This window comes from Pseudomonas sp. R1-18 (genome assembly GCF_051132095.1).
Lineage (GTDB): Bacteria > Pseudomonadota > Gammaproteobacteria > Pseudomonadales > Pseudomonadaceae > Aquipseudomonas.
Window position 1 is genome coordinate 3,556,372 of record NZ_CP071658.1, and the last position, 113,106, is coordinate 3,669,477.

The 113,106-nt window shown below is 59.9% G+C and carries 115 protein-coding genes, 4 tRNA genes and 1 pseudogene (2 of these 120 cut by a window edge); 40 read left to right on the forward strand and 80 right to left on the reverse strand.

The features are described from left to right. Window positions 1-452, forward strand: partial view of a vWA domain-containing protein gene (locus J3P77_RS16205; protein WP_434677606.1) — the 3' portion only. 727 nt of this gene lie to the left of the window's left edge; only the last 452 of its 1,179 coding nucleotides appear in the window; its start codon lies off the left edge, out of view; the stop codon is at window positions 450-452. A gap of 465 nt (window positions 453-917) precedes the next feature. Then, complete coding sequence (locus J3P77_RS16210) at window positions 918-1,634, forward strand: WbqC family protein (protein WP_434677607.1); 717 nt, start codon at window positions 918-920, stop codon at window positions 1,632-1,634. Window positions 1,635-1,649: 15 nt separating this feature from the next. On the opposite strand, the gene J3P77_RS16215 is transcribed toward J3P77_RS16210, so the two are convergent. The 6 genes from J3P77_RS16215 to J3P77_RS16240 all read right to left on the reverse strand — a co-directional run bounded on the left by J3P77_RS16215 (window position 1,650) and on the right by J3P77_RS16240 (window position 6,120). Next, window positions 1,650-2,567, reverse strand: coding sequence for a biotin-dependent carboxyltransferase family protein (locus J3P77_RS16215; RefSeq protein WP_434677608.1), 918 nt, complete (start codon window positions 2,565-2,567; stop codon window positions 1,650-1,652). Continuing rightward, on the reverse strand, window positions 2,564-3,268 hold the full coding sequence (gene pxpB, locus J3P77_RS16220) for a 5-oxoprolinase subunit PxpB (protein ID WP_434677609.1): 705 nt from the start codon (window positions 3,266-3,268) through the stop codon (window positions 2,564-2,566). Before pxpB ends, J3P77_RS16215 begins: the two co-directional genes overlap by 4 nt. Beyond that, window positions 3,265-4,017 (reverse strand): 5-oxoprolinase subunit PxpA, encoded by a 753-nt coding sequence (locus tag J3P77_RS16225; protein WP_434677610.1) that lies wholly within the window; start codon window positions 4,015-4,017, stop codon window positions 3,265-3,267. The genes pxpB and J3P77_RS16225 overlap by 4 nt, the downstream gene beginning before the upstream one ends. A gap of 208 nt (window positions 4,018-4,225) precedes the next feature. Then, window positions 4,226-4,750, reverse strand: coding sequence for a DUF2937 family protein (locus J3P77_RS16230; protein WP_434677611.1), 525 nt, complete (start codon window positions 4,748-4,750; stop codon window positions 4,226-4,228). A gap of 29 nt (window positions 4,751-4,779) precedes the next feature. Further along, on the reverse strand, window positions 4,780-5,571 hold the full coding sequence (locus J3P77_RS16235; protein ID WP_434677612.1) for a class II glutamine amidotransferase: 792 nt from the start codon (window positions 5,569-5,571) through the stop codon (window positions 4,780-4,782). A gap of 69 nt (window positions 5,572-5,640) precedes the next feature. Next, window positions 5,641-6,120 carry an MFS transporter gene (locus J3P77_RS16240; RefSeq protein WP_434677613.1) on the reverse strand — a complete coding sequence of 160 codons (480 nt, stop codon included), beginning with the start codon at window positions 6,118-6,120 and terminating at the stop codon, window positions 5,641-5,643. 145 nt (window positions 6,121-6,265) lie between these two features. Between J3P77_RS16240 and J3P77_RS16245 the strand changes: the two genes are divergently transcribed. The 7 genes from J3P77_RS16245 to J3P77_RS16275 all read left to right on the forward strand — a co-directional run bounded on the left by J3P77_RS16245 (window position 6,266) and on the right by J3P77_RS16275 (window position 13,209). Beyond that, complete coding sequence (locus tag J3P77_RS16245) at window positions 6,266-8,317, forward strand: S9 family peptidase (protein ID WP_434677614.1); 2,052 nt, start codon at window positions 6,266-6,268, stop codon at window positions 8,315-8,317. A gap of 94 nt (window positions 8,318-8,411) precedes the next feature. Continuing rightward, window positions 8,412-8,888: a cyclic nucleotide-binding domain-containing protein gene (locus tag J3P77_RS16250; protein ID WP_434677615.1), complete on the forward strand. Its 477-nt coding sequence runs from the start codon at window positions 8,412-8,414 to the stop codon at window positions 8,886-8,888. 66 nt (window positions 8,889-8,954) lie between these two features. Next, window positions 8,955-9,329, forward strand: coding sequence for a YajD family HNH nuclease (locus J3P77_RS16255; RefSeq protein ID WP_434677616.1), 375 nt, complete (start codon window positions 8,955-8,957; stop codon window positions 9,327-9,329). Between the two features lie 163 nt (window positions 9,330-9,492). Next, a complete protein-coding gene (locus tag J3P77_RS16260) occupies window positions 9,493-11,187 on the forward strand; it encodes a copper resistance system multicopper oxidase (protein WP_434677617.1) in 1,695 nt (564 codons plus the stop codon). Window positions 11,188-11,198: 11 nt separating this feature from the next. Continuing rightward, window positions 11,199-12,098, forward strand: a complete 900-nt coding sequence (locus J3P77_RS16265; RefSeq protein ID WP_434677618.1) for a copper resistance protein B — start codon at window positions 11,199-11,201, stop codon at window positions 12,096-12,098. 124 nt (window positions 12,099-12,222) lie between these two features. Further along, on the forward strand, window positions 12,223-12,711 hold the full coding sequence (locus J3P77_RS16270; protein WP_434677619.1) for an RNA methyltransferase: 489 nt from the start codon (window positions 12,223-12,225) through the stop codon (window positions 12,709-12,711). 117 nt (window positions 12,712-12,828) lie between these two features. Further along, on the forward strand, window positions 12,829-13,209 hold the full coding sequence (locus J3P77_RS16275) for a YgaP family membrane protein (RefSeq protein WP_434677620.1): 381 nt from the start codon (window positions 12,829-12,831) through the stop codon (window positions 13,207-13,209). Between the two features lie 5 nt (window positions 13,210-13,214). Here the strand turns inward: J3P77_RS16275 and J3P77_RS16280 are convergent, their stop codons facing one another. Continuing rightward, window positions 13,215-13,664: a YcgN family cysteine cluster protein gene (locus tag J3P77_RS16280; RefSeq protein WP_434677621.1), complete on the reverse strand. Its 450-nt coding sequence runs from the start codon at window positions 13,662-13,664 to the stop codon at window positions 13,215-13,217. 199 nt (window positions 13,665-13,863) lie between these two features. On the opposite strand from J3P77_RS16280, the gene J3P77_RS16285 reads away from it, so the two are divergent. Beyond that, window positions 13,864-14,457, forward strand: coding sequence for a nitroreductase family protein (locus J3P77_RS16285; RefSeq protein WP_434677622.1), 594 nt, complete (start codon window positions 13,864-13,866; stop codon window positions 14,455-14,457). A gap of 677 nt (window positions 14,458-15,134) precedes the next feature. Here the strand turns inward: J3P77_RS16285 and J3P77_RS16290 are convergent. From J3P77_RS16290 to J3P77_RS16305, 4 genes are all read right to left on the reverse strand, one after another. Next, the gene (locus J3P77_RS16290; RefSeq protein WP_434677623.1) at window positions 15,135-16,067 is read right to left on the reverse strand and encodes a D-2-hydroxyacid dehydrogenase; all 933 of its coding nucleotides are present in this window, start codon (window positions 16,065-16,067) and stop codon (window positions 15,135-15,137) included. A 98-nt stretch (window positions 16,068-16,165) separates the two neighbouring features. After that, window positions 16,166-16,459, reverse strand: a complete 294-nt coding sequence (locus tag J3P77_RS16295) for a YcgL domain-containing protein (RefSeq protein WP_434677624.1) — start codon at window positions 16,457-16,459, stop codon at window positions 16,166-16,168. Continuing rightward, window positions 16,456-17,589, reverse strand: coding sequence for a ribonuclease D (gene rnd / locus J3P77_RS16300; protein ID WP_434677625.1), 1,134 nt, complete (start codon window positions 17,587-17,589; stop codon window positions 16,456-16,458). The genes J3P77_RS16295 and rnd overlap by 4 nt, the downstream gene beginning before the upstream one ends. A gap of 166 nt (window positions 17,590-17,755) precedes the next feature. Then, window positions 17,756-19,447, reverse strand: a complete 1,692-nt coding sequence (locus J3P77_RS16305) for an NAD-dependent malic enzyme (protein WP_434677626.1) — start codon at window positions 19,445-19,447, stop codon at window positions 17,756-17,758. Window positions 19,448-19,732: 285 nt separating this feature from the next. Between J3P77_RS16305 and J3P77_RS16310 the strand changes: the two genes are divergently transcribed. The 4 genes from J3P77_RS16310 (at window position 19,733) to J3P77_RS16325 (ending at window position 22,317) form a co-directional block, all read left to right on the forward strand. Continuing rightward, window positions 19,733-20,377, forward strand: coding sequence for an HAD-IA family hydrolase (locus tag J3P77_RS16310; RefSeq protein WP_434677627.1), 645 nt, complete (start codon window positions 19,733-19,735; stop codon window positions 20,375-20,377). A 106-nt stretch (window positions 20,378-20,483) separates the two neighbouring features. Next, window positions 20,484-20,765 (forward strand): hypothetical protein, encoded by a 282-nt coding sequence (locus tag J3P77_RS16315; protein ID WP_434677628.1) that lies wholly within the window; start codon window positions 20,484-20,486, stop codon window positions 20,763-20,765. Between the two features lie 419 nt (window positions 20,766-21,184). Then, the gene (locus J3P77_RS16320; protein ID WP_434677629.1) at window positions 21,185-21,661 is read left to right on the forward strand and encodes a hypothetical protein; all 477 of its coding nucleotides are present in this window, start codon (window positions 21,185-21,187) and stop codon (window positions 21,659-21,661) included. 224 nt (window positions 21,662-21,885) lie between these two features. Continuing rightward, the gene (locus tag J3P77_RS16325) at window positions 21,886-22,317 is read left to right on the forward strand and encodes a hypothetical protein (RefSeq protein WP_434677630.1); all 432 of its coding nucleotides are present in this window, start codon (window positions 21,886-21,888) and stop codon (window positions 22,315-22,317) included. A 224-nt stretch (window positions 22,318-22,541) separates the two neighbouring features. Here the strand turns inward: J3P77_RS16325 and J3P77_RS16330 are convergent. The 5 genes from J3P77_RS16330 to dapA all read right to left on the reverse strand — a co-directional run bounded on the left by J3P77_RS16330 (window position 22,542) and on the right by dapA (window position 26,233). Beyond that, a tRNA-Ser gene (locus tag J3P77_RS16330) sits at window positions 22,542-22,631 on the reverse strand. A gap of 91 nt (window positions 22,632-22,722) precedes the next feature. After that, window positions 22,723-23,433 carry a phosphoribosylaminoimidazolesuccinocarboxamide synthase gene (purC, locus tag J3P77_RS16335; RefSeq protein ID WP_434677631.1) on the reverse strand — a complete coding sequence of 237 codons (711 nt, stop codon included), beginning with the start codon at window positions 23,431-23,433 and terminating at the stop codon, window positions 22,723-22,725. Between the two features lie 28 nt (window positions 23,434-23,461). Then, window positions 23,462-24,220 carry an MBL fold metallo-hydrolase gene (locus tag J3P77_RS16340; RefSeq protein WP_434677632.1) on the reverse strand — a complete coding sequence of 253 codons (759 nt, stop codon included), beginning with the start codon at window positions 24,218-24,220 and terminating at the stop codon, window positions 23,462-23,464. After that, the gene (bamC, locus tag J3P77_RS16345) at window positions 24,221-25,336 is read right to left on the reverse strand and encodes an outer membrane protein assembly factor BamC (protein WP_434677633.1); all 1,116 of its coding nucleotides are present in this window, start codon (window positions 25,334-25,336) and stop codon (window positions 24,221-24,223) included. Window positions 25,337-25,354: 18 nt separating this feature from the next. Further along, window positions 25,355-26,233 carry a 4-hydroxy-tetrahydrodipicolinate synthase gene (gene dapA, locus J3P77_RS16350; protein WP_434677634.1) on the reverse strand — a complete coding sequence of 293 codons (879 nt, stop codon included), beginning with the start codon at window positions 26,231-26,233 and terminating at the stop codon, window positions 25,355-25,357. A 324-nt stretch (window positions 26,234-26,557) separates the two neighbouring features. On the opposite strand from dapA, the gene J3P77_RS16355 reads away from it, so the two are divergent. After that, complete coding sequence (locus J3P77_RS16355) at window positions 26,558-27,121, forward strand: glycine cleavage system protein R (protein WP_434677635.1); 564 nt, start codon at window positions 26,558-26,560, stop codon at window positions 27,119-27,121. Window positions 27,122-27,131: 10 nt separating this feature from the next. Continuing rightward, window positions 27,132-27,602 (forward strand): peroxiredoxin, encoded by a 471-nt coding sequence (locus tag J3P77_RS16360; protein ID WP_434677636.1) that lies wholly within the window; start codon window positions 27,132-27,134, stop codon window positions 27,600-27,602. A gap of 53 nt (window positions 27,603-27,655) precedes the next feature. On the opposite strand, the gene J3P77_RS16365 is transcribed toward J3P77_RS16360, so the two are convergent. Further along, entirely contained in the window at window positions 27,656-28,726 is a 1,071-nt protein-coding gene (locus J3P77_RS16365) for an AI-2E family transporter (RefSeq protein ID WP_434677637.1), read from the reverse strand. A 33-nt stretch (window positions 28,727-28,759) separates the two neighbouring features. Beyond that, window positions 28,760-29,011 carry a sulfurtransferase TusA family protein gene (locus J3P77_RS16370; RefSeq protein WP_434677638.1) on the reverse strand — a complete coding sequence of 84 codons (252 nt, stop codon included), beginning with the start codon at window positions 29,009-29,011 and terminating at the stop codon, window positions 28,760-28,762. Between the two features lie 173 nt (window positions 29,012-29,184). Between J3P77_RS16370 and J3P77_RS16375 the strand changes: the two genes are divergently transcribed. Beyond that, window positions 29,185-30,618 carry a M48 family metalloprotease gene (locus J3P77_RS16375; protein ID WP_434677639.1) on the forward strand — a complete coding sequence of 478 codons (1,434 nt, stop codon included), beginning with the start codon at window positions 29,185-29,187 and terminating at the stop codon, window positions 30,616-30,618. A 225-nt stretch (window positions 30,619-30,843) separates the two neighbouring features. On the opposite strand, the gene nadA is transcribed toward J3P77_RS16375, so the two are convergent. From nadA to J3P77_RS16465, 18 genes are all read right to left on the reverse strand, one after another. After that, window positions 30,844-31,902 carry a quinolinate synthase NadA gene (gene nadA, locus J3P77_RS16380; protein ID WP_434677640.1) on the reverse strand — a complete coding sequence of 353 codons (1,059 nt, stop codon included), beginning with the start codon at window positions 31,900-31,902 and terminating at the stop codon, window positions 30,844-30,846. 326 nt (window positions 31,903-32,228) lie between these two features. After that, a tRNA-Lys gene (locus tag J3P77_RS16385) sits at window positions 32,229-32,304 on the reverse strand. 63 nt (window positions 32,305-32,367) lie between these two features. After that, window positions 32,368-33,042 (reverse strand): 7-cyano-7-deazaguanine synthase QueC, encoded by a 675-nt coding sequence (gene queC, locus J3P77_RS16390; protein ID WP_434677641.1) that lies wholly within the window; start codon window positions 33,040-33,042, stop codon window positions 32,368-32,370. Between the two features lie 16 nt (window positions 33,043-33,058). Beyond that, window positions 33,059-33,706, reverse strand: a complete 648-nt coding sequence (gene queE, locus J3P77_RS16395) for a 7-carboxy-7-deazaguanine synthase QueE (RefSeq protein WP_434677642.1) — start codon at window positions 33,704-33,706, stop codon at window positions 33,059-33,061. A gap of 173 nt (window positions 33,707-33,879) precedes the next feature. Next, on the reverse strand, window positions 33,880-34,695 hold the full coding sequence (gene ybgF / locus J3P77_RS16400; RefSeq protein ID WP_434677643.1) for a tol-pal system protein YbgF: 816 nt from the start codon (window positions 34,693-34,695) through the stop codon (window positions 33,880-33,882). Between the two features lie 6 nt (window positions 34,696-34,701). Next, window positions 34,702-35,199, reverse strand: a complete 498-nt coding sequence (gene pal, locus J3P77_RS16405; RefSeq protein WP_025994450.1) for a peptidoglycan-associated lipoprotein Pal — start codon at window positions 35,197-35,199, stop codon at window positions 34,702-34,704. A gap of 51 nt (window positions 35,200-35,250) precedes the next feature. After that, a complete protein-coding gene (gene tolB, locus J3P77_RS16410; protein ID WP_434677644.1) occupies window positions 35,251-36,501 on the reverse strand; it encodes a Tol-Pal system beta propeller repeat protein TolB in 1,251 nt (416 codons plus the stop codon). Between the two features lie 47 nt (window positions 36,502-36,548). Next, window positions 36,549-37,634, reverse strand: coding sequence for a cell envelope integrity protein TolA (gene tolA, locus J3P77_RS16415; RefSeq protein WP_434677645.1), 1,086 nt, complete (start codon window positions 37,632-37,634; stop codon window positions 36,549-36,551). After that, window positions 37,634-38,098 (reverse strand): protein TolR, encoded by a 465-nt coding sequence (gene tolR, locus J3P77_RS16420; protein ID WP_434677646.1) that lies wholly within the window; start codon window positions 38,096-38,098, stop codon window positions 37,634-37,636. Before tolR ends, tolA begins: the two co-directional genes overlap by 1 nt. Before the next feature lie 14 nt (window positions 38,099-38,112). Continuing rightward, on the reverse strand, window positions 38,113-38,808 hold the full coding sequence (gene tolQ / locus J3P77_RS16425) for a protein TolQ (protein WP_434677647.1): 696 nt from the start codon (window positions 38,806-38,808) through the stop codon (window positions 38,113-38,115). Continuing rightward, window positions 38,798-39,265: a tol-pal system-associated acyl-CoA thioesterase gene (gene ybgC, locus J3P77_RS16430; RefSeq protein ID WP_434677648.1), complete on the reverse strand. Its 468-nt coding sequence runs from the start codon at window positions 39,263-39,265 to the stop codon at window positions 38,798-38,800. The genes tolQ and ybgC overlap by 11 nt, the downstream gene beginning before the upstream one ends. 133 nt (window positions 39,266-39,398) lie before the next feature. Further along, complete coding sequence (ruvB, locus tag J3P77_RS16435; protein ID WP_434677649.1) at window positions 39,399-40,460, reverse strand: Holliday junction branch migration DNA helicase RuvB; 1,062 nt, start codon at window positions 40,458-40,460, stop codon at window positions 39,399-39,401. Continuing rightward, a complete protein-coding gene (ruvA, locus tag J3P77_RS16440; protein ID WP_434677650.1) occupies window positions 40,461-41,069 on the reverse strand; it encodes a Holliday junction branch migration protein RuvA in 609 nt (202 codons plus the stop codon). Between the two features lie 106 nt (window positions 41,070-41,175). Next, the gene (gene ruvC / locus J3P77_RS16445) at window positions 41,176-41,700 is read right to left on the reverse strand and encodes a crossover junction endodeoxyribonuclease RuvC (protein WP_434677651.1); all 525 of its coding nucleotides are present in this window, start codon (window positions 41,698-41,700) and stop codon (window positions 41,176-41,178) included. A 123-nt stretch (window positions 41,701-41,823) separates the two neighbouring features. Continuing rightward, window positions 41,824-42,570 carry a YebC/PmpR family DNA-binding transcriptional regulator gene (locus tag J3P77_RS16450; protein ID WP_434677652.1) on the reverse strand — a complete coding sequence of 249 codons (747 nt, stop codon included), beginning with the start codon at window positions 42,568-42,570 and terminating at the stop codon, window positions 41,824-41,826. A gap of 118 nt (window positions 42,571-42,688) precedes the next feature. Continuing rightward, a complete protein-coding gene (aspS, locus tag J3P77_RS16455; protein ID WP_434677653.1) occupies window positions 42,689-44,464 on the reverse strand; it encodes an aspartate--tRNA ligase in 1,776 nt (591 codons plus the stop codon). 298 nt (window positions 44,465-44,762) lie between these two features. Further along, window positions 44,763-45,104: a ribbon-helix-helix domain-containing protein gene (locus tag J3P77_RS16460; protein WP_434677654.1), complete on the reverse strand. Its 342-nt coding sequence runs from the start codon at window positions 45,102-45,104 to the stop codon at window positions 44,763-44,765. Window positions 45,105-45,486: 382 nt separating this feature from the next. Beyond that, window positions 45,487-45,960: a Dps family protein gene (locus J3P77_RS16465; protein WP_434677655.1), complete on the reverse strand. Its 474-nt coding sequence runs from the start codon at window positions 45,958-45,960 to the stop codon at window positions 45,487-45,489. Between the two features lie 456 nt (window positions 45,961-46,416). On the opposite strand from J3P77_RS16465, the pseudogene J3P77_RS16470 reads away from it, so the two are divergent. Both J3P77_RS16470 and J3P77_RS16475 read left to right on the forward strand, forming a co-directional pair. Next, window positions 46,417-46,695: pseudogene (locus tag J3P77_RS16470) on the forward strand (cold shock domain-containing protein membrane protein); the annotation flags it as partial. Between the two features lie 105 nt (window positions 46,696-46,800). Next, window positions 46,801-47,022, forward strand: coding sequence for a cold shock domain-containing protein (locus J3P77_RS16475; protein ID WP_004667445.1), 222 nt, complete (start codon window positions 46,801-46,803; stop codon window positions 47,020-47,022). Between the two features lie 55 nt (window positions 47,023-47,077). Here J3P77_RS16475 and J3P77_RS16480 read toward each other — a convergent pair whose 3' ends face one another. The 3 genes from J3P77_RS16480 to J3P77_RS16490 all read right to left on the reverse strand — a co-directional run bounded on the left by J3P77_RS16480 (window position 47,078) and on the right by J3P77_RS16490 (window position 48,446). Then, window positions 47,078-47,284 (reverse strand): SlyX family protein, encoded by a 207-nt coding sequence (locus J3P77_RS16480; RefSeq protein ID WP_434677656.1) that lies wholly within the window; start codon window positions 47,282-47,284, stop codon window positions 47,078-47,080. Window positions 47,285-47,289: 5 nt separating this feature from the next. Further along, complete coding sequence (locus J3P77_RS16485; RefSeq protein ID WP_434677657.1) at window positions 47,290-47,742, reverse strand: HIT domain-containing protein; 453 nt, start codon at window positions 47,740-47,742, stop codon at window positions 47,290-47,292. A gap of 365 nt (window positions 47,743-48,107) precedes the next feature. Next, window positions 48,108-48,446: a hypothetical protein gene (locus J3P77_RS16490; RefSeq protein ID WP_434677658.1), complete on the reverse strand. Its 339-nt coding sequence runs from the start codon at window positions 48,444-48,446 to the stop codon at window positions 48,108-48,110. 176 nt (window positions 48,447-48,622) lie between these two features. Between J3P77_RS16490 and J3P77_RS16495 the strand changes: the two genes are divergently transcribed. The 3 genes from J3P77_RS16495 (at window position 48,623) to J3P77_RS16505 (ending at window position 52,891) form a co-directional block, all read left to right on the forward strand. Further along, a complete protein-coding gene (locus J3P77_RS16495) occupies window positions 48,623-49,966 on the forward strand; it encodes an OprD family porin (protein WP_434677659.1) in 1,344 nt (447 codons plus the stop codon). A 170-nt stretch (window positions 49,967-50,136) separates the two neighbouring features. Next, entirely contained in the window at window positions 50,137-51,852 is a 1,716-nt protein-coding gene (locus J3P77_RS16500) for a proline--tRNA ligase (protein ID WP_434677660.1), read from the forward strand. A 73-nt stretch (window positions 51,853-51,925) separates the two neighbouring features. Further along, window positions 51,926-52,891, forward strand: a complete 966-nt coding sequence (locus tag J3P77_RS16505; RefSeq protein WP_434677661.1) for a hypothetical protein — start codon at window positions 51,926-51,928, stop codon at window positions 52,889-52,891. 32 nt (window positions 52,892-52,923) lie between these two features. Here the strand turns inward: J3P77_RS16505 and dinB are convergent, their stop codons facing one another. Next, on the reverse strand, window positions 52,924-53,982 hold the full coding sequence (gene dinB, locus J3P77_RS16510; RefSeq protein WP_434677662.1) for a DNA polymerase IV: 1,059 nt from the start codon (window positions 53,980-53,982) through the stop codon (window positions 52,924-52,926). Window positions 53,983-54,239: 257 nt separating this feature from the next. Here dinB and J3P77_RS16515 point away from each other — a divergent pair. The 4 genes from J3P77_RS16515 to J3P77_RS16530 all read left to right on the forward strand — a co-directional run bounded on the left by J3P77_RS16515 (window position 54,240) and on the right by J3P77_RS16530 (window position 58,976). Then, window positions 54,240-54,316 (forward strand) — tRNA-Met (locus J3P77_RS16515). Window positions 54,317-54,595: 279 nt separating this feature from the next. After that, window positions 54,596-54,672, forward strand: a tRNA-Met gene (locus tag J3P77_RS16520). A 330-nt stretch (window positions 54,673-55,002) separates the two neighbouring features. Further along, complete coding sequence (mprF, locus tag J3P77_RS16525) at window positions 55,003-57,645, forward strand: bifunctional lysylphosphatidylglycerol flippase/synthetase MprF (RefSeq protein WP_434677663.1); 2,643 nt, start codon at window positions 55,003-55,005, stop codon at window positions 57,643-57,645. Next, the gene (locus J3P77_RS16530; protein WP_434677664.1) at window positions 57,645-58,976 is read left to right on the forward strand and encodes a virulence factor family protein; all 1,332 of its coding nucleotides are present in this window, start codon (window positions 57,645-57,647) and stop codon (window positions 58,974-58,976) included. Before mprF ends, J3P77_RS16530 begins: the two co-directional genes overlap by 1 nt. A gap of 83 nt (window positions 58,977-59,059) precedes the next feature. Here the strand turns inward: J3P77_RS16530 and J3P77_RS16535 are convergent, their stop codons facing one another. Continuing rightward, window positions 59,060-60,955: a potassium transporter Kup gene (locus tag J3P77_RS16535; RefSeq protein ID WP_434677665.1), complete on the reverse strand. Its 1,896-nt coding sequence runs from the start codon at window positions 60,953-60,955 to the stop codon at window positions 59,060-59,062. A gap of 267 nt (window positions 60,956-61,222) precedes the next feature. Here J3P77_RS16535 and J3P77_RS16540 point away from each other — a divergent pair, with 267 nt between their 5' ends. From J3P77_RS16540 to tsaA, 7 genes are all read left to right on the forward strand, one after another. Further along, a complete protein-coding gene (locus J3P77_RS16540) occupies window positions 61,223-61,537 on the forward strand; it encodes a hypothetical protein (RefSeq protein WP_434677666.1) in 315 nt (104 codons plus the stop codon). Next, window positions 61,537-61,839, forward strand: a complete 303-nt coding sequence (locus J3P77_RS16545; RefSeq protein ID WP_434677667.1) for a helix-turn-helix domain-containing protein — start codon at window positions 61,537-61,539, stop codon at window positions 61,837-61,839. Before J3P77_RS16540 ends, J3P77_RS16545 begins: the two co-directional genes overlap by 1 nt. Before the next feature lie 231 nt (window positions 61,840-62,070). Continuing rightward, window positions 62,071-63,414: a 30S ribosomal protein S12 methylthiotransferase RimO gene (gene rimO, locus J3P77_RS16550; RefSeq protein WP_434677668.1), complete on the forward strand. Its 1,344-nt coding sequence runs from the start codon at window positions 62,071-62,073 to the stop codon at window positions 63,412-63,414. 107 nt (window positions 63,415-63,521) lie between these two features. After that, window positions 63,522-63,971, forward strand: coding sequence for a GNAT family N-acetyltransferase (locus tag J3P77_RS16555; RefSeq protein WP_434677669.1), 450 nt, complete (start codon window positions 63,522-63,524; stop codon window positions 63,969-63,971). Window positions 63,972-64,070: 99 nt separating this feature from the next. Then, on the forward strand, window positions 64,071-64,781 hold the full coding sequence (locus tag J3P77_RS16560) for an rRNA pseudouridine synthase (RefSeq protein ID WP_434677670.1): 711 nt from the start codon (window positions 64,071-64,073) through the stop codon (window positions 64,779-64,781). Window positions 64,782-64,846: 65 nt separating this feature from the next. Continuing rightward, window positions 64,847-65,308: a DUF1456 family protein gene (locus J3P77_RS16565; protein WP_434677671.1), complete on the forward strand. Its 462-nt coding sequence runs from the start codon at window positions 64,847-64,849 to the stop codon at window positions 65,306-65,308. A 13-nt stretch (window positions 65,309-65,321) separates the two neighbouring features. After that, on the forward strand, window positions 65,322-66,026 hold the full coding sequence (gene tsaA, locus J3P77_RS16570; protein WP_434677672.1) for a tRNA (N6-threonylcarbamoyladenosine(37)-N6)-methyltransferase TrmO: 705 nt from the start codon (window positions 65,322-65,324) through the stop codon (window positions 66,024-66,026). Between the two features lie 48 nt (window positions 66,027-66,074). Here the strand turns inward: tsaA and fpr are convergent, their stop codons facing one another. Continuing rightward, window positions 66,075-66,854 carry a ferredoxin-NADP reductase gene (fpr, locus tag J3P77_RS16575; RefSeq protein ID WP_434677673.1) on the reverse strand — a complete coding sequence of 260 codons (780 nt, stop codon included), beginning with the start codon at window positions 66,852-66,854 and terminating at the stop codon, window positions 66,075-66,077. A gap of 120 nt (window positions 66,855-66,974) precedes the next feature. On the opposite strand from fpr, the gene J3P77_RS16580 reads away from it, so the two are divergent. Further along, a complete protein-coding gene (locus J3P77_RS16580) occupies window positions 66,975-67,901 on the forward strand; it encodes a LysR family transcriptional regulator (protein WP_434677674.1) in 927 nt (308 codons plus the stop codon). On the opposite strand, the gene J3P77_RS16585 is transcribed toward J3P77_RS16580, so the two are convergent. From J3P77_RS16585 to J3P77_RS16595, 3 genes are all read right to left on the reverse strand, one after another. Then, window positions 67,902-68,267, reverse strand: coding sequence for a diacylglycerol kinase (locus J3P77_RS16585; protein ID WP_434677675.1), 366 nt, complete (start codon window positions 68,265-68,267; stop codon window positions 67,902-67,904). 84 nt (window positions 68,268-68,351) lie between these two features. Beyond that, the gene (erdR, locus tag J3P77_RS16590; RefSeq protein ID WP_434677676.1) at window positions 68,352-68,999 is read right to left on the reverse strand and encodes a response regulator transcription factor ErdR; all 648 of its coding nucleotides are present in this window, start codon (window positions 68,997-68,999) and stop codon (window positions 68,352-68,354) included. A 107-nt stretch (window positions 69,000-69,106) separates the two neighbouring features. After that, window positions 69,107-69,817 carry a tRNA-uridine aminocarboxypropyltransferase gene (locus J3P77_RS16595; RefSeq protein ID WP_434677677.1) on the reverse strand — a complete coding sequence of 237 codons (711 nt, stop codon included), beginning with the start codon at window positions 69,815-69,817 and terminating at the stop codon, window positions 69,107-69,109. A gap of 215 nt (window positions 69,818-70,032) precedes the next feature. Here J3P77_RS16595 and J3P77_RS16600 point away from each other — a divergent pair, with 215 nt between their 5' ends. Together J3P77_RS16600 and J3P77_RS16605 are read left to right on the forward strand one after the other, a co-directional pair. After that, a complete protein-coding gene (locus J3P77_RS16600; RefSeq protein ID WP_434677678.1) occupies window positions 70,033-70,449 on the forward strand; it encodes a quorum-sensing-regulated virulence factor family protein in 417 nt (138 codons plus the stop codon). 169 nt (window positions 70,450-70,618) lie between these two features. Further along, on the forward strand, window positions 70,619-71,746 hold the full coding sequence (locus J3P77_RS16605; RefSeq protein WP_434677679.1) for a TIGR00730 family Rossman fold protein: 1,128 nt from the start codon (window positions 70,619-70,621) through the stop codon (window positions 71,744-71,746). Here J3P77_RS16605 and recX read toward each other — a convergent pair. The 4 genes from recX to J3P77_RS16625 form a co-directional block, all read right to left on the reverse strand. Next, window positions 71,743-72,210: a recombination regulator RecX gene (recX, locus tag J3P77_RS16610; RefSeq protein ID WP_434677680.1), complete on the reverse strand. Its 468-nt coding sequence runs from the start codon at window positions 72,208-72,210 to the stop codon at window positions 71,743-71,745. The genes J3P77_RS16605 and recX overlap by 4 nt on opposite strands. A 3-nt stretch (window positions 72,211-72,213) precedes the next feature. Continuing rightward, entirely contained in the window at window positions 72,214-73,278 is a 1,065-nt protein-coding gene (recA, locus tag J3P77_RS16615) for a recombinase RecA (RefSeq protein ID WP_434677681.1), read from the reverse strand. A gap of 112 nt (window positions 73,279-73,390) precedes the next feature. Continuing rightward, the gene (locus J3P77_RS16620) at window positions 73,391-73,873 is read right to left on the reverse strand and encodes a CinA family protein (RefSeq protein WP_434677682.1); all 483 of its coding nucleotides are present in this window, start codon (window positions 73,871-73,873) and stop codon (window positions 73,391-73,393) included. 90 nt (window positions 73,874-73,963) lie between these two features. After that, window positions 73,964-74,188 carry a hypothetical protein gene (locus tag J3P77_RS16625; RefSeq protein ID WP_434677683.1) on the reverse strand — a complete coding sequence of 75 codons (225 nt, stop codon included), beginning with the start codon at window positions 74,186-74,188 and terminating at the stop codon, window positions 73,964-73,966. Between the two features lie 157 nt (window positions 74,189-74,345). Between J3P77_RS16625 and mutS the strand changes: the two genes are divergently transcribed. Continuing rightward, window positions 74,346-76,925, forward strand: a complete 2,580-nt coding sequence (gene mutS / locus J3P77_RS16630) for a DNA mismatch repair protein MutS (RefSeq protein ID WP_434677684.1) — start codon at window positions 74,346-74,348, stop codon at window positions 76,923-76,925. A 244-nt stretch (window positions 76,926-77,169) separates the two neighbouring features. Then, window positions 77,170-77,493, forward strand: coding sequence for a ferredoxin FdxA (fdxA, locus tag J3P77_RS16635; protein WP_333404255.1), 324 nt, complete (start codon window positions 77,170-77,172; stop codon window positions 77,491-77,493). Window positions 77,494-78,078: 585 nt separating this feature from the next. On the opposite strand, the gene rpoS is transcribed toward fdxA, so the two are convergent. The 8 genes from rpoS to J3P77_RS16675 form a co-directional block, all read right to left on the reverse strand. Next, window positions 78,079-79,089, reverse strand: coding sequence for an RNA polymerase sigma factor RpoS (gene rpoS / locus J3P77_RS16640; protein ID WP_434677685.1), 1,011 nt, complete (start codon window positions 79,087-79,089; stop codon window positions 78,079-78,081). 103 nt (window positions 79,090-79,192) lie between these two features. Continuing rightward, window positions 79,193-80,062, reverse strand: coding sequence for a peptidoglycan DD-metalloendopeptidase family protein (locus tag J3P77_RS16645; protein WP_434677686.1), 870 nt, complete (start codon window positions 80,060-80,062; stop codon window positions 79,193-79,195). 201 nt (window positions 80,063-80,263) lie between these two features. Beyond that, a complete protein-coding gene (locus J3P77_RS16650; protein ID WP_434682039.1) occupies window positions 80,264-80,899 on the reverse strand; it encodes a protein-L-isoaspartate(D-aspartate) O-methyltransferase in 636 nt (211 codons plus the stop codon). Window positions 80,900-80,940: 41 nt separating this feature from the next. After that, window positions 80,941-81,690 carry a 5'/3'-nucleotidase SurE gene (surE, locus tag J3P77_RS16655; protein WP_434677687.1) on the reverse strand — a complete coding sequence of 250 codons (750 nt, stop codon included), beginning with the start codon at window positions 81,688-81,690 and terminating at the stop codon, window positions 80,941-80,943. Next, window positions 81,678-82,736 carry a tRNA pseudouridine(13) synthase TruD gene (gene truD, locus J3P77_RS16660; RefSeq protein WP_434677688.1) on the reverse strand — a complete coding sequence of 353 codons (1,059 nt, stop codon included), beginning with the start codon at window positions 82,734-82,736 and terminating at the stop codon, window positions 81,678-81,680. Before truD ends, surE begins: the two co-directional genes overlap by 13 nt. Continuing rightward, window positions 82,733-83,206, reverse strand: coding sequence for a 2-C-methyl-D-erythritol 2,4-cyclodiphosphate synthase (gene ispF, locus J3P77_RS16665; protein ID WP_434677689.1), 474 nt, complete (start codon window positions 83,204-83,206; stop codon window positions 82,733-82,735). The genes truD and ispF overlap by 4 nt, the downstream gene beginning before the upstream one ends. A gap of 54 nt (window positions 83,207-83,260) precedes the next feature. Continuing rightward, a complete protein-coding gene (fghA, locus tag J3P77_RS16670) occupies window positions 83,261-84,106 on the reverse strand; it encodes an S-formylglutathione hydrolase (protein ID WP_434677690.1) in 846 nt (281 codons plus the stop codon). Window positions 84,107-84,196: 90 nt separating this feature from the next. After that, window positions 84,197-85,309, reverse strand: a complete 1,113-nt coding sequence (locus tag J3P77_RS16675) for an S-(hydroxymethyl)glutathione dehydrogenase/class III alcohol dehydrogenase (protein WP_434677691.1) — start codon at window positions 85,307-85,309, stop codon at window positions 84,197-84,199. A 104-nt stretch (window positions 85,310-85,413) separates the two neighbouring features. Between J3P77_RS16675 and J3P77_RS16680 the strand changes: the two genes are divergently transcribed. Next, window positions 85,414-86,307, forward strand: a complete 894-nt coding sequence (locus J3P77_RS16680; RefSeq protein ID WP_434677692.1) for a LysR substrate-binding domain-containing protein — start codon at window positions 85,414-85,416, stop codon at window positions 86,305-86,307. 36 nt (window positions 86,308-86,343) lie between these two features. Here J3P77_RS16680 and ispD read toward each other — a convergent pair whose 3' ends face one another. From ispD to rpsB, 23 genes are all read right to left on the reverse strand, one after another. Next, entirely contained in the window at window positions 86,344-87,063 is a 720-nt protein-coding gene (gene ispD / locus J3P77_RS16685) for a 2-C-methyl-D-erythritol 4-phosphate cytidylyltransferase (protein ID WP_434677693.1), read from the reverse strand. 4 nt (window positions 87,064-87,067) lie between these two features. After that, the gene (ftsB, locus tag J3P77_RS16690; protein ID WP_434677694.1) at window positions 87,068-87,346 is read right to left on the reverse strand and encodes a cell division protein FtsB; all 279 of its coding nucleotides are present in this window, start codon (window positions 87,344-87,346) and stop codon (window positions 87,068-87,070) included. Between the two features lie 190 nt (window positions 87,347-87,536). Further along, a complete protein-coding gene (gene eno / locus J3P77_RS16695; protein WP_434677695.1) occupies window positions 87,537-88,826 on the reverse strand; it encodes a phosphopyruvate hydratase in 1,290 nt (429 codons plus the stop codon). Window positions 88,827-88,966: 140 nt separating this feature from the next. After that, on the reverse strand, window positions 88,967-89,812 hold the full coding sequence (gene kdsA / locus J3P77_RS16700; RefSeq protein ID WP_434677696.1) for a 3-deoxy-8-phosphooctulonate synthase: 846 nt from the start codon (window positions 89,810-89,812) through the stop codon (window positions 88,967-88,969). A gap of 6 nt (window positions 89,813-89,818) precedes the next feature. Next, window positions 89,819-91,459 (reverse strand): CTP synthase, encoded by a 1,641-nt coding sequence (locus J3P77_RS16705; protein ID WP_434677697.1) that lies wholly within the window; start codon window positions 91,457-91,459, stop codon window positions 89,819-89,821. Between the two features lie 263 nt (window positions 91,460-91,722). Next, window positions 91,723-93,060: a tRNA lysidine(34) synthetase TilS gene (tilS, locus tag J3P77_RS16710; RefSeq protein ID WP_434677698.1), complete on the reverse strand. Its 1,338-nt coding sequence runs from the start codon at window positions 93,058-93,060 to the stop codon at window positions 91,723-91,725. A 185-nt stretch (window positions 93,061-93,245) separates the two neighbouring features. Then, on the reverse strand, window positions 93,246-94,193 hold the full coding sequence (locus J3P77_RS16715; protein WP_434677699.1) for an acetyl-CoA carboxylase carboxyltransferase subunit alpha: 948 nt from the start codon (window positions 94,191-94,193) through the stop codon (window positions 93,246-93,248). Between the two features lie 116 nt (window positions 94,194-94,309). Beyond that, window positions 94,310-97,831, reverse strand: coding sequence for a DNA polymerase III subunit alpha (gene dnaE / locus J3P77_RS16720; protein ID WP_434677700.1), 3,522 nt, complete (start codon window positions 97,829-97,831; stop codon window positions 94,310-94,312). Between the two features lie 66 nt (window positions 97,832-97,897). Continuing rightward, a complete protein-coding gene (gene rnhB, locus J3P77_RS16725) occupies window positions 97,898-98,548 on the reverse strand; it encodes a ribonuclease HII (protein WP_434682040.1) in 651 nt (216 codons plus the stop codon). An 11-nt stretch (window positions 98,549-98,559) separates the two neighbouring features. Then, window positions 98,560-99,699, reverse strand: coding sequence for a lipid-A-disaccharide synthase (gene lpxB, locus J3P77_RS16730; RefSeq protein WP_434677701.1), 1,140 nt, complete (start codon window positions 99,697-99,699; stop codon window positions 98,560-98,562). Between the two features lie 2 nt (window positions 99,700-99,701). Next, window positions 99,702-100,478 carry an acyl-ACP--UDP-N-acetylglucosamine O-acyltransferase gene (gene lpxA / locus J3P77_RS16735; RefSeq protein WP_434677702.1) on the reverse strand — a complete coding sequence of 259 codons (777 nt, stop codon included), beginning with the start codon at window positions 100,476-100,478 and terminating at the stop codon, window positions 99,702-99,704. Then, window positions 100,475-100,915 carry a 3-hydroxyacyl-ACP dehydratase FabZ gene (fabZ, locus tag J3P77_RS16740; RefSeq protein ID WP_434677703.1) on the reverse strand — a complete coding sequence of 147 codons (441 nt, stop codon included), beginning with the start codon at window positions 100,913-100,915 and terminating at the stop codon, window positions 100,475-100,477. The genes lpxA and fabZ overlap by 4 nt, the downstream gene beginning before the upstream one ends. 109 nt (window positions 100,916-101,024) lie before the next feature. Next, on the reverse strand, window positions 101,025-102,080 hold the full coding sequence (gene lpxD / locus J3P77_RS16745; protein WP_434677704.1) for a UDP-3-O-(3-hydroxymyristoyl)glucosamine N-acyltransferase: 1,056 nt from the start codon (window positions 102,078-102,080) through the stop codon (window positions 101,025-101,027). A 1-nt stretch (window position 102,081) separates the two neighbouring features. Then, window positions 102,082-102,585: an OmpH family outer membrane protein gene (locus J3P77_RS16750; protein ID WP_434677705.1), complete on the reverse strand. Its 504-nt coding sequence runs from the start codon at window positions 102,583-102,585 to the stop codon at window positions 102,082-102,084. Between the two features lie 45 nt (window positions 102,586-102,630). Next, window positions 102,631-105,018, reverse strand: a complete 2,388-nt coding sequence (gene bamA / locus J3P77_RS16755; RefSeq protein WP_434677706.1) for an outer membrane protein assembly factor BamA — start codon at window positions 105,016-105,018, stop codon at window positions 102,631-102,633. 73 nt (window positions 105,019-105,091) lie between these two features. Then, window positions 105,092-106,444 (reverse strand): sigma E protease regulator RseP, encoded by a 1,353-nt coding sequence (rseP, locus tag J3P77_RS16760; RefSeq protein WP_434677707.1) that lies wholly within the window; start codon window positions 106,442-106,444, stop codon window positions 105,092-105,094. Window positions 106,445-106,557: 113 nt separating this feature from the next. Continuing rightward, window positions 106,558-107,748 (reverse strand): 1-deoxy-D-xylulose-5-phosphate reductoisomerase, encoded by a 1,191-nt coding sequence (ispC, locus tag J3P77_RS16765; protein ID WP_434677708.1) that lies wholly within the window; start codon window positions 107,746-107,748, stop codon window positions 106,558-106,560. Continuing rightward, window positions 107,745-108,560 carry a phosphatidate cytidylyltransferase gene (locus J3P77_RS16770; protein WP_434677709.1) on the reverse strand — a complete coding sequence of 272 codons (816 nt, stop codon included), beginning with the start codon at window positions 108,558-108,560 and terminating at the stop codon, window positions 107,745-107,747. Before J3P77_RS16770 ends, ispC begins: the two co-directional genes overlap by 4 nt. Then, window positions 108,560-109,315 carry a polyprenyl diphosphate synthase gene (gene uppS / locus J3P77_RS16775; protein ID WP_434677710.1) on the reverse strand — a complete coding sequence of 252 codons (756 nt, stop codon included), beginning with the start codon at window positions 109,313-109,315 and terminating at the stop codon, window positions 108,560-108,562. Before uppS ends, J3P77_RS16770 begins: the two co-directional genes overlap by 1 nt. A gap of 15 nt (window positions 109,316-109,330) precedes the next feature. After that, entirely contained in the window at window positions 109,331-109,888 is a 558-nt protein-coding gene (frr, locus tag J3P77_RS16780; RefSeq protein WP_434677711.1) for a ribosome recycling factor, read from the reverse strand. Further along, window positions 109,885-110,628, reverse strand: coding sequence for a UMP kinase (gene pyrH, locus J3P77_RS16785; protein WP_434677712.1), 744 nt, complete (start codon window positions 110,626-110,628; stop codon window positions 109,885-109,887). Before pyrH ends, frr begins: the two co-directional genes overlap by 4 nt. A gap of 203 nt (window positions 110,629-110,831) precedes the next feature. Next, window positions 110,832-111,695 (reverse strand): translation elongation factor Ts, encoded by an 864-nt coding sequence (tsf, locus tag J3P77_RS16790; RefSeq protein WP_434677713.1) that lies wholly within the window; start codon window positions 111,693-111,695, stop codon window positions 110,832-110,834. Between the two features lie 187 nt (window positions 111,696-111,882). Further along, complete coding sequence (gene rpsB, locus J3P77_RS16795) at window positions 111,883-112,623, reverse strand: 30S ribosomal protein S2 (RefSeq protein ID WP_434677714.1); 741 nt, start codon at window positions 112,621-112,623, stop codon at window positions 111,883-111,885. Between the two features lie 311 nt (window positions 112,624-112,934). Here rpsB and map point away from each other — a divergent pair, with 311 nt between their 5' ends. Next, a protein-coding gene (gene map, locus J3P77_RS16800) for a type I methionyl aminopeptidase (protein WP_434677715.1) crosses the window boundary here: on the forward strand, window positions 112,935-113,106 show its 5' end (the start). It continues 614 nt past the right edge of the window; the window shows 172 of its 786 coding nt (coding positions 1-172); its start codon is at window positions 112,935-112,937; its stop codon lies beyond the right edge, outside the window.

Genomic DNA, 113,106 nt, shown 5'->3' on the forward strand with positions numbered 1-113,106 from the left:
CGATGGACGCTCATGTGAAGGTCTGCGAAGAACTGTTCTCTGCCTGCCGCACCGAGTTCAAGCACATGGAGTACTTCTACTTCCATAACTTCATTTATGAAGCCGTCTGGAAGAACAACCTGCGTCGCGGCTCGGAACGCACCTCCACCGTCGATCTGCTGCACAAGTACGGCGCGGATTACAAAGTGATCTTCATCGGCGACGCCGCCATGGCTCCCTATGAAATCACCCAGCCCGGCGGCAGCGTCGAACACTGGAACGAGGAAGCGGGCTACGTCTGGATGCAGCGCTTCAAGGCCAAGTTCAAGAAGGTCATCTGGATCAACCCTTACCCGAAAGACACCTGGGCTTACACCACCTCCACCCACATCGTGCGGGACCTGATCGAAGACCAGATGTACCCCCTGACCCTGCGTGGGCTTGAAGAGGGTATGAGGTATCTGGCGAAGTAAGGATTACCCGCCTGCATAGCATGTACTTCATTAAAAGCCGTCTGCGGACGGCTTGTTTATTTTAAGTACCGAATTGAAAGGTCGCTCGCCCCTACAAATCTCGTTAAGTCTTGTTTGCCCGTTGTTCTGGAATTCGGCAGATTAATCACGACTTTCGTTCAATCCGAAACAGCAGAAACCCTCCAGTCAGAACTTTAAAGTCTGTAACCCGGTAGTAACCATCTTTCTCACAAACTTTACAACAGCAATAAACCGTCATCGACCCGCCGCCTGAAATACGGCGGTCCAGCCTGCTGTATCAGCGCCGCGCCGGTCATCGCCGCTGTCAGACATCCCGACCGGCAACCGTTTCCACTATTAATCACCGCCTAATCTGAGCCTGGGGCACCCGGTACTTCCCTTACGTTGTAAGACTAACTTCCCTTCGGCCTTGCAACGGTCGGAGTATATTAGTGGGCCTGATAAATGAGCACGCTCGGTATCATGCAGCCTTATTTTTTTCCATATCTTGGATACTTCCAGCTTATTGACTCGGTCAAGGACGGCATTATCTTTGACACAGTTAGATACAAGCGCAAAAGCTGGATGAACCGTAACCGAATACTCAATGCCAACGGTGGTTGGCAATACATCAATGTGCCGGTCAAGACGAGCGAAGGGACGCTGATAAAAGATGCGCTGGTGATCGACCCTCCTGCCGCGCAGCGGCAGATTTGCGGTCAGCTGCTGCACTACAAGAGCAAGGCGCCGTTTTACAGAGAAGTCATGCATCTGGTCGACAGTGTGTTCAGCTCGGTACACGACCCGGCCATCGGGGAACTCAATACCCGGTCGCTGAGTGTGGTCTGCGATTATCTGGACCTGAATTTCAACTGGGCAACTTGCTCTCGGATGCAGCTGGACTTGCCACCCATTCAGCATGCCGGGCAATGGGCGCTGGAAATAAGCAGTCGATTGGGCGCCAGCCGTTATGTCAATCTTCCGGGCGGGCGGGACATCTTTGTCGCCAATGAATGGGAAGAGCGAGGCATAGAGCTGCGGTTCCTCGCTCCGTCCTCGTTCGTCTATTCCACGGCGCCCTACAACTTTGAGGAAAACCTGTCGATTCTGGATGTGCTGATGTGGAACCCACCCCAGGCCGTCAAAGGTTACATCCGCAGCAATACCCAGGTCGTGCCCTGATTCAAAGGTATGCGGTCACTGAAACGACCGGGCGTGCGCAAGATGCTGCCGATGCGCGACGCCCTGTGTCACCGGTTTGAGGCGTATCACGCTGCCCGGCAGCTGTTGCGCGAGACGCGCGAGCGACAGCGGAGTCAGTGCGCCGACGCGCGGGTAGCCGCCGATGGTCTGCCGGTCGTTCAGCAGGACGATGGGCTGGCCGTCGGGCGGTACCTGGATCGCACCCAGCGGTATTCCTTCGGAGATCATCGGCTTGCCCTGATAAATCAGCTCCGGCCCCAGCAGGCGCGCGCCCATGCGGTCGGCGCGGCTATCTAGCGTCCAGTCCCGGTTGAACAGATCGAACAGGCTTTGCCCACTGAACTGGCCGATCTGCGCACCCAGCACTACGTCCAGCGCGCGCTCGTCATTGAAATCGGGTATCTGCTCTGCCGAAAGGGTGCCGAGCTGCATAGTCGATCCCGCATAGCGCAGTTGATCCCCCTGAACCAGCGCCTTGCCCAGGCCGTCCAGCCCGCCGAGTTCCTCGCGCCCGACCGTGGCGCAACTGCCCAGCACGTCGGGCGCATCGAACCCGCCTGGAGCCGCCAGATAGGCGCGCACACCGAGCGCCGGCCGGTCGAAACTCAGGCGCTGGCCCTTGCGGACAAAAAAACTGCGCCACGGCGCGACTGGCCGATCATCCAGCATGGCACCAAGGTCCGCGCCGGCCAGCGCCAGGCAGCAGTCTTGCTCGGCCACCACGGCGAAACCGCCCAGCGTGACTTCAACCACCGCAGCGTCCAGCGCATTACCCAGCAGGTGATTGGCCCATGACATCGACACCCAGTCCACGGCACCGCCCTGGGTGACGCCCAGGTGGCGAACGCCGAAGCGACCGCCATCCTGCAGCAGGCACAGCGGCGTGCTTTTCTCGACTCGTAGAACACTCATGCCGGAACCTCCAATGGCGTGTCATCACCGCCAAGGCGGATGAACTCGGCGTGGTCGACAGCGGCGAAGCGCACTGTGTCTCCAGGCTGGAGCAGGCTGTACCCGTCGCGCTGACGGTCAAAGAGCGCGCTGGGGGTACGGCCGATCAGATTCCAGCCGCCGGGCGACACCACCGGATAGGCGGCGGTCTGACGCTCGGCGATGCCCACGCTGCCCGCCGCCACTCGCTTGCGCGGTGTACTGAGGCGCGGCGCGGCAAGCGCTTCCTCGACCAGCCCCATGAAGGCGAAGCCCGGCGCGAACCCCAGTGCGAACACCTGATACTCACGGGCGCTGTGGCGCTCGATCACTTCATTGACGGACAGGCCGCTGCGATGCGCGAGCAGATTCAGTTCAGGCCCGACACTCAAGTCATACCAGACGGGCAGCACATGGCTGCGACCCTTTTCCCGGGCGTCCGGCGTCAGATCGCGCAACGCTTCGCGGATCAGATTCGCGGCTTGTTCAGGCGCCAGGGCCAGTAGGTCGTACTGCACCATCAGCGTGGTGTAGGACGGCACCAGATCGATCAGCTGTGCAGCGAACGCCGTGCGCAGACGCGCGCTGGCGGCCAGCATCCATGGCATGTTGGCTTCGTCGATGCCGTCGAACAGGCGCACCATCAGGCAATCGATGGCCACCACCTCGATGCGCAGGTTCATGACGCGCAGGTCTCGCCCAACGCCTGACGAATCCGCTGCACCGCAGCCACCGAGCTGGCGTTGTCGCCATGGACGCAGAGGGTATGCGGCGTCAGGTATAGCTCGCTGCCATCGCTGGCCTGCAGCGCCTGGCCACGGGCGAACTTCAGGGCCTGCGCGATGATCATTTCAGGATCATGATGGACGGCGCCAGGCAGCTGACGCGGCATCAGGCGGCCCTCGCCGTCGTAACCACGATCGGCGAAAGCCTCGAACCACAGCGGTACGCCGAATTCATCGGCAATCGCTTGTGCCGCGCTGTTGTCGCGCATGGCCAGCAGCATCAGTGGCAGCTGGTCTTCGTAACGGGCAACGGCTTCGATCACCGCTCGCAACTGCGCGGGGTTGGCCATCATGTCGTTGTACATGGCCCCGTGGGGTTTGACGTAACGCACGCGGCCGCCCTGGGCGCGACAGATTCCGTCGAGCGCGCCGATCTGGTAATGCAGCAGGTCCTGGATTTCCTGGGCGCTGTACGTCATCGATCGACGCCCGAACCCGGCCAGATCCTGATAGGCCGGGTGCGCTCCGATCATCACGTCGTGGGCAAGCGCCAGCGTCACCGTCCTGCGCATCACGCCCGGGTCACCGGCATGGAAGCCGCAGGCGATATTGGCGCAGTCGATAAAGGGCATGACTTCGGCATCCAGGCCCATGGTCCAGGCGCCGAAACTTTCACCTATATCGCAATTGAGTAACAGGCTGTCCATCGGTATCTCCCGAGTGCTTGGAAACAGAGGATGACAGAGTCAGGGTGCGACGCTCATCCCCAAAGGCAACGCTGCTGCAATGAGCCTGCCGGATGCAATGCATTCTTGGGCGGGTGGCGACGGGGCGTCCAACTAATAAAAGCAGCCGGGCAAGATAAGAAAAACTGAAGAGGCCGGCCAGGCAGCTGTGCGGCCCGGCCAGCGGCGCTTAGCGCCAGTCGCGATTGAGCTGGGGCTTGCGGCGTCCGCCACGGACGACCCACGCGAGCGCCACGAACAGGCTTTCGATCAGCATCGCCAGAACCAGCGCACAGACGATGCCCCAGGCGATGACCTCGGGCGCCAGCAACACCTGCCAGGTGTAGCCGTTGTAAGTTTCGCGACGAATATCCGGGTCGGCGGCGGTCGCGACATGCCAGGCGCGCGCATACCAGGGCCCCTGCAGGCCAAGCCACTGACGCTCCAGCGCATGGGTGCGCGTCAGCAGGGTTTCGATATTGGTCGCATCCTGACGGAATACCGGGTCTTCGCTGCTGCGGTAATGCTGGATCAGCGCTTGCACGTCGCCTTTGAAGAATTGCTGCGCGGTCGCGTTGAAGCCCTTGATCGCCTGTTGTGCCTCGATCAGGTGTGCCTCCACGCGCTTGCTGTAATCACTGATGAAGCCGGGCACCTGAACGCCGAACAGCAGGCCTGCAGTGAACAAGACCAGTCGCAGATAACTTCGCAGCATGTAGATCCCTCTCGTTGCGTTTCTGATTGTTATATACGAGCGCCAGCTTCAGCGCGGCCCTGAGCGACCAGTTCGCCTTTGCGCCACAGGCTCCAGTCGCCGGGCTCGTAGCGATTCCAGGTTTCGTTCTCGGTGAGCGGTTCAGTGGCGATGACCGTGACCACATCGTGCGGAGTGGTTTCGGCCTGAAAATCGACGATCACGTCGACATCTTTCAAACGGGCAGGGCCGAACGGCGCGCGACGCGTGATCTGGGCGAGCTTGGTGCTGCAGAAGCAGAACAGCCAGTCGCCATCGCTGAGCAGGCAATTGAACACGCCTTTGGCACGGTACTCGGCGCAGGCCTGGACCAGCCAGGGCAGCAATTCTTCCACCTCGACCGGTTCAGGAAACGCTTCGCGCACCCGATTGAGCAGATCGCAGAACGCCGCTTCGCTGTCCGTGTCGCCCACGGGTCGATAGAACGTGGCGCGGGGCTGGAAGTCGGCGAGCTGGCCGTTGTGAGCGAAGCACCAGTTGCGCCCCCACAGCTCGCGTACAAAAGGATGGGTGTTGGAAAGACAGACTTTGCCGACGTTGGCCTGACGGATATGGCCGATCACCACTTCGCTCTTGATGGGATAGCGCTGCACCAGCTGGGCGACTTCCGAATCGCAGCTGGCGGCCGGGTCCTGAAACAACCGCAGGCCGCGTCCTTCATAGAACGCGATGCCCCAGCCGTCACGGTGCGGACCGGTGCGACCGCCACGCTGCATGAGCCCGGTGAAGCTGAAAACGATGTCGGTCGGGACATTGGCACTCATGCCCAGTAATTCACACATGCTCGGGTTCTCGCTTCAGACGTTGCGCAGCGGGCGCGCAGGCTTAAAACCGGTCAAGCAAGCAACCTGCTACAAACGTGGCTCGACCCGCGCGCGACCGGTCGGGATCGGTGCAACCGGCGAGCGCACACTGCGCTCGTCCCGGGCATAAGGCTGGTCGTCTGCGTCGGTATCGGCAGCGACCGGTTCGTCTGCCGGCCTGGGCTGGCGGGCCTTGCGGTTCTTTTCAATCGGCCAGCGCACCAGCACGAACAGCAGGTAAGCGCCAAAGGCAAACATGCCGTACATCGCCAGATCGGATACCGCGGCCCAGACATTGCTGCCGACCTTGAACAGCAGGTCCAGCGCGGTGATCGCCACGGCAGGCGCCAGTGCTTCCTTGACCGGATCAACCGTGGTCGGCGTAAACAGCAGCACGGCGGCCAGCACCAGCAGCGGCTCTTTGAGATAGCGCCACATCCAGCGGGTCATCAGGTACCACACCAGCAGGCAGCCCAGGGCGGCGAATAGGTACAGGCCCCACGCGGTCAGATAATCGTTCTCGGTCATGTCGTCCGTGGTAAGGCAGGTAGAGTGGCGCTTATGATAACGACTTTTCACCGGCCCGGCTTGCCCGGCTTGCGTATTCGGTTCAGCGTGTAGCCACACCTCGCGATCCGTTGCCACGACAGACGCCTTTTCAGAGAGAGCCCCCATGTCCTTCTCGAACGCCACCTCCCGCGCCCCGATCGCCCGCAAGGCTGACGGCCGCGACCCCTACGCATGGCTGCAGAATCGCGACAGCGATGAAGTGCTCGATTACCTCAAGGCGGAAAACGACTATCAGCAACAGCAGCTGGCTGACCAGGCTGCGTTGCGCGAATCGCTGTTCCAGGAGATCAAAGGTCGCATCCTGGAAACCGATCTGTCGCTGCCCTCCCCCTGGGGACCGTATCTGTATTACACACGGACAACCCAGGGCGACGAGTACGCGCGGCATTACCGCTGCCCGCGTCCTGCGGACGACTCCAATACGGTCGACGAAGGTCGCGAAGAATTGCTGCTCGACCCCAATGTGCTGGCCGCCGGCGGCTTCTTCTCCCTGGGTGCGTTCAGTATCAGCCCCGACCACCAGCGTCTGGCCTACAGCCTCGACACCAATGGCGACGAGGTGTACCAGCTTTACGTCAAAGAACTCAGCAGCGGCCAGGTCACCAGCCTGCCATTCGAGGACTGCGACGGCAGCATGACCTGGGCCAATGACAGCCAGACCCTGTTTTTCGGCGAGCTGGACGACACACACCGTCCGCACAAGCTCTATCGCCACCGGCTAGGAGACGCTTCGGCAGATCTGGTGTTCAACGAGCCGGACGGGCGTTTTTTCCTGCATTGCTTTCGCAGCAGCTCCGAGCGGCAACTGATCCTGGTGCTCAACAGCAAGACCACCAGCGAAGCCTGGGTACTTGACGCCGATCAGCCGCAACAGGCATTCGTCTGCCTGGCACCGCGCGTTGAGGGTCATGAATACTTCCCAGACCACGGCCGGCTCGATGGCGTCTGGACCTGGTTCATCCGCAGTAACCAGAGCGGTATCAACTTCGCGCTGTACCACTCGTCCAGCGGCGTACCGACTCGCGATACCTGGCAGACGCTGGTCCCGCACAGCGACGCAGTCATGCTTGAAGACATCAGCCTCAATGCGCGGGGCATCAGCCTGAGCCTGCGCGAAGGCGGGCTGCCGATCATCGAAGTCCGCCCGCAAGGCCTGCCATCCTATCGGGTGCAGTTGCCGGACGCTGCCTACAGCCTCTACGTGCAGGACACCCTGGAATTCGAGAGCGACAGGATTCGCCTGCGCTACCAGTCGCTCAATCGTCCGCCCCAGGTCCGTCAACTGACGCTGGCAACCGGCGAGCAGACGGTGCTCAAGGAAACACCGGTGCTGGGCACTTTCGATGCCGATGCCTATGTCAGTCAGCGGCTATGGGCCACAGCGGCCGACGGCACGCAAGTGCCCATCAGCCTGGTGGTCAAGCGTGATCTGGTCGGTCAATCGACTCCGCTCTATCTCTACGGCTACGGCGCCTATGGCGAAAGCCTTGACCCGTGGTTTTCCCACGCTCGCCTGAGCCTGCTGGATCGCGGCGTGGCCTTCGCCATCGCCCATGTGCGCGGCGGCGGTGAATTGGGCGAGGCCTGGTATCGCAACGGCAAACAGGAACACAAGCAAAACACCTTCAGTGACTTCATCGCCTGCGCCGAACACCTGATCGCGGAAGGCCGGACCCGCGCCGACCAGCTAGTCATCAGCGGCGGCAGCGCCGGCGGCCTGCTGATCGGCGCGGTTCTCAACCAGCGGCCCGAGCTGTTCAAGGCGGCCATCGCCGAAGTGCCTTTCGTCGATGTGCTCAACACCATGCTCGACCCCGATCTGCCGCTGACCGTTACCGAGTACGACGAATGGGGCAACCCGCAACAGCCGGAGGTCTACGAGCGCATCAAGGCTTACGCGCCGTATGAGAACATCAAGGCCCAGCCTTATCCGGCCATGCTGGTGATCGCCGGCTATAACGACAGCCGCGTGCAGTACTGGGAAGCCGCCAAATGGGTCGCCCGGTTGCGCACCACAAAGACCGACGACAATCTGCTGCTGCTCAAGACCGAACTGGGTGCCGGACACGGCGGCATGAGCGGTCGTTATCAAGGCCTGCGTGACGTGGCGCTGGAGTACGGCTTCATCTTCAAGGTATTGCAAATCAGCGACTGAACTTGAGCTTGAACGCCTGTCTTAGTAGGGTCGGGGGGCGGGGACTTGTCCCCCTTTTCTTTTCCATTGATCGACATCAGAACCAGAACGAACCATGGCAGAACAACCGTCTCACCTGAACAACGCCATCCGCGACATGCTGTATGACTGTGGCCTGTTCGACACCTTGTTGCCGGGCGATTACCTGACCGTGGCCGGTTATTTCAGCATCAGCGATATCGATCAGGGCCAGAGCATCTTTGCCGAAGGGGACGCGGGCACCTTCATGTGCATCATCCACCACGGCACGGTGTCGGTGCAGAAGCTGAACCCCGAAGGCCAGCAGGTAGAGATCGCCACACTGAGACGTGGCCGTGCCTTTGGCGAGATGGCGGTGCTCGACGGCGAACGCCGTTCGGCCAGCTGCATTGCCGCGACCAACTGCCAATTGCTCAATCTGGGTCGCGATTCACTGGACCGCATGCTGGACGAAGCGCCGAAGATTGCCGCCAAGATCATCCGCGCTCTGGCGATTTCCCTGTCCAAGCGCCTGCGCATGGTCGACGGGCAGCTCCTGGCGCAACAGGTGTGAGATCACGCGTGTGGCGCTAAACTGCGCACATCCGCTTTTCAACAGGCATTCGATACAGGTGACAGCATGAGCACGGCCAACCCTCCCTCCCACACCGCCAAGCTGGACCGCATCCTGGCCGACGCCCAGCGCGACCGTGAAATGGGCTATCGCGACAAGGCTCTGCGCATGTACCCGCATGTGTGCGGCCGCTGCGCCCGCGAGTTTTCGGGCAAGCGCCTGAGCGAGCTGACCGTGCACCACCGCGATCACAATCATGACAACAACCCGCAGGATGGCTCCAACTGGGAGCTGCTGTGCCTGTACTGCCACGACAACGAGCACTCGCGCTACACCGATCAGCAGTATTTTTCCGACAGCTCGCTCGGCTCGCCCAAGACCGCCAAGGCCACGCACAACCCGTTCGCCGCGCTGGCGGGGTTGATGAAAAAAGAAGAGTGACACCGCACTCCTCATAAAAATACGGACTCTGTGGGGGGAGCTTGCTCGCGACGGTTTTTTGCCGACGAACGATGTGGTTGTATCGGCCCTTTCGCGAGCAAGCTCCCTCCCCCGTGCAGATACGCCTGTCGCACGAGCATTGAATTCACCACTGGAACCCCGCATGCCCTACCGCACATCGAGACGTACTTTTGTGAAAGGGCTTGCCGCCGGCAGTATTCTGGGAGGGCTGGGACTTTTGGGTCGGCCGGTCTGGGCGCTTCCCGGACACAGCCAACCCGCCGAGCTGTCCGGCACTGAGTTCGATCTGTACATCGGCCAGACGCAAGTCAACTTCACCGGCAGCGAAAAGACCGCCATGACCGTCAACGGCGGTATTCCGGGGCCGCTACTGCGCTGGCGCGAAGGCGAAACGGTCACGCTGCGGGTCAGAAACCGCCTCAAGGAGAGTACTTCCATCCACTGGCACGGCATCCTCCTGCCCGCCAACATGGACGGTGTGCCGGGGCTCAGTTTCGATGGCATCGCGCCGGACGGCATGTACGAGTACCGCTTCAAGGTCCGCCAGAACGGCACCTACTGGTATCACAGCCACTCGGGCCTTCAGGAACAGTCGGGCGTCTATGGGCCATTGGTGATTGAGGCGAAGGACCCGGAGCCGTTCACCTACGAGCGCGACTACGTGGTGATGCTCACCGACTGGACCGACGAAAACCCGGCCCGCCTGATGAGCAAGCTCAAGAAGCAGTCGGACTACTACAACAGCCACAAACGTACCATGGTCGATTTCATCAACGACGTCGGTGAGAAAGGCTGGAGCGCAACTGCCTCGGACCGGCGCATGTGGGCCGAGATGCGCATGGACCCGACCGATCTGGCGGACGTCAGCGCTGACACCTACACCTACCTGATGAACGGGCAGACGCCAGACATGAACTGGACCGGCCTGTTCAAACCCGGCGAGCGAATCCGCCTGCGGTTCATCAACGGCTCGTCCATGAGCTATTTCGACGTGCGTATCCCCGGCTTGAAAATGACCGTCGTAGCCAGCGACGGCCTGTACGTGAAGCCAGTAAGCGTCGATGAACTGCGTGTCGCGGTGGCGGAAACCTTCGATGTCATCGTCGAGCCGGAAGCTGGCGCGTACACGGTATTTGCCCAGTCCATGGACCGCACCGGCTTCGCCCGCGGCACCCTGACCAGCGCACCTGGCCTTAAGGCACCCGTTCCACCGCTCGACCCGCGCCCGCTGTTGAGCATGGCCGATATGGGTATGCATGACATGCCTATGTCACACGGCGAGATGGACCACGGCGCCATGCCTATGGACGCCACGCAGTCTCATCCGGACTCCGAGTCCGGCAACCCGCTGGTCGACATGCAAGCGATGAGCACCTCACCCAGGCTCGACGATCCCGGCATCGGCCTGCGCGACAATGGTCGTCGCGTGCTGACCTACTCCGACTTGCGCAGCACCTTCGAAGACCCCGATGGCCGCGAGCCGGGTCGCACCGTGGAACTGCACCTGACCGGGCATATGGAAAAATTCGCGTGGTCGTTCAATGGCGTGAAATTCTCCGACGCCGAGCCACTCGTTCTCAAATACGGCGAGCGAATCCGCATCGTGCTGGTCAACGACACCATGATGACGCACCCCATTCACCTGCACGGCATGTGGAGCGACCTTGAAGACGAGCACGGCCGGTTCATGGTTCGCAAGCACACCATCGACATGCCGCCCGGCAGCCGGCGCAGCTACCGCGTCACGGCCGATGCACTGGGCCGCTGGGCGTACCACTGTCATATGCTGTACCACATGGAGATGGGCATGTTTCGTGAAGTGCGGGTGGAAGAATGAAGATCGGCGCGATGACCAGATATTGCCGCCCGTGCCGAATCCGTCTACTGACGATTGCACTGGCCTTGCCCGCGTCGGCGCTGGGTGCCGGAATGGCAGGCATGGACCACGGCGACCATTCGATGCATGCCATGCCCGAGCACGACATGTCCGGCCACGAAATGCCTGCCGCACCGATCCAGGAAAAAGCACCGGCGCAAAGCCGCACGCCCATTCCGGCCATTACCGACGCTGACCGGGCGGCGGTCTATACCAGCCACTCGGGGCACCAGGTTCACGACGATGCCATCAATAGTTTTTTCGAGGCGGAGAAACTGGAGTGGCAGGACGCCGATGATGGAAGCGCTCTGGACTGGGACCTTTCGGGATGGATCGGCGGCGACGTCGACCGGTTGTGGTTGCGCTCCGAAGGCGAGCGCACCGATGGCCACACCGAGGAAGCCGAGGTGCAGGCGCTGTGGGGTCACGCTATCAGCCCCTGGTGGGATCTGGTGGTCGGCGCGCGTCAGGACTTCAAACCCGGCGCGCCGCAAACCTGGGCCGCGTTCGGCGTTCAGGGCACGCCTTTCTCCGACCTGGAAACCGAGCTGACGGCATTCGTCGGCGAGGCCGGCCAGACGGCGGCGCGGCTTGAGCTCGACTACGACGTAATGCTGACCAACCAGTTGGTCTTGCAGCCTACCGCCGAATTCAACTTGTATGGCAGGAATGATCCGCAGCGCGGGATCGGTGCGGGGCTGTCGGAAAGCGAGGTCGGCCTCAGGTTGCGCTATGAAATCAGCCCGCAGTTCGCGCCCTACGTCGGCGTTACCTGGAACCGCAGTTACGGCAAGACAGCCGACTACGCCCGCGAAGAAGACGAAGATACCAGCGAAGCCCGACTGGTCGTCGGCTTACGCATGTGGTTCTGAGCGCGAACTGCCAAGCGTCGCGGGTAGAGTTCGTCATCTGACACGCGCAGGCCTGGTGGGAAACGACCTGTCGCCTGCGGTGCTGCCGTATAATCGGCCGTTTTCTACCCAGAGCATCTTTCTCGTGGCAAACAAACGGTACGCCTGCATCGGCCTCTACAACCCCAAATCTCCGGAAAACGTCGGCTCGGTGATGCGCGCGGCGGGCTGCTACGGCGCGGCCTCGGTGTTCTATACCGGCAAGCGCTACGAGCGCGCGCGGGACTTCATCACCGACACCAAGAAAATCCATCAGGACATCCCGCTGATCGGCATCGAAGACCTCAAGAGCATTCTGCCGCTGGGCTGCATTCCGGTCGCCGTCGAACTGGTCGAAGGCGCCCGTCCGCTGCCCGAGTACACCCATCCGGACCGCGCGCTGTATATCTTCGGCCCCGAGGATGGCTCGCTCGATCAGGAAATCCGTGACTGGTGCGAGGACGTCGTCTACATCCCTACCGAGGGCTGCATGAACCTGGCGGCTACCGTCAACGTCGTGCTCTACGACCGCATGGCCAAGGGCAACAACACCCGCTCCGGGCCGCAGTTCGGTCGCGAACGCGCGGAGCCGTAGAAAGACGCTGATGTGAAAGCATTGAACAGTTTCGTCCGTGGGCAGTCAGTTTATCTTGAACCGAGCTACCAAATTTCGAGCTACGACTTCCGAGCCACCACTTCATGGAGAGCCATCATGGGCGATACCCCGATCATTGAACGCATCGACACCCCTCGCACGCTGCATCCGCTGCCACAACAGAACGTTAAAGGCTGGGAGCGCATCGGCTCGCTGGCCGGCGGCGTGCTGATGATGGGCAAAGGGCTGCGTCGTGGCGGTATCGTCGGGCTGGTGCAACTGGCCATCGGCGGCGCTGCATTGGCGCGTGGCATCACCGGCCACTGCTCGGCCAAGGCCAAACTGGAAAAAGGTCGTAGCGAGCTGCGTAACGTGCGCACCGACATCGAGCGCGCAGCTGCCGAGCTGAGCCAGCTCAAGACCGATACAGAAGCGGCCACCAAGACTGCCGTCAACAACGGCCTCGACGCGCTCAAAGAACCCAAGCCAGGTCTGTAAGCCCGTCAGCCCGCGCGAAAGATCAGGTGATCCTCCCAGTCGTCTTCCGACACGCTGTTCTCGCTGAGCATGCGTCCTGACTGGGAGATGCGCTCGTGGTGCACCGCGTCGCGGTCTCCACACACCAGATGATGCCAGAGCGGAAGATCCTTGCCTTCGCTGACCAGGCGATAGCCACAGGTCGGCGGCAACCATTTGAATTCGTCGGCCTGGCCCGGAGTGAGCTGGATACAGTCGGGCACCGTTGCGCGACGATTGCTGTAATCCGAGCACTGGCAGCTCTTCAGGTCCAGCAACGTGCAGGCGATCCGGGTGTAGTAAACGCTGTTGTCGTCTTCATCTTCGAGCTTCTGCAGGCAGCACAGCCCACAGCCATCGCACAGCGATTCCCACTCCTGCGGGTCCAGCTGATCGAGGGTCTTGCGTATCCAGAAGGGTTCAACTTTAGCGGCCATGGTTCGGGCAAAGGCATCGGTAGTGAAAAGGCCGCCAGTCTAGTGCCAGCGCGAGCCCGGGCCAAGCGCTTGCGACTGTCGGTATCACAGACTTGTCAGTGTGAAGGCAAAACAGTAGCGTTAGAGCGCTTGAGTCGATGCCTGCCGGCCGCGGCCCATCTCAAAAAGCGCCTTCCATTCTTCTCACGTCAGGACTTTCATGAGCACCAATACTCGCACCGCCGATCATGCCATCGACCCGCAGTTCACCGAGCGCTGGTCGCCTCGCGCCTTCGCTGACGCCAGCATTTCCCAGGACACACTGTTGAGTTTCTTCGAAGCCGCACGCTGGGCGCCTTCGGCCTACAATTCTCAACCCTGGCGTTTTCTCTATGCGCGTCGCGATACGCCGAACTGGGAGCGTTATCTGGGCCTGCTCAACGAGTTCAACCGCAGCTGGGCGCAACATGCTTCGGCACTGGTGATCATCGTTTCCAAGACGACGTTTACCGCACCGGGTGCGACCGAGGAAAGCCCGGCGTTGTGGCACACCTTCGATACCGGTTCGGCCTGGGCGCATCTGGCGCTGCAAGCGAGTCTGAGCGGCTGGCATACCCACGGCATGGCCGGCTTCGACCAGGAACTGACGCGCAAGGAGCTGAATATCCCTGACGACTACGCGATTCACGCGGCGGTCGCGATTGGCAAGCTGGGTGATAAGTCGAGCCTGCCCGAATACCTGCAGGGCCGCGAAACCCCGAGCCCACGCCGGCCCGTCGCCGAACTGGCCGCCGAAGGTGACTTCACCCTGTAACGTCAGATTGCCGCCCAGACCAAGGTCGCTCCCAACAGCAGCGTCGTTGAGCTGCGGACCTGTGGGAGATTCTATGTTTGAGGGGCAGCCCTCTAACGCCCCGGGCAGAAACTCAGAGTGCTCGCAAAGCCGCTTGTGATTCTGCCGAAGGGCGTGGGAGTGACCGGGCGGTGATCCGCTTGTCCGCGATCTGCCGGGATCCGGCAGCAAGATGGTTCACGCGGTGTACCTGAAAAACAAGGTCGCCCGATTTACTGCCGCTTCGCGCCAGATCGCAGGCAAGCGGAGCGCCGCCCGGCCAGCTCCTACGCCCTCCGGGCAGAACTCAGGGTGCTCGCAAAGCCGCTTGTGATTCTGCCCGAAGGGCGTGGGAGTGACCGGGCGGTGATCCGCTTGTCCGCGATCTGCCGGAACCGGCAGCAAGATGGTTCACGCGGTGTACCTGAAAAAACAAGGTCGCCCGATTTACTGCCGCTTCGCGCCAGATCGCAGGCAAGCGGAGCGCCGCCCGGCCAGTCCTACGCCCTGCGGGCAGAACTCAGGTGCTTGCAAAGCCGCTTGTGATTCTGCCCGAAGGGCGTGGGAGGCAGCTTGCTGGCGATTGCTCTTGATCAGGCGATGCAGATGTATGACTGGACCACCGCCGTCGCCAGCAAGCTGCCTCCCACGGATTTGACTCAATACCCCTTCGCGAAATCCACTTCGCCGCGCAGCGGCTCACCGGCCTGAAAGGCTTTCAGGTTATCGACGAACAGTTCCGTCATCGCCACAGGCGAGGTTGGGGCAGAGCTGTGGCCGGTCAGCAGCAGACCGTAGGCAGTCCAGAACGGATGGCGCTGCGGCAAGGGTTCCTGACGGCAGACATCAATGATCGCTCCGGCCAGATGCCCTTCTTTCAATGCCTCGACCAGATCCGCATCGACCACCGCGACGCCGCGCCCCACGTTGATGAACAGCGCGGTCGGCTTGAAGCGGGCAAACAGTTTTGCGTCGTACAGGTCGTGGGTTTCCGGCGTGTTGGGCAGCAGGTTGATGACATAGTCCATCTCCCCCACCAGCCGCTCCAGATCACCGAGCGCCGCCACTTCAACGAACGGCTCCTGAACCCGTGCCTTGCTCGCCACGCCATGCACCTGCACGCCAAACGGCAGCAGGAAATGCGCGACGCGCTGGCCGATATCGCCCGCGCCCACGATCAGCACTTTGCGCCCGGCCAGGCTCTGGCCCATGCGGTTGTCCCACTTGCGCTCGACCTGGCTCATCAGGCGCGCCAGCACCTCACGCTCGTGACCCAGCATGTAGGTCAGCAGGTATTCGGCCATGACCTGACCGAAAATGCCGACGGCACGGGTCAAGCGATAATCCCTGGTCAGACCTTCGACCAACAGCGGCGTGATACCCGCCCAAGTCGACTGCATCCACTGCGGCGTGTGGCCCTGGCGCAGCAGATTGGCAAGCAGATCCGGCTGTCCCAGCCAGACCGGGCAGTCGCTGGCCATGTTCGCGAGTTCAGCGGAATCGCCGCTGCTCATGACCTCCAGGTTCGGCGCGGCCTTGCGCAGCAGTTGGGTGTAGATCGGGTAATCGTGCTCGGCAATCAGGACGCGCATGCTTCAAAAACCTTAAAAACGGGGCAGTCGGCCACAGACGTGGGTCGTCATGCCCGCCGCTCTGTACGGGCGGGCATGACGACCTGGCAGGGTCGGATTCAGACGGGATCGTTGCGGCGCAGCAGCTCTTCGGGCAGATGCTCGATGTATTCGTCCTCGGCGGGCGGCATCTGCAGGTGATAGCCCTGCGTGTCGAGGTTTTCCAGCACCTTGTGGATGTCCTCGCGAGCCAGCGCGCGCTCAGGGCTCAGCACCAGATCGAAGGCATGTTGCGGCTTGCCGAACGCCGTCAGGAGGTCGACCGGTACACGCTTGAGCACGTCGCTCTTGAGCACATAGAGGTACATCTCGTTCTTTTTCGGACTGCGATAAATGGAGCAGATACGTTTCAAGGCTGTTCTCCTGAACCGGCCAGGCTGTCGAGCAGCGCTTGACCCATCAATTCGCGGCGCCAGCCACGCAGCGAATCAGGCAGTTGATAGGGACCGTTCGGGTAGCCGCTCTTGAGCAAGGCTTCGAGCGTTTTCTTGCGCAGCATCAGCTCGGGCGCCATGTCCAGTTGCTCGGCGTATTGCTGGCCGATGGACTTCAGACGCTTGAGGATACCCGCGGCGTCGATGGGCAGCGGTTCGGGCAGCGCGGGCGGCCATTGCTCGGGCGGCAGGCTGCCTGCGGTCTTGATCAGCTCCAGCAGAAACTCACCGTCCTGGCGCACGGTGCGCGGATGCATGTCTTCGATCCGCGCCAATGCGCCGAGGTTGTCCGGCTGAGTCTTGGCCAGCGGCCACAGTGAATGTTCACGCACGATGCGATTGCGCGGCAGATCGCGACTGCGCGCCTGGATCTCGCGCCAGGCGCATAATTCGCGAAGCACCGCCAGCTGCGCGGGCGACAGTTTCCAGGCCAGCTTGGCGTCGCGGTACACCTCGTACGGGTCGATCTCGCGGCGCAGGTTGGCGACCAGCTCGGCGCCGTCCTCCATCAGCCAGGCATATTTTTCGTCCGACAGCCGAGGCCGCAATGCCTCGAACAGTTCGGCCAGGTGCACCGCGTCTTCGGCGGCGTAGCTGATCTGGGTTTCCGACAGCGGGCGCTGCAGCCAGTCCGAGCGGGTTTCGCCCTTGGGCAGTTCGATTTGCAGTACTTCTTGCACCAGCCGCGAATAACCCATGGAAAAACCGATGTTCAGATAGGCCGCGGCCAACTGAGTATCGAACAGCGGTGCCGGCAGGCTGCCGGTCAGGCGCAGCAACACTTCAAGGTCCTCGCTACAGGCGTGGACGACCTTGATGACGTCGGGGTTTTCCAGTAAAGCGGACAGCGGTCGCCAGTCGTTGATCAGCAACGGGTCAATGAGCCAGGCGCTCGCGCCGTCACCGATCTGCAGCAACGCAGCAATCGGATAAAAGGTGTCGACCCGCATGAACTCGGTGTCGAGGGCAACAAAGGGCAATTTCTGCCAGTTTGCGCAATGGCGGGCGAGGCTGTCGTCGTCGCGAATCCAGTGAATATCGATGGCCACACGGCTCTCCCTTGAACAATGGCGCGCAGTATATCTCGCCAGCGCGGGTTATCGCGCATCTGTCATCCAAGTCTGCGCCTGTCCGCGAATATTTTGGATCAAACAATACTCACGCTGTGCCTCCGCAGGCGAACCTGAGGAGGCGTGAGCAGTTGCCCGTTGCGGATCAGACCGAACGACGACGGTACGCGCGATAATCGGGCGTCCAGAAATTGCGCTCGATGGCCGCCAGCAGCAGCTCTTCGGACGTCTCCAGCGCCAATCCTTCTGCCTGCGCTTCCTTGGCTACCGCCAGCGCGATCTTGCGGCTGACCTGCTGGATTTCCTTGAGCGGCGGCAACACGGCATCGCCCTGCCCGGTCACCATCGGCGAACACTCGGCCAGTGCATTCGACGCGGCCATCAACATGCGGTCGGTGATGCGTGAGGCACTGCACGCGACCACACCCAGACCGATGCCCGGGAAGATGTAGGAGTTGTTGCACTGTGCGATATGAATCGTGCGGCCGTTGATTTCAACCGGTGCGAACGGGCTGCCGGTTGCCACCAATGCGTTGCCATCGGTCCAGCGCAGGATCTCTTCCGGCGTGGCTTCGACCTTGGAGGTCGGGTTGGACAGCGGCATCACCAGCGGTTTGGGGCAATGCTTGTGCAGCTCGCGGATGACTTGCTCGGTGAACAGACCGCGCTGGCCCGACACACCGATAAGCACCGTGGCGCCCGCATTGCTGACCACATCCAGCAAGGTCGGGAATGCTTCGTCACCCGCAGTCCAGCCTGCGACGTCAGACGCTTTCTGCGCCAGACGACGCTGGAAGTCCAGCAGGTTATCCATGCCATCAGTCAGCAGGCCGTAGCGATCGACCATGAAGATTCGCTGGCGGGCCGCGCTTTCGCTCAGGCCTTCGATCTGCATGGCAGCAATGATGTGCTCCGCAATCCCGCAACCGGCGGAACCGGCACCGACAAACACGACTTTCTGTTGCGCCAGAGTCTCGCCCTTGGCCTTGCAGGCGGCGAGCAAGGTGCCGACCGCAACGGACGCCGTGCCCTGGATGTCATCGTTGAAGCAGCACAGCTCGTCGCGATACTTTTCAAGCAACGGCATGGCGTTGGATTGGGCGAAGTCTTCGAACTGCAACAGAACATCCGGCCAGCGACGCTGGACGGCGTCGATGAACAGCGCGATGAAATCGTCGTATTCCTTGCCGGTTACCCGCTCGTGGCGCCAGCCCATGTACATCGGATCGTCCAGCAGCTCGCGATTGTTAGTGCCCACATCCAGCACGATCGGCAACGTATACGCCGGGCTGATGCCGCCACAGGCCGTATACAACGACAGCTTGCCGATAGGGATGCCCATGCCGCCGATACCCTGGTCGCCCAGACCGAGAATACGTTCGCTGTCGGTCACCACGATGATCTTGATCCGGTCCTTGGTGGCGCTGCGAAGGATATCGTCGATGCGATCGCGCTCCGGATAGGAGATGAACAGCCCGCGGTGAGTGCGGTAGATCTTGGAGAATTCCTGGCACGCCTGTCCGACCGTCGGGGTATAGATGATCGGCAGCATCTCGTCGAGGTGCGAATCCAGCAGGCGGAAGAACAGGGTTTCGTTGTTGTCCTGGATCGAGCGCAGGTAGATGTGTTTGTCGAGGTCGCTCGCGCATTGTTTGTACTGGCTGTACACGCGCGTCACTTGCTCCTCGATGGTCTCCACGTTCTGCGGCAGCAGCCCGATCAGGTTGAATTCGACCCGCTCTTGCGGGGTGAATGCACTGCCCTTGTTCAACAGGGGCATTTCCAGAAGCGAAGGTCCCGCATAGGAAATATACAAAGGTCGCGAAGTGGTGGTCATTTTTCTAATCGCCTTTTTCGTCTGCTCGTTGATACTTTGCGTCGACCGGGGCGGGCAGCCTGGCTCTCGATGTTCTTGTCGTTCTGTTCGCCAGCGCTGTATCAGGCCTTTCCGGATTCGTCAGGGTCGAAGTCAGTGGCCACATATTACTCGTGACGACACAAATTGCGGCATATTGTCGCGTATCCAATAGCAAAATGATGTTGCTGAGCGCGGTGGCTCGCCTCGCACCGACACTCATCCTGTCAGCTGATAGTCCTTAACCCTTTTCCCTATGAGGTTTGCATGTTCAACGAAAAGCGATTCGCTGCGTTTCTGTTCGATATGGACGGGACACTGCTCAACTCCACCATCGCCGCCGAACGCGTCTGGGCCAAATGGGCTCGCAAGCACGGCCTGAACGTAGAAGCCTTTTTGCCGACCATTCACGGCGTGCGTAGCATCGACACGGTGCGCAAGCAGAACCTGCCGGATATCGACGTCGAACTGGAAGCAGCAGGCATCTCCCAGGCCGAGATCGAGGACGTGGAAGGCGTGATCGCGATCGAGGGCGTGGCCGCGTTTCTCGCATCGCTGCCCAAGGATCGCTGGGCGGTCGTCACCTCGGCGCCTTTGGCGTTGGCGCAGGCGCGGATGGGCGCTGCGGGACTTGAGCTGCCGGATGTGGTCGTAACCGCCGAAGACGTGACGCGTGGCAAACCAGCGCCTGACGGCTTTTTGCTTGCGGCGCAGCGACTGGGCGTCGACGCACGGGAGTGTCTGGTTTTCGAGGATGCTCCCGCCGGGATCGCCGCCGCCAAGGCCGCTGGCGCGAGCGTTGCAGTGGTCACGGCTGCACATCTGCATCCGTTTGAAACCCGGGACGTGACGCTGGCCACTTATGCAGGCCTCACCGTCCGAACCGATGGTCCGGGGTTGGCCTTTAGCTGAGACCTGCCAGGCGTGGCGGATCGTCGCAGCCGGAGGATGAACCTGAACTTAGCCTGACAAGTGTGGCTCAAAGCCACACATTTGTTCTGCATAAGGAAAGCCATTCATGTCCAAAGCCCTCGCCTACGCCCTCGCCCTCTCCGCCTCGCTCGGCCTTGCAGCGTGCGACAGCAAATCCGAACAGAAAGCTCAGGACGCTCAGGCCCACACCGAGAACGCGCAGCAGAAAGCGGAGTCGGCTCAGGACAAGATGCAGGAAGCGAAAAAAGAGCACACCGAAGCCGTCAACGACCATGCCGAAGCCCGCGAAGCCGCCGCCGAAGAGAACAAAACCTTCGTGCCGGACTCCGACGGACCTGCCTCGATCCAGACCCCGGAACAAAAATAATCGGCATCTGAAACAGCGACGAATTCTTCACAAACTTTTCACAGCCCGGGGCGCATCTTGAAGACGCTCCCAAGTGTGAATCCCCTTAAGCCCGCTCCCCCATCGCGGGCTTTTCTTTGTCTGGATTTTACAAAAATACAACCCTGTTCAATCCCCGCCCCAGCAGCCGGGCAAGGCTGATCACTGCCTTTGCCAAGCAACCATCGAGTGCAAGCTTCGCACGGTGTAACAGAACAATTCGAGGATGCTCGTTTCTGCCTGATGCTCCGCGCAGCGCAGGCGCGAATCCACCCCTCTGCCTGCGTATACTGCCGACAAACGGACACCGACTGGCAGCGCTCATGGCATCCAGAACGACGCCAGCCTGCGCGAGACCTTCGGGAGTCCAATGACAACCAATGGAATGTGAGAGCAAATGTATGGAGCTTCGTTCTGAGTTGATGCCACCCGTGCTGGATGAGTCTCTGGTGGCTCGATTGACCGCTTATGCAGAAGAGATTGACTGCGGACACCCTGAGGAAAACCTGACTCAGCTGGCTGCGTTTAATAAAGAAGCCGCTACCGTTCTGGAATTTGCCGATTTTCAAGGCATCTACGGCGGCCAGGACCACGACACATGGGTCCGCAAGATACTGGCGCAACCGTACGAAAAGCGCTTGGAGAACGTCAGCAAATCCGAGCTGATCGAACTGGCCCGCAGGGTTATGCAAGCTGAAGGAACTGAGCACGCTATCGATTTCTGGTTGACGATGCTTGAAATCAACATTCCGAATTCCCGGATATCAGCTCTGATTTTCTGGCCAGGCGAGTATTTTGGCCATGAAGATTATCCTCAGGAGTTGTCACCCGAGCAGGTTATAGAAATTGCCTTGAGGGATAGCAGGAGCATCGTCTGATCATCGGTCTCCAAGGCAGACCTGATTTGCCGCGATTCAGCATTGCACTGCGCCTACCGACTGCATTCGGACGTCGTTCATCAAGCCGCCTTTGATCTGCCCGTAGCACTCTTGCCCTCCCCGAATGATGTAAAAAAGCCACCATTGATGTAGGATGCGCGGCCCGCTCGCTAGCGGCGGCAGTCATGGCAGGACTCCCATGACAGGAACTCAAGGAAAATCAGATGTTTAAATTTCGTAATATCGTTGCGGCCACGCTCATTACCCTGACCACCGGATGCGCTTCGGGCCTGAACTCGTCCCAGGAAGCCGAGCTTGCTCGCTACCGCGCCAGCAACCTCGCCGTCGAGGAAAAGAGCCCGGGCCTTGCTGCGGGGCTGGGCATTCTGCCGGGCGGTGGCTCTTTCTACGGCCGCTCCTATGGCTTTGGCGTAGTGAACCTGCTGTTCTGGCCTCTGTCGATCCTGTGGGATCCGGTCAGCGGCTACGACGCCGCCGAGTCGATCAACTACCAAGCCACCAAAGCCCACGTAAACAGCTTGAAAAGACGTGAGATGGATCTGCTGGACGAGAAGCTGGCAACAGACGAAATCGATATGAAGCGTTACACCCTTGAAAGACGCAAGGTCGACGACAAGTATTCAGCCACGCTTTAAGTGATCAAAAGCCCGCGCCGAGCGGGCTTTTTTTCGTGCTGTAGACGTCGATAATACGAAAACAGACATCTCCTCAACTCCCATGCCTGATCGCTGAAGAAACAGTTCGACCAGAGGAAATAGCCAAGAGATCTCCCCTCTTCATAAGCCACGAGATGTGCTCAAGAAAAACGTGACCACACAAAAAAGCCCCGGAAGCATAACTTCCGGGGCTTTCATTTGTATGGCGGAGAGATAGGGATTCGAACCCTAGGTACCGGTGAAGGTACAACGGATTTCGAATCCGTCCCATTCGGCCACTCTGGCATCTCTCCAACGGCGCGCATGATAACAGGACATTGCGAAAAGGCGAAGCCTTTACGCTGATTTTTTTCGTGCTATCAAGCGCTTGCGTGGCTTGCCGCCTTACAACGGCACGCCCAGACGGTTCGCGACTTCTTCATAGGCTTCGATGACGTCGCCGAGGCCCTGGCGGAAGCGGTCCTTGTCCATCTTCTTGCGCGTTTCCTTGTCCCACAGGCGGCAGCCGTCCGGGCTGAACTCGTCGCCCAGGACGATTTCGCCGTGGAACACACCGAATTCAAGCTTGAAGTCCACCAGCAGCAGGCCGGCGTCGTCAAACAGCTTGCTCAGCACTTCGTTGACCTTGAGGGACAGTTCCTTCATGCGGGTCAACTGCTCGGCGGTGCCCCAACCGAATGCCACGACGTGGGATTCGTTGATGAACGGGTCGCCCTTGGCGTCGTCCTTCAGGAACAGTTCAAAAGTGTACGGATCGAGCTTGAGGCCTTCTTCAACGCCCAGGCGCTTGACCAGGCTGCCCGCTGCGTAGTTACGCACGACGCATTCGACCGGGATCATGTCGAGTTTCTTGACCAGGCACTCGTTATCGCCCAGCAGTTTGTCGAACTGAGTCGGCACGCCGGCCTCTTCGAGCTTCTGCATGATGAAGGCGTTGAACTTGTTGTTCACCATGCCCTTGCGGTCCAGCTGTTCGATGCGCTTGCCGTCGAACGCCGAAGTGTCGTTACGGAACAGCAGGATCAAGCGGTCGGCGTCGTCGGTCTTGTAAACCGACTTGGCTTTGCCGCGGTAGAGTTCTTCACGTTTTTCCATGATGGGCTCCGCTTGCTAAGTAGTTGGGCTAGGCGATATGTCGCCAGTCGAGCCCTGAATCTTGATCGGCCAGTTGCAGCCAGTCCGGGTCGCACCCGAGGGTGTCGACGAAACATTGCCGGGCCAGCTGCGGCAGGTTGTTCTTGCTGCTGATGTGGGCCAGCACCAGATGCTGCAGACCCTGCCACCCCAGCTCGCTCACCAGGCTTGCGGCCTGGTGGTTGTTCAAATGTCCCATTGCCCCGCCGACGCGCTGCTTGAGGAATCCGGGGTAATGGCCTCGGGCAAGCATGTCGCGGCAGTGATTGGATTCGATCATCAAGGCATCCAGGCCTTGATAACGATCCAGCACCCGAGGGCACCATGAACCCAGATCGGTCAGCACGCCCAGACGACGACGGCCATCGCTGAACACGAACTGGGTCGGCTCCAGCGCATCGTGGGAAACCGATACCACATCGATGTTCAGCGCGCCCAGTTCAAGCCGCTGACCGCATGCCACCACCCCGGTGGTTTCGACCGGCTTGCGCATCCCGCGCAAGGTACCGTTGCTCATGTAAACCGGAAGATTGTAGCGCCGAGACAGCAAACCCACGCCATGCACATGATCGGCATGTTCGTGGGTCACCAGAATCGCGCTCAGTTGCTCGGCGCCCACACCCAGCCGGGCCAGGCGCCGTTCGGTTTCCCGCAGGGAGAAACCGCAATCCACCAGCACGTACGTGTCGTTACTTGCGACCAGCGTGCCGTTGCCACGGCTGCCACTGCCAAGGACTGCGAAACGCACTTAACCCAGGTTGTCCTGAATGACGCTCAATACACGGCGGGCAACGTCTGCCGGCGCCACGGTATTGATGTTCTTCTCGACGGTCACCTGCACGTTATCGCCCACTTTGCTCAGGCGGACCTGATAGCGTTCGGCACGCGCTTCGACCTCTTCCTTGCTGGCATCGCTGCCAAACATGCGGCTGAAGAAACCTGGCTGGTTTTCCGGCGTCTTCGCCTTCTCTGCCAGGTTGATGTAGTACAGACCCAGGCTGCGGTTGATGTCTTCCACGCGCCAGTCGCCCTGATCCAGTGCACGGCCCACGCTGGACCATGCGCGATCGAGGTCGGCGCCCAGGTTCAGCACCGGGTTGCCGCTGCCATCTTCGCTCAGCGCCACGCGGCTTGGAGTGTCGTAATCGCGCGCGGCCAACAGCGAAACCGAACCGCCCTTCTCGGCGTTGCGGTTCATGCTGGCCAACAGGTCGTCGGTCAGCGCAGCGTCGAGGCCCACGTTGGTGGTGCGCTCGGGGAAGCCGGCGTCAGCCGTGCTGCCGGCAGGCCGCTCGACGCTGACGACATAGACTTCACTGGTGTTGCGCTGCACGCCCGGCTCGATACGGACCCGGACACGGGTTTCGGCGTCGGCAGCGGTACCGCTGGCGCTCATGCGACGGGAGACGGAAGCGGACAATTCGTCCAGACGCTGCCAGGTGGAGCTGAACTCACCGGTCTGCGGACGCTCTTCAGCGATGCGGAAGCCATTGTCTTCAAAATACTGATGCGCTACCGGCCAGACTTCGGCAGGCGGACGCTGAACCAGAATCCAGCGCGCGTCGCCGCTCTGCTGCAGGCTGAAGTCGCTTGCGTCGGACGAGGCGGTCAGCGGTTGCGGACGAGGAACGACGTATTCGCCTTTCGCTGTGCTGTCCGCGACGTTACGGGGGATCGGCAGCAGCGGGTCGAGTCGCTTGCTGCTGGAGATATCGCCAGGCACCTGCATCGGCGGGGTCTGGGTGGCCTCCAGATAGTCGCTTCCGCGATCACGGAAGTAACCATCTTCACCCCATAGCCAACCGCAACCGCTGGTGCTGGAGATAATCAAGGCAAGTGCGGAAAGTCCGGCCAATCGCTTCATTGCGTAGTGCTTCCTCAATTAAACCAATACGCCGGACTGGCGCATGGCCTGTCGCAGCGGTTCGTGACAGGCTTCGCTGAGCCAGGTGAGCGGCAGACGGATACCGTCCGGCATCAGACCCATTTCATGCAATGCCCATTTCACCGGGATAGGGTTGGATTCGATAAACAGGTTGTTGTTGAGCGGCATGAGCTTCTCGTGAATCGCCCGGGCCGTCTCGGCATCACCGCGCATGGCGGCGGCGCACAGCTCGCTCATGGCGCGCGGCGCGACGTTGGCCGTGACCGAGATATTGCCTTTGCCGCCCAGCAGCATCAGTTCGACCGCGGTGGCGTCGTCGCCCGAGTACACCAGAAAATCGCCGCCGACGCCGGCCAGGATGTCCCTGGCGCGCTGCAGGTTGCCGGTGGCTTCCTTGATACCGATGATGTTGCTCACCGCGGACAGGCGAATGACCGTCTCGGGCAGCATGTCGCAGGCGGTACGGCCGGGAACGTTGTAGAGAATCTGCGGGATGTCGACGGCGTGGGCGATATGACTGAAATGCTGGAACAGGCCTTCCTGGGTCGGCTTGTTGTAGTACGGCGTGACCAGCAGGCACGCATCGGCGCCGGCGGTCTTGGCGTTGGTCGTCAGTTCGACGGCTTCGCGCGTGGAATTGGCACCGGTGCCGGCGATGACCGGAATGCGACCGGCCACCTGATCGACCACGCGACGAATGACCTCGATGTGTTCGTTCACGTCCAGAGTCGCCGACTCGCCCGTCGTGCCGACGGCAACGATAGCGTTGGTGCCCTCTTGCAAGTGGAAGTCCACCAGTTTGCTCAGGCTGTCCCAATCCAGACGACCTTGTGCATCCATGGGTGTGACCAGTGCCACCATACTGCCCGCAATCATGCAACCGCTCCTGCCGGAAAAAGAGAGCCGTAATGGTACTGGCGCTATCAGCCTTGTACAAGCAAAGTACCGCGCTCTGAGCATTCCCCTCGGCGTTGGTTTTCGCTACCCTTCTTCCTTTGATCGGTACTGGCCAGCTGCGCACCTCGTTCAATCGGTCGATTCTGTCGCGTAAAGCCCTGCCCCGGCGTCTTTCAGCCATGCCACGGCATTGCCATGCGGGTCTGTCGTGTCCGAGCCAGGTCGCCGTGTCGCGCTGTCGATCACCGAATCGCCCCAGCAGGTCCGGAAATGTACCGACCGCTCATCGTCTAGGAAAGCTGCATGTCGTCCACCCCCACAGTTCGCGAACAATTCCTTGTCATCAGTGCCCTTGGCGCAAACCCCATGGAGCTGACCAACGTGCTGTGCCGCGCCAGCCACGAAAGCCGCTGCTCGGTCGTCAGCTCGCGGCTGACCCGTCATGGTGAATGTAGCGCGCTGATCCTTCAGCTGTCCGGCAGCTGGGACGCCCTCGCCCGCCTGGAAGCCGGCCTTCCCGGTCTGTCCAAGAAGCACGCGTTCACCATCAGCGTGGTGCGCAGCGCGACGCTCGAAAGCCGTCCAGAGGCCCTGCCCTACGTGGCCTACGTCAGCTCGGCCTACCGTCCGGACATCATCAACGAGTTGTGCCAGTTCTTCATCGACCACAACGTCGAGCTGGAAAACCTGATCTGCGACACCTATCAGGCACCGCAGACCGGCGGCACGATGCTCAATGCCACGTTCACCGTCACCCTGCCGGCCGGTACTCAAATCAGCTGGCTGCGTGATCAGTTCCTCGATTTCGCCGACGCACTCAACCTCGACGCGCTGATCGAACCATGGCGCCCTCAGGCACCGATGTAAGGAAATCTTCATGGCCGTAGCAGTAGATCAATCCGTTCCCGACTTCCAGGCATCCGCCACCAGTGGACAGGTCGTCAACCTGTCGGCGCTCAAGGGCCAGCAGGTCGTGATTTATTTCTACCCGAAAGACAACACGCCCGGCTGCACCACTCAGGGGCAGGATTTTCGCGACCATATCGCTGAGTTCCAGACCGCCAATACGGTCGTGTTCGGCGTATCGCGCGACAGCCTCAAAACCCATGAGAACTTCAGGGCCAAGCAGTCCTTCACGTTCGAACTGATCTCGGACAAGGACGAAACGCTTTGCCAGCTGTTCGATGTGATCAAGCTCAAGAAGCTCTATGGAAAGGAATACCTGGGCGTCGACCGCAGCACCTTTCTGATCGACAAGGATGGCATCCTGCGTCACGAATGGCGCGGCGTGAAAGTACCGGGTCACATTGCCGACGTGCTCGCCAGAGCGCAGGCGCTCAACGGCTGACCTGACGGCTTCGCTGCGCCACCGCATGTCGCGCAGCGAGCCTGCTGCTCACTTCAGAGCAGCGGCGCTACGGACGGCTCGCTGCGCGGCCAGGCATCAAGCACCGCCTTGAACAGCGTCGCCAGCGGAATCGCGAAGAATATCCCCCAGAAGCCCCACAGCCCGCCGAACAGCAGTACCGCGCAGATAATCGCCACCGGGTGCAGGTTGACCGCCTCGGAAAACAGCAGCGGCACCAGCACGTTGCCGTCCAGCGCCTGAATGATCCCGTGGATCATCATCAGGTAGATGAACTGATCGCCCCAACCCCACTGGAAAAGACCGATCAGCGCCACCGGCACCGTCACCACGACCGCGCCGACATAGGGCACCACCACGGAAATCCCTACAAGCATCGCCAGCAACGCGGCGTAGTTGAGGCCCAGAGCGACGAAAGCGATGTAGGTCACGCCGCCGCAGATCAGGATTTCGATGACCTTGCCACGGATGTAGTTGGCGATCTGCCGATTCATGTCCTCGGCGACGCGCGTCAACAGCGCCCTTTCGCGGGGCAGATAGCCCCGTGCCCAGCGCCCTATCATCCGGCGGTCCTTGAGGAAGAAGAACACCAGGATCGGCACCAGCACCAGATAGATCATCAGATTGACCAGCAGCGGCAGGCTCGACAGCGACAATGTCAGAGCCAGCTGGCCGAATTTGCCGATCTCGCCGCGTGCGGTCTCGATGGCCTGCAGCACCTGTTCGTCTGAGACCAGATGCGGATACCGCTCCGGCAGCAGCAACAGCAGCGACTGCCATTTGGCGAGCATCCCGGGCAGCTCGTTACCCAGCGTGATCAACTGATGCCACAGCAGCGGCACCAGCACCAGCAGAAACACCAGCAGCACACCGATGAACAACGCGAACACCAGGCCGACCGCAGCGGTTTCCGGCAGCCGCAGCCGCTCCAGAAAACTGACCATGCCCTGCATCAGGTAAGCCAGCACCAGCCCGGCCAGTACCGGCGCCAGCATCCCGCCAAGCGTCAGGACCAGAGTAAAAGCCAGGACCAGCAGTACCGCGAGCACCACCGCTTCCTCGTCCGAGAAATAGCGTTGCACCCAGTTGCGAAGCACGTTGAACATCGACAATCCTTTCGAGGAACGGCAGGCGCTGACTCAGGCCTTGCGCAGCCAATAGCTGTAGACACCCGCCTCGACCTCTTCATGCAGCAGGTCGTGGCCCGCCAGTCTGGCGAAGGTGCGGAAATCCCGCTGCGAACCGGCGTCTGTCGCCAGCACCTTCAGCACCGCGCCGCTGGCCAGACGATTGAGTTCCATCTTGGCTTTCAGCAACGGCAGCGGGCAGTTCAGACCGCAGGCGTCCAGTTCGGCGTCGCAGGTTTCGGGACGGGATACAGCGTCAGACATCGGTTTTCTCCAGGGCGACACATCGAGCAGTGACATTTGATCCGGCAATCACGTTGCCAGCGTTGCGCAACGCAGGCATCGCCGTTTCTTACAGGACGGGAAGAATACCTCACTCTGGTCAGCAAGCCATTGAGGCAGCTACAGTACGTGTTCTCCAGCCCAGAGCTTCGTGCATGAATTTTCTGCGTCCTACACTGCTCACGCTCGCCTGCCTGCTCGGCGCACCCGCCATGGCCGATGACCTGCCATCGCTCGGTGACGCCAGCTCCGCCATCGTCTCGCCTGAACAGGAACATCAGCTCGGTCGCGCCTGGTTGGGCCTGTTACGTGGTCAGGTGAGCCAACTGTCCGATCCGCAGCTCAAGGATTACGTCGAGACCACGGTTTACCGACTGGCCGAAACCAGCCAGGTTCAGGACCGTCGCCTTGAGTTCATCCTGATCAACAGCCCGCAACTGAACGCATTTGCCGCACCGGGCGGCATTATCGGAGTTAACGGCGGGCTGTTCCTGAATGCCCAGACCGAAGGCGAATTCGCCTCGGTGCTTGCGCATGAACTCGCGCATTTGTCGCAACGGCACTTCGCGCGCGGCATCGAAGCACAACAGCGCATGCAGATGCCGGTCATGGCCGCGATGCTGGCCGGTATCGTGATGGCCGCCGCAGGCGCGGGGGACGCGGGTATCGCAGCCATCGCCGGCTCACAGGCTGCCGCCATCCAGGAGCAGCGCCGCTTCTCGCGCCAGAACGAACAGGAGGCCGACCGAATCGGCCTGCTCAACCTGGAGCGCGCCGGTTACGATCCGCGCAACATGCCGACGATGTTCGAGCGCCTGATGCGTCAGTACCGCTTCGACGCTAAACCTCCAGAGTTTCTGTTGACCCACCCGGTCAGCGAATCGCGCATCGCCGATACCCGCAACCGGGCCGAGCAGTCCAGGCCGGGCGGCAAGGAAGACAGCCTGCAGTATCAGCTGATGCGGGCACGGGTGGCGCTTATCTACGAGGAGACACCCGGCATCGCGGCCAAGCGCTTTCGCGCTCAATTGACTGAAAATCCAAAATCCGACGCCGCTCGCTACGGGCTGGCCATTGCACAGATCAAGGGCGGCCAGCTCAATGAAGCGCGTGAAAGCCTCAAGCCCCTGCTGGACAAGTCACCCAACGACATCACCTACAACCTGACCCAGATCGAGCTGGACATTACCAACAACCGTTTGGCCGACGCCCAGCAGCGGGTCGACCGGATGCTGAACCTGTATCCGGGTAACTATCCGCTGAACGACGTACGCATCGACGTGCTGCTGAAGCAGAACCGCACCGCTGAAGCGGAAAAAGCGCTCGACGCCCTGCTCAAGACCCGACCTGACGATCCGGACATCTGGTACGTGGTGGCTGAAACCCGTGGCCTGAATGGCAACACTATGGGCCTGCATCAGGCTCGGGCGGAATACTTCGCTCTGGTAGGTGATTTCCGACAGGCTATCCAGCAACTCGACTTCGCCAAACGCCGCGCAAGCAACAACTTCCAGCTTGCGTCGAGAATCGACGCCAGACAGAAAGACCTGATCGAGCAGGAGCGAATGGTCAAGGACATGATGAACTAGCAGGTTGCGCAATTCGTCTACGACTGTACCGGCCTTTTCGCGGACAAGCGGAGCGCCGCCCGGTCCGCTCCCACGGTCAGCCCATAGATCTGTGGGAACGGATTGCGGGGGATGTGGGAGCGGACTTGTCCGCGAATGCGTCCTGCCAGGCGGCAAATCTTTCGCGGCAAGTGGAGCGCCGCCCGGCCCACTCCTACGGGACTGCCTGAGGTCCGCTCCTGCCTGTCAGGCGTTGCCGGCCTGGCGCAGGCGCGCGGCCTGGGTGAAGTCGAGCATGCGCTGCAGCGGTCGCACTGCGTGGGGAATCAGCGCCGGGTCTACCAGTATCTCGTTCGTGCCTTCTCGCAGGCACTGCAGCGTACGCTCCAGCGTATTCATCGCCATCCACGGGCAATGCGCACAGCTGCGGCAGGCTGCGCCATTGCCAGCGGTGGGCGCTTCAATGAAAATCTTGTCCGGACACAACTGCTGCATCTTGTAGAAGATGCCGCGGTCAGTCGCGACGATGAACGTCTTGTTGGGCATGCGCTGCGCCGCAGCGATCATCTGGCTGGTCGATCCAACGGCATCGGCAAGTTCGATGACCGACTCCGGCGACTCCGGATGCACAAGCACCGCCGCCTCCGGGTACAGAGCCTTCATGTCCTCCAACTGCTTGGACTTGAACTCTTCGTGGACGATACAGGCCCCATCCCACAGAAGCATGTCAGCCCCCGTCTCACGCTGGATGTAGCGGCCCAGGTGCTTATCGGGCGCCCAGATGATCTTCTCGCCGTTATCCATCAGGCTTTCGACGATTTCCAGCGCACAACCCGATGTCACTACCCAGTCAGCGCGAGCTTTGACGGCAGCCGAGGTGTTTGCATACACCACCACGGTGCGTTCCGGGTGTTGATCGCAGAATGCGGAGAACTCATCGACAGGACAGCCGACATCGAGCGAACAGGTCGCCTCAAGCGTAGGCATGAATACGCGTTTTTCCGGATTGAGGATCTTGGCTGTTTCGCCCATGAATCGCACACCGGCCACCAGAACGGTGCTGGCCGAGTGATTGTTGCTGAATCGCGCCATTTCCAGCGAATCAGCCACACAGCCGCCGGTTTCTTCGGCCAGCGCCTGAATGACCGGATCACAGTAGTAGTGCGCAACCAATACCGCGTCCTGCTTCTTGAGCTCGGCCGCGATCTCGACGCGATAACGCGCCTGTTCCTCTGGACTCAATACTTTTGGCTGTTTGGCATCGAGGTGAGCCTGCACCAGAAAGCGTTCGGAAATCTGCGTCATGTTCGCGGGACCTGTAGGCGCTTAAGCGCGAAAGGCAAGATTACACCCGTAGGACAGGCGATAAAAAAGCCGGAAAATCTCACTTGGGCGAGTACCCCGGCTTGTCACACGTACTCTTGAGAGGCACCCAACTAGCCCCTGCTCAGAAGCGGGCGGATTTTACCGCCAACGACCGCAACTGACACAAATTTTTAGCTCGCTAACGAGAGATGAGAATCCTTTTCAACATTGATCGCCGAAGCCAACTCATCAAAATCGAACGCAAAAAAAAAGCTGGAGTCCTCATTTTCATGGGCCTTCCAGCTTTCCAAATACAGCTTTGAATATGGTGGGTCGTGTGGGATTCGAACCTACGACCAATTGGTTAAAAGCCAACTGCTCTACCAACTGAGCTAACGACCCTCTGTTGCGTGGCGCGTATATTACTGATTTTTATGAGGTATTCAACACCTTTTTTAAAATAATTTAAAAATACCGTGTTGGGTCGGAAACGCCGGCCGCTGCGAAGCCCTCCGCACGCAGGCGACAGCTGTCACATTTGGCACAGGCGCGGCCCTGTTCATCGGCCTGATAGCAGGAAACGGTTAACGCATAGTCGACCCCCAGCGCGGTACCGGCTTTCACGATATCCGCCTTGCTGAGGTTCTGCAGCGGCGCTCGAATGGAAAAGCCCTGCCCTTCCACCCCGGCCTTGGTCGCCAGATTAGCCATGCGCTCGAACGACTCGACAAATTCCGGACGGCAATCCGGGTAGCCGGAATAATCCACCGCGTTGACGCCGATGAAAATGTCACGCGCACCGAGCACTTCCGCCCAGCCCAGGGCCAACGACAAAAAGACTGTGTTTCGGGCTGGTACATACGTCACCGGAATGCCTTCGGTGGGCGCCTCTGGCACGTCGATAGAGCTATCGGTCAGGGCCGAGCCACCAATACCGTTCAGATTCAGGCCGATCACTTTATGCTCGATAACGCCCAGATCACGGGCCACCCGCTCAGCAGCCTGCAGCTCGGCGCGATGGCGCTGGCCGTAATCGAAGCTCATGGTGTAGCAGGCGTAGCCTTCGGCGCGAGCCATGGCTACAACGGTGGCCGAGTCCAGGCCACCGGACAGCAGGATCACGGCTTTTTTGTCTGTCATATTGGATTCAGTCATCTCAGCGCCCCGGCTCGTCATTCCAAAGATATTTGTGCAGCTGCATCTGCAAACGGACCGGCAGATTGTCCGCGACAATCCAGTCCGCAAGATCGCTTGCCTTGAGTTGATGATGACTGGCCGAGAACAGGACTTCTCCCGCACGACGGTCCAGACCATATTGAATCAGCTTGGAGACTGCCCAGTCGTAGTCTTCCCGCGAGCAGATCACGAACTTCACCTGGTCATTGGGCGTCAGCAGATCCATGTTCTCGTAGCGATTGCGTCCAACTTCCTCGGAGCCCGGTGTCTTGAGATCCACCACGCGACTGACGCGCGGGTCTACCGCCGAGATGTCCAGAGCGCCGCTGGTTTCCAGCGACACTTCATAGCCGACGTCGCACAGGCGCTGGAGCAGAGGGATGACGTTCGGCTGGGCCAATGGCTCACCGCCGGTTACGCAGACATAGCGCGGTCGGTAAGCGGCGACCTGACCTACGATGTCGTCCAGGGTGTGGATGGTGCCGCCGCTGAACGCATAGGCGCTGTCGCAATACTGGCAGCGCAATGGGCAGCCTGTCAGGCGAACGAATACAGTCGGCAGCCCGGCCGTGCGGGTTTCACCCTGCAAAGAGTGAAATATTTCGGTGATGCGTAATGTCTGTTGCATAGGGGCCACGGGCGTAACAGCTAAACAGGCCGTCCGCCTCCGTCAGGCACTTCAATGCACCCTGCGCTCGCAGAATCCAGAGAAGCGTAATAGTTACCGGAATTTCGGGTGCGAGATTCTAAACGAAAAAAGCCGCGACAGGCGCGGCTTTCTCGAATGTCAGGCTGGCAGAGTCAGAGGCGCTGAAGATCGCGTTGCGCCAACTGAGCAGCGGAAGTGCCAGGATACTGGGCCACCACTTGCTGCAAAATGCCTTTGACCTTGTCGTTGTGACCCAGGCGACGCTCGACGTCAGCCAGCTTGTACAACGAATCAGGCACCTTGGCGTGCTTCGGATATTGCTGACTGACCTTGGCGAAAGCCTGACCCGCGCCTTGAAGGTCGCCCTTGGCCAGATTCACTTCGCCCAGCCAGTATTGGGCATTGCCCGAGTACTGGCTGTTGGGATACTTGCGCAGGAAAGCCGTAAAGGCCTGGCTGGCCTTGTCGAAATCCTTTGCCTTGATCAGGTCGAAAGCCGCTTCATAATACAGCTTTTCCTTCGCGGGATCAGCAGGCTCGGTGCCCGCTGCCGGTGCCTGAGCCACTGGGGCCGAAGGCGTCCCGCTGGCGTCGATGGCGCCGCCCGCGGGTTGAGAATTGTTGCCAGCCGATGCGGCGGCGCCGCTGGCTATGCGTTGATCGAGTTCCTGGTAACGCTCCAGAGCTTCCTGCTTCATGCGCTGGATGTCGTTCTGCTGGACTTCAACCATACCGCGCAAACGCGCGATTTCTTCCTGCATTTGTTGCAGCTGCATGAACAGCTGACCCTGTGCCGAGGCAGGGGCCGTAACCCCTCCCCCGGCATAGGCGCCGGACGTGCCATAACCCGCTGGCGGATAACTGCTGCTGCCAGAGCCAGAATTGTCATCGACCACAGGTACCGCGCCCCACGCTGTAAGCGGGAGGGCGAGGGCCAAAACGGTTAAAGCACGTCGGCACGTTCGCATATCGAATTACTTACGCAGTTCGACGCGACGGTTCTGGGCCCAGGACTGCTCGTCGTTGCCGGTAGCAACTGGACGCTCTTCGCCGTAGGAAACCAGTTCCAGCTGAGCTGGGGAAACACCCTGCAGTACCAGGTAACGCTGAACGGCTTTCGCACGACGCTCGCCCAGTGCCATGTTGTACTCACGAGTACCACGTTCGTCGGTGTTGCCTTCCAGAACAACGCGAGCGCCGTTGGATTTCAGGTCTTTGGCATGAACGTCCAGGGAGCGCATGGCTTCTGGCTTCAGGTCCGAGCTGTCGTATTCGAAGTAGAAGGTGGTGATTGCGCGCAGAGCAGCTTCTTCGCTCAGGCTGCCATCAACGGCACCAGTGTTAGCGCCGTAACCAGCGTTAGGGTCTACAGCGCCAGCGCCGGCGTTGTCGCCGCCTTTGGACGAGCAACCTACGGCTACAGCCATGGCCAGAGCCAGCGCAGCAAATTTACCAAACTTCAGCATTTCCATTTGAAACTCCTAATGAACCCCAGTGTGTTAAGCAAATCGTGTAGCGCCGCGTCAGTTCAGGTAAGGGGACCAGGACGGTTCTCTGACTTCGCCTTGAGCGGTAGGAAGCGGGAGCCTTACGCGTCCATTAATGGACACGAGCATCAAGACTCCCCGGCCCTGCTGGCGGGTGGCGTAGATTACCATGGTGCCGTTGGGCGCAACAGTAGGCGACTCATCAAGGTTGCTGTCTGTGAGGATCTTTACATTACCGCGAGCCAGATCCTGAACCGCAACCTTGAAGTTGGTGAAGCCTTCCTGCCGGTGAATCATTACCAGCGTCTTTTCATCAGCCGATAATTTCGGGTTGGCGTTGTAGTTGCCTACAAATGTGACGCGCTCGGCACCACCGCCATTAATGTTGGTCTTGTAGATCTGTGGCTTGCCGCCACGGTCCGACGTGAAGTAGAGCGTGGATCCATCTTTGCCGAAGAAAGGCTCGGTATCGATGGAAGAATCACTGGTAACGCGACTCAACTGACGCGAACCAAGATTGATTACATAGATTTCCGGGTTGCCGTCTTTCGACAGTACGAATGCCAGCCTGGAGCCGTCCGGCGACCAGGCCGGTGCGCCATTGAGCCCTTCGAAGTTGGTGATCTGCTCGCGGCGACCGGTATCAATGTGCTGGACGAAGATACGTGGACGCTTCTGTTCGAACGAGACGTAGGCGATACGCTTGCCATCCGGCGCGAAACGCGGCGAGAGGATTGGCTCGCGCGACTGCAAGAGAGTAACCGCGCGGGCACCGTCATAGTCGGAACGCTGCAACGTGTAGCGGGTATTGTTCTCGGAAAAACGCTCTGCAGTCACGTACAGCATGCGAGTGGAAAACGCACCCTTGATGCCGGTGAGTTTCTCGAACGACTGGTCGGCAATGTAGTGCGCCATATCACGTAACTGGTCGTTAGTACCCGAAACATTCCCGGTCAGCACTTGCTGTTCGGTCGCAACGTTGAACAACGCGTACTGGATCTGCAGGCGACCGCCCGCAGGTACGATATTGCCGACCATTACGTATTGAGCACCCAGTGCCTTCCAGTCACGGAAGATGACTTCGCTGGCCTGGGTCGGCAAGCTGATCATGTTCTGCTTGGGAATCGGCGCGTAATAACCCGAGTTGCGCAAGTCGTTACCGATAATTTCCGACATGTCTTCAGGCAGCACGTTGCCGCCCTGCCAGCCAAACGGCACGACAGCGATCGGAGTCGCTCGGTCACTGCCGCTGGTGACCAGAATGTTCTTCTCTTCTGCATTGACCATTCCGACTGCACAGCAGAGAACGACCAGCAGTCCTCGAAAAAGGTTGATCACAAGGCTAGATCTCCAGGTGTGAATGTCATCTTGAATGAACGATAGGGAGCGAAGTCAGCCGGCTTCATACCCTGCATTTCTGTCAAACGTCCAATGTTCTTCACCGCTGCAACCGCAGAGCTGTCGAACGGTCCATCGCCACTGGACCTGGCAACCGATACGGATGCGATAGTCCCGTCTGGCAACATGCCGATCTGCAATGTTACCGACATGTTATTACGCGCCGACGGTGGACGGCTCCAGCCTTCCGATGCCCTGACACGAATCAGATCATCGAAACTGCCTGCGGTCTCATCGCCCAGCTCATCCGCCAAAGCCTGTTGCCGTTCCGTTTTATCGGACAGCAAATCGGCCAGTGCCTGCGCCTTCTTGTCTTCGGCAGCCTTGCGAGCGGCCTCTTGTGCTTTCTTGGCAGAATCGGCAGCGGCTTTCTTCTTCGCGTCCTCGGCTGCCTTTTTCTTGGCATCCTCGGCAGCCTTTTGCTTCGCCTCTTCGGCCGCTTTTTTCTTCGCTTCATCGGCAGCCTGTTTCTTGGCTTCCTCGGCGGCGGCTTTCCTGGCGTCCTCTTCGGCTTTCTTTTTCGCTTCCTCTTCGGCTTTCTTCTTGGCTATGTCAGCCAACTGTTTCTCTTCAGCCTTTTTCGCATCCGCAGTCTTCTTGGCTTCGTCGGCTTTCTTGGCCTCATCGGCCTTTTTGGCTTCCTCGGCTTTTTGCTCGGCCTTCCTGGCCTCGGCGGCGGCTTTCTGTTCTTCGGCCTTTTGAGCCGCTTCTTCTTTCTTTTGTTCCGCAGCCTTTACGGCTTCCTGCTCGATCTTTTTCTGTTCCAGCTGCTCGACTTCAGTCTGACGCGCAGCAGTCTTCTTCGCCTCGCCGGCAATTTTCTGGTTGGTCTGGGTGGTCGCCTGGCTCTTGGACTTGAGCTGATAGAGCGTCGCCTGAACAATCGGCTTGGCTTCAGGCAACTCCGGAGTCATGGCAAAGCTGACGAACAGCATGCCAAAAATCAGGATGTGCAACGCCACGGCCCAGACACTAGGCCAGAAGTAGCTTTCCGAGGCGGACGGCTCTCGAATCGGCTGCATCAGGGTGCCTCGGTAATCAAACCAACGTTCCCGACCCCGGCTTTCTGCAACCCGCCCATCGTGCCCATGACAGAGCCGTAGTCCACGGTCCTGTCGCCACGAATGAACACCTGCGTCTGTTTGCCCGCATCACGTCCGGCAGCGACGATCTTGGTCACGGCCGAGGTCAGTTGCGGCAGGGTCATTGCCTTGTCCATCTGCTTGTCGGTATCGACTTCGCTGCCAACGTTCCAGTAATAGGTCTTGTCAGCCTTGATCGAAATGGTCAGGACCTGATGGTTGTTGTCCTGCGGCAAGGCTTCGCTGGAAACCTTGGGCAAGTCGACCTTCACGCCCTGATTGATCATGGGAGCGGTGACCATGAAGATGACCAGCAGCACCAACATTACGTCGATGTACGGCACCACGTTCATTTCGGCGACCGGCTTGCGTTTCTTGCGACGATCTCGAGCGATTAATGCCATGGGGAATTACCTGTTCACTCTTCGCTGGTGTGCACTTTACGGTGCAGGATGGCCTGGAACTCGTCAGCAAAGGTGTAGTAACGGCTGATCAGCGTTTCGCTGCGAGCGGAGAAACGGTTGTAGCAAATGACCGCCGGAATCGCTGCAAACAGGCCGATGGCGGTTGCGATCAGTGCCTCGGCGATACCCGGCGCGACAGTGGCCAGGGTCGCCTGCTGGGCGGTGGCCAGGCCACGGAAGGAGTTCATGATCCCCCAGACGGTACCGAACAGACCCACATACGGGCTGGTGGAACCCACGGTCGCGAGAAACGGCAGACCGGTTTCCAGCTTTTCTTCTTCACGCGAAATGGCAACGCGCATGGCGCGAGCCACGCCTTCCATTACCGCATCAGGATCGACACCCGGCTGCTGGCGCAGACGGGAGAACTCCTTGAAGCCGGCGCGGAAGATCTGCTCCACGCCAGAGTCCGGATCGGGGTTGCTGCCGGCCTGACGATACAGTTTCGACAGGTCGATGCCCGACCAGAAACGCTCCTCGAAGCTGTCCAGCGCGCGACGACCCGCGCGCAGCATGTTGCTGCGTTGAAAAATCATGACCCATGAGGTGACCGAAGCTGCCACCAGAAGCAGCATCACCAACTGAACAACAATGCTGGCATTGCTGACCAAACTCCACATGGAGGTATGGTCGACGACGTTAGCTTCCACGCTCTATCTCCTGCTCTGAAAGTGTGCCCGTACCGCTCTGGCCGGCGAAGGCCGCGCGCAAAGCTTCGGGAATGGCCCGGGGTTTAAAACTATCGGCGCGTACACACGCCACCAAAAACTGCCCCTCACAGAGCAATGTTGCATCCGAGGCCCGCCTGATCTGCTGTTTAAAGCACAGGCTGGCACGGTTCAATTCGATCACATCCGCGCTGACCAGCAGCTCATCATCCAGCCGCGCCGGCTTGTGATAACGCGCTTCGCTGGAATGCACGACGAACAACATGTTGTCCCGCGCCAGCTCGGATTGGGCAAAACCCAGTTCGCGCAGCCGCTCGGTTCGAGCCCGCTCCATGAACTTCAGGTAATTGACGTAATAAACGATGCCGCCGGCATCGGTGTCTTCGTAATAAACGCGACAGCGATGTGCGAACGACGGGTCCCCGTTTTGCGCGCGCATACTCTAGTGGTTACTCCTCGGGTTGCCAATCGGGTGAGACAACTGTTTTTTCAACGATTTACAACCGTTCGGGTGCCTCAGCGGCGAGACAGGCATTCTGACCACGCAAACCTCGAATAGGTCGATCACAAAACTACTGATCGGCAGTGTCATCGGCTGTTTCCTCGGGCACCGGCAACTCTCCCATTCTTGCAGGAACGTTCAGCCCGAAATGCAGGTAAGCGTGCCGTGTAACCACGCGCCCGCGAGGGGTGCGCATGATATAGCCCTGTTGGATCAGATACGGCTCCAGCACGTCTTCGATGGTATGCCGCTCTTCGCTGATGGCCGCAGCCAGGCTATCCACGCCCACCGGGCCGCCGTCGAATTTTTCGATCATGGTCAACAGCAGACGCCGGTCCTGATGATCGAAACCGTGCTCATCCACATCCAGCAGGTTCAGGGCCTTGTCCGCCGTCTGCCGGGTAATGTGCCCGTTGCTGCGCACCTCGGCGAAATCCCGCACGCGCCGCAGCAACCGGTTGGCGATACGCGGCGTGCCACGGGCGCGGCGGGCGATTTCGAATGCACCCTCAGGCTCGATCGGCAGCCCCAGAATCCCGGCGGAGCGGGAGACGATGGTCGACAGGTCGGCGATGCTATAGAACTCAAGACGCTGGACGATTCCGAAGCGATCGCGCAGCGGGTTGGTGAGCATACCGGCGCGAGTCGTTGCTCCGACCAGCGTGAAAGGCGGCAGATCCAGCTTGATGGAGCGAGCCGCAGGGCCCTCGCCGATCATGATGTCCAGCTGGAAGTCCTCCATCGCCGGATACAGTACTTCTTCAACGATGGGCGACAGCCGGTGGATCTCGTCGATGAACAGCACGTCGTTCGGTTCGAGGTTGGTGAGGATCGCGGCCAGATCACCCGGACGTTCGAGCACCGGGCCCGAGGTGCTTTTGATCGAAACCGACATTTCCTGGGCGATGATGTTGGCCAGGGTCGTCTTGCCAAGGCCGGGCGGTCCGAAGATCAGCGTGTGATCCAGTGACTCGTTGCGCGCTCGCGCGGCCTGGATGAACAGCTCCATCTGCTCGCGGACCGTGGGCTGACCGATGTAGTCGGCCAGGCTCAGTGGACGGATCGCGCGATCCAGTTGTTCTTCTCGATCACGGCCGCTGGCGGCGGTGATCAGACGGTCAGCTTCAATCACTTATGCCATCCCCTTCAATGCGCGTCGGATCAGATCTGCGCTGCTCAAGTTTTTCTCCTTGATGGCGGAAACAGCCTTGCTCGCTTCTTGCGGCTTGTATCCCAGCGATATCAGTGCACTGACGGCGTCAGCTTCAGCTGAGGCCACGGGTTCCAGCGGATTGGGACCGTTCGACACCAGCGTGAACGTGCCGGGCAAAGACTCCCAGGCCTTGAACCGGTCCTTGAGCTCGACCAGCAGACGCTCGGCGGTTTTCTTGCCGACTCCGGGAATACGCGTCAGAGCGGAAGTATCCTGAGCCTGAACGCAACGCACCAGTTCATCCACCTCCAGCCCGGACATGAGTGCCAGAGCCAGCTTGGGGCCGACGCCGTTCAGACGTATCAGTTCGCGAAACAGCTCACGCTCACGCTTTTCGAAAAAACCGTAGAGCAGATGGGCGTCTTCCCGGACCACCAGATGGGTGTACAGCGTGACCGGCTCGCCGACGTGAGGCAGCCGGTACAGCGTGGTCATGGGCACTTCCAGCTCATAGCCGACGCCATTGACGTCCAGCACCAGGTGCGGAGGCTGTTTCTCGGCCAGAGCGCCGCGTAAACGTCCTATCACGTATCAGATCCTTTCGAGTTGCCCAGCGCTCGCGCGACAAGGCCGGGCACAATCATTACAGGAGACAGCAGCCCTGCAAGTAAAAAAATGCGTGCGAATGATGCAGTCACAACCGCAGCCGCCCGCCGCGGCTTCGCGCGGTGTTCAAACCATGCGGGATCAGGCTGGAACGCGTGTGCGCATGGCACAGTGCGATGGCCAGCGCGTCAGAGGCATCGATTTGCGGCTTCTGGGTCAGCTTGAGCAAGTGCATCACCATCATCATCACCTGCTCCTTGTTGGCCCCGCCGGTTCCCGCGACCGCCTGCTTGACCTGGGTGGCGGTGTATTCGGCGATTTCCAGCGCCTCCTCGGCACCTGCAACAATGGCGGCGCCGCGCGCCTGACCCAGCTTCAGAGCCGAGTCGGCGTTCTTGGCCATGAACACTTTTTCGATGCCCATGGTCACCGGCCCGTAGGTGCTGATGACTTCCCGCACGCCGCGATAGACAATCTGAAGCCGTTCATGCAGCTCGCCACTGCCGGTACGGATGCAGCCCGATGCCACGTAGACGCAGCCACGTCCGGTATCCCTGACGACGCCATAGCCGGTAATTCGCGAACCGGGATCGATACCAAGAATAAGTGTCATAACGCCTGCAGCTTGAAGGGTCGCAAAACAATGGGTGCAGCATAAAGGCAGAAGCCGGAGGCCGATAGCGGCGTGATGATCACCGCTTCGTGCTTCCGGCCCCGATGTACGTGCAGCTCTCGATCAGCCGAGCTGCTCCATGACCTCGTCAGGGATCTCCGCGTTGGAATAGACGTTCTGAACGTCGTCCAGGTCTTCGAGCATATCGATCAGCTTGAGTACCTTCTCCGCGGTTTCCAGATCCAGCACGGCGCTGGTCGTCGGCAGCATGACGATTTCCGCGTCGGCGGCCTTGAATCCCGATGCTTCGAGGGCGTTGCGAACCGCGTAGAAGCTGGAAAACGACGTGAACACGTCGACAGAACCGTCTTCGTTGCTCACTACGTCGTCAGCATCCGCTTCCATGGCCGCTTCGATCAGCGCATCTTCGTCCACGCCCGCCGCGAAGGAAATCTGGCCCTTGCGGTCGAACAGGTAAGCCACCGAACCGTCGGTCCCCAGATTGCCTCCACACTTGGTGAACGCATGGCGAACAGCCGCGGCGGTACGGTTACGGTTGTCGGTCATGGCTTCGACCATGACTGCCACGCCGCCAGGCCCGTAGCCTTCGTAGCCCAGCTCGACGACATCGTCACCGTCGGATGCGCCAACGCCGCGCGCAACGGCACGGTCGATGGTGTCACGCGTCATGTTCGCGCCGAGTGCCTTGTCCAGCGCCAGGCGCAGACGAGGGTTGGAACCTGGATCGCCGCCGCCCTGACGGGCCGCAACGGTCAGCTCACGAATCCACTTGGTAAAAATCTTGCCCTTTTTGGCATCCTGACGCTCTTTGCGGTGCTTGATGTTCGCCCACTTAGAATGACCTGCCATAGTTCGCTCCAGATTCTCTTGAAACACCTTCACCCTTCGCAGGCACAAGGCCTGCAAAAGGCTTCACTCAATAAAGGGCGACATCAGAGCGCGCCGCAACGACGCGCCCTGCCCCGCATCACTCCGCCTTCGGCTGCTCGCGCAGACGGATGTGCAGTTCGCGCAATGCCTTGGCATCGACAACGCCAGGGGCCTGGGTCATGACGTCCGCGGCGCTCTGGGTTTTCGGGAAGGCGATCACTTCACGGATCGACTGGGCACCGGTCATCAGCATGACCAGACGATCCAGGCCGAATGCCAGACCACCGTGCGGCGGTGCGCCGTACTTCAAAGCATCGAGCAGGAAGCCGAACTTCTCCTGCTGCTCGTCTTCATTGATGCCCAGCAGACGGAAAACTGCCTGCTGCATTTCCTTGCGGTGGATACGGATAGATCCGCCACCCAGCTCAGTACCGTTGAGCACCATGTCATAGGCACGCGACAGGGCTTTGGCCGGGTTGGCTTCCAGCTCTTCGGGCGTGCACTTCGGCGCGGTGAACGGGTGGTGCAATGCGGTGAAGCTGCCGTCGTCGTTCTCTTCGAACATCGGGAAGTCGACGACCCACATCGGCGCCCATTCGCAGGTGTGCAGCTTCAGATCGTTGCCCAGCTTGATCCGCAGGGCGCCCAGCGCCTCGCTGACGATCTTGAACTTGTCCGCACCGAAGAACACGATGTCGCCGTCGACCGCGCCCACGCGATCCAGAATGACTTCGAGGTTTTCCTCGGGAATGAACTTGACGATTGGCGACTGCAGACCTTCAGGCCCCTTGGCGCGCTCGTTGACCTTGATGTAGGCCAGGCCCTTGGCACCGTAGATGCTGACGAACTTGGTGTAGTCGTCGATCTGGCTGCGCGGCATGTTCGCGGCGCCAGGAACGCGCAAGGCGGCGACACGACCTTTCGGATCGTTGGCCGGGCCACTGAACACCTTGAATTCGACACCGGTCAGCTGATCGGCGACGTCCACCAGTTCCAGCGGGTTGCGCAGGTCCGGTTTGTCCGAGCCGTAGCGACGCATGGCTTCTTCGAAAGTCATGTGCGGGAAATCACCGAACTCCAGGTCCAGCACTTCCTTGAACAGCTGACGCACCATCTTCTCGGTCAGACCGATGATGTCTTCCTCGTTCAGGAAGCTGGTCTCGATGTCGATCTGAGTGAATTCAGGCTGACGGTCGGCACGCAGGTCTTCGTCGCGGAAGCACTTGGCGATCTGGTAGTAGCGGTCGAAACCGGCCACCATCAGCAGCTGCTTGAACAGCTGCGGGGACTGCGGCAGTGCAAAGAAACTGCCGGGGTGTGTGCGGCTTGGAACCAGATAATCGCGGGCACCTTCCGGGGTCGCGCGAGTCAGGATCGGCGTTTCGACGTCCAGGAAGCCGTTGTCGTCCAGGTAGCGGCGAATGCTGGTGGTGATGCGCGAACGCAGACGCAGCTTCTCGGCCATTTCCGGGCGACGCAGATCGATGAAGCGGTAACGCAGGCGTGTTTCCTCGCCCACATCGGAGAATTCGTTCAGCGGGAACGGCGGAGTCTCGGATTCGTTCAGCACTTCCAGCTCGTAGCCCAGCACTTCGATGCCGCCCGACGCCATGTTCGGGTTGACCGCACCGGCTGGACGCGCGCGCACCTTGCCGACGATCTTGACCACATACTCGCTGCGCACACGGTCGGCCGCGGCAAATGTATCCGCACGATCAGGATCGAACACCACCTGGGCCATGCCCTCACGGTCGCGGATATCGAGGAAGATCACGCCCCCGTGGTCACGACGACGATGGACCCATCCGCAAAGGGTAATTTCCTGACCTTCCAGACTTTCGTTCAGTTGGCCGCAATAGTGGCTGCGCATCATGATGGTGTTTTCACTTCTCGTAATTCGAAATTCGGTGGGGCTTTCGCTCCTGGCCTGTGCTCAATAGTGCAAGGCACCGGCATACAGTTCAAGCCAGTCCCCGCCCACCCAGGAGTCACGCCTGTCAGCAAGGCGAAGGATTATATAGAGTTAATCGCAGCCGTGCAGCCGAACGAACTCATCCTGCCAGGATAAGTTCGTTCCGGGCCCGACGCGCCAGCCGCATTGCTCGCGTCGCCGCACAGGCAGGCCCGCCACGCAGCGAGCCCGCAAAAAAGGGATTACCCGCCAGGACTGATCAGGGCTGGGTCAGATCCAGACACCCGGCCTTGGCCAGATGTGAAACACAGACGACTCGAATCAGGCCGCTGAAATTCTTGACACCGCCGTAGCGTAAATGAACCTCTCTATCAATGTACGAAAGCACGGCATTCACCGAGCAGTTATTGGAATGCGCAATGGCCGAAAGAATGGTCCAGTAGACTTTCTCCAGCCGCAGGCAAGTTGCCAGCCCATTCAACCGAACAGACTTCGAGCACGGCTGCGCCAGATTCATATTGAAACCTTCGACAAATGGATCGTCGTTGATGGCTACGTTGCGACCTGGATCTTTTACCCCGCGTTCAACACCTCGAACCATGACTGTACACCTCTGCGATAACTCAAAATCGATAACTGAATGAAACATTTAAAAATACATAAATGTCAGCGCTATCAAGCCCGAATCGAGGGACCTTAACCAGCAGGGTCTGCACGCTGATGTTGTAGGACATAACCACGGGTTGCTAAGGAAGAATGAATTCGACGCGGTACATAACTGAACCAAAAACCGAGAGGTGTTTAATATTTATATGTTTATTAAATCGGTAACCGCGATCGAGAGACCGGGAGGATTCTGCGCCAGCGTCACGGACGACAGCGGACGGTGCGGCACAAGGGAAGTGATGCGGGCATGGAACGGCAGGCTGCGTTTGCGGGTCAACAGAAACGAGTGACACCCGGTGCCACTCGTTACCGATGTCTTACTTGGACTCGAGCATCGAGCGCAGCATCCAGGCTGTCTTCTCGTGTACTTGCATACGCTGTGTCAGCAGATCGGCCGTAGGCTCGTCACTTACCTTATCCAGCAGAGGAAAGATACTACGTGCAGTACGGACCACGGCTTCTTGACCCTGAACCAGACTCTTGATCATATTTTCTGCGCTCGGGACGCCCTCTTCTTCCTTGATCGAAGACAGGCGAGCATATGTCGAGTAAGTACCAGGTGCCGGGAAGCCCAGGGCACGGATACGCTCGGCGATGGAATCGACCGCCAGAGCCAGCTCGTTATATTGTTCTTCAAACATCAGATGCAGCGTGCGGAACATCGGCCCACTGACATTCCAGTGAAAGTTGTGGGTCTTGAGGTATAGCACATAAGTATCCGAGAGCAGGTGCGACAGACCGTCTACGATCGATTTGCGATCCTCTTCGTTGATACCGATATCGATTGCCATGTTTCATGCCCTTTTGATGAGGATTGGAAAGCAGTAACAAGGGCTACTCTACCAAGAGATACCCGCTGGCGCAGCAATCCGTGCCCCGAACGACGAAAGTCAGCACGCCGGTACAAAAAACTGCCCGAGCGGCACGGACCGCCCGCTGGTAAGCCAGGCCGGCGGGCCGTTCGCCTGCCGCACTCACGTGGTCGAAGGCTCTGGATCAGCGCTCTCCATCTGACGCTCATCCTGCCCTTGCGTTCCGCCCTTGAATATCGTGAACCCACCGCATGTACTTGATTTGAGTAGGATCAGGCTTTGCTGTTAAATACACGACGTGTCGTTACAGGCTTGTCATCCCGCTGTAGCGCACAGGCTGGTTCCCCGCTCGTGCGTCACGCCTTCACTTTTCCAGAAGCGTACCGGGCGCCCCGGCTTTTTCTCGTGATCCTTCTTACATGTGAGCTTTTTAAAATGTTGAAAATCGTCCATCTGGTAACGGGGGCAGCGGCCTTGTTGCTTTCCTTTATACCCAGCCTGCGTAGCGATGCCGTGTCTTCCTACCTGCAACAGCCCGAAGCGCTTTACCTGGCGTTCTTCGGCCTGCTCAATCTGCTGGTCGCTCCAGTGATCCCGCGCTGGCATCGGGGATCGCGTTACAAGCTGCAAAACCTGGTCAGTGCTTTGCTGGTCGCTGCCGTTGTCGTTCAGATACTCAACCTGCTCGTTCCGATTGAAACCATCGCCGGCCAACCGGCCATCCTGATCAGCCTGGCGGCTGCCGTGGCAGCAGTGGCACTGCATCTGGCTATCAGCTTCTACCGCCGCTCGCCGGCACCCGCACCGCAGAGCCACGAGCTGGGCAATCGCGATACCGGTACCGTGAAGTGGTTCAACACCTCCAAGGGCTTCGGCTTTATTTCCCGCGATTCGGGTGACGATATTTTCGTGCACTTCCGGGCTATTCGTGGCGAAGGCCATCGGGTTCTGGTCGAGGGTCAGCGCGTCGAGTTCTCGGTCATGAATCGTGACAAGGGCCTGCAGGCGGAAGATGTGATCGCTGCACTGCCGCGTCGCTGAATTTGCCTGACAAAAAAACCGCGACCCTTGGGCCGCGGTTTTTTTTGCCTCCACCTTAATAATGAGGCGGCGGCACATCTTCTTCGAACGTTTCGAACTGGTTGCCGATTTCCTCCTGCCGCTTGAGCACGGCGGCCATCTGCTGCTGCAGATGATCCAGCTCGCGACGCTGCGTTACGAGCACATCGTTCAACGCCTGGATTGTATCGTCCTGAAAAGCCAGACGGCTTTCCAGTTCCATGACTCGCTCTTCAAGGTTCATGGTGCTCACCTCTCATATTGAAAAGCATCAGATCCAACATCATCAAATCGAAAATCCTCGCCCAGTATCGGCTTGAGCTTCTCGCGGATCACCGCCAGCTGCTCCTGCGTGTAGGAAACAGCAGGATGCTTGCCCCACACAGGCGCAGGCCATGCAGCATCATCGCGCCGACGGACGATGACGTGCATATGAAGCTGGCTGACCACATTCCCCAACGCCGCAACGTTGAGTTTATCAGCCTCGAACGGACCTTTGAGGGCCTGCGACAGGCTGGTCGTCTCACGCCACAACTGCAACTGGTCATCGGCCTCAAGCTGAAACACTTCGCTGATGTCGGGGCGCCGCGGCACAAGAATGAACCATGGATAGTTGGAATCATTGGAAAGCAGCAACCGGCACAGCGGGAAGTCGCCGATCGGCAGGGTATCTTGTTGAAGACGTGGATCCAGAAAGAACACAGTGAAACTCCTGATGCCAGGTTGATCGGCCAGCCGCCTGCTCAGGCAGCGCCGCTGTAATCGGCAGGATACTCGGGATCGCCGCTGGCTTCACGTTTTGGCATTCTCTGTGCGGTTGCACCATCTTGTGACGCGCCACCCATCGCCGCACCTATTTGAACGTGCGCATGCCGCGCGACGGCTACCTGACCGCTTTCAAAGGGCTGCGTAAGCACGCCAGCAAGGCTCGCCTGTCCAAACCATCGAGTGAAGACCCTCCAGGCCGGCGATAAAGACACCGCCCGACCCAAGTTCATGCACTATCCTGCATGAGTGCACCAAAACAACCCAACAAGGGTGCTACAGATCGCCCCTATATCCGAAAATTACCCAAACAGCCGTACTCCGGTAACAACCGAGCGCCAGCCGTACCGCAAGCATTGCTTGAGCCAGCCTTTGGCAGATAATTGCGCGACGAGCAAAAAACCAGCAAAAACAGGGAATTGGCCGACAGAACCAAGAAACAGATTTAATTTTTCACGTTTTTTTTCGATTTGGCGGAACTTTGTGCACGCTTGTTGCTTTATCACCCACAGGTCCATCCAGCCGCTGGCGGAAAACAGAGGCTGGGTCCTGAAGGAAAGCGGGCATTTCCGATAGACCGGAAGCTGGCTGGGGGATGAGCAAATGGCGAACGCTTCATGAAAGGCGCGCCGTGCAAGCAAGCTGGACGCAACATCGAGCGACGCCGCTGTAAAGATTCCGAAAGGATAAGGCTGTAAGTATCGCAACCACGGTCAGCGTGATATAGATTTTCCGCCGACAAAAAAAGAAAGAGCCGCCCAGATAAAAAAACAGGTGGGACGGCAGAACTCTTCTGAAAACCAAAGGAGCAATCACGATGAGAGTGATGAAGTGGAGCGCAATCGCACTGGCCGTTACCGCAGCCAGCGCCCAACTGGCAACGGCCGCGCCGTTCGTCAGCGATCAGGCCGAAGCCAAGGGCTTTGTTGAGGGCAGCACGCTCGACCTGAAGGTGCGCAACTATTATTTCAACCGCGACAACAAGAACGGTGGCGCCGACCTCCGTGACTGGACTCAGGGCCTGTGGGGCAACTTCAGCTCCGGCTACACCCAGGGCACCGTCGGGGTAGGTGTTGAAGCCTTTGGGTATTTCGGTCTCAAACTCTGGGGTCCAGACAGGTACGCAGGTTCCACCAACCTGGCATTCAACCGCACCACAGGCGACACCGAAGACACTCTCGCAAAGGCTGGCGCTGCCGCGAAGTTCCGTGTTTCGAAAACTGAGCTGAAAATCGGTGACATGCAGCCGACCGCTCCAGTATTCGCAGTCGGCGGCTCGCGCCTGTTGCCTCAGACCGCCAGCGGCCTGAGCCTGCAGAGCAGCGAGATCGCAGGTCTTGATCTTGAAGCGGGCCACTTCTACTCGGGCACCAGCCAGAACGACACTTCCCACACTGGCGGCATCTTCGCCAACTATGCGGGCATCGAGGCCAACAGTGCAGACTTCGTGGGTGGCAAGTACGCGGTTACCGACAGTCTGGGCGTCGCATTCTATGCAGCCAAGCTCGAAGACATCTGGAACCAGTATTACGGCAACGTGAACTACACCATGCCGCTGAGCGACGACCAGTCTCTGGCGTTCGATGCCAACCTTTATCGCACGATGGATGAAGGCAGCGCCGAAGTCGGCTCTATCAACAACACCACCTGGTCCGGCTCGGTTGCCTACTCGTTCCTTGCAGCCCACACCGTCACACTGGCATACCAGAAAGTCCACGGTGATACCCCGTTCGACTATATCGGTATTGGTGACAACAACCGTGGCGGCGACTCGATCTTCCTCGCCAACTCTATCCAGTATTCCGACTTCAACGGTCCTGGCGAGAAATCCTGGCAGGTGCGTTATGACCTGAACATGGCGCCATATGGCGTACCGGGCCTGAGCTTCATGACCCGTTACATCAAGGGTACTGATATTGACGGCACCAACGCGCCGACAAACTCGGGCTATCGCGACGCAGAGACCGGCGATCCGATCTACGGTGCCAATGGCAAGCACTTCGAGACCAACCTGGAAGCTAAATATGTAGTACAGACAGGCCCGGCCAAAGACCTGTCGTTCCGCATCCGTCAAGCCTGGCACCGCGCCAACGCTGACCAGGGAGAAGGCGACGTCAACGAGTTCCGCCTGATCGTCGACTACCCGATTTCGATCCTGTAATCGTCACTGCGGCTCGTTAATCGAAAAAACCCGGCCCTTGCCGGGTTTTTTCATTCCGCCCGAACCGCTTGTTCGCACACCCTGCTCGCCCGCCCCGCCCTGTACGCCACTGGAACACCGCCGTACAATGCCGGGTCATATCCAGTCTCAGCAACCGACAACGGCCAACCATGCGCACCAGTCAATTTTTGCTCGCCACACAGAAAGAAACCCCTTCCGACGCGGTCGTGGTCAGCCATCAGCTGATGCTGCGTGCCGGCATGATTCGCAAACTCGCTTCCGGCCTTTATACCTGGCTGCCCATGGGGCTGCGCGTTCTGCGTAAGGTAGAAGCTATCGTTCGCCAGGAAATGGACGCCGCCGGCGCACTGGAAATCCTCATGCCGGGCATCCAGCCCGCTGAACTGTGGCAGGAATCAGGCCGCTGGGAACAATACGGTCCTGAACTGATGCGTCTGGTCGACCGTCATCAGCGCGACTTCTGCCTGGGCCCGACCCACGAAGAAGTGATCACCGATCTGGCCCGCAACGAGCTCAACAGCTACAAGCAGCTGCCGATCAACATGTACCAGATCCAGACCAAATTCCGTGACGAGATCCGTCCACGCTTCGGCCTGATGCGTGGCCGTGAGTTCGTCATGAAGGACGCCTACTCGTTCCATGCCGATCATGCTTCGTTGCAGCAGACCTACGACCGCATGCATCTGGCGTACAGCAACATCTTCACCCGCCTGGGGCTGAAATTCCGTCCGGTCGAGGCCGACAACGGCTCTATCGGTGGTGCCGGTTCCCACGAATTCCATGTTCTGGCTGAATCCGGCGAAGACGATATCGTGTTCAGCAACGGCTCCGACTACGCGGCGAACATCGAAAAAGCCGAAGCCGTGCCTCGCGAGAAGTCCCGCCCGGCGCCGACCGAAGAGCTGCGCCTGGTCGATACACCAGACGCGAAGACCATCGCGCAACTGGTCGAAGGCTACAACCTGCCTATCGAAAAAACCGTCAAGACGCTGATCGTCCACGCAGCCGAAGAAGGCAAGCTGGTCGCGCTGATCATCCGCGGCGATCACGAGCTCAATGAGATCAAGGCTTCCAAGCTGGAGCAGGTCGCCAGCCCGCTGGTCATGGCCTCCGACGCCGAACTGCGCGACGCCATCGGCGCCGGCGCGGGTTCGCTCGGCCCGATCAATCTGCCGCTGCCTTGCATCATCGACCGCTCCGTCGAGCTGATGAGCGATTTCAGCGTTGGCGCCAACGTCGACGACAAGCATTACTTCGGCGTGAACTGGGAACGCGATCTGCCGGTTCCGACCGTTGCCGACCTCCGCAACGTGGTCGCTGGCGATCCGAGCCCGGACGGTAAAGGCACGCTGGAAATCAAGCGTGGCATCGAAGTTGGCCATATCTTCCAGCTGGGCACCAAGTACAGCGAAGCGATGAAGTGCCAGGTCCTGGGCGAAAACGGCAAGCCGGTCAACCTGTCGATGGGTTGCTATGGCATTGGCGTGTCCCGCGTGGTCGCTGCCGCCATCGAACAGAACAGCGATGAAAACGGCATCATCTGGAACGACACCCTCGCGCCGTTCCACATTGCGCTGGTGCCATTGCGCTATGAAACCGACGCCGTTCGTGAAGCGACCGACAACCTGTACGCCGAGCTGACAGCCGCAGGCTTCGAAGTGCTGCTTGACGACCGCGACAAGAAGACCAGCCCCGGCATCAAGTTTGCCGACATGGAGCTGATCGGCATCCCGCACCGTATCGTCGTCAGCGATCGCGGTCTTGCCGAAGGCAATCTCGAGTACAAGAGTCGAACCGAGTCGGAACCTCAAGCCATTGCGGTCGCCGACGTGCTGTCGTTCATCAAGAGCCGCGTGAAGCGCTGAGTCGGTACGCGCCCTGGCGATCAGTCGCCGGGGCGCCCGCTTGGTATCCGCCCTCTGCGCATCAAGAGATCCCATGTTCAAATCAAGCACCTTAACCTTCGGCGGCGTCGTCCTGTGTGGCGCTTTCATGGTCAGCGGTTGTGCCAATCATCTGTCTCAGCGCAGCGAGCATGAAGAGCGTGTCGAGCGAAAACTGCTTGAACACAAACTGCAGGTCGATCTCGGCGAGCCGAAAACACTGGAGCTGCCGCAACGTCGCGTGCGCATCCACGAATACAAGTCTTTCGAAGTCACCGACTTCGAAGTCACCCGTCATTACGACCGCTACACCCCGTACCAGCCCTGGCGAGAGGTCTATGAGATTCCGCTGGGCGCGGTGGCGGTTGTCGCGGGCGTTGGTGCCAACGTAGTCAATGTGCTGGCCCTTGGCACATTGCCCGACAGCGTCACCCGCGACTGGATCAGCTACGGCGTGGCCGGGCTCAATCCGTTCATGAACGCGCCGTCCAACGGCCGGGCTCAGCAAAACCTGGCAGGCATTCACGAAGTTCAGAAGGACAAGCGGATCGAAAACTCCACGCTGCCCTGGAATGAGCGTCCGGTCATGGTCAAGGCCGGCAGCGAAACCCACGAGCTGAGCACCGATCGCAACGGTATGCTGCGGGTCAACCTGCTCGAAAGCCCGTTTGCCGAACAGGACCTGAGCCACGTCACGCGCTTGTACTTCAACGTCGAGGATGAGCAGGACAACGCGCGCGCTGATGCAAGCCTGCCGGTCAGTCGTTCGTTGCGCGGCAAATTGCTGGAAGCACACGCGCTGATCTACGACGATCTGGAAGACGACGAGGTCAGCCAGTGGGTGCATCGCGTCAAACGTCTTTCGGAACTTGGTCTGGAAGAAGAAGCCAGTGAGCTTGAGCAGAGCCTGATCGAACTGACCCGCAACGATCAGCAGCTGCAGAAGGAATTCTTGAAGTCACTGGCCCGGGACGCTGGCCGACTGGTCGCACCCTCAGCCGAAGAACACTCAGCCGAATGAACAGGGCGGGCTTCGCCAATCGAAGCCCTTGCTCAGTGGCTGAATAATTCCAGTTGCTCGTGGGCAGCCCGTAAATCGTGCAGCCGCACGCCGATTCCCAAAAGCCGCACAGGTTTGCCGCCCCGGGCAAACGCCTGAGAGAGCAACTGCTCGTAGCTGCTCAGATCCCGCCCTGCCCCCGCCTGCTCCAGAGTTGTCTGGGTAAAGTCGTGAAACTTCACTTTCACAAAGGGTTTACCGGCGCGGTATTGCCCTTCCATGCGCGCCATTCGGGTCGCGAGCGTTTCCATCAACGCAGGAAGCTTGGCTAGACAACTGGCCAGGTCAGGCAGATCGGTGTCGTAGGTATTTTCGACGCTTACGGATTGCCGACGACTGTCGTTGTGGACTGGACGGTCATCGATGCCGTGGGACAGATTCCAGAGCCGCTCACCGAAGCTGCCAAATTCCCGCACCAGCGCCAGCTTGTTCCACTTGCGCAGATCTGTGCAGGTAACAATTCCCAGTCGGCCCAGCTTGTCGGCCGTCACCTTGCCTACGCCATGCAGCTTATTAACCGGCAGCGAGGCGACAAAATCCTCGACTTGATCGGGGGTGATGACAAACAGCCCGTTGGGCTTTTTCCAGTCGCTGGCGATCTTGGCCAGAAACTTGTTTGGCGCGACCCCGGCCGAAACGGTGATATGCAGCTGGTTGGAGACCCTTCGACGAATGTCCTGGGCGATGCGCGTCGCGCTACCGGAAAAATGGCTGGCCTGGGAGACGTCCAGGTAGGCTTCGTCCAGCGACAGCGGTTCGATCAGGTCGGTGTAGTCACGAAAGATGGCGTGAATTTCGCGGGAAGCTTCTTTATAAGCGTCCATGCGCGGCTTGACGATGGTCAGGTCAGGGCACAGTTTCAAGGCATGCCGGGACGACATCGCCGAACGCACGCCGTAGGCCCGAGCCTCATAATTGCAGGTCGCAATCACCCCGCGCTTGTCCGCCGACCCGCCTACCGCCAGCGGCTTGGACGCCAGGCTCGGGTCGTCTCGCATTTCGATGGCTGCATAAAAGCAGTCACAGTCGATATGGATGATTTTGCGCTGCATCGATGACCTGAAGCGATTCTGCAACCAGTGGCCGGGCAGTATCTCATCCACGCCGTAATGTGGCACCACGCTTGCTGGATTAAACGCTGATTAATATGCACGTACGTCGGGCGGGAAAACGCCTGAGATCCCCACACGGCAAGCTTCGCGGGCATAAGCAGCCCGCACGCGAGCAGCTAAACGATTGACGGAAAAGCACTTTTTCTCAATTAAACATTGACACTCCAGCAGCTACCTGTAGAATTCCGCCACACAGACGCGGGATGGAGCAGTCTGGTAGCTCGTCGGGCTCATAACCCGAAGGTCGTCGGTTCAAATCCGGCTCCCGCAACCAAACATCAGAAAAGGCTACTCGAAAGAGTGGCCTTTTTTGTGCGCGCGCATTTTATGTTCCCCGCTTTGTGATAGCGGCTGGGCGGCACTACGCCGGGCGGCTGTTCGCGAAGACATCCGGCCTGACGACCCGTCTCGGCGCTCTATACAGGACTCTTCGCGCAAACCCCTTTCCTTCCCGACACTTAGCCTCGCTGCTCAAGAAAAGCCGTTAATTTGCCGGTTTTCTGTATTAACGGTTGACAGTTTCGCGTTCGGCTGTAGAATGCCGCCACACAGACGCGGGATGGAGCAGTCTGGTAGCTCGTCGGGCTCATAACCCGAAGGTCGTCGGTTCAAATCCGGCTCCCGCAACCAAACATCAAAACAGGCTACTCGAAAGAGTGGCCTTTTTTGTGCCTGTCAGAATCTGCGCCCTCCTCCCTCGCCTTCCCCTCGCTCAGCCGCGCCAACTCCTTGCTTCGCGTAAGAAAAACGCTACAAGCCGACAGTTTTTTATTCATTTGCCGATAGGATGATTACTAAACTGAATCGCAGCTGAATCACAGCTGGACAGAGCCACCTCGATTCACAGGCTATTCGCTCGTTGGCCGTTCACGCGCTAACATCTCGAAATCTTTTTTGCGTAGGGATTGGTAACTTGGCTGTATACCTCCATCCTGTCGCGCACGATCCAAGGAGTGATTGATGCGCGATAACCCGTCAGATTCCAATCAAGCAGAAGCTGCGAATCCACCGATGCCTCGCCCACGCATGCGCTGGCTCGATCTGTTGAGCAAGTACCGCCAGCCTATCGGGCTCGCAGTCATGCTGATGCTGTTCGGCATGGCGCTGATCGCCTGCCGGCACATGCTGATCGAGATGGATTTTTACGCATTGCGCGACGCCCTGTTCGCGGTACCGATGCCATCACTCGGTGGCGCCTTGCTGGCGGCAGTGATCGGTTATGTGATTCTCATGGGCTACGAGCTATCCGCCAGCCGATACGCCAACGTCAATTTACCCACCCGCACGCTGGTTCTTGGCGGCTTCACGTCGTTTGCGATTGGCAACGCAGTGGGCCTTTCGATGCTGTCCGGCGGCTCGGTGCGCTATCGCCTGTATTCCCGGCACGGCGTCGGCGCCATGGAAATCGCCCGCATGACGGTGTTCGCCAGCTTGTCGCTGGGCTGCGCGCTGCCGCCTCTGGCCGCGCTGGCGACGCTGAGCAACCTGCCCGGCGCATCGCTGGCGCTCAAACTGCCGGTCAGCCTGTTGGCAACCGTTGCGATAGCGGTGTTGATCGGCAGCGTGCTGCTGGCGGTGGCCGTCTACCGTCGACGCTTGCCGGAACAGGACATCCCGCACAACGTTCTGGTCCGCGCCGGGCGCCGCACATTGCGCCTGCCGGACCTGCGTCTGAGCGTGATTCAGCTGGTGATCACCGCGCTGGACGTGGCAGCCGCAGCGCTGGTGCTCTATCTGCTGTTGCCGCAAGCGCCGCCGCTGGGCGCGTTCATGCTGATTTATCTTCTGGCGCTGGCGGCCGGGGTGCTCAGCCATGTGCCCGGTGGCGTCGGCGTGTTCGAAGCCATTCTGCTGGCTGCATTCGCCAATGAGCTGGGCGCCGCACCGCTGGCGGCCGCGCTGCTGCTGTATCGCCTCATTTATGTAGTGCTGCCGCTGCTGCTGGCCTGCCTGACTTTGCTGTTCACCGAGGCTCAGCGCCTGCTCCCCACCAAACAGGCGATACGTGTGGCGTCGGGGCTGGCGGCTCCGATTTTGGCACTGCTGGTTTTTTTGTCGGGGGTGGTGCTCTTGTTTTCTGGTGCCACCCCGGAAATTGATACTCGCCTGGAAAGTGTCGGCTTCATGCTTCCTCACCGGCTGATCGATGCGTCGCACTTCGGTGCCAGTCTGGTCGGCGTGTTGTGTCTGTTGCTTGCTCAAGGACTGCGCCGGCGCTTGTCTGCCGCCTGGATGCTGACCGTCATCCTGCTGCTGGTTGGCGCCGTCTGCTCGATTCTCAAAGGCTTCGACTGGGAAGAAGCCAGCCTGCTGCTGCTGACCGCTGCGTTGCTGGCGACGTTTCGGCGGTCGTTCTATCGCCCCAGCCGATTGCTTGAGGTGCCGTTCTCGCCGCTTTATCTGATCGCCAGCGCATGCGTGGTCGGTGCGTCGATATGGCTGCTGCTGTTCGTCTACCAGGACGTGCCCTACAGCCATCAGCTCTGGTGGCAGTTCACGCTGGATGCCGACGCGCCTCGCGGCCTGCGCTCGGCGATGGGTAGCGCGGTGCTGCTGGTCGTGGTGTCGCTGACATGGCTGCTGCGTACCGCGCGGCCGGTGATCAAACTTCCCGACAGCGAAGACCTGAACAAGGCCGCGCAGATCCTCAAGAGCTCCAGCCAGCCGGACGGCGGCCTGGTCCTGACGGGCGACAAGGCCATTCTGTTCCACCCTGACGGTAACGCCTTCCTGATGTATTCCCATCGTGGCCGCAGTCTGGTGGCGCTTTACGACCCGATCGGCCCGACTCAACAGCGCGCCGAGCTGATCTGGCAGTTCCGTGATCTGTGCGACGTCCACCATGCGCGGCCTGTGTTCTATCAGGTGCGCGCCGAAAACCTGCCGTTCTATATGGACATCGGCCTCACGGCGATCAAGCTGGGCGAAGAAGCCCGGGTCGATCTGCGCCGTTTCGACATGGAGGCCAAGGGCAAGGAGATGAAGGACCTGCGCTACACGTGGAACCGCGGCAGCCGCGATGGCCTGTCGCTGGAAATCTACGAGACAGGTCAAGCGCCGATCGATGAACTCAAGGTCATTTCAGATGCCTGGCTGATGGGCAAGAATGTCCGCGAAAAAGGCTTTTCGCTGGGACGTTTCAGTCCGCAGTACCTCCAATATTTCCGTATCGCCATTGTCCATTTCCAGGGCAAGCCGGTCGCTTTCGCCAACCTGCTGGAAACTTCCAGTCACGAGCTGGCAAGCCTGGACCTGATGCGCGCGCACCCCGAGGCCCCCAAGCTGACCATGGAATTCATGATGGTGGGCCTGATCCAGCATTACAAACAGCAGGGTTACGCCCGCTTCAGTCTGGGCATGGTGCCCTTGTCCGGACTGCAACCGCGCCGAGGCGCGCCACTGACCCAGCGTCTGGGCTCGATGGTGTTCCGGCGTGGCGAACAACTGTACAACTTCCAGGGTCTGAGACGTTTCAAGGATAAGTTCCAGCCAGACTGGGAACCCCGCTACATGGCCGTGCCGGCCGGACTCGATCCGCTCGTGGCACTGGCTGATACTGCCGCCCTGATTGCCGGCGGCCTGACTGGATTGGTGAAACGCTGATGATTCGACGTATCTGGCGCTATGTGCTGATTGCACTGGTCTTCATTCTTCTGCTGGCCGGCGCTGCCTGGCTCTGGAGCCGCCCGGCCCCGCCTGCGAGCCTGGAGCGCTCGACACTGGAGGACGGCGCGCCGCTGACCAGCGTGACGCCCGCGAACCGCGTCAAAACCCGCATTGCTCTGGCGGTCACCGCCGAGGAAATGCTCAGCGACAAACAACTGCTGGCAATCAGCAAGGACGCTTCGGCGCGCATCGTTCAGGTGGTGCTGCCCAAGGATGACTGCGTGCTGCAGCAGAAAACATTCGATGCCGCATTGCAGACCTTGGGTGGCGACGCCGCTGTGGTCGGCGGCATCGGCCCGGGTGCGACTCTGGCCTGGCGCTGGCTGGCGGCCCAGAAAAACGACAAGGCGCAGGCCATTTCGGTGGGTTTCGCTCTGGAACACGTTTCCAACCCGCCGCCTGTCGTCGAGGAAGGCGACACACCGCCGCGTATCTGCGACGTGCCGCTGCCGCAGCGCGCACCCCATGGTCACTGGCTGGCTGCGTGGAATGACGCCCCGGATGATCCGAGCGCCGCATTCGTGCGCGATCAAGGCAACGCCGACACCAGCATCAGCGACTACGACATCCCGCTGCCGCAGGTCCTCAATACCGAACTGCGCCATATGCTCCTGGGCGAGAACGATGGCGGCGGTCTGGGTGTTCCGGTTGTCGAGGTTCCGGCCAGCCAGCCTTCGGATACGGTAACGCTGTTCTTGTCCGGCGATGGTGGCTGGCGTGACCTGGACAAAGTCGTGGCCGGCGACATGGCGAAGATGGGCTACCCGGTCGTGGGCATCGATGTGCTTCGCTACTACTGGGAGCACAAGACGCCGGAGCAGACGGCGATCGACCTGACTGACCTGATGAACCATTACCGGCAGAAATGGGGCGCAAAGCGCTTCATCCTTGCGGGTTACTCGTTCGGTGCCGACGTGATGCCTGCGGTGTATAACCGTCTGGCCGTCGAAGACCAGAACCGCATCGACGGCATCATTCTGCTGGCCTTCGCGCGTTCCGGCAGCTTCGAAATCCGCGTCGACGGCTGGCTGGGTAAAGCCGGTGAAGAAGCCATCACCGGCCCGGAAATGGCCAAACTGCCACCCGCCAAAGTGTTTTGCGTGTATGGCGTCGAAGAAGCCAAAACCAGCGGCTGCACCGACTCGACAGCGGTGGGCGAGGCCGTCAAGCTGCCCGGCGGGCATCACTTCGACGAAGACTACCCGGCACTTGCCAAACGCCTGATCGATGCCATCAACAAGCGTCAGAACAAACCTGCGGCTAATTGATCGAACCAGCAGGTACAAAAAATCCCGGCACCGCGAGGTGACCGGGATTTTTTATTGGGCGGATTGTTGCGGGGGGGTGCCCCTTACATCTCCACTTGAGTACCCAGCTCGATCACGCGGTTGAACGGTAGCTTGAAGAACCGCAGATTGCCGTTGGCGTTCTTGAGCATGAAGGCGAACAACGCCTCGCGCCAGCGCGCCATACCTTCCATCTTGGACGGAATGACCGTCTCGCGGCTGAGGAAGTAGGTGGTGCGCATCGGGCTGAAGTCGAGCTCTTGCAGATGACACAGCGCCAGCGCCGCCGGCACGTCGGGCTCGTCGATAAAGCCGAAATGCAGTATTACCCGGTAGAAGCCTTCGCCGTGGGCTTCGACCTCGAAACGCTGGTCGGCCGGAACACGTGGCCGGTCTTCATACACGACCGTGAGCAGCACCACCTGTTCGTGCAGCACCTGGTTGTGCAGCATGTTATGCAGCAGCGCATGGGGTACGGCATCCGAACGGGCAGTCAGGAAAACTGCCGTGCCCTGAACACGATGCGGCGGCTGCACACGAATACTGCCGATGAAGATTGGCAACGGCAGCCCGCCCTCGTCGATGCGCTCGGCCAGCAGCTGTTTGCCACGCTTCCAGGTGGTCATCAGGATGAACAGCACCGCGCCCGCCAGCACCGGGAACGCACCGCCCTGCACCACTTTTGGCACGTTGGCGGCGAAAAACAGACCGTCCACCAGCAGCAGCCCGAGCAAGAGCGGCACCGCCAGCAACGGCGGCCATTTCCACAACAGCAGCATCACTGACGAGACCAGAATCGTGGTGCAGAGCATCGTGCCGGTCACCGCCACGCCATAAGCCGAGGCCAGGGCGCCCGACGACTCAAAGCCCAGAACCAGCAGGATCACGCCAGCCATCAGCGCCCAGTTGACGGCACCGATGTAGATCTGACCCTGCGCGTCGCTGGAAGTGTGCTGGATGTACATGCGCGGAATGTAGCCAAGCTGGATCGCCTGCAGCGTCATCGAAAACGCGCCGGAAATCACCGCTTGCGAGGCGATGATGGTCGCCATGGTGGAAAGACCGATCAGCGGCAGCAAAGCCCAGCCCGGCGCCAACAGATAGAACGGGTTGCGTACCGCTTCAGGGTGCTCCAGCACCAGCGCACCCTGGCCGAAATAGTTGAGCAGCAGCGCGGGCAGGACGAGGATGAACCAGGCGCGGGAAATCGGCTTGCGCCCGAAATGCCCCATGTCGGCATACAACGCTTCAGCGCCGGTCAGCGCCAGCACCACCGCGCCCAGAATGGCGACGCCGATGCCCGGATGCACGATGAAGAAACGCACGCCCCACGCGGGATTCACAGCCTGCAGCACTTCAGGCGAATGCATGATGCCGTACACGCCCAGCGCACCGAGCACCAGAAACCAGGCCACCATCACCGGCCCGAACAACACACCAATCCGCGCCGTGCCGTGCTTCTGGATCAGGAACAGCCCGACCAGCACCACCAGCGCCATTGGCACGATCCAGCGTTCCAGGCCATCGAACGCGAGCTCAAGGCCTTCCATCGCGGAAAGCACCGAGACCGCCGGCGTGATCATGCTGTCGCCATAGAACAGCGCGGCGCCGAACAGGCCGAAGACCACCATCACCATCTGCAACCTGGGAAACCTGGCCGTGGCGCGGCGCGCCAGCGTGGTCAGGGCCATGATGCCGCCCTCGCCCTGGTTGTCCGCGCGCAGGATAAAGACCATGTACTTGAACGAGACCACCCAGATCAGCGACCAGAAGATCAGCGACAGCACGCCGAGTATCGCGTCATGCGTGACCTCGACACCGTAACCGCCCTGAAACACTTCCTTGAGGGTGTACAACGGGCTGGTGCCAATGTCCCCGTACACCACGCCCACCGCCGCGATCAACAAGCCCAATGGCTTGGCCGCGCCACCGGTCTCGGCATGACTGCCTGATTGACTCATTCGATACTCCTGAACCCGACTTAAGCCCAAAGCGCTTTGAGCTTCACAACGCGTAACAATTCATGCAGCTCCCGTTATTGACATCCACGGCAAGCTGGCGGCGCGAAGCATAGCGCAGCGGTGGTCGTAATTCTTGGTTTAACGCTGGTCATGGATAGAGGTTGCAGGCCACTGAGACGATCCGTGATTTTGGCGAGGGACAGATTGCGTGATGCCTGACATCCTCCTAGAATCTGCTATACGCCATTGACGTATAGCAGGGATTGCATGATTTTTATCGAGACGCCGATTTTCACCGCGGATGTGAAGGACCACCTGGATGACGAAGAATACCGAGCGTTACAACAACATTTGGCTGACCACCCCGAATCTGGCGTTTTGATCGAAAACACTGGTGGATTAAGGAAAGTTCGTTGGCCAGCACGGGGCAAAGGCAAAAGCGGTGGCGTCCGAGTGATCTACTACTACCTATGCCTCTCATATCAAATACGGATGTTGCTGATTTACCGGAAAGGCATAATGGACTCATTAACTGACAAGCAGAAGGCGCAGCTCCGCGCGATCAACGAAGGGTGGAAATAATGGAAACCAACCTGTTCGACCGGCTCGTAGAGAGCATGAATCAGATGGACGAGATCACTCGGGGCGAGCGTCAGCCGTCTCGCGAGTTCTGTGTTGATGCTATGCAGGTCAAGAAAATCCGCCAGGCTACAGGCTTGTCCCAAGCGACGTTTGCCAAACGAATAGACGTTGCCGTCGGGACCTTGCGCAATTGGGAACAGGGACGCCGCGAACCAGAAGGCCCGGCCCGCGCCCTGCTCCGCGCCATTCATAACGACCCGGTACACGTGTTGGCGGCATTGGATCAGAATCGCCGTGCTTGAGCGCAGTTGGTCATTCTTGCGTTTGTGATCGTCCGAAGCTGGTGGCAGTCGCCACAGTTACTGGTCCCGGCAGGTATAGCACGCGTGAAGGCGGTCGTAATTCTTGGTTTAACGCTGGTCATCGACCGCGCTCATCGCTAGAATTGCGCACTTTTTGATCAGAGGCGCCGCAAGCGCCCAGTTGGTTGTCTGTGCGGATTCGCCGGGCAGCCCATTACGCCGAGGTTAGCCATGTCCACCGTCACCACGCCGTCCGCCCCAAAGGTCGGATTTGTCTCGCTCGGATGCCCGAAGGCTCTTGTGGACTCCGAGCGCATCCTGACTCAGCTGCGCATGGAAGGTTACCAGGTGGTGCCGACCTACGAAGACGCTGACGTCGTGGTCGTCAACACTTGCGGCTTCATCGATACCGCCAAGGCCGAATCGCTGGAAGTCATCGGTGAAGCGCTTGCGGAAAACGGCAAGGTGATCGTGACCGGCTGCATGGGCGTGGACGAAAACGTGATCCGCAATGTGCACCCGAGCGTGCTGTCGGTGACCGGTCCGCAGCAGTACGAGCAGGTGGTCAACGCAGTGCACCAAGTGGTGCCGCCGCGCCAGGACCACAACCCGCTCATCGACCTGGTGCCGCCGCAGGGTATCAAGCTGACGCCGCGCCACTATGCGTACCTGAAGATCTCCGAAGGCTGCAACCACAGCTGCAGCTTCTGCATCATCCCGTCGATGCGCGGCAAACTGGTCAGCCGGCCGGTGGGTGATGTGCTGGACGAGGCCAAGCGTCTGGTCAAATCCGGCGTGAAGGAATTGCTGGTCATCTCCCAGGACACCAGCGCTTACGGCGTGGACGTCAAATACCGCACCGGCTTCTGGGACGGTCAGCCGGTCAAGACGCGCATGACCGAACTCTGCCAGGCGCTCAGCACGCTGGGCGTCTGGGTCCGTCTGCATTACGTTTACCCGTACCCGCACGTCGACGAGCTGATCCCGCTGATGGCCGCCGGGAAAATCCTGCCGTATCTGGATATCCCGTTCCAGCACGCCAGCCCGCGCGTGCTCAAGCTGATGAAGCGCCCGGCGTTTGAAGACAAGACGCTGGCGCGTATCAAGAACTGGCGCGAACAGTGCCCGGACCTGATCATCCGTTCGACCTTCATCGTCGGCTTCCCCGGCGAAACCGAAGAGGACTTCCAGTACCTGCTGGACTGGCTGACCGAAGCGCAGCTGGACCGCGTCGGCTGCTTCCAGTACTCGCCGGTCGAAGGCGCGCCGGCCAATCTGCTGGACGCCGAGATCGTGCCGGACGACGTCAAGCAGGATCGCTGGGACCGTTTCATGGCACACCAGCAAGCCATCAGTGCGGCACGCTTGCAGATGAAGATCGGCAAGGAAATCGAAGTGCTGATCGACGAAGTAGACGAGCGCGGTGCTGTGGGTCGCTGCTTCTTCGACGCCCCCGAGATCGACGGCAATGTGTACATCGGGCTGGAAGACGACAGCACCGTCAAGCCTGGCGACAAGATCATGTGCCGCGTGACCGACGCCGATGAATACGACCTGTGGGCCGAACCCATCTGACCTATGCTGCCGGCCTGAACGTGAAAGCCCCGCCCATGGAAATCGGCGGGGCTTTTTCATTGGGCTTAAACTGTGCGGCGAGAAGACTTGATAGGGTGGACCCTACGATGACTATCCATACCCCCGACAAAAGCGAATTCCCCGAGCTGATCCGCGTCTGGGAGCGCTCGGTACGCGCCACTCATGATTTCCTGCCCGACGCCTACATCACTACGCTCAAAGGCCTGCTGCTCATGCAGTACCTGGATACCGTCACGTTGTTCTGCACGCGCGATGCTGACGGCCGAACTACCGGCTTTGCCGGCGTCAGCCGCAACCGCCTGGATATGCTGTTCATCGACCCGGACCATCGCGGCGAGGGTTTGGGCAAGCTGCTGCTGACACATGCGTCGGACCATTACCAGATCACCGAGCTCGACGTGAACGAACAGAATCCGCAAGCGCTCGGCTTTTATCTCAAGATGGGCTTCAAGGTCGTCAGCCGCTCTGAAGTCGACGGCCTGGGCCAGCCCTACCCGATGTTGCGGATGCGTCGTGATCGGGCGGCAGGGTTCTGACGGACCCTGCCGTTTGCAGCGGATTTGCAATGATGCCGCGATTAACCGTGCTTGCGCGGTTACAATGGCGCCTTTCCCCTAAGTAAACGGCTTTTTGTCATGACAGACCCCATTCGCCTTTCCAAACGCCTGATCGAATTGACCGGCTGCTCCCGTCGGGAGGCTGAACTGTTTATCGAAGGCGGCTGGGTGACCGTGGATGGCGAGGTCATCGACGAGCCGCAGTTCAAGGTCACGACACAAAAGGTCGAGCTGAACGCAGAGGCCAAGGCCGACGCGCCGGAGCCGGTGACCATCATCCTGCACAAACCGGCCAGCGCCACGGCGGAAAGCGCGTTGCAGATGATCACACCGGGCACGCTTTCCGCTGAACACAGCTATGGCAAGCGCCCTCTGAAAGGACACTTTCTGCGCCTGGAAACCACCTCGACCCTGCAAGCGAATGCCAGCGGCCTGATGGTCTTCAGCCAGGACTGGAAAATCATCCGCAAGCTGACCGATGACCGCAGCAAGATCGAGCAGGAATACGTGGTGGAGATTTCCGGTGAAATGGTCGCCCACGGTCTGAACCGGCTGAACCACGGCCTGACCTACAAAGGCAAGGAACTGCCCGCAGTGAAAGCAAGCTGGCAGAACGAAAACCGCCTGCGCTTTGCGATGAAAAATCCACAGCCGGGCATCATTGCCCAACTGTGCGAAGCCGTCGGCCTGAAGATCGTCTCCATGCGCCGCATTCGTATCGGCGGCGTGTCCATGGGCAAGCTGCCTGAAGGGCAATGGCGCTACATGACGACCAAGGAAAAATTCTAAACCCTTCATTTTTTCGCGCACGGCAGGCCCGTGCGCGCCGACACGAATATCAGGACTCACGCCTCATGATGAACAACGATGTACTGCGCAGCGTGCGCTACATGCTCGATATCAGCGACTCGAAGATTGTTGAGATCACCCGCCTTACCGGTTTCGAAATCACCAAGGCCGACGTCATCGCTTTCATGAAAAAAGAGGACGAGGAAGGCTACCTCGACTGCAGCGACGAGGTCATGGCCCATTTCTTGGACGGCCTGGTGTACTTCAAGCGTGGCAAGGACGAAAGCCGTCCACCACAGCCGATCGAACTGCCCATCACCAACAACATCGTGCTCAAGAAACTGCGGGTTGCCTTCGAACTCAAGGAAGACGACATGCACGCCATCCTCAAATCGGTCGATTTCCCGGTGTCCAAGCCTGAGCTGAGCGCCCTGTTCCGCAAGGTCGGTCACACCAACTATCGCGAATGCGGCGATCAGCTGCTGCGCAATTTCCTCAAGGGTCTGACCCTGCGCGTTCGTGGCTGAGCCAGGCGCCGCCATGAGTTATCAGGTTTCACCGGTCGGCTTCGTGCGCTCCTGTTTCAAGGAGAAGTTCGCGATCCCGCGCCAGCCGCAATTGGCGCCTGCCGCCCGTGGCGTGCTGGAACTGGTTGCACCTTTCGATCAGGGTGACGCCGTGCAGGGGCTGGAACATGTGAGCCATGTCTGGCTGCTGTTCATGTTCCATATGGCGCTGGAAGACAAGCCCAGGCTGAAGGTGCGTCCGCCACGACTGGGCGGTAATCAGTCGACCGGCGTATTCGCGACCCGTGCCACACACCGCCCGAACGGGATCGGTCAGTCGGTGGTGAGACTGGACAAGGTCGAGCCCGGACGCCTGTGGCTTTCCGGCATTGACCTGTTGGACGGCACGCCCGTACTGGACATCAAACCGTACGTTCCTTACGCGGACATCATCGCCGAAGCATCCAATAGCATGGCAAGCGCCGCGCCTCAGCTGATCCCGGTCCAGTGGCAGGACAGCGCGCTGGCGCAGGCGCACAGCCATGCATTGCGTTTGAGCGAGCCACTGGTCGAGCTAATCGAGCAGTGCCTGGCTCAGGATCCGCGCCCGGCCTACCAGACGCCGACGCCACAACGGCGTTATGGTGCTCAGTTTTGGGATCTGGATGTTCGCTGGCATTACCCGTCAGCCGGGCTGATCCGGGTTCTCGAAGTGGTGCCGGCAGGCACCGGACAATAAAAAACCCGCTCGGCCGGTGAAGGCGAAGCGGGTTTTATTGACCTTGAATCACTTCTCGACGAATGCACGCTCGATCAGGTAATCGCCTGGCTCGCGCATGCGCGGAGACACGGTCAAGCCGAAGCTGTTCAGCACTTCGCTGGTCTCGTCGAGCATGCTTGGGCTACCGCACAGCATGGCGCGGTCGTCTTCCGGGTTGATCGGCGGCAGGCCGATGTCGCGGAACAGCTTGCCGCTGCGCATCAGGTCGGTCAGGCGGCCTTCATTCTCGAACGGCTCGCGGGTTACGGTCGGGTAGTAAATCAGCTTTTCACGCAGCGCTTCACCGAAGAACTCGTTCTGCGGCAGGTGTTCAGTGATGAACTCGCGATACGCGACTTCGTTCACGTAACGCACGCCGTGGCACAGAATCACTTTTTCGAAGCGCTCGTAGGTTTCCGGGTCCTGAATGACGCTCATGAAAGGCGCCAGACCGGTCCCGGTGCTCAGCAGGTAAAGATGCTTGCCGGGCTTGAGGTCGTCGAGTACCAGCGTGCCGGTAGGCTTCTTGCTGATGATGATCTCGTCGCCTTCCTTGAGGTGCTGCAACTGCGAGGTCAGCGGGCCATCGGGCACCTTGATGCTGAAGAACTCCAGATGCTCTTCCCAGTTAGGGCTGGCAATCGAATACGCACGCATGAGCGGGCGACCATTTGGCTGCTGCAGACCGATCATGACGAACTGACCGTTCTCGAAACGCAGACCCGGATCGCGGGTGCACTTGAAACTGAAGAGTGTGTCGTTCCAGTGATGGACGCTTAGGACACGCTCGTGGTTCATGTTGCTCATGTACGTGAAAACTCCTGAATTCGAGTACGCGTGGGCGTTGCGCTATTGCGCGACATTCTAGTGGCAGACACAATATCTGTTAAATGAATTATCAAGATATGGGTAATCGGTTATATAGATATGAGATTTACTCTCCGCCAGCTGCAAGTCTTCGTCGCCGTTGCCCAGCAGGAAAGCGTTTCCCGTGCTGCGGTGTTGCTTTCCCTATCGCAATCGGCCGCCAGCACATCCATCACTGAGCTGGAGCGCCAGTCCAGCACCCAATTGTTCGATCGGGCCGGCAAGCGCCTCAGCCTCAACGCCACAGGCCGCCAGTTGTTGCCACAAGCGGTGGCGCTGCTGGACCAGGCCAAGGAAATCGAAGACCTGTTCAACGGCAAGTCCGGCTTCGGTTCACTGGCGGTGGGTGCAACCCTCACCATCGGCAACTACTTGGCCACGTTGCTGATCGGCAGCTTCATGCAGCGCCACCCGGAAAGCCAGGTCAAGCTGCACGTCCAGAATACGGCTCATATCGTGCAGCAAGTGGCGCACTACGAAATTGATCTGGGTCTGATCGAGGGCGATTGCAGCCACCCCGACATCGAAGTGCAGTCCTGGGTCGAGGATGAGCTGGTGGTCTTCTGCGCGCCGCAACATCCGTTGGCCAAAAAGGCCAAGGCAACGCTGGAAGAACTCACCCGTGAGGCCTGGATCCTCCGCGAGCAAGGCTCCGGCACGCGGCTGACCTTCGACCAGGCCTTGCGTCATCATCGCAACGGGCTGAATGTGCGGCTGGAGCTGGAACACACCGAAGCGATCAAGCGCGCAGTGGAGTCGGGCCTGGGCATCGGCTGTATTTCCCGACTGGCGCTGCGCGACGCTTTCCGCCGCGGCAGCCTGGTGGCGCTGGAGACGCCGGAGCTGGATCTGTCTCGGCAGTTCTATTTCATCTGGCACAAACAGAAATATCAGACGTCTGCCATGCGCGAGTTTCTGGAGCTGTGCCGGGCGTTCACCGCAGGCGTGCGACGCAGCGACGAGATCGTATTGCCCAGCCTGTATTGATCAGCCTAGCAGCACGATGCCCCACACCGAAGCAATCATCAGCAGCGCAACCAGCTGCGCTGCGCTGCCCATGTCTTTGGCGTTCTTGGACAGCGGGTGCAGGTCCAGAGAAATACGGTCGATGGCAGCTTCGACCGCCGAATTAAGCAGTTCGACAATCAGCGCCAACAGGCACACGGCAATCAGCAACGCTTGCTCGCCCTTGCTGACGTTGACGAAGAACGACAAGGGAATCAGCAGCGCATTGAGCAGCACCAGTTGACGGAAGGCGGCCTCGCCTTTGAAAGCGGCGCTCAGACCATCCAGCGAATAGCCCGCGGCGTTGAAGATACGTTTCAGGCCGGTTTGGCCTTTGAAGGGCGACATAAAAGGCTGCTGTGCAAAAAAGATGAGGAAAGCTACGGAAGGTCAGGTCAAAAAAGCGTGAACCCGAAGCACTGTCTCCGCGTATCAGCTGGCTGAAATGGATTCCAGCTGTTGCAACAGTAAAGCCGCCTGGGTACGGGTGCGCACCCCCAGCTTGCGGAAAATCGCTGTCACGTGGGCCTTGATGGTGGCTTCCGAGACGCTCAGCTCATAAGCAATCTGCTTGTTGAGCAGGCCTTCGCACACCATGGTCAGCACCCTGAACTGTTGCGGCGTAAGGCTGGCGAGCCCCGCGCTTGCGGCCTTGGCTTCAGCCGAGACGCTGACCGCTTCGTTGACCTGCGGCGGCCACCAAACGTCGCCATCCAGTACCGCACGAACCGCCTGCTGGATGTCTTCCAGGCCGCTCGACTTGGGGATGAACCCGCTGGCGCCGAACTCTCTGGAGCGGACCACGATTGAGGCTTCCTCCTGAGCGGAGATCATCACGACCGGAATCTGCGGATATTGCCCGCGTAACAGGACCAGGCCTGAAAAGCCGTAGGCGCCCGGCATATTCAGATCCAGCAACACCAGATCCCAATCGGCCTTGTGCTCAAGACGCGATTCGAGTTGGGCGATGCTTTCTGCCTCGACCAGCCGTGCATCAGGCCCCAGGCCGATGCTCAACGCCTGATGCAATGCGCTGCGAAACAGCGGATGGTCATCGGCGATCAGGATGTCGTAGGTCATCTTTTGATCCTGTTCTCTTAGTGAACGCCGCGCGGGGCGGCATCAGGCGGCGCCAAGGATGCCCAGCACGGCCATGTCGGTCAAGCAGCAAGCGAAGTCGGTGCGCGTTACAGAAAAGCTTTCAGATGAGTATGTACCTCATCCTCGTGATTGATCGGGTTCTGATACTTGGCCCCCAGATAATGGGCGCTGAATACGTCCAGATAAGCGTCCAGCACACCGCTCGCAGTCTGATCATCAGCCAGCTCAAGGCACAACGCGGCCACCTCGGCGGTGCAGAAATGATCGTCGCGTCGGGACCGTCGCAACCGGTAGCGTGATATCTGCTCGGGCTCCAGGCTCAGCACAGGGAACCGCTCAAGGTACGGACTCTTGCGAAACATCTTGCGGGCTTCGGTCCAGGTCGCATCGAGCAGGATAAACAGAGGGCGCTTGCCGTCTTCCCGGCTGACCTGGGTGACTACCCGCTCCGGAGCCACGAACTCGCCGGGAAAGACGATATAAGGCTGCCACTGCGGGTCATCGAGCAGAGCCAGCAATTGTTCGTCCACCGCAATGCGCGACCAGTTGAACGCATGAGTATCTTCGATCACATCGGCGATCAACCAACCGGTGTTGGTGGGCTTCAAGGGCTCGGTGTCGTACATGAGCAGGCACATGCCCGAGGTGGCCTGCACTCTGGGACGCCATGCACATAGACAATAGCTGAAGATCACGCGGCATCCGGGGCAGCGCGGTGCGCGTGAGCCACGGGCAACGAAAGGTTTGGTACTGCGGGCAAGCCGCTCGTCTCGCAGACGGGAAACAGCATGACTCATTACAGCACCGACCAACTGAAGGAATACATCGACACCACGAAAACCCGGAGGAGAAAGTGCGCGCAGTTTATCAGACCCCTGCCCGCTCGACCTGCTTTGCGCGGTATTCCTGCCTTATACTGGCCTGCCATCGCGCCTGCACCCAGGGCGGTTGAACCGGAACGCACGTTCGAGTTGCTGGTCCAAACGGCCAGCTACTAAATCAGGAGAGTTTGATGCTGCGCCTTATCGTCCCCACCCTTACACTTTTGCTTGTCGCTCCGCTGTGCGCCCAGGCGGCGTCCAAACAGGAATTCGAGCTCAGCAAGATGCTGGAGAAAGTTGCGAAGGAAAGCAGCGTTGGCACCCCAAGAGCGATCAACGAAGACATTCTCGATCAGGGCTATACCGTCAACGGCAAGGAACTGATCAACCACTTGAGCGTACGTGAAGGGCAAGCGCAACAGATGCGCGCCAATCCGGACGTGATGCGCAACCAGCTGGGCAACAGCGTGTGCCGCAACAATGGGTTCCGCCAGTTGATGACCAAGGGTGCGGTGCTCAAGTATCAATTCACCGAGTACAAGACCAACCGCCCAATCGCGACCCAGACTTTCCAGGCCTCGGACTGCACGGCTCGCCCGAAAAAGTAATCGCTGTATAGCGTCGCGCGCCAGCCAGACTGGCGTGCTGCACGCGTCCGCTACCACCTCTGCCCTGCTCGCCTTTCCATCTCCCCGCCCGATCAGTCACGGGTAGCCTTTTAGCGCAATCCAGACCATCATCATCCGCATCGTGATGCTGCAGGAGGAGAAATCTGGAATGCCTTATCTACCCAATGATGTTCTGTCCCAACATTTCCGAAGCAACGGGCTGGACCTGACCAGCAAGATCGAAGAGCACGTAAATCTGGTGGCGCCCGGCAGCCCGAACCTGCCGCTTTACCGCGACATGATTCTCACCGTCCTGCGCATGGCTCAGGATGACCGCAATCGCTGGAACGCAAAGATCACCCTGCAGACGCTGCGGGAGCTGGAGGGCGCATTCAGGGTGCTTGAACGTTTCAAAGGGCGGCGCAAGGTAACGGTGTTCGGCTCTGCCCGCACGCCCGTGGAGCATCCGGTGTATGCGCTGGCCCGGGAGCTGGGCAGCAAAATTGCCCAATCGGATATGATGGTGATTACCGGCGCGGGTGGCGGGATCATGGCCGCCGCTCATGAAGGCGCCGGACTCGCAAACAGCCTGGGGTTCAACATCACGTTGCCGTTCGAGCAGCACGCCAACCCGACCGTGGAAGGCACCGAGAACCTGCTGCCATTCCACTTTTTCTTCACCCGCAAGCTGTTTTTTGTCAAGGAAGCCGATGCCCTGGTGCTTTGCCCCGGAGGCTTTGGCACGCTGGACGAAGCGCTGGAAGTTCTGACGCTGGTGCAGACAGGCAAGAGCCCGTTGGTCCCCATCGTGCTTCTGGACAGCCTAGGCGGGAGTTTCTGGCAAGGCGCCTTGGACTTCATCAAGAACCAGCTTGAGGAGAACCACTACATCCTGCCCGCGGACATGAAACTGATGCGTCTGGTCTACAGCGCCGAAGACGCCGTACAGGAGATCAACCGGTTCTACAGCAACTATCATTCAAGCCGCTGGCTGAAGAACCAGTTCGTGATCCGGATGCACCATCCGCTCAGTGAGCAGGCGCTCACCCATCTGCATGAAGCGTTTGCCGACCTTTGCCTGAGCGGGAACTTCCATCAGCATGTTTATGAAGGGGAAGAGCATGACGAACCTCAGTTCAGCCACCTGACGCGGCTGGCCTTTACCTTCACCGGGCGTAACCAGGGTCGGCTTCGCGAACTGATCGATTACATCAACCAGGGAGAGAATCTGGCTCCGGTTTCACCCCTACAAACTAGCGAGCGCTCGGAGCAGACTGCCTCAAGCCAGGCTACCTAGTCGTCTCCACCACGGCCGCTCAACAAGCGGCTGATCAAATCCAGCGGATAACCGCGATAGCTCAGAAAACGACCTTGCTGCGCACGTTCGCGTGCGTCAGCGGGGAGCCGACCGGCAAACTTGCGTTGCCAGGTTTCGTGAAGTTTTTCCTGCCAGTCTACCCCGCATTCCCTGAGTGCCGTTTCGATGTCGGACTTTTGTAAACCGCGCTGACTCAGGTCTTCGCGAATACGCAAAGGTCCGTAGCCGGAACGCGCCTTCGAGGCGACATAACTCTCAAGATATCGGGATTCGGAAAGCAGCCCCTCTTCGACCAGACGGTCAAGAGCAGGCTCGATGATTTCGGGGGTAGCGCCGCGCTGACGCAACTTGCGCGTCAGCTCGACACGACCGTGCTCGCGTCGTGCGAGCAGGTCCATTGCAGTCCGCCGCACAGCGGCGGCGGTATCAAGTACGACAGGCATGGATCAGATATCGATATCTGCTTCAGCCATGTCGTCTGCCACAGCAGGCTCACGAGAACCAACTGCTTTGGTGTCAACACCTGGGGTCAGCAGCTTGTCGCGAATCAGCTTCTCGACTGCGTTACCGATTTCCGGGTTATCTGCCAGGAACTTGGCCGAGTTGGCTTTACCCTGACCGATCTTGCTGCCCTGGTAGCTATACCATGCACCGGATTTCTCGATGAAACCATGTGCAACGGCCAGGTCGATGATCTCGCCGTTCAGGTAGATACCCTTACCGTAGAGAATCTGGAACTCGGCCTGCCGGAACGGCGGTGCCACCTTGTTCTTGACGACCTTGACGCGGGTTTCGCTGCCCACCACTTCATCGCCTTCCTTCACCGCGCCAGTACGACGGATGTCCAGACGGACCGAAGCGTAGAACTTCAGCGCGTTACCACCGGTGGTGGTTTCCGGGCTGCCGAACATGACACCGATCTTCATACGGATCTGGTTGATGAAGATAACCAGACAGTTGGCGTTCTTGATATTGCCGGTGATCTTGCGCAGCGCCTGCGACATCAGACGTGCCTGCAGACCCACGTGCATGTCGCCCATTTCGCCTTCGATCTCGGCCTTCGGCACGAGCGCGGCGACGGAGTCGACGACGATCACGTCAATGGCGTTGGAGCGCACCAGCATGTCGGTGATTTCCAGCGCCTGCTCGCCAGTGTCTGGCTGCGAAACCAGCAGATCATCAACGTTGACGCCCAGCTTGCCGGCGTATTCCGGATCCAGAGCGTGTTCAGCGTCGACGAACGCACAGGTTGCACCCATCTTCTGAGCTTGTGCGATAACAGAAAGCGTCAGCGTGGTTTTACCCGAAGATTCCGGACCGTAGATTTCCACGATTCGGCCTTTCGGCAACCCGCCAATACCCAGCGCGATATCCAGGCCGAGCGAACCGGTAGAGATGGCAGGAATTGCCTGGCGATCATGGTCGCCCATGCGCATCACGGCACCCTTACCGAACTGACGCTCGATCTGACCCAAGGCCGCAGCCAAGGCTTTCTTCTTGTTGTCGTCCATTGAAGTCCTCACGTTATCAAATTCAATTTAGGGCCTGAGCGGCCGCAACACCTGTATAAGTAGACAGTATTATTCCACAGGCAAGGGCGCTCGCATACCCCTGTATCAGCTTTTATAACGAGGCAAAGCGGATCAGCCCCTCTAGCGCGGCCTCGACCGTCTGTCGGCGGACTTCATCGCGGTCTCCAGCGAATTGTCGGCGTTCACTTATGAGGTTTTCGCCCACTCCCCAGCACAGCCAGACAGTTCCGACAGGCTTCTCGACTGAACCACCGCCAGGGCCGGCCACGCCACTCACTGCGACGGCATATCGGGCGCCGCTTCGCAGTTGTGCGCCCTCAGCCATTGCCCGCACCACTTCTTCGCTGACCGCGCCCACCGTATCGAATAACGCTTCAGGCACGCCCAGCTGGAGCGTTTTCTGAGCGTTGGAATAGGTTACGTACCCTGCCTCGAACCAGCTCGAGCTGCCGCCAATGCGGGTTATCGCCTCGGCTATTCCGCCTCCGGTGCAGGATTCGGCGGTGGTGACCCGGGCATTCGACATTTGCAGAAGCTTGCCGAGCGAAGCCGCAAGGCGAGTGATTTCGTCCACATTTCCACCTGTTTCAATTGGAGCCGGACGGTCGACCAAAGGTCCGGCATGGCGATGGGCGGTCACCAGTGACCGCCCGATTGACAGTCCTCAGCGCTTCTTTTTCCGGCTCTCGGGCCTGATCGTTTCGACGATTGTCTCTCTGGGTCGACGTTTTGCTTCTTCCAGTGGAATGAAGCGTCCGTTGACAGCATCCCTTGCTCGCTTGTCAGCCATATGAAATCCCTTTAGTCGTGCCGTGCCCGAATTGGCGGCAACGTCAAAAAGTCTATACGGCAAATCCCGCCAGGTGCCCGGACCGAAATGCCAGGTCACGAATCCGCTCCCGCACGCCGAGCCTGCAGCGCAGTGATGCGCGTGATAACCTTGCGCCCATCGCCAGACATACGTAAAGCGACCCTCGGCAATACCGAGGGTTCACTAGTCGTACCCGTACGTTTGCCCACCTATTCCAAGAACTCCCGACTGACCGATGAACAAAGCACTTTCCGACCTTTCTTCGCACACTCCCATGATGCAGCAATACTGGAAGCTGAAAAACCAGCATCCCGACCAGCTCATGTTCTACCGCATGGGCGACTTCTACGAGATCTTCTACGAAGACGCCAAGAAGGCTGCCAAGTTGCTGGACATCACGCTCACCGCTCGTGGTCAGTCGGCGGGCCAGAGTATTCCCATGTGCGGCATTCCCTATCATGCGGCCGAGGGGTATCTGGCCAAACTGGTCAAGCTGGGCGAGTCGGTGGTGATCTGTGAGCAGATCGGCGATCCCGCGACCAGCAAGGGGCCCGTCGAACGTCAGGTGGTGCGCATCATCACCCCCGGCACCATCAGCGACGAGGCGTTGCTGGACGAGCGCCGCGACAACCTGATCGCGGCAGTGCTGGGTGACGAACGCTTGTTCGGCCTGGCGGTGCTGGACATCACCAGCGGCAACTTCAGCGTACTGGAACTCAAAGGCTGGGAAAATCTGCTGGCCGAGCTGGAGCGTATCAATCCGGTCGAGCTGTTGATCCCGGATGACTGGCCGCAAGGGCTTCCCGCCGAGAAAAGGCGCGGAGCGCGTCGCCGCGCGCCTTGGGATTTCGAACGCGACAGCGCCCATAAAAGCCTTTGCCAGCAATTCGCAACCCAGGACCTGAAGGGGTTCGGCTGCGAAACACTGACTCTGGCGATCGGTGCGGCCGGCTGCCTGCTCGGCTACGCCAAGGAAACCCAGCGCACCGCCCTGCCGCATTTGCGCAGCCTGCGCCACGAACGCCTGGACGACACCGTTGTGCTGGATGGCGCAAGCCGCCGCAATCTGGAGCTGGATACCAACCTGTCCGGCGGGCGCGACAACACCTTGCAGTCGGTCATGGACCGCTGCCAGACCGCCATGGGCACGCGTCTTCTGACCCGCTGGCTGAATCGCCCGCTGCGCGACCTGCCCGTTCTGCAGGCCCGGCAGAGTTCGATCAAGTGTCTGCTGGAACGCTATCGCTTCGAGAACCTGCAACCGCAGCTCAAAGAGATCGGTGACATCGAGCGAATTCTCGCCCGTATCGGCCTGCGCAACGCCCGCCCGCGCGACCTGGCTCGTCTGCGCGATGCACTGAGCGCCCTGCCGGAACTGCAGAACGCCATGGCCGAACTGGAGGCGCCGCATGTGCAACAGCTGGCGCGCACCATCAGCACTTATCCGCAGCTGGCGGACCTGCTGCAGCGCGCCATCATCGATAACCCGCCAGCCGTAATTCGCGACGGCGGCGTGCTGAAGACCGGCTATGACGCAGAGCTGGACGAGCTGCTGGCACTGAGCGAAAACGCCGGTCAGTTTCTCATCGACCTCGAAGCCCGCGAAAAGGCCCGCACCGGACTCGCCAATTTGAAGGTGGGTTACAACCGGGTTCACGGCTACTTCATCGAGCTACCCAGCAAGCAGGCCGAACAAGCGCCGGCCGATTACATTCGGCGCCAGACTCTCAAAGGGGCCGAGCGCTTCATCACCCCCGAACTCAAGGAGTTCGAAGACAAGGCGCTGTCGGCGAAAAGCCGTGCGCTGGCGCGCGAGAAGTTACTCTACGAAGCTTTGCTGGAAGACCTCATAGGCCATCTGGCGCCATTGCAGGACACGGCCGGTGCCCTGGCCGAGGTGGACGTGCTGAGCAATCTCGCCGAGCGCGCCCTGAATCTCGATCTCAGCTGCCCGCGCTTCGTCGACGAGCCGTGCATGCGCATCGAGCAGGGCCGCCATCCGGTCGTCGAGCAGGTCCTTTCGACGCCGTTCGTGGCTAACGACCTGGCGCTGGACGACAGCACGCGCATGCTGGTCATCACCGGCCCGAACATGGGCGGTAAATCCACTTACATGCGTCAGACCGCGCTGATCGTGTTGCTGGCCCACATCGGCAGCTTCGTGCCCGCCGCCAGCTGCGAACTGTCGCTGGTCGACCGGATCTTTACCCGGATCGGTTCCAGCGACGATCTGGCCGGTGGGCGCTCTACCTTCATGGTGGAAATGAGCGAAACGGCGAACATTCTGCACAACGCCACGGACCGTAGCCTCGTCCTCATGGATGAGGTAGGCCGCGGCACCAGTACATTCGATGGTCTGTCGCTGGCCTGGGCTGCGGCAGAATGTCTCGCCCAGTTGCGGGCCTACACCTTGTTCGCGACGCACTATTTCGAATTGACCGTGCTGCCGGAGAGCGAGCCGTTGGTCGCCAACGTGCACCTCAACGCTACCGAACATAATGAACGCATCGTGTTTCTGCACCGGGTGTTGCCTGGCCCGGCAAGCCAGAGCTACGGGCTCGCCGTCGCCCAACTGGCGGGGGTTCCGGGCAAGGTGATCAGCCGCGCCAAGGAACATTTACAGCGACTGGAGACCACCAGCCTGCCCCACGAACAGCCCAAAGCCAAACCGGGCAAACCTGCCGTTCCGCAGCAAAGTGACATGTTCGCCAGCCTGCCGCACCCGGTGCTCGACGAGCTGTCGAAAGTGAAGCTCGACGACCTCACGCCGCGTCAGGCGCTGGAGATGCTGTATACATTGCAAACGCGCATCTGACGCGGGCGCTACAAGCTGTTAGAATCCCGCGCGGTTTGGGATGTGCTCCGCTCTTAGCCTGGCGGAAACACCATCCGAGCCGCGTGAGAACGCTACGAAACCATGCGCCAGCGACATGCGGGGCCGTCGACCCGCTCCAGGGCCGCTTGCCACAGCACGTGTTTTCATAAGGCCGGGACCTCCCCGAACCCTGCAACCCTGTCTGGAAGGGCTCTGCTGCCGCCGCCTGAGGAGAGAATTAGAAATGACCTTCGTCGTCACCGACAACTGCATCAAGTGCAAGTACACCGACTGCGTAGAAGTGTGTCCGGTGGACTGCTTTTACGAAGGACCGAACTTCCTGGTGATCCACCCGGACGAGTGCATCGACTGCGCCCTGTGCGAGCCTGAGTGCCCGGCCCAGGCGATCTTCTCGGAAGACGAGATTCCCGCAGGGATGGAAAACTTCATCGAACTCAACGCTGAGCTTGCCGAAGTCTGGCCCAACATCACCGAGAAGAAAGACGCCTTGGCCGATGCTGCGGAATGGGATGGCAAGCCAGGCAAGATTGCCGACCTGGAACGCTAAGGCCCGGCTGTATCTGCCTGACGTGATCAAAGGCCCTCAGGGGCCTTTTTTCATGGCCCAGTAGGGGCGCGCTTGCTCAAAACCGAGCTCCCGCCGCAGCGCCGGGCACAAAAAAAGGGGGCGACATGCGCCCCCCGCTTTCCTTGATCCCTGTATTCCCTGTTCATCGTCCTGATGGATCGCGTCCTGCGATGTCCTTTGACCTTCTTCCGTGAAGGCGTGCGCCGTTCCTTTGGCGCAGGTCGATCTTATTCGTTTCCCGCTCAAGAGCAATGGCCGCGAGCGCCGCAAAATATTTCTCACCTTACAGCTAGCTGAATTTTTTCTTTGAAATCAATGGCCTGAATTCGCTCCGCACAATCCGGGTTGGAAGCGGCGTCAGAAAACAGCGATGGCCTACAAGGGAGTAAGCAATGACTTACGCCGACTTGAAGTCATTGAAACGGACAACCCGCAGATCGGCGGGAAAGGCAGGCACGCTTATGCAGGTTGCAAGCGCTGAAATGGCAGCGGCTGGCAGTCACCCATTAAAAAGCCGATATGAACACAGAATATTCATATCGGCTTTTGGGACGTGGCGATGAACTACTGGAATAGCGACTCGCTCGACAGTCCATTCTTCTCAAGGATTTCTCTAAGCCGCTTGAGGCCTTCTACCTGGATCTGCCGTACCCGTTCACGGGTCAGACCGATCTCAAGGCCCACATCTTCAAGCGTACTGCTTTCATGCCCGCGCAAGCCGAAACGACGTATCACCACTTCCCGCTGCTTGTCGGTCAGCTCGGACAGCCACTGGTCGATGCTCTGGGACAGATCGTCATCCTGCAACAGCTCACAGGGGTCGGTGGGTCGGTCATCGGTCAAGGTGTCAAGCAGCGTCTTGTCCGAATCCGGCCCCAGCGAAACATCAACGGAAGACACGCGCTCGTTGAGCCCAAGCATGCGCTTGACCTCGCCAACCGGCTTTTCCAGCAGCGTTGCGATTTCTTCGGGGGACGGTTCGTGATCCAGCTTCTGGGTGAGCTCACGGGCCGCACGCAGGTAGACGTTCAGTTCCTTGACGACATGAATCGGCAACCGGATCGTCCGGGTCTGATTCATGATGGCACGCTCAATAGTCTGACGAATCCACCAAGTCGCGTAGGTGGAGAATCGGAAACCGCGTTCAGGGTCGAACTTTTCAACCGCCCTGATCAGACCGAGGTTGCCCTCTTCGATCAGGTCAAGCAATGACAGACCACGATTGACATAACGCCTGGCGATCTTGACCACCAGTCGCAGATTGCTTTCAATCATGCGTTTGCGTCCTGCCGGATCGCCGCTTTGCGACAGCCGCGCAAAGTGAACTTCTTCCTCCGGGGACAACAGGGGGGAAAACCCTATTTCATTGAGATACAGCTGGGTGGCATCGAGCGCCCGAGTGTAATCAATATATTTATGTTGTTTGAGCGATGAAGAGTGCTTGGTCTTGGCACGGCTCGACACAGCAGCAGGTCGCTGCTTTTCGTCCGACGCCTCTTCCAGGACAAGGCCAGATTCCATGAGAAGCACTTCATCATCGATGTCAAACTCCGGCGCTTCGTTACTAAGAGCCATTGTTATAGTCCTTTGGTGAGTTCGACCTCAAGCTCCAGCGACGCCTATTTCCATGGCTACGCTTGAGCCTGTTCCCTCTACGCCAGGAACAGGCTGACAACCATCAGCGACGTGGCAGAAATTGCAGTGGATCTACAGGCTTACCTTGTCGGCGAATCTCAAAATGCAGTTTCACCCGGTCAGTTCCCGTTGACCCCATTTCGGCAATCGTCTGCCCAGCCTTGACTTGTTGTCCTTCCCGTACCAACAACCTACGGTTATGACCGTAGGCACTGACGTAGGTATCGCTGTGTTTGATGATGATCAATTCGCCGTAGCCCCGTAATCCACTTCCGGCGTAAACAACTGACCCATCAGACGCGGCCAAAACAGGCTGTCCCAAATCACCAGCGATATCAATTCCTTTATTCAAACTGCCGTTTGAGGAAAATTTTCCTATCAACACACCACTCGACGGCCACCCCCAACCGGTCGGGGACTTGCTGGAGGGCCCGGTGGACGCGGTCGCCGACGGCGGTATCACCACGGGTACAACCTCGACCGGCTTGGAGATAACCGTTGTCTTTACTGAGCCAGAGCCACTGGTGGTGGTAGACGTGGACGTTATCGGGCGCGATACGACCGGCGCGCTGGCGACCGACGCCGGCGTTGAATTTGAACGCCCGTCGAAGCGAATCGTCTGACCCGGCCGGATGGTGTACGGCTCCGGAATCTGGTTGCGGGCAGCCAGCGCTTTCCAGTCCCAGCCGTAACGGAATGCAATGGAAAACAGCGTATCGCCACGACGAACCACATATTGACCGGTCGTCACCGCAGGCCGCTGAGAAACCGTATTACCGTTACGATCGACGACGCGAACGCCCCCGGATGGGGAACTGGAACAGCCGACCAAGAGGACACTGAGGGCAATGCCAATCACCAGACGCTGATAACTTCTTGAAGACCTGAGCTGCTGAATGACTGTGTGACTCACCCGCCACTCCCTTTACTGGTGACTGAATTCAAAAGACGCCTATTGTGTCGCATATGCGACCGGCAGCCCGTATCAAGTGCGCTGGAAAACGCTGTCATTCGTTTTCAGCCGCTGCCGGCGACATGATGTCGCTCGCCTGGCTCGCACGAAGGCTGTAGACCCATGAGCGCGCCGGTAATTCATTCGCGGCCCGGTCCCGGTTCAAGCCAGCGGTCCGTTGAGCAGCGGCACGAACCGGACCGCTCCAAGAACGTGTCGGGAGAAACCGTTTTCTTCGCGAATGATCAGCATCAGCTGCTGAACTTCGCCGGAACCCACCGGAATCACCAGACGTCCGCCCGGTGCCAGCTGGTCCAGCAACGCCTGTGGTACGTCAGTCGCCACTGCGGTGACGATGATGCCGTTGTACGGCGCCAGCGCTGGCCAGCCTTCCCAGCCATCGCCCCAGCGGAACACCACGTTGCGCAGGTTGAGCTCTACAAGACGTTCCTTGGCGCGGTCCTGCAACACCTTGATGCGCTCCACGGAAAACACCCGCTCCACGAGCTGGGACAGGACCGCAGTCTGATAGCCCGAACCGGTACCGATCTCCATGACCTTGTCCAGTGGACCGGCGGCCAGCAGCAGCTCGCTCATCCGCGCGACCATGTAAGGCTGCGAGATGGTCTGGTTGTTTCCGATAGGCAGCGCCGTGTCTTCGTAAGCGCGGTGCGCAAGGGCCTCGTCGACGAACAGGTGGCGCGGCGTCTTGCGCATGACGTCCAGCACCCGGGTGTCGGAGACCCCTTCTTCGAACAAGCGCTGGATCAGGCGCTCGCGAGTACGCTGCGAGGTCATCCCGATCCCACGACGTAACAGGTCATCTTGCTCGCGAGACATCAGCGCAGGCCCTCCAGCCATTTGTTGAGGCTGCCAAAACCGTCCTGGTAGGTTCGATCCAGCCGCAAAGGCGTGATCGATACATAACCCTGCATGACCGCATGGAAGTCCGTGCCGGCACCGCCGTCCTCGGCATCGCCCGCAGCCGCTATCCAGTAACCGGCACGGCCTCTCGGGTCGACGACCTTTACTGGCGCCGCAGCCCGGGCGCGATGCCCCAGGCGGGTCAGTTGAATGCCGCGGACATGCTCCAGCGGCAGGTTCGGAATGTTCACGTTCAGCACCGTGCGCGGTGGCAGATCAAGCTGTTCATGCGCCTCCACCAGGAGCCGCGCGTAATGCGCCGCCGTAGCCAGGTTGTCCGGCTGGCGCGACAGAAACGAAAAGGCAAACGACGGTCGTTCGAGAAAACGCCCTTCCAGCGCCGCTGCGACCGTGCCTGAATACAACACGTCATCACCGAGGTTGGCGCCCAGATTGATCCCTGAAACCACCATATCCGGCTGGCGATCAAGCAATCCATTGATCCCCAGATGCACGCAATCGGTTGGCGTGCCGTTGACGCTGATGAAACCATTGGCCAGCGTGTGCGGATGCAGCGGACGATCGAGCGTCAGCGAACTGCTCGCACCGCTTTTGTCCTGGTCCGGCGCGATCACCACGCATTCAGTGTAGTCGGCCAGCGCCGCATGGAGCGCTGCGAGACCTGGCGCAGTGACGCCATCATCGTTTGAAATCAGAATACGCATGGGCTATCCGTGTGCCCGACCGACGCCAGATCGACGAGTTCGCGCACCAGTACGGTGGCGAAACATCCGGGTGGAAGGACGAATTCCAGTTGCAGAATGTCAGGCTCGGGATAATGCCACGTCAGGCGATCTATGGGCAGCCGCAGGATGCGACGTTCGTGCTCCATCCCCGCGCGAACAAGCCAGTCGCACAGGACGGCCTGCTCACCGGCAATGCGGTTTTCCAGCTCGGCGGTGGCACCGCTGGCGGGCGAAGGGCCAGCGCCCCACTGCGGGCCGGTTGGATGCAGATCCAGGATCGCCAGCCGTGGGTCGTTGCACTCGGCCTCGCCAGCCGGGAAAAAACTGCGGCTGTCCGTGAACGCCAGGAGATCGCCGATCTGCGCCCGTTGCCAGCTGCCATCAGCAACCCTGGCGGCCAGCACACGATTGAACAGATAGCTGCGCGCGGTCGAGAGCAGTCGCGAGCGCACATTGCGTTGCTCCGGCAGCGCCTGACGTGCCGCGTATTCGCGAGCCTCGCCCAGGTTGCCTCCCTGATAACCGAAGCGCTGTGCGCCAAAATAGTTCGGGATGCCGTGCTGCCTGATGGATTCAAGACGCTCATCAAGGGACTTCTGGTCCGCATCAAGCGAGGTCAGGCGCAATGTAAAGCCATTGGCGGCATGCGCGCCGCGCTGCAACTTGCGCCGGTGGCGGCCGCTGTCGAGGATGCGCAAGGTGTCATCCTGAGCCGCCGAAAGGTCAGGGTCAGCCTTGCCCGGCAGCTGGATACTGAACCACTGACGAGTCAGCGCCTGTCGATCTTTCAAGCCTGCATAGCTGACCGTGCGCAACTGCACGCCCGCTGCACGCGCCAGCCGACGAGCGGCTTCTTCGGTGTTCAGACCGCGTTTTTCGACCCACAGCCACAGATGCTCTCCGTCGCCGGAAAGCGGGATATCCAGAACCTCATCGACCTGAAAGTCTTCGGCAGTGGCTTTGAGTACCGCCCGACCCAGCGGCTGCCCATAAGCGGCAGGACCCAGCAATTCGAGTTCAGTCATGCGGACAGCAACAACGCGACGGCATGTACCGCGATGCCTTCCTCGCGACCGACGAAGCCAAGCTTCTCGGTGGTGGTGGCCTTGACGTTGACCTGATCGAGCGCTACTTGAAGGTCTTCGGCGATCAGCGTGCGCATCGCCTCGATATGCGGGGCCATCTTGGGTGCCTGAGCGACGATGGTGGCGTCGACGTTGCCGACCTTCCAGCCCTTGGCCTGCACCTGCTTGAGCACATGACGCAGGAGCACGCGGCTGTCGGCGCCCTTGAACTGCGGGTCGGTGTCAGGGAAGTGCTTGCCGATGTCGCCCAGTGCAGCGGCACCCAACAGCGCATCGCTGAGCGCGTGCAGGAGCACGTCGCCATCCGAATGGGCCAGCAGGCCGAAACCGTGTGCTATCCGCACGCCGCCCAAGGTAATGAAATCGCCTTCAGCGAAACGGTGCACATCGTAGCCATGGCCAATACGCATAGAAAAACGCCCTGGAAAAAAGTCAGGGCGTGATTCTACCTGCTTTGGCGCCGCTTAGGCGTTCAAGGCGTCGCCATGATGTCGCAAATGATCCTCGATGAAGCTGGCGATGAAAAAGTAGCTGTGATCGTAGCCCGGTTGCATACGCAGGGTCAGCGGATAGTCCGCCGCCCTGGCCGCCTGAACCAGAGCGTCCGGCTTCAGCTGACTGGCCAGGAAGTCATCGCGATCACCCTGATCGATCAGGGTCGGGAGCTTTTCAGCGGCATCGGCGATCAGCACGCTGGCATCCCATTCACGCCAGCGGGAACGGTCCTCGCCCAGGTAACGACTGAATGCCTTGTGGCCCCAGGGGCAGTCCATCGGGTTGCTGATCGGTGAGAACGCCGAAACCGACTTGTAACGACCAGGGTTGCGCAATGCACAGATCAGCGCGCCATGGCCGCCCATAGAATGCCCGCTGATGCTGCGCGCCTGTGACGCGGGAAAGTGCTCTTCGACCAACGCCGGCAGCTCATCGACGACGTAGTCGTGCATGCGATAGTGCCGGGCCCAGGGCTGCTCGGTGGCGTTGAGATAAAACCCTGCGCCGAGGCCGAAGTCCCACGCACCATCAGGATCGCCTGCTACGTCGGGCCCCCGCGGGCTGGTGTCGGGCGCAACGATGATGATGCCAAGTTCCGCGGCAACGCGCTGTGCAGCGGCTTTCTGCATGAAATTTTCGTCGGTGCAGGTCAGACCGGACAGCCAGTACAGCACCGGCAGCTTGCCGCCCTGCTCCGCCTGAGGCGGAAGGTACACGGCAAACACCATGTCGCAGCCCAGCACAGTAGACTTGTGCTTGTAACGCTTATGCCAGCCGCCGAAGCTTTTCTGGCAGGAGATGTTTTCCAGGGTCATTACGAAGCTCCAGGCCATAAGCTGCAAGCTGCAAGCTGAAAGAGGCGCCTGACCTCCTTGCGGCTTGCAGCTCGAAGCTTGCAGCAGCTCTTAGAAATGGATGACCGAGCGGATGCTCTTGCCTTCGTGCATCAGGTCGAACGCTTTGTTGATGTCTTCCAGACCCATGGTGTGGGTGATGAAAGTATCCAGCGGGATTTCGCCGGTCTGCGCCATATCGACATAACTTGGCAGTTCGGTACGACCGCGCACGCCGCCGAACGCCGATCCGCGCCAGACGCGACCGGTTACCAGCTGGAAAGGCCGGGTACCGATTTCCTGGCCAGCGCCAGCGACGCCGATGATCACGGACTCACCCCAGCCCTTGTGGCAGCATTCCAGCGCCGCACGCATGAGCTGCACATTACCGATGCACTCGAAGGAAAAATCCACGCCGCCGTCAGTCATATCGACGATCACTTCCTGAATCGGACGATCGAAGTCTTTCGGATTCACGCAGTCGGTCGCGCCCAGCTGCCGTGCGATCTCGAACTTGGCCGGGTTGATGTCGATGGCGATGATGCGCGCAGCCTTGGCCTTGACCGCACCGATGACCGCCGAAAGACCGATGCCGCCCAGGCCGAAGATGGCCACGGTGTCACCGGGCTTGACCTTGGCGGTGTTGAGCACCGCGCCGATGCCGGTGGTAACCCCACAACCCAGCAGGCAAACCTTTTCCAGCGGAGCTTCCTTGGCGATCTTCGCTACCGAAATCTCCGGCAGCACGGTGTACTCGGAAAACGTCGAAGTGCCCATGTAATGGAAAATCTGCTCGCCCTTGTAGGAAAAGCGCGTGGTGCCGTCCGGCATCAGGCCTTTGCCCTGGGTGGAACGAATGGCCTGGCAAAGGTTGGTCTTGCCGGACAGGCAGAATTTGCACTGACGGCATTCCGGGGTGTAGAGCGGGATCACATGATCGCCCACGGCCACCGAGGTCACGCCCTCGCCGATCGCCTCAACGATGGCACCGCCCTCATGACCAAGGATGGCGGGGAAGATGCCTTCCGGGTCCGCGCCCGACAACGTGTAGGCGTCGGTATGGCAAACGCCCGAGGCCACGACTCGCAGCAGCACCTCGCCAGCCTTGGGCATGGCGACGTCGACTTCCACGATCTCCAGAGGCTTGTTCGCCTCGAAGGCTACAGCAGCGCGTGACTTGATCATCAATCTTCTCCAGCGGAATAAAAACAGGCTTGCAGTGTAGTACAGTGCCGAAAAACGAGTAATCCAGCCAAAAGCAAAACATTATTGCTGCACAGGGATAATCTATGTACACCAACCGCTGGGAAGGCCTGGACGAATTCGTCGCGGTTGCCGAGTGCGGCCAATTCACGGCAGCCGCACAGAGATTGGGCGTTTCGTCATCGCATATCAGCCGTCAGATCGTTCGCCTCGAAGAGCGGCTGCAAACCCGTCTGCTCTACCGCAGCACTCGCAAGGTGGCGCTGACCGAAGCAGGCCAGACCTTTCTTCAGCATTGCCAACGCTTGCAGGATGGACGCGAAGAAGCGCTTCGCGCAGTCGGTGACCTGAATAGCGAACCCAAGGGGCTGCTGCGCATGACCTGCGCAGTGGCCTACGGGGAGCGCTTCATTACGCCGCTGGTTGCCCGCTTCATGGACCGATACCCGCAGCTGCGGGTTGAAATAGAGTTGAGCAACGAGACGCTGGATCTGGTGCATGAGGGCATGGATCTGGCCATTCGACTGGGCCGACTGCAGGATTCGCGACTGGTGGCGACGCGTCTGGCACCGCGGCGCATGTACATCTGCGCATCACCGGCGTATCTGGAGCGTTACGGACGTCCGCATAGCCTGTCGGAACTTGGCCGGCATAACTGCCTGATCGGCAGCAGCGATACCTGGCTGCTGCAACAGAATGGGCGGGAATTTTCTCAGCGCGTGCAGGGCAACTGGCGCTGCAACAGCGGGCAGGCGGTGCTGGACGCCGCGTTGCATGGCGTGGGCTTGTGCCAGCTGCCGGACTACTACGTTCAGGAGCATCTCGACAGCGGCGCGCTGATTTCCCTGCTCGACGCGCATCAGCCACCCAACACGGCGGTCTGGGCGCTGTATCCGCAGCAACGCCATCTTTCTCCGAAGGTGCGCAAGCTGGTCGACTACCTCAAGGAAGGCCTGGCCATGCGGAAGGAGTACAGGTAGGAGCGCGCTTGCCCGCGACGAGAGCGCTTCTGGGTATCAGTCCGACTCAGAGCTAAACGCGCCACGCCGCTGGCGCAGCCACTCCAGATCTTCCGGACGGGTGACTTTGATGTTGTCGGAGCGCCCTTCGATCAGCCGCGGCGACTGACCGGCCCATTCAATGGCCGAAGCTTCGTCGGTGATACTGACGTTCGCTACCAGGCTGTCCGCCAGCGCACGATGCAAAGCGCCAAGACGGAACATCTGCGGCGTGTAGGCCTGCCAGATCAGGCTGCGATCGACCGTTTCCTGAACCCGACCGTCACTACCGGCGCGCTTGAGGGTATCGCGAGCCGGCACCGCCAGCAGGCCGCCCACCGGGTCATCGGCCAACTCGCCGAGCAGGTTGTCCAGATCGCTGCGCGCCAGGTTTGGTCGTGCGGCGTCATGCACCAGCACCCAGTCGTCCTCGCCAGCGCCGTGAGCATGCAGGTGCAGCAGAGCGTTGAGCACCGAGCCCGAACGCTCCTTGCCGCCATCCACGCGCTGAATCCGCGAGTCGAGCGCGCAGGGCAAGGTGGGCCAGTAAGGGTCGTCCACAGCCAGACTGATCACCAGACCTTTTAGGCGCGGGTGATCGAGAAAACAGAGCAGGCTGTGTTCGAGAATTGTGAGGCCGCCCAGTTGCAGATACTGCTTGGGACGGTCAGCTGCCATGCGAGCACCGATGCCCGCCGCAGGAATCACTGCCCAGAAGGCAGGAAGAAATTCTTTCATCGCGTCATTGCGCCAGTTGATAAAGGGTTTCGCCATCCTTGACCATGCCCAGCTCGTGGCGGGCACGCTCTTCTACGGTTTCCAGGCCCTTTTTCAACTCCATGACTTCGGCGTCCAGTACGCGATTTCGCTCCAGCAGGCTTTCGTTTTCAGCATGCTGGTCTTCGATCTGCTGAGTCAGGCTGGCCACTTGCGCCAGGCTGCCGTTGCCCACCCACAGACGATACTGCAAGCCTGCCAAAAGCAGGAGCAGCACGAGGAACAACCAGTTAGGACTGCGCATTGAAATATCAGGTACCCAGTAGAAAAAAGACTGCAGAGCCAACACGAAGAACAAACAACCAAGGGCATTGAGCCTGACATAAGCCAGGCTCAATCACTCCCGATCAACGCGGAGTGTCCGCACCAGGGTCGCACTTTACATCGCCGTGGCGATTTCGCTGCGACACCAGTTGTCTTTTAACATTTACAACTCAACCGCGAAACTCGCTACGGCCGCGATAAACGGCTTTGGCACCCAGCTGCTCTTCAATGCGCAGCAACTGGTTGTACTTGGAAACGCGGTCGGAACGGCACAGCGAACCGGTCTTGATCTGGCCAGCCGAGGTACCGACGGCCAGGTCGGCGATGGTGGAATCTTCGGTTTCGCCCGAGCGGTGCGAAATGACTGCTGTATAGCCTGCCGCCTTGGCCATCTGGATGGCTTCCAGGGTCTCGGTCAGTGTGCCGATCTGGTTGAACTTGATCAGGATCGAGTTGGCGATCTTTTTGTCGATGCCTTCTTTGAGGATTTTGGTGTTGGTGACGAACAGGTCGTCGCCCACCAGCTGGATCTTGTCGCCGATCTTGTCGGTCAGCACTTTCCAGCCTGCCCAGTCGGATTCGTCCAGACCGTCTTCGATCGAGATGATCGGATAACGGCTGGTCAGCCCGGCCAGATAGTCCGCGAAACCTTCGGAATCGAACGAATGACCTTCGCCCGACAGGTTGTACTTGCCGTCTTCGTAGAATTCGCTGGCCGCGCAGTCCAGCGCGAGGGTCACGTCGGTGCCCAGCTTGTAGCCTGCGTTGGCGACCGCTTCGGCGATGGCGCCCAGTGCATCTTCGTTGGAGGCCAGATTCGGTGCGAAGCCGCCTTCGTCACCCACCGCAGTGTTCAAGCCACGTGCCTTGAGCACGGCCTTGAGGTGGTGAAAGATTTCGGTGCCCATGCGCAGCGCATCGGAGAAAGTCTTGGCGCCAACCGGCTGCACCATGAATTCCTGGATGTCGATGTTGTTGTCCGCGTGCTCACCGCCGTTGATGATGTTCATCATCGGAACCGGCATCGAGTAAACGCCCGGCGTGCCGTTGAGGTTGGCGATGTGCGCGTAGAGCGGCAGGTCCTGGTCCTGGGCAGCGGCCTTCGCGGCGGCCAGAGACACGGCGAGGATCGCGTTGGCGCCCAGGCTGGCCTTGTTCTCGGTACCGTCCAGGGCAATCATCGCCTGGTCCAGCGCCTTCTGATCAACCGGATCCTTGCCCAACAGCAGGTCGCGGATCGGACCGTTGATGTTCGCTACTGCCTTGAGTACACCCTTGCCCAGATAACGGCTCTTGTCGCCATCGCGCAGCTCAAGCGCTTCGCGCGAGCCGGTTGAAGCACCGGACGGCGCGCAGGCGGTGCCGATGATGCCGTTGTCGAGGAGCACATCTGCTTCCACGGTGGGATTGCCACGGGAGTCGAGAACTTCACGACCTTTGATGTCGACGATTTTTGCCATTGTTGTAAACACTCCAAGATTGACGAAAACGACGCAGCTGGGAAAACGATGTTGGTAGTCAGACGCAAAAAAAGGGCAGGCCTGAATGCGACAACCCCGTCACGAATGACGGGGAACGGCACTTTACCGGAGAACCCTTATCAAGCGGTCTCTACGATCGGAAAACTTTTAACAAGTTCATCCAGTGACTTGAGCTGGGCCAGGAAAGGCTCCAGTTTGTCCAGTCGCAAGGCGCAAGGGCCGTCGCATTTGGCATTGTCCGGATCCGGGTGAGCTTCGAGGAACAGGCCGGCCAGATTCTGGCTCAACCCGGCCTTGGCCAGGTCCAGCACCTGGGCGCGGCGACCACCGGCCGAATCGGCACGGCCACCTGGCATTTGCAAGGCGTGGGTCACGTCGAAGAACACCGGGTACTCGAACTGCTTCATGATGCCGAAGCCGAGCATGTCCACCACCAGGTTGTTGTAACCGAAGCTGGAGCCACGCTCGCAGAGGATCAACTGGTCGTTACCGGCTTCTTCGCACTTGGTCAGGATATGTTTCATTTCCTGAGGCGCGAGGAACTGGGCTTTCTTGATGTTGATCACCGCGCCGGTCTTGGCCATGGCGACCACGAGGTCGGTCTGGCGCGAAAGGAAAGCCGGCAACTGGATGATGTCGCACACTTCGGCAACCGGAGCCGCCTGATGCGGCTCGTGCACGTCGGTGATCAGCGGCACGTTGAAGGTGCGCTTGATCTCTTCGAAGATGCGCAAGCCTTCTTCCATGCCCGGGCCGCGGTACGAAGTGACCGAAGAACGGTTGGCCTTGTCGAAGCTGGCCTTGAACACATAAGGGATACCGAGTTTTTCGGTGACCCGCACATATTCTTCACAGACCTGCATCGCCATGTCCCGCGACTCGAGAACGTTCATGCCACCGAACAAGACCATAGGCTTGTCGTTGGCAATCTCGATCGAGCCGACACGGATGATTTTCTGAGCCATTTACTGTTATCCCTGTAAGGCGTTCTTCTGATGTTGAGCCAGCGCAGCTTTGACGAAACCACTGAACAGCGGGTGACCGTCACGCGGCGTCGAGGTGAACTCGGGGTGGAACTGGCACGCCACGAACCATGGATGATCCGGAGCTTCGACCACTTCGACCAGCGCACCGTCCCCAGAGCGACCGGAGATCTTCAGACCGGCTTCGATCAGCTGCGGCAACAGATTGTTGTTCACTTCGTAGCGGTGACGATGGCGCTCGACGATCACATCGCTGGCGTAGCAATCGTGAACCAGCGAGCCGGCCTCCAGCTGGCATTCCTGCGCGCCAAGGCGCATGGTGCCGCCCAGATCGGAAGCTTCGGTGCGTGTTTCCACCGCGCCGGTGGCGTCTTCCCACTCGGTGATCAGGCCCACGACAGGATGCGCGCCGTTACGATCGAACTCGGTGGAGTTGGCGTCTTTCCAGCCCAGCACGTTACGCGCGAACTCGATGACGGCCACTTGCATGCCCAGGCAGATGCCCAGGTATGGAACCTTGTTCTCGCGGGCGAACTGCACCGCGGTGATCTTGCCTTCGACGCCGCGCAGACCGAAGCCGCCCGGAACCAGAATCGCATCCACGCCTTCGAGCAGACCGGTGCCCTGGTTCTCGATGTCTTCGGAGTCGATGTAACGCAGGTTCACCTTGGTGCGGTTGGTGATACCGGCATGGCTCATGGCTTCGATCAGCGACTTGTAGGCGTCGAGCAGTTCCATGTACTTGCCGACCATGGCGATGGTGACTTCGTGCTCGGGGTTGAGCTTGGCATCGACCACCTTTTCCCACTCGGACAGGTCCGCGCCGCCACATTGCAGGCCGAAACGCTCGACGACGAAATCGTCCAGACCCTGAGCGTGCAACACGGCCGGGATCTTGTAGATGGTATCGACGTCTTCCAGCGAAATGACCGCGCGCTCTTCAACGTTGGTGAACAATGCGATCTTGCGACGCGACGACACGTCCACCGGATGGTCGGAGCGGCAGATCAGCACGTCAGGCTGCAGGCCGATGGAACGCAGTTCCTTGACGGAGTGCTGGGTCGGCTTGGTCTTGGTTTCGCCCGCGGTGGCGATGTAGGGAACCAGCGTCAGGTGCATCAGCATCGCGCGCTTGGAACCTACTTCCACACGCAACTGGCGGATGGCTTCGAGGAACGGTTGCGACTCGATGTCACCGACCGTGCCGCCGATCTCGACCAGCGCGACGTCGGCGTCGCCGGCACCCTTGATGATGCGGCGCTTGATTTCATCGGTGATGTGCGGAATGACCTGAATGGTCGCGCCCAGATAATCACCACGGCGCTCTTTGCGCAGGACGTGTTCGTACACACGGCCGGTGGTGAAGTTGTTGTTCTGGGTCATGGTGGTGCGGATGAACCGCTCGTAGTGGCCAAGGTCCAGGTCGGTTTCGGCGCCGTCGTGAGTGACGAACACTTCACCGTGCTGGAACGGGCTCATGGTGCCCGGGTCCACGTTGATGTAGGGGTCCAGTTTGAGCATGGTGACCTTAAGCCCCCTCGCCTCCAGGATGGCCGCCAATGAAGCCGAGGCAATGCCTTTCCCCAATGAAGAAACAACACCGCCCGTGACGAAGATGTAGCGCGTCATGAAAAACCCTAGAAGTCTGCGTTAAAGCGGTCAGAGCCGCCGGGGAAAGCGAAGGAAGGCCGAAGCCTCCGATTACCGACAAAATTCACGGTGCACTCCCGAAACTGCTGCGTTGAAACCGACCGGCAGAAGCCTGTCCATTGCGCGCCACATTTTAAGAATCACCCAGTAAATACGGGTTGGTAACCGGCAACTTGCGTCGATTCGAAAGAACCAACATAAGCTGTATCAAGAAGGGAGCGTAGTCTACCTGAAAGGCCCTTTCAGCTCAAACATTGGTCGCTCGTCGGTGCGACCCAGTGTAAACGCCAGTTTCCATGGGCCGAGCCATCCAGGCCGGGCAGATTCGCGACGGCGAGCAACTGGTCATCGCTATAGAGCAGCGGCAATCGGCCGCGCACGAATGTTGGCACGCCCTGCTCGTTCAAGAGCCGCTTGAGGTCTCGGTGCCCGCGGCCTGGCAACTGCATGACCTCACCGCCCTGACGATAAAGCACGCGCAGAGGCCCGACAGGCGTATCACCCGAGATCGTTACATGACCGTTGCCGGGAAGAGTCAGCCGCGGATAAGGCGGCAGCCACGGCGCAGGATTCCCCGCCTGCGAAGGCCAGCCGCCCGGCAGCCACCAGAGATGGTTTTCAGCGCGGTGCAGCTCGCCGTCGGCCAGTCGCCACACCGGTTGCGCGCCGGCCCCGGCATCGCGCAGATTTTCCCAACCGGCCCAATGATCGGTGTCCGGCAGTCGACTCAACGGCGTCAGCCAATAACGCAATGCATTGCGCTGACGGGCGGCGGACAGCACGGCGATGGGCGCCAGCGCCAGCACCGGCAGACCGAGCCAGGTAAACGAGGTGGTCGGTCGGGCGGCTTGTAGATCCTGCTCGGCCAACTCGTCGAGCAGCGTCTGCGCCTCTGCCAGATGCCCGGCCGCGCGCGCCATGTTCGCGCTCGCCTGCGGCCAGCGCTCGGTGAGCGGCGGCATTACCTGGTGACGCAGAAAATTGCGCGCATGGCAGGAGTCGTCGTTGCTCGGATCTTCGATCCAGCTCAGGCCATGACGTTGCGCATACAGTCCAAGCTCCTGGCGAGTTGCCGAAAGCAGAGGCCGGACCAGCACCCCTTCGCCCAGCGGACGCTGCGCCGGCATGCCCGCCAGGCCATGCACCCCTGCTCCGCGCAGCAGACGGAACAGCACGGTTTCAGCCTGATCGTCCAGATGCTGGCCGGTCAGCAGCAGCTCGCCCGGGCCAAGCGACCGGGCAAACGCGGCGTAACGCGCCTGCCGCGCGGCGGCCTCCAGACTGGCGCCCGCCGGCACATTGACGTGAAGCACCCGCAAAGAAACGCCCAGCTCGTCGCACACGCGCTGACAATGCGCGGGCCAAGTGTCGGCAACCGCTTGCAGACCGTGATGCACATGAATGGCGTTGAGCCGGGGAAGAGATTGTTGCCGGGCCAGGTCGGTCAGCAGGTGCAGCAGGACGGTGGAATCCAGGCCACCGGAGAACCCGATATGCCAGGCAGGCGCATTGCGTCGGCAAGCCAAGGCCTGAAGGACCCTGTCGCGAAGATCATGACCGCCCTGGGTACATCTGGTCATGGATACCCCGTCATCCTGAACCCACTGCATAGCCAACAAGTGTGTGGAAGGCAGCTTGCTGGCGACTGCGGTTAGTCAGTCGTTGCTGGAGGGACAGACTGCTGCTGTCGCGAGCAAGCTCACTCCCACAGATACAAATGCGGACACCAGACAAGCTGCGAAGCCGGTCTGGCAACCGCGCTCGATCAGAGGCCGTAGCTCATCAGACGGTCATAACGGCGAGCCAGCAGCGCGTCGTTATCGAACGTACGCAGCATGTCCAGCTGGCTGCTCAGCTCTTCGCGAATCGAAGCCGACGCCGCCACCGGATCGCGATGCGCGCCGCCCAACGGCTCATTGATCACCTTGTCCACGATCCCGAGGCCTTTCAGACGCTCAGCGGTGATGCCCATGGCCTCAGCCGCGTCCGGCGCTTTTTCGGCGGTCTTCCATAGGATCGATGCGCAACCTTCCGGCGAGATCACTGCGTAGGTGGAGTACTGCAACATGTTCAACTGATCACAGACACCGATCGCCAGTGCTCCGCCGGAACCACCTTCACCGATGACGGTGGCGATGATCGGAGTTTTCAGGCGTGCCATCACGCGCAGGTTCCAGGCAATCGCTTCGCTCTGGTTACGCTCTTCCGCGTCGATGCCCGGATAGGCACCCGGCGTATCGATGAACGTCAGGATCGGCATCTTGAAGCGCTCGGCCATTTCCATCAGACGGCAGGCTTTGCGATAGCCTTCAGGGCGCGGCATACCGAAGTTGCGGCGAACCTTCTCGCGCACTTCACGGCCTTTCTGATGACCGATCACCATCACCGGCTGGCCTTCCAGGCGAGCAGTACCGCCGACAATCGCCGCGTCGTCGGAGAAGTGGCGGTCGCCGTGCAGCTCCTCGAACTCGGTAAAAATGTTTTCGATGTAATCGAGCGTGTACGGACGACGCGGATGGCGCGCCATGCGCGCGATCTGCCAGCTGGTCAGGTTGCCGAAGATACTTTCGGTGAGCGTATTGCTCTTGTCTTGCAACCGGGAGATCTCGTCGCTGATGTTCAGCGAGTTGTCGTTACCCACCAAGCGCAGTTCTTCTATCTTGGCCTGCAAGTCAGCGATAGGCTGTTCGAAATCAAGAAAATTCGGGTTCATAGGCATCCGTCTTGGGTCGACGGCCAAGAGGCCGGCCGGTTGATCCGTCTGCGCCTTTCCTTCGGGAACAGGCGCGTTCAGGTCGAAATTGAAAATTCAGGGCTGAGCCTACAGCGTCAGCGATACTGCAGGAAGACGTTCTCACGTCCGAACTGGTCACGCAGAGCTTGAATCAAGCTGTCGGCCGGATCAATTCGCCACGCTTCTCCGAACTGCAACAACGCCTTGGCGCTCTGCCCGGTGTAGTCGACGGTGATCGGGCAAGCGCCGCGATGGCGCTTGCAAAGATCACCGAGCCAGCGCAGCCGGTCGCCCTTGAGCGCATCGGCATGCACCGTCACCCGCAGGCTTTCGGCAAGGTTGGTGCGCGCATCCTCGATGCTCATCACGCGCTTGGCACGCAGACGCAGCCCACCGGAGAAATCATCGTTACTCACTTCGCCCTCAACCACCACCATAGCATCGGTCTGCAACAGTGACTGGGCCGCGTGGAACGCATCGGCAAACAACGAGGCTTCAATACGCGCGGAGCGGTCGTCCAGGGTGATGAACCCCATCTTGTCGCCCTTCTTGTTCTTCATGACCCGCAGGGCAATGATCAGCCCCGCGACGGTCTGGGTATCACGCGCAGGCTTGAGGTCGATGATCCGCTGACGAGCGAAACGGCGGATTTCGCCTTCGTACTCATCGATCGGGTGACCGGTCAGGTACAGCCCCAGGGTTTCCTTCTCGCCGCGCAAACGATCCTTGAGGCTCAGCTCACGCGTCTTGCGATGGTTGGCGTAAACATCGGCATCCTCTTCGACGAACAGTCCGCCAAACAGGTCCGAATGACCGCTGTCACGACTGCGGGCGGTTTGCTCTGCAGCCTGGATGGCCTCTTCGAGCGCGGCCAGCAGCACCGAACGATTGCGGTCGATGTTGGCCTGATACGCCTTGGGCTCCAGCTCGAAATAAGGGCCGAGACGGTCCAGCGCGCCGCTGCGAATCAAGCCGTCCAATGTGCGCTTGTTGACCCGCTTGAGATCGACGCGGGCGCAGAAGTCGAACAGATCCGTGAAAGGGCCGTTCATCCGCGCTTCAGTGATCGCCTCGACCGGCCCCTCGCCGACACCTTTGATAGCACCGAGGCCATACAGAATCCGGCCGTCGTCGCTCACGGTGAACTTGAACTCGGAAGTGTTCACGTCCGGCGCGTCGAGACGCAGCTTCATGGTCCGCACTTCTTCGATCAAGGTCACGACCTTGTCGGTGTTGTGCATATCCGCCGAAAGCACCGCCGCCATGAAAGGCGCCGGGTAGTGGGTCTTGAGCCACGCGGTCTGATAGGAGACCAGGCCGTAAGCAGCCGAGTGAGACTTGTTGAAGCCGTAACCGGCGAATTTCTCCACCAGGTCGAAAATGTTACCGGCCAGGTCCGGGTCGATGTTGTTGTTCTTGCAACCTTCGATGAAACCGCCGCGCTGCTTGGCCATTTCCTCGGGTTTTTTCTTACCCATCGCCCGGCGCAGCATGTCCGCACCGCCCAGCGTGTAGCCGGCCATGACCTGAGCGATCTGCATCACCTGTTCCTGGTACAGGATGATGCCGTAGGTCGGCGCCAGTACCGGCTTGAGGCCTTCGTACTGGTAGTCGACGTGCGGATAGGACAGCTCTGCCCGGCCGTGCTTACGGTTGATGAAGTCGTCAACCATGCCGGACTGCAACGGGCCCGGACGGAACAGGGCCACCAGTGCGATCAGATCTTCCAGGCAGTCGGGCTTGAGCTTTTTGATCAGCTCTTTCATGCCGCGCGATTCAAGCTGGAAGACGGCCGTGGTTTCGGCGCGCTGCAACAGCTGATAGGTCGGCAGGTCATCGAGCGGAATGAACGCGATGTCCAGCGGCTCTTCATTGACCTTGGCGCGGTCGCGGTTGATGGTCTTGAGCGCCCAGTCGATGATGGTCAGCGTGCGCAGACCGAGGAAGTCGAACTTCACCAGCCCCGCCGCCTCGACGTCATCCTTGTCGAACTGGGTCACCAGACCGTCGCCTTCCTCGTCGCAATAGATCGGCGAGAAGTCAGTCAGCTTGGTCGGCGCGATGACCACACCACCGGCGTGCTTGCCGACGTTACGCACCACGCCTTCGAGCTTGAGGGCCATTTCCCAGATTTCAGCCGCTTCCTCATCCACCTTGAGGAAATCGCGCAGAACTTCTTCCTGCTCGTAGGCTTTTTCGAGGGTCATGCCCACTTCGAACGGAATCATCTTGGACAGGCGATCAGCCAGACCGTACGACTTGCCCTGAACCCGCGCCACGTCACGCACCACTGCCTTGGCGGCCATGGAACCGAAGGTGATGATCTGGCTGACCGCGTTGCGACCGTATTTCTCGGCCACGTAGTCGATCACCCGGTCACGGCCATCCATGCAGAAGTCGACGTCGAAGTCGGGCATGGAGACCCGCTCGGGGTTGAGGAAGCGCTCGAACAGCAGGTCGTATTCCAGCGGATCGAGGTCGGTGATCTTCTGCACGTAGGCGACCAGCGAGCCGGCACCCGATCCACGGCCGGGACCTACCGGCACGCCGTTGTTCTTGGCCCACTGGATGAAGTCCATCACGATCAGGAAGTAACCGGGGAACCCCATCTGGATAATGATATCCAGCTCGAAATTCAGCCGGTCCACATAGACCTGACGCCTGGCCTCGTAATCTTCGGTGGCGTCTTTGGGCAGCAGTACCGCGAGGCGCTCTTCAAGGCCTTCGAACGACACCTTGCGGAAATATTCGTCGATGGTCATGCCATCGGGAATCGGGAAGTTGGGCAGGAAGTGCGTGCCCAGCTTGACGTCGATGTTGCATCGCTTGGCAATCTCGACGGTGTTTTCCAGCGCGTCGGGCAGGTCGCTGAACAGCTCGGCCATTTCCTCCGCGCTTTTGAGGTACTGCTGATCGCTGTAATTGTGCGAACGGCGCGGATCGTCCAGCGCCCGGCCTTCGCCAATGCAGACGCGCGTCTCGTGCGCCTCGAAGTCGGTCTGTTTGATGAACCGCACATCGTTGGTCGCTACCAGCGGCGCGCCGTGACGTTCGGCCAGCGCCACAGCGGCGTGCAGGTGCTCTTCGTCATTGGCGCGATTGGTGCGCTGCACTTCGAGGTAAAAGCGATCAGGGAAAGTCGCCATCCATTTGCGCGTCAGCTCATCGGCCTCGCCGGGATTGCCGCCCAGCAACGCCATGCCGATTTCGCCTTCCTTGGCCGCGGAAAGAGCAATCAGACCTTCGCTGGCTTGCGCGACCCAGTCCCACTGGACGATGACCTGGCCGTTGCGCTGGCCCTCGATGAACCCCCGCGAGATCAGTTCGGTCAGGTTGCGGTAACCGAGCGGGTTCATGACCAGCAGGCTGATACGACTCAGCGCGGCATCATCATCGCGCCCGGCCAGCCACAGGTCGGCGCCGCAGATCGGCTTGATGCCGGCACCCTGGGCGGCCTTGTAGAACTTGACCAGCGAGCACATGTTGTTCTGGTCGGTCACCGCCACGGCCGGCATGTTCATGGCCGTCAGCGCCTTGACCAGCGGTTTGACGCGCACCAGGCCGTCGACCAGCGAGTATTCGGTGTGCAGGCGTAGATGAACGAAAGAAGCCGGCATGGTGATCCTATAGCGGGTAGACACAAAAAACGAAGGTCGGGATTGTAGCGAGCCCTGCGGCAAACGTCAGTTCTGAAGCAGACCAAACGACAGCGAAGGCGTACCGATCATCATCGCCTCGCGTGCCTCATAGGCCGCGCGGACCGGCGCGAACGAGCGCCTATGAATAGGCGTAGGCCCCAGACGAGCCAGCGCCTCCAGATGGACCGGCGTTGGATAGCCCTTGTGGCCGCCCATGCCGTAACCCGGGTAGATCAGCTCGAAGGCGGACATTTCCCGGTCGCGGCTGACCTTGGCCAGAATCGACGCCGCGGCGATGGCCGGAACCTTGGCATCGCCCTGAATGACCGGGGCGGACGGCACTGCCAGCTGCGGGCAGCGGTTGCCGTCGATCAGCGCCAGTTTTGGCGTGATGCTGAGTCCTTCCACCGCGCGCTTCATGGCGAGCATCGTGGCGTGCAGGATATTGAGGCTGTCGATCTCTTCGACTTCGGCGCGCGCGATGAACCAGCACAGGGCTTTTTCACAGATTTCGTCGAACAGCTTTTCGCGCTTTGCTTCGGTCAGCTTCTTGGAATCGTTGAGACCGATAATGGGCCTTGCGGGATCGAGGATGACCGCGGCAGTCACCACCGCGCCGCACAGCGGTCCGCGGCCGACTTCGTCGACTCCTGCGACCAGATCCTCGACCAGATTGAAATCCAGGCCCATTTGCATCGTTGCAACACTCATTGTGAAACCGGTTGACTGATCAGATTCAACACTGCATCGGCGGCCTGATTGGACGCATCGCGGCGCAAGGTCCGGTGAATCTCGTCGAAGCCCGCAGTCTGCGCCTGACCATCATTCAGAAGCGGAAGCAGCGTCTGCGCCAGCGCCTCAGGCGTCGCCGCGTCCTGCAACAGCTCGGGCACCAGCAGGCGCTGCGCCAACAGGTTGGGCAGCGACACATACGGGCTTTTGACCATGCGTTTGAGAATCCAGAAGGTAACCGGAGCCAGGCGATACGCAACGACCATCGGTCGCTTGTACAGCAGTGCTTCAAGGGTTGCCGTCCCGGATGCAATCAATACCGCATCGCAGGCCGCCAGCGCCACATGCGACCGCCCGTCGAGCAGAGTGATCGGCAGGCTGCGGCCTTCGAGCAACTGCTCGATCTGTGCGCGCCGCTGAGGGCTGGCGCATGGCAACACGAACCGCAGATCCGGACGCTCGGCCAGCAAGCGAGTGGCGGTATCGAAGAACAGAGCGCCAAGGCGCCCCACCTCCCCGCCACGGCTACCCGGCATCAAAGCGACCACAGGGCCATCGCCCAGCCCCAGTTCGGCACGCGCCGCACTACGGTCGGCATCGAGCGGGATGGTATCGGCCAGCGGATGGCCGACAAAACGCACCGGCACGCCCTGCTCTTCGTAGAAACGCGCTTCGAACGGCAGCAGCGTGAGCATCAGGTCGCAGCCTTCGCGAATCTTGACCACTCGTTTCTGCCGCCACGCCCAGACCGACGGGCTGACGTAATGCACGGTCTTGATACCGGCACGCCGCAGCTGGAGCTCGATGTTGAGCGTGAAATCAGGCGCGTCGATACCAATGAACACGTCCGGCCGGGCGTCGATCAGACTCTGGACCAGCAACTTGCGTCGGGCCAGCAGCTCACGCAAGCGGCCAAGCACTTCGACCAGGCCCATGACTGACAGGCGCTCCATCGGAAAGTCGGAAACCATGCCTTCGGCTTCCATGAGCGGCCCACCGACGCCGATGAACTGCGCATCGGGATGACGCGCCTTGATGGCGCGCATCAGACCCGAGCCGAGAATATCGCCGGAAGCTTCGCCAGCCACCAGCGCGATACGCAATGGAGTGTTCATGGTTAGCGGGTGATACCGCGAGTGGAGGACTGGATCGACTGCAGGAACAACGCAACTTCAGGGTGCTGGGCCGCGGGCTCCGCCAGCTGGGCGATCGCCATGTCGATGGTCAGGCCTTGTCGGTAGACAGTCTTGTAGGCCCGGCGCAACGCATGAATGGCCTGTTCTGAGAATCCACGACGACGCATGCCTTCAAAATTCATGCTGCGCGCCTCGGCAGGGTTGCCGAACACCGTGACGAACGCGGGTACGTCCTTGCCGATTGCTGTGCCCATGCCGGAAAAGCTGTGAGCGCCGATGTGGCAGAACTGATGCACCAGCGTGAACCCGGACAGGATCGCCCAGTCATCGACGTGCACGTGACCGGCCAGCGCAGTGTTGTTCACCAGGATGCAGTGATTGCCGATCACGCTGTCGTGCCCGATATGGGCGTAGGCCATGATCAGGTTGTGATCGCCTATCGTGGTTTCAGCGCGGTCCTGAATGGTGCCGCGGTGAATGGTCACCCCTTCTCGAATGACGTTGTGATCACCGATCACCAGACGCGTGGCTTCGCCCTTGTACTTGAGATCGGGCGTGTCTTCACCTACCGAGGAGAACTGGTAGATGCGGTTATGCTTGCCGATCCGCGTCGGCCCTTTGAGGATCACATGCGGACCGACGACTGTACCCTCGCCAATTTCCACACCGGCTCCGATGATCGACCACGGGCCGACCTCTACGTCAGCAGCCAGTACGGCCGTCGGATCGATGATTGCGCGAGAGTCAATCAAACTCATAGCTTGCGTTCCGCACAGATGATTTCAGCAGAGCATACCGGCTTTCCGTCGACGGTAGCCTGGCACTCGAACTTCCAGATCTGACGCTTGCTGCTCAGGAACTTGGCTTCCAGTACCAGCTTGTCACCCGGCAGGACGGGCTGGCGGAAGCGCAGCTTGTCCGAGCCTACGAAGTAGTAAAGCGTACCGTCGGAAGGTTTGGTATCCAGCATCTTGAACGCAAGGATGCCCGCAGCCTGGGCCATCGCTTCGATGATCAGCACGCCGGGCATGATCGGATGTTGAGGAAAGTGACCCTCGAAGAAAGGTTCGTTGACACTGACGTTCTTGTAAGCGCGAATGGTCTTGCTCTCGACATCCAGCTCGGTCACGCGATCCACCAGCAGGAACGGGTAACGGTGAGGCAGGTATTCGCGAATTTCTGTGATGTCCATCATTTCGAGGGGAAGCCTGTAGTAAAGATTGGGAGTGCGTCGCGACTGCGCAGCACCCCTCTGCATCAAGGAGGCAGTTTATCGACTGTGCACGCTTGATATTAAAAAGGTATCAGCCATCAGATGAAGCATTGCTGGCGCAGGTCACGGTCTCGACCGTCTTTTCGAGTTTTTGCAGGCGACGGGCCATATCATCGATCTTGCGCAACCGCGCTGCGCTCTTGCGCCATTCGGCCGCAGGCTGCATGGCCGTTCCGGATGAATAGGAGCCCGGTTCGGTGATCGAATGCGTCACCATGGTCATACCGGTAATGAACACGCCGTCGCAGATTTCGATGTGGCCGACCAGCCCTACACCGCCCGCCAGCATGCAATGCTTGCCGATTTTGGTGCTGCCGGAGATACCGACGCAGGCCGCCATCGCCGTGTGATCACCGACCTGCACGTTATGGGCGATCTGAATCTGGTTATCCAGCTTCACGCCATTGCCGATCCGCGTATCTGCCAGCGCGCCGCGGTCGATGGCCGTATTGACCCCGATCTCGACGTCGTCACCGATGGTCACGCCGCCGATCTGGGCGATCTTCTGCCACACACCCTTTTCGTTGGCGAAACCGAAGCCTTCGCCGCCCAGCACCGCGCCGGACTGGATGACCACACGCTTGCCGATTCGCACGTCGTGATAAAGCGTCACGCGAGGTGCCAACCAGCCACCTTCGCCGATCTCGCATCGGGCGCCGATGAAGCAATGCGCGCCAATGGTGACGTTCGCTGCAATGGAAACGCCGCTCTCGATGACTGCGAAAGCGCCGATGCTGGCGGACGGATCAATCTGCGCGTCGCCGGCAACCACGGCCGTCGGATGAACGCCGACAGCGGCCTTGGGCTTGGGGTCGAACAGATGAGAGATACGGGCGTAAGCCAGATACGGATCCGGGACCAACAGCGCATCGCCCGCGTAAGCGTCAGCGTCAGCCGGCTTCAGGAGCACGGCGCCGGCCTTGGCATCGACGAGGAATTTGCGGTACTGAGGATTTGCCAGGAAGCTGAGCTGATCAGGGCCGGCCTCTTGTAAAGTGGCCAGCCCGGTGATGTTCTTCTCCTGGTCGCCACGTAGCGTGGCGCCAAGGAACTCGGCCAACTGGCCGAGTTTTATAGTCGCGCTCATATTACTTCAGCTGGTTCATGCGCTCGATGACCTGGCGAGTGACGTCGTACTGAGGCTTGACATCAATCACTGCACCGCGCTCGAAAACCAGGTCGAAACCACCTTTCTTGATGACTTCTTCAACAGCCTGATCCAGCTTCGGCTTCAGCTGCTTGAGCATTTCACGGTCGGCAACGGCCTTGGCTTCGTTCAGTTCCTTGGACTGGAACTGGAAGTCACGAGCCTTCTGCTTGAATTCCAGCTCCAGACGCTCGCGCTCTGGCTGAGCCATCTTGTCGCCGCCACTGACCAGACGGTCCTGGATACCCTTGGCGCTGCTTTCCAGACCCTTCAGCTTGGTCAGCTGCGGGCCAAATTTCTTCTCGGCGTCAACGGCGTATTTCTTCGCCGCATCGGATTCCAGCAGGGCCATCTGATAATTCAGAACAGCGATTTTCATGTCAGCGAACGCCGGGCCGGCAACAAGAACAGAGGCCAGCATTACCAATTGAGTCAACTTACGCACAATACAGCTCCTACAGAATTCGTTGCGTTATCAAAGATCAGCCGATTAGAACGTCTGACCCAGGGAGAATTGGAACACTTGGGTTTCGGAGTCGTCGTCCGGTTTCTTGACCGGCATCGCCAGCGCGAAGCTCAGAGGACCCAGCGCGGTGATCCAGGTGACGCCGACACCGACGGAGCTCGCCATGCCAGAGAAGTCGATGTCGTTACACTCGACCTTTTCACCGGTGTTTGTCGTGCGACTGGAATCGCAGTTGGTGTCGAATACGTTACCCACGTCCCAGAACAGCGAGGTACGCAGCGAGCGCTGGTCCTTGATGAACGGCAGCGGGAACATTATTTCCACGCCGCCCTGAACCAATGCGTTACCACCGAATGGAAGCGGATCCTGATCCGGGTCAGCCACAGTGCCAGGGCGACCGCCATTGGCCGCACCGATACTCGGCGTGCTGCGCGGGCCCAGCGTGCTGTCCTTGAAACCGCGAACCGAATTGAAGCCACCGGCATAGTAGTTTTCATAGAACGGCAGACCCGAGGTCGAACCGTAGCCGTCGCCATAACCCAGCTCGGTGTGCAGGCGGAGGGTGTAGCTGTCGGAGATCGGGTGGAAATACTGGGCGCGGTAGTCGAGCTTGAAGAACGACAGATCGCTACCTGGCAAGGTGCTTTCCAGGACCAGACTCTGCGAGTGACCACGAGTCGCCAGTACGCCCTTGTTCAGGGTCGACTCGGACCAGCCTACGGAAGCCTTGAAGTTCAGGAAGCTTTCGCCTTCCCTGTCGATGAAATCGAAGATCTCTTCAACGGTGTAGGTACCGGTCTTGATCTTGTCCTGCTGGACGTTCAGGCCATAAGTCAGGCGCGACGTCTCGCTGATCGGGTAGCCAAGGCTGATACCGGCGCCAAGGCTGTCGACCGCATAGCTTGCCACGTCGACATCGAGATCATCGTAGTCGGTGGTGCGGTAGAAGGCGTTGTAACCCAGGCTCACGCCGTCGGCGGTGTAGTATGGATCGACGTAGCTGAAGTTGTAACGGCTCTGGTATTCGCTGCGGGTCAGACCGATGCTGACCTTGTTGCCTGTACCGAGGAAGTTGTTCTGGCTGATCGAACCGCCCAGGATCAGACCCGCGCTCTGCGCGAAGCCGACGCTCGCAGTGATCGAACCGGAAGCCTGCTCTTCTACTGCGTAGTTCACGTCCACCTGATCGTCGGTGCCCGGCACGGCTGGCGTCTCGACGTTGACTTCCTTGAAGAAGCCCAGACGATCCAGACGGGTCTTGGACTGGTCGATCAGGTAGGTCGATGCCCAGCCACCTTCCATCTGGCGCATTTCGCGACGCAGCACTTCGTCCGCCGACTTGGTGTTGCCGCGGAAGTTGATGCGGTTGACGTAGGCACGCTTGCCCGGATCGACGACAAAGGTGATGTCGACGGTATGGTCTTCGGCGTTTGGCGTCGGAACGCCGTTCACGTTGGCGAAGGTATAGCCTTCGTTGCCCAGGCGACGAGTGATCAGTTCAGACGTCGTGGTCATGACCTTGCGCGAGAAAACCTGACCCGGCTGCACCAGCAGCAGGGATTTGACCTGATCTTCAGGCACTTTGAGGTCGCCGCTGAGCTTGACCGACTTGACGCTGTACTTCTCGCCTTCGTTGACGTTGACAGTGATGTAGACGTTTTTCTTGTTCGGGGTGATCGATACCTGGGTCGAGGCGATATCCATGTTGATATAGCCGCGATCCAGATAGTAGGAACGCAGACGTTCCAGGTCACCGGACAGCTTTTCACGCGCGTACTTGTCGTCGTTCTTGAAGAACGACAGCCAGTTGGTGGTCTTGAGTTCGAACAGGCCGATCAGGTCTTCGTCCGGGAATACAGTGTTGCCCACGACGTTGATGTGCTGGATGGCAGCGACGGTGCCTTCGTTGATGTCGATCTTCAGACCGACGCGGTTGCGCGGCTGAGGAACAACCTCGGCGTTGACCTCGGCGGAGTAGCGACCCTGTGCTACATATTGACGCTGCAGTTCGTTACGCACGCCTTCGAGCGTCGCGCGCTGGAAGATCTCGCCTTCGGCCAGACCGGACTGCTTGAGCCCTTTCATCAGGTCTTCGGTGGAAATCGCCTTGTTACCGGTGATTTCGATACTGGCCACGGAAGGACGCTCGACGACGCTGATGACCAGCACGTTGCCATCGCGACCCAGCTGGATATCCTGGAAGAAACCGGTTTTGAACAGCGCACGGGTCGCTTCAACCAGACGACTGTCATCCGCCTCTTCACCGACGTTCAGCGGCAACGCGCCGAACACGCTGCCGGCGGACACCCGCTGGAGCCCGTTGACACGGATATCGGAGATGGTGAAGGACTCGGCGTGAACTTCAGCGATCATCAGTACGGCAAGAACCGCAGTTAGCAGCAGACGTTTCATGAAGTCCTTTCTTATTCCAACTGGCAATAAACAAACTGCCGCAAAATGCGGCAGATTCGCAACACAGCAACGCTTACAGTCGACCCAGATCGTTCACCAGCGCGAGCAACATGACGCCCACCACCAGACTGATACCGATCTGAACCCCCCAACCTTGTACCTTTTCCGAAAGGGGGCGACCACGTGCCCACTCAATCAGATAAAACAGCAGATGCCCCCCATCCAGTACCGGAATGGGCAGCAAATTCAGAACACCCAGGCTAATGCTCAGGTAGGCCAGGAAGTTTAGAAAATCTCCCATGCCCGACTGGGCCGAAGCGCCCGCCACTTTAGCAATGGTTATCGGTCCGCTCAAGTTTTTTACCGACAGCTCGCCGAACAACATTTTCTTCAGCGATTCGAGGGTCAGAACGCTCATGGTCCAGGTGCGACTCGCGCCTTCGGCCACTGCCGCAAGCGGACCGTAACTGACTTCGCGGAGCATTTCGGGCGGCCAGTCAATTCCGGTAACACCGGCACCCAGATAGCCCGCCGCCGCCTCGCCGTCACCCCGGGTAGTCAGAGTCAGAGGAACTTCGAGCTGCGCGCCATCGCGCTCTATACCTACGGTGACCTTGGCATCAGGTCGTTCACGAACCCAGTCGACCACCTGCTGCCATTCGCTGACCGCCTGGCCGTTAAGCGCCAGCAAACGGTCGCCGGTACGCAAGCCCGCAGCCTGCGCGGGGCCTTTCGGATCCAGCTCGGCAAGCACCGGCGGCAAGGCCGGACGCCATGGGCGAATGCCAAGCGACTTGATCGGGTCAGGCTCGGCCGCGCCCTTGAGCCAGTTATCCAGAGCAAGCTCGCGCGGCTTGTCGACGCTTGAACCTTCATCACGGACTTTAAGGGCAATACTGCCGCTCTCACCCAGACGACGCACAAGCTGGAGATTGACCGCCGACCAGCCCGAAGTAGGCTCGCCGTCGACCGAAACAATCTCTTGCCCGGCGGCAAGCCCCGCCCTCTCGGCAATGCTGCCCGCCTCTACCGCGCCGATCACCGGCCGTACCTGCTGGCTGCCCAGCATCGCGAGCGCCCAGAAGAACACCAGTGCCAGCAGAAAATTCGCAGCGGGACCGGCGATGACAATGGCGATACGCTGATAGACCGACTTGCGATTGAAGGACTGGTCGGCCAGTTCCGGCGGCACATCCCCTTCGCGCTCGTCGAGCATCTTCACGTAGCCGCCCAATGGAATGGCGGCAATCACGTATTCGGTACCCTGGCGGTCATGCCAGCGCACCAGCGCCGTACCAAAGCCCACCGAAAAGCGCAGGACCTTCACGCCACAACGGCGCGCGACCCAAAAGTGACCGAATTCATGAAAGGTAACCAGAACACCCAGTGCGACCAGGGTGCCGACGATCATATATAGCGCGCTCATCAACCTTCTCCGGATACCGACTCATCGGCACGTGTGTTCATCATTGCAGCCTGAAGCCCATGCTCCTGACCCGTCACAGCGTCCCTTTGGTCCATACCTTGCTGCATGCTTCGTTATCGCCCGTTTCGCTCAAGCCAGCGTTGCGCCTGGAAGCGTGCCTTCGAGTCCATCTCGAAGACGGCGTCGAGCCCTTCGACCGCAACTACCGGCTCCTGATCCAGAACCTCCTGAATCATACTCGCGATCTCCGGGTAACGGATGCGCCGATCAAGAAAGGCTGCAACCGCTACTTCATTGGCGGCATTGAGCATCGCAGGCGCGCTGCCTCCGGCTTCCGCCGCCTGTCGGGCCAGACGCAGGCAAGGAAAACGCTGCTCGTCCGGCTTCTCGAAATTCAACTGGCCGATGCGGAACAGGTCCAGCGGCGAAACGCCCGAATCGATGCGCGCCGGCCAGGCCAGCGCGTTGGCGATAGGCGTGCGCATGTCCGGGTTGCCCAACTGCGCAAGCACTGAACCATCGACGTAATCGACCAGCGAATGAATCACACTTTGCGGATGAATGACCACCTCGACCTGAGCCGGTCGGGCATCGAACAGCCAGCAAGCCTCGATCAGCTCCAGCCCCTTGTTCATCATGGATGCCGAATCGACCGAAATCTTACGCCCCATCGACCAGACCGGATGGGCACAGGCCTGCTCAGGGGAAACGTCCTGCAGCTGCTCGATCGGCGTCTGCCGAAACGGGCCGCCGGACGCGGTGAGCAGGATGCGCCTGACCCCCACGGCTCCGAGGCCGCGAGCAAAATCGCTAGGCAGGCACTGGAAGATCGCATTGTGCTCGCTGTCGATCGGCAGCAGGACCGCGCCACTGCGGCGCACGGCCTGCATGAACAGGGCGCCGGACATGACCAGCGCCTCCTTGTTGGCGAGCAGGACTTTCTTGCCTGCTTCAACCGCCGCCAGTGTCGGGCGCAGGCCTGCCGCGCCAACGATGGCGGCCATGACCGCGTCGACCTGCGGATGCGCGGCCACTTCACACAGACCGGCCTCGCCCACCAGTACTCGAGTATCGAGACCGGCGGCAGCCAGATCGTCCTGCAGCTTGCGCGCAACTTCTTGAGTCGGGACGACGGCGTAATGTGGCGTGTGCCTGACGCACAGGGCGAGCAATTCGGTCAGCCGGCTGAAACCGGTCAGAGCGAAAACCTGATAGAGAGCCGGGTGACGGGCGATGACATCTAGCGTGCTAAGCCCGATCGAACCTGTCGCACCGAGAACGGTGATCTGCTGAGGCGCGCTCACATGACACCCCAGTTGGCGGCCCAGAGCAGCACGGCAAACACGGGAATGGCGGCTGTCAGGCTGTCGATCCGGTCCAGCACCCCGCCGTGACCTGGCAGCAGGTTACTGCTGTCCTTGATACCGGACTGGCGCTTGAACATGCTTTCAGTCAGGTCGCCGACGATGGAGATCAGCACGATCACAGCGGCGCCCAGCAAACCGGCAATGAACTGCGACGCCGACCAGTCGCGGGAAATACCGACGGCCACTGTGATTACCAGTGCCACCAGCAGCCCGCCGTAAACGCCTTCCCAGCTCTTGCCAGGGCTGACTTTAGGCGCAAGCTTGCGCTTGCCGAACGCTTTGCCGGAAAAATAGGCACCGATGTCAGCGGCCCAGACCAGAACCATCACCGCAAGGATCAGCCAGTTGCCCATCGGCCACTGCTTGAGCAGCACCAGCCCTTGCCATGCGGGCAGCAGAATCAGCAAGCCGATTACCAGCTTGCAGATGCCACTGGCCCAGTGCTCGCTTGACGTCGGATAAGTCAGCACAAGATAAGTCGCCAGCGCCCACCAGATCACCGCCGCCCCGAGAATCCACGGCCCCATGCCAGGCGTCAGGTACATCAGGAACAGCAGCAGAGCGACCGCTGCCGCATAGGCGATGCGCATCGACTGAGCGGCAAGCCCCGCCAGACGCGCCCACTCCCACGCACCGAGCACCACGACCACCCCGATGAACAGGGCAAAGTACGCTCCGGTGAGCAGGAAGAAACCACAGAGGGCGACTGGCAGCAGAATGAGTGCGGTGATAATCCGTTGTTTGAGCATTAAGCGCGGGCTCCAGCTTCCACCTGTTCGCTGGTTCTACCGAAGCGACGTTGGCGAGAAGCGAAATCGGCCAGCGCAGCGCGCATGGCATCGTGTTTGAAGTCCGGCCAGAACAGGTCGGAGAAGTACAGCTCGGCATAAGCCAGCTGCCAGAGCAGAAAATTGCTGACGCGGTGTTCACCGCCGGTACGAATGCACAAGTCCGGCAACGGCAACTCGCCGGTGGCGAGACAGGCCTGCAACAGGTGCGGCGTGATGTCTTCCGGTTGCAGATGGCCGGCCTGGACTTCACGCGCCAGCCGCTGGGCGGCTTGCGCGATATCCCACTGGCCGCCGTAATTGGCAGCGATCTGCAGAACGAAGCGGTCGTTGCCGGCCGTGCTCAGCTCGGCCTCGCGCATTGCCGCCTGAAGCTCGGGATGGAAGCGTGTGCGATCACCAATGATGCGCAGGCTGATCCCGTTTTCGTTCAGGCGCCGCGTTTCACGACGCAACGCCGTGAAAAACAGCTCCATCAGGGCCCCGACCTCATCGGCCGGGCGCTGCCAGTTCTCACTGGAGAACGCAAAGAGCGTCAGCACTTCGACCTTGGCTTCGGCGCACACCTCGATCACGGCACGGACCGCGTCCACGCCCGCTTTATGCCCGGCAACGCCGGGCAACAGACGCTTCTTGGCCCAGCGGTTGTTACCGTCCATGATGATCGCGACATGACGCGGCACCGAGGACGGCGCGGCCAGTTTTGTCTTTTCCATGAAAGCGTCCCGACCTTATACGGCCATCAGGTCTGCTTCTTTCGCCTTGGTGGCCGAGTCGATATCTGCCTCTGCCTTGTCGGTCAGCTTCTGGATATCCGCAGCAGCACGACGCTCTTCGTCTTCGCTGATTTCCTTGTCCTTGACCAGCTTCTTCAGCTCGCTCAGGGCGTCACGGCGAATGTTACGCACCGCGACACGGGCATCTTCGGCAGCGCTGCGCGCCTGCTTGGTGAAGCCCTTGCGGGTTTCTTCGGTCAGGGCCGGCATGGAGATCAGCAGCAACTCGCCCAGGTTGGTCGGGTTGAGGTTCAGACCAGCGCTCTGGATAGCCTTGTCGACAGCAGCCAGCATGTTGCGCTCGAAGGCAACGACCTGCAGGGTGCGCGAGTCTTTTACAGTCACGTTGGCGACGCTCGCCAAAGGCGTGTCGGCACCGTAGTAAGGCACCATCACGCTGCCCAGGATGCTCGGGTGAGCCTTGCCGGTGCGAATCTGGCCAAATGCGTGGCTCAGGGATTCGAGGGACTTCTGCATGCGCTCTTGAGCGTCTTTCTTGATGTCGTTGATCATTGTTGAACTTCCTCGATCAGGGTTCCTTCAGCGCCGCCATGCACGATATTCAACAGGGCGCCGGGTTTGTTCATGTTGAAGACGCGCAGCGGCATCTTGTGGTCGCGGCACAGGCAAATGGCCGTCAGATCCATCACACCCAGCTTGCGATCCAGCACTTCATCGTAAGTCAGATGATCGAACTTCTCGGCATTCGGGTCTTTGAACGGGTCTGCGGTGTAAACGCCATCGACCTTGGTGGCCTTGAGCACAACGTCAGCGTCGATTTCAATCGCGCGCAGGCAGGCTGCCGAATCGGTGGTAAAGAACGGATTGCCGGTCCCCGCCGCGAAAATCACGACTTCCTTGGAGCTGAGGTGACGCATGGCCTTGCGACGATCATAGTGATCGGTCACGCCCATCATGGAGATGGCGGACATCACGATGGCCGAAATATTAGCGCGTTCCAGAGCGTCACGCATTGCCAGAGCGTTCATCACAGTGGCCAGCATGCCCATGTGATCGCCCGTGACCCGATCCATGCCGGCGGCGCTCAGCGCCGCGCCACGGAACAGGTTGCCGCCGCCGATCACCAGCCCGACCTGTACGCCGATGCCGACCAGCTGACCTACTTCGAGCGCCATGCGATCCAGCACCTTGGGATCGATGCCGAACTCTTCCGAGCCCATCAGGGCCTCGCCGCTAAGCTTGAGTAGAATGCGTTTATAGCGAGCCTGATAACCACTGCCCTGCTGAGCCATTGCGAATCTCTCCTGCGGCGTATTCTGAAAAAAATCTGTGCGGGCTGTCGCCAGCCTGCGCTTACTCTAGCTTGACGCTCCTGGAGCGTCAGAAGAATGCAGCCTCGTGGGCCACTTCTCCAAGGGAAATTACTTCCCCCTTTCGACAAAGAGGCCGCTCGCGTGAGCGGGCAGCCTCTTTGGGGCGACAGTATTAAACCGTCTTACTTCTTGCTTGCAGCTACTTGAGCAGCGACTTCTTCTGCGAAGTTGTCGACTGGCTTCTCGATGCCCTCGCCTACCTTGAAGTAGGTGAAGGAAACGATCTCGGCGCCGGCTTTCTTGGCCAGTGCGCCAACGGTCAGCTCAGGGTTCTTGACGAACGCCTGCTCGACCAGGCTCGCTTCGGCCAGGAACTTGGTGATACGGCCGCTTACCATCTTCTCGGCGATTTCAGCAGGCTTGCCTTTGAGCTTCTCTTCGTTCAGCTGCAGGAAGACATTCTTCTCGCGCTCGATCGCTTCAGGAGAAACGTCCGATGGCAGCAGGAACTCAGGGTTGGTCGCCGCGACGTGCATCGCGATGTCCTTGGCCAGCTCGGAGTCGCCGCCCTTGAGGACCACAACCACACCGATCTTGTTGCCGTGCAGGTACGAACCCAGCACGTCGCCTTCAACGCGGGCCAGACGACGGATGTTGACGTTCTCGCCGGTCTTGCCGACCAGAACCAGACGGTCAGCTTCACGCGCTTCGATCAGCGGCTCGACGGTGGTCAGCTTGTCAGCGAAAGCCTGCTCGACGGTCGCAGCGACGAACGCCTTGAAATCGTCCTGCAGAGCCAGGAAGTCGGTCTGGGAGTTGACTTCGATCAGGACCGCGGCTTTGCCGTCGTCCTTGATGGCGATAGCGCCTTCAGCAGCAACGTTGCCTGCTTTCTTGGCGGCTTTGATCGCGCCGGAAGCACGCATGTCGTCGATCGCTTTTTCGATGTCGCCGCCGGCCTTGGTCAAGGCCTTTTTGCAATCCATCATGCCTTCGCCGGTACGCTCGCGAAGTTCTTTGACCAACGCTGCAGTAATCTCTGCCATTTCAAAATCCTCTTGGATAGGTCTTCAACCATTCCACCCGGGTGAACGGGCGTACAAATTCTTGAAAAATCAGGGTGGCAGCCAGACATGACAACCAGGTCACGCCAACGCCAGACAATTCATTTTCGAGGTGGCAAAAAGGGGGCAAAGCCCCCTTTTCGCGTACTGAGTAAACGCCAGGCGTTAGTTACTCAGCTTCTGCTGCAGCTGGAGCTTCTTCGACGTAAACGTCGGTGCCGCCGGCAACATTGTTGCGACCGCGGATGACAGCGTCAGCCATCGAACCCATGTACAGCTGGATGGCGCGGATGGCGTCATCGTTGCCTGGGATGATGTAGTCAACGCCTTCCGGGCTGCTGTTGGTATCGACAACGCCGATGACCGGGATGCCCAGCTTGTTGGCTTCGGTGATCGCGATGCGCTCGTGATCAACGTCGATAACGAACAGTGCGTCCGGCAGACCGCCCATGTCCTTGATACCGCCCAGGCTGCGATCCAGTTTTTCCAGATCACGGGTGCGCATCAGTGCTTCTTTCTTGGTCAGCTTGGCGAAAGTACCGTCTTCGGACTGTACTTCCAGCTCGCGCAGACGCTTGATCGACTGACGGATGGTCTTGAAGTTGGTGAGCATGCCGCCCAACCAGCGGTGATCGACGTACGGCGAACCGCAACGTGCTGCTTCTTCAGCAACGATCTTGCCAGCGGAACGCTTGGTGCCGACGAACAGAATCTTGTTTTTGCCCGAAGCCAGGCGCTCAACAAAAGTCAGTGCTTCGTTGAACATCGGCAGGGTTTTTTCAAGGTTGATGATGTGAATCTTGTTGCGCGCGCCGAAAATGTACTTACCCATTTTCGGGTTCCAGTAACGGGTTTGGTGACCGAAGTGCACACCGGCCTTCAGCATATCGCGCATGTTGACTTGGGACATGATAGTTCCTTGATAAGTCGGGTTAGGCCTCCACGTATCCCAATGACCAACCAGTGGCGAGCCGCCAAAGGCACCCAGGTCATCGTGTCGACACGTGTGTGGGTTCAGGCTTCCAGGACGGACCTTGGAAAGCGGCGCATTTTATACCACAAACGGAAAGAGAACGAAACCTGAATCAAGTGCTTGTTTCGTCATGCTTTTGCCTGCGCGCACTATCCATATAAAGGAAGCGATGGTCACCCGCGTAGCGACGGTCTGGTAGAATCGCGCCTTTACGCATAGACGCGTGCCTGCACGCCGAGAGATTTCGAATGACGATTACCCTGAAAACACCCGAAGACATCGAAAAGATGCGCATCGCCGGTCGCCTGGCCGCAGAAGTTCTGGAAATGATCGCGCCCTACGTCAAGCCGGGCGTGACCACCGAAGAGCTCGATCGCCTTTGCCACGACTACATCGTCAACGAGCAGAAGGCGATTCCCG

Coding starts and splice junctions, on each gene's coding strand:
- J3P77_RS16210 (WP_434677607.1), top strand. CDS start 918: ATGAGCACGCTCGGTATCATGCAGCCTTATTTTTTTCCATATCTTGGA.
- J3P77_RS16215 (WP_434677608.1), bottom strand. CDS start 2,567: ATGAGTGTTCTACGAGTCGAGAAAAGCACGCCGCTGTGCCTGCTGCAG.
- pxpB (WP_434677609.1), bottom strand. CDS start 3,268: ATGAACCTGCGCATCGAGGTGGTGGCCATCGATTGCCTGATGGTGCGC.
- J3P77_RS16225 (WP_434677610.1), bottom strand. CDS start 4,017: ATGGACAGCCTGTTACTCAATTGCGATATAGGTGAAAGTTTCGGCGCC.
- J3P77_RS16230 (WP_434677611.1), bottom strand. CDS start 4,750: ATGCTGCGAAGTTATCTGCGACTGGTCTTGTTCACTGCAGGCCTGCTG.
- J3P77_RS16235 (WP_434677612.1), bottom strand. CDS start 5,571: ATGTGTGAATTACTGGGCATGAGTGCCAATGTCCCGACCGACATCGTT.
- J3P77_RS16240 (WP_434677613.1), bottom strand. CDS start 6,120: ATGACCGAGAACGATTATCTGACCGCGTGGGGCCTGTACCTATTCGCC.
- J3P77_RS16245 (WP_434677614.1), top strand. CDS start 6,266: ATGTCCTTCTCGAACGCCACCTCCCGCGCCCCGATCGCCCGCAAGGCT.
- J3P77_RS16250 (WP_434677615.1), top strand. CDS start 8,412: ATGGCAGAACAACCGTCTCACCTGAACAACGCCATCCGCGACATGCTG.
- J3P77_RS16255 (WP_434677616.1), top strand. CDS start 8,955: ATGAGCACGGCCAACCCTCCCTCCCACACCGCCAAGCTGGACCGCATC.
- J3P77_RS16260 (WP_434677617.1), top strand. CDS start 9,493: ATGCCCTACCGCACATCGAGACGTACTTTTGTGAAAGGGCTTGCCGCC.
- J3P77_RS16265 (WP_434677618.1), top strand. CDS start 11,199: ATGACCAGATATTGCCGCCCGTGCCGAATCCGTCTACTGACGATTGCA.
- J3P77_RS16275 (WP_434677620.1), top strand. CDS start 12,829: ATGGGCGATACCCCGATCATTGAACGCATCGACACCCCTCGCACGCTG.
- J3P77_RS16280 (WP_434677621.1), bottom strand. CDS start 13,664: ATGGCCGCTAAAGTTGAACCCTTCTGGATACGCAAGACCCTCGATCAG.
- J3P77_RS16285 (WP_434677622.1), top strand. CDS start 13,864: ATGAGCACCAATACTCGCACCGCCGATCATGCCATCGACCCGCAGTTC.
- J3P77_RS16290 (WP_434677623.1), bottom strand. CDS start 16,067: ATGCGCGTCCTGATTGCCGAGCACGATTACCCGATCTACACCCAACTG.
- J3P77_RS16305 (WP_434677626.1), bottom strand. CDS start 19,447: ATGACCACCACTTCGCGACCTTTGTATATTTCCTATGCGGGACCTTCG.
- J3P77_RS16310 (WP_434677627.1), top strand. CDS start 19,733: ATGTTCAACGAAAAGCGATTCGCTGCGTTTCTGTTCGATATGGACGGG.
- J3P77_RS16315 (WP_434677628.1), top strand. CDS start 20,484: ATGTCCAAAGCCCTCGCCTACGCCCTCGCCCTCTCCGCCTCGCTCGGC.
- J3P77_RS16320 (WP_434677629.1), top strand. CDS start 21,185: ATGGAGCTTCGTTCTGAGTTGATGCCACCCGTGCTGGATGAGTCTCTG.
- J3P77_RS16325 (WP_434677630.1), top strand. CDS start 21,886: ATGTTTAAATTTCGTAATATCGTTGCGGCCACGCTCATTACCCTGACC.
- purC (WP_434677631.1), bottom strand. CDS start 23,433: ATGGAAAAACGTGAAGAACTCTACCGCGGCAAAGCCAAGTCGGTTTAC.
- bamC (WP_434677633.1), bottom strand. CDS start 25,336: ATGAAGCGATTGGCCGGACTTTCCGCACTTGCCTTGATTATCTCCAGC.
- dapA (WP_434677634.1), bottom strand. CDS start 26,233: ATGATTGCGGGCAGTATGGTGGCACTGGTCACACCCATGGATGCACAA.
- J3P77_RS16355 (WP_434677635.1), top strand. CDS start 26,558: ATGTCGTCCACCCCCACAGTTCGCGAACAATTCCTTGTCATCAGTGCC.
- J3P77_RS16360 (WP_434677636.1), top strand. CDS start 27,132: ATGGCCGTAGCAGTAGATCAATCCGTTCCCGACTTCCAGGCATCCGCC.
- J3P77_RS16365 (WP_434677637.1), bottom strand. CDS start 28,726: ATGTTCAACGTGCTTCGCAACTGGGTGCAACGCTATTTCTCGGACGAG.
- J3P77_RS16370 (WP_434677638.1), bottom strand. CDS start 29,011: ATGTCTGACGCTGTATCCCGTCCCGAAACCTGCGACGCCGAACTGGAC.
- J3P77_RS16375 (WP_434677639.1), top strand. CDS start 29,185: ATGAATTTTCTGCGTCCTACACTGCTCACGCTCGCCTGCCTGCTCGGC.
- nadA (WP_434677640.1), bottom strand. CDS start 31,902: ATGACGCAGATTTCCGAACGCTTTCTGGTGCAGGCTCACCTCGATGCC.
- queC (WP_434677641.1), bottom strand. CDS start 33,042: ATGACAGACAAAAAAGCCGTGATCCTGCTGTCCGGTGGCCTGGACTCG.
- queE (WP_434677642.1), bottom strand. CDS start 33,706: ATGCAACAGACATTACGCATCACCGAAATATTTCACTCTTTGCAGGGT.
- ybgF (WP_434677643.1), bottom strand. CDS start 34,695: ATGCGAACGTGCCGACGTGCTTTAACCGTTTTGGCCCTCGCCCTCCCG.
- pal (WP_025994450.1), bottom strand. CDS start 35,199: ATGGAAATGCTGAAGTTTGGTAAATTTGCTGCGCTGGCTCTGGCCATG.
- tolB (WP_434677644.1), bottom strand. CDS start 36,501: ATGGTCAATGCAGAAGAGAAGAACATTCTGGTCACCAGCGGCAGTGAC.
- tolA (WP_434677645.1), bottom strand. CDS start 37,634: ATGCAGCCGATTCGAGAGCCGTCCGCCTCGGAAAGCTACTTCTGGCCT.
- tolR (WP_434677646.1), bottom strand. CDS start 38,098: ATGGCATTAATCGCTCGAGATCGTCGCAAGAAACGCAAGCCGGTCGCC.
- ybgC (WP_434677648.1), bottom strand. CDS start 39,265: ATGCGCGCGCAAAACGGGGACCCGTCGTTCGCACATCGCTGTCGCGTT.
- ruvC (WP_434677651.1), bottom strand. CDS start 41,700: ATGACACTTATTCTTGGTATCGATCCCGGTTCGCGAATTACCGGCTAT.
- J3P77_RS16450 (WP_434677652.1), bottom strand. CDS start 42,570: ATGGCAGGTCATTCTAAGTGGGCGAACATCAAGCACCGCAAAGAGCGT.
- aspS (WP_434677653.1), bottom strand. CDS start 44,464: ATGATGCGCAGCCACTATTGCGGCCAACTGAACGAAAGTCTGGAAGGT.
- J3P77_RS16460 (WP_434677654.1), bottom strand. CDS start 45,104: ATGGTTCGAGGTGTTGAACGCGGGGTAAAAGATCCAGGTCGCAACGTA.
- J3P77_RS16465 (WP_434677655.1), bottom strand. CDS start 45,960: ATGGCAATCGATATCGGTATCAACGAAGAGGATCGCAAATCGATCGTA.
- J3P77_RS16480 (WP_434677656.1), bottom strand. CDS start 47,284: ATGAACCTTGAAGAGCGAGTCATGGAACTGGAAAGCCGTCTGGCTTTT.
- J3P77_RS16495 (WP_434677659.1), top strand. CDS start 48,623: ATGAGAGTGATGAAGTGGAGCGCAATCGCACTGGCCGTTACCGCAGCC.
- J3P77_RS16500 (WP_434677660.1), top strand. CDS start 50,137: ATGCGCACCAGTCAATTTTTGCTCGCCACACAGAAAGAAACCCCTTCC.
- J3P77_RS16505 (WP_434677661.1), top strand. CDS start 51,926: ATGTTCAAATCAAGCACCTTAACCTTCGGCGGCGTCGTCCTGTGTGGC.
- dinB (WP_434677662.1), bottom strand. CDS start 53,982: ATGCAGCGCAAAATCATCCATATCGACTGTGACTGCTTTTATGCAGCC.
- mprF (WP_434677663.1), top strand. CDS start 55,003: ATGCGCGATAACCCGTCAGATTCCAATCAAGCAGAAGCTGCGAATCCA.
- J3P77_RS16530 (WP_434677664.1), top strand. CDS start 57,645: ATGATTCGACGTATCTGGCGCTATGTGCTGATTGCACTGGTCTTCATT.
- J3P77_RS16535 (WP_434677665.1), bottom strand. CDS start 60,955: ATGAGTCAATCAGGCAGTCATGCCGAGACCGGTGGCGCGGCCAAGCCA.
- J3P77_RS16540 (WP_434677666.1), top strand. CDS start 61,223: ATGATTTTTATCGAGACGCCGATTTTCACCGCGGATGTGAAGGACCAC.
- J3P77_RS16545 (WP_434677667.1), top strand. CDS start 61,537: ATGGAAACCAACCTGTTCGACCGGCTCGTAGAGAGCATGAATCAGATG.
- rimO (WP_434677668.1), top strand. CDS start 62,071: ATGTCCACCGTCACCACGCCGTCCGCCCCAAAGGTCGGATTTGTCTCG.
- J3P77_RS16555 (WP_434677669.1), top strand. CDS start 63,522: ATGACTATCCATACCCCCGACAAAAGCGAATTCCCCGAGCTGATCCGC.
- J3P77_RS16560 (WP_434677670.1), top strand. CDS start 64,071: ATGACAGACCCCATTCGCCTTTCCAAACGCCTGATCGAATTGACCGGC.
- J3P77_RS16565 (WP_434677671.1), top strand. CDS start 64,847: ATGATGAACAACGATGTACTGCGCAGCGTGCGCTACATGCTCGATATC.
- tsaA (WP_434677672.1), top strand. CDS start 65,322: ATGAGTTATCAGGTTTCACCGGTCGGCTTCGTGCGCTCCTGTTTCAAG.
- fpr (WP_434677673.1), bottom strand. CDS start 66,854: ATGAGCAACATGAACCACGAGCGTGTCCTAAGCGTCCATCACTGGAAC.
- J3P77_RS16580 (WP_434677674.1), top strand. CDS start 66,975: ATGAGATTTACTCTCCGCCAGCTGCAAGTCTTCGTCGCCGTTGCCCAG.
- J3P77_RS16585 (WP_434677675.1), bottom strand. CDS start 68,267: ATGTCGCCCTTCAAAGGCCAAACCGGCCTGAAACGTATCTTCAACGCC.
- erdR (WP_434677676.1), bottom strand. CDS start 68,999: ATGACCTACGACATCCTGATCGCCGATGACCATCCGCTGTTTCGCAGC.
- J3P77_RS16595 (WP_434677677.1), bottom strand. CDS start 69,817: ATGAGTCATGCTGTTTCCCGTCTGCGAGACGAGCGGCTTGCCCGCAGT.
- J3P77_RS16600 (WP_434677678.1), top strand. CDS start 70,033: ATGCTGCGCCTTATCGTCCCCACCCTTACACTTTTGCTTGTCGCTCCG.
- J3P77_RS16605 (WP_434677679.1), top strand. CDS start 70,619: ATGCCTTATCTACCCAATGATGTTCTGTCCCAACATTTCCGAAGCAAC.
- recX (WP_434677680.1), bottom strand. CDS start 72,210: ATGCCTGTCGTACTTGATACCGCCGCCGCTGTGCGGCGGACTGCAATG.
- recA (WP_434677681.1), bottom strand. CDS start 73,278: ATGGACGACAACAAGAAGAAAGCCTTGGCTGCGGCCTTGGGTCAGATC.
- mutS (WP_434677684.1), top strand. CDS start 74,346: ATGAACAAAGCACTTTCCGACCTTTCTTCGCACACTCCCATGATGCAG.
- fdxA (WP_333404255.1), top strand. CDS start 77,170: ATGACCTTCGTCGTCACCGACAACTGCATCAAGTGCAAGTACACCGAC.
- rpoS (WP_434677685.1), bottom strand. CDS start 79,089: ATGGCTCTTAGTAACGAAGCGCCGGAGTTTGACATCGATGATGAAGTG.
- J3P77_RS16650 (WP_434682039.1), bottom strand. CDS start 80,899: ATGACCTCGCAGCGTACTCGCGAGCGCCTGATCCAGCGCTTGTTCGAA.
- surE (WP_434677687.1), bottom strand. CDS start 81,690: ATGCGTATTCTGATTTCAAACGATGATGGCGTCACTGCGCCAGGTCTC.
- truD (WP_434677688.1), bottom strand. CDS start 82,736: ATGACTGAACTCGAATTGCTGGGTCCTGCCGCTTATGGGCAGCCGCTG.
- ispF (WP_434677689.1), bottom strand. CDS start 83,206: ATGCGTATTGGCCATGGCTACGATGTGCACCGTTTCGCTGAAGGCGAT.
- fghA (WP_434677690.1), bottom strand. CDS start 84,106: ATGACCCTGGAAAACATCTCCTGCCAGAAAAGCTTCGGCGGCTGGCAT.
- J3P77_RS16675 (WP_434677691.1), bottom strand. CDS start 85,309: ATGATCAAGTCACGCGCTGCTGTAGCCTTCGAGGCGAACAAGCCTCTG.
- J3P77_RS16680 (WP_434677692.1), top strand. CDS start 85,414: ATGTACACCAACCGCTGGGAAGGCCTGGACGAATTCGTCGCGGTTGCC.
- ispD (WP_434677693.1), bottom strand. CDS start 87,063: ATGAAAGAATTTCTTCCTGCCTTCTGGGCAGTGATTCCTGCGGCGGGC.
- ftsB (WP_434677694.1), bottom strand. CDS start 87,346: ATGCGCAGTCCTAACTGGTTGTTCCTCGTGCTGCTCCTGCTTTTGGCA.
- eno (WP_434677695.1), bottom strand. CDS start 88,826: ATGGCAAAAATCGTCGACATCAAAGGTCGTGAAGTTCTCGACTCCCGT.
- kdsA (WP_434677696.1), bottom strand. CDS start 89,812: ATGGCTCAGAAAATCATCCGTGTCGGCTCGATCGAGATTGCCAACGAC.
- J3P77_RS16705 (WP_434677697.1), bottom strand. CDS start 91,459: ATGACGCGCTACATCTTCGTCACGGGCGGTGTTGTTTCTTCATTGGGG.
- tilS (WP_434677698.1), bottom strand. CDS start 93,060: ATGACCAGATGTACCCAGGGCGGTCATGATCTTCGCGACAGGGTCCTT.
- J3P77_RS16715 (WP_434677699.1), bottom strand. CDS start 94,193: ATGAACCCGAATTTTCTTGATTTCGAACAGCCTATCGCTGACTTGCAG.
- dnaE (WP_434677700.1), bottom strand. CDS start 97,831: ATGCCGGCTTCTTTCGTTCATCTACGCCTGCACACCGAATACTCGCTG.
- rnhB (WP_434682040.1), bottom strand. CDS start 98,548: ATGCAAATGGGCCTGGATTTCAATCTGGTCGAGGATCTGGTCGCAGGA.
- lpxB (WP_434677701.1), bottom strand. CDS start 99,699: ATGAACACTCCATTGCGTATCGCGCTGGTGGCTGGCGAAGCTTCCGGC.
- lpxA (WP_434677702.1), bottom strand. CDS start 100,478: ATGAGTTTGATTGACTCTCGCGCAATCATCGATCCGACGGCCGTACTG.
- fabZ (WP_434677703.1), bottom strand. CDS start 100,915: ATGATGGACATCACAGAAATTCGCGAATACCTGCCTCACCGTTACCCG.
- lpxD (WP_434677704.1), bottom strand. CDS start 102,080: ATGAGCGCGACTATAAAACTCGGCCAGTTGGCCGAGTTCCTTGGCGCC.
- bamA (WP_434677706.1), bottom strand. CDS start 105,018: ATGAAACGTCTGCTGCTAACTGCGGTTCTTGCCGTACTGATGATCGCT.
- rseP (WP_434677707.1), bottom strand. CDS start 106,444: ATGAGCGCGCTATATATGATCGTCGGCACCCTGGTCGCACTGGGTGTT.
- J3P77_RS16770 (WP_434677709.1), bottom strand. CDS start 108,560: ATGCTCAAACAACGGATTATCACCGCACTCATTCTGCTGCCAGTCGCC.
- uppS (WP_434677710.1), bottom strand. CDS start 109,315: ATGGAAAAGACAAAACTGGCCGCGCCGTCCTCGGTGCCGCGTCATGTC.
- frr (WP_434677711.1), bottom strand. CDS start 109,888: ATGATCAACGACATCAAGAAAGACGCTCAAGAGCGCATGCAGAAGTCC.
- pyrH (WP_434677712.1), bottom strand. CDS start 110,628: ATGGCTCAGCAGGGCAGTGGTTATCAGGCTCGCTATAAACGCATTCTA.
- tsf (WP_434677713.1), bottom strand. CDS start 111,695: ATGGCAGAGATTACTGCAGCGTTGGTCAAAGAACTTCGCGAGCGTACC.
- rpsB (WP_434677714.1), bottom strand. CDS start 112,623: ATGTCCCAAGTCAACATGCGCGATATGCTGAAGGCCGGTGTGCACTTC.